Source organism: Rhizobium sp. BT03 (assembly GCF_030053155.1).
In the GTDB taxonomy this organism is placed as follows: Bacteria; Pseudomonadota; Alphaproteobacteria; order Rhizobiales; family Rhizobiaceae; genus Rhizobium.
On the sequence record NZ_CP125644.1, the window covers coordinates 172617 to 286589 of the forward strand.

Genomic DNA, 113973 nt, shown 5'->3' on the forward strand with positions numbered 1-113973 from the left:
CGGAAGAGGTGGCGGGTGCCGCCTTGTTCCTCTGCTCGGCGGCGGCAAGCTACGTCACCGGCGAAGTGCTGGTGATCGATGGTGGTTATACGACACGATAATGGACTGACGGCGGCACGAGTTCACCCAAGCAATCGAGCATCCATTGGACACCAAAACGATCGGTGAGCTTGCCGTAATAGCTCCCCCATGGCTGGACAGCGAGTGGTGTCGTTATCTTGCCGCCTTCTGCGAGCCGTGCGAAAAACCCGTCGGTCCTGTCGCGGACATCCAGGATCAGCATGTGGGCGGAGCCTCGCATCGGCTCGGCATCGTGATTGTCGGAGGCGAAGAACAGAATGCCTGGTCCTTCGAAACGCGCATGCATCACCTTGCCCCGCATGGCTTCGCTGGCAACGGGCATTCCATCTGCGCCATGGCGCTTCAATAGCGTGACCTGGCCAAGCCCGCATTCGGCATAAAAGGAGAGTGCCTCCTCGCAGCCGTTGGAAAAGAACAGATAGTTGGCAAGCTGCATGGCTGGCTCCGTCGCGCCGCCGGATAGCGGCGCTGCTGTGTCAGGTCCAAGGTTTCGCACGTGCGCCGCAATCCTTACAACGCGGCGGCCGCGCCCTGGATGGCGCCGACGAAGTCGGCATTGCTGTAACTATCGCCGGCAATTCCCCAGGCCCCCTCGGGGGCATAGACGATATTCGACCATATATGCTCTCGCTTGAGCCGGCCCTCGGCGGCCTGTTCGACGACATCGGCCGCTTTTTCGATGAAGGCCTGTTTCGCTTCGGCGCTCGCCAGCGCGACCTCCGGCAATTTGAGTTCGACGAACGCCGCAGCGATCGGCTTTCCCGCCGCAAGCACGTGCTCGCGCGGCAGCACGTTGATGGTGCCGATGACATTGGCGGTCATGAAGGCGTTGCCGGTCAAGCCGGCGACATCGAGCAACGCGTCCGTCAATCCGGCAAAAGCGCGCGCCTGGGCCTCCGGCGAGAGCAGGCCTTCCGGCACGGTGAGTGTGATAGGCATCGGATATCTCCCTCTTTGAATTGTGACCGCTTCTGATATACCGATCACTCTTTATGGATACACACCGATCGCTCTCTTCGCAAGCAATAAAGAGGGATCGCTCTCTAAATGAGGTTTTCATGCGTTACAGCGCTGAACACAAACTGGAAACCCGGGCCCGCGTTATCGCCGCTGCGGGACAGGTCTTCCGCAAGGACGGCTATGGCGGCGCCGGAATCGACGCGCTGACAAAGGCTGCCGGCGTGACGAACGGCGCCTTCTACGGACATTTCAAATCGAAGGCCGAAGCCTTTCGTACAGCTGTGCTGGAAGGGCTCGAAGAGCTGCGGCAGGGAATCGCCGCGCTGAAGACCAATCAGCCGAAAGACTGGCTGCCGACATTCGTCAGCTACTATCTCGGCTATAAAAGAACCTGCGATTTGGGCGAAAGCTGTGCTCTGCCGAGCCTTTCGCCCGACGTGATGCGCGCGGATAAGGAAACGCGAAGCGCCTACACGGCTGAGATCAAACGCCTCGTCGAAGAAGTCGCCGCCGGCCTGCCGGAGCACAAGATAGAGGGCCGATCCGAAATGAGCCAAGAAGATCAGGCGATCCTGCTTCTCGCCATGCTGAGCGGCGGCGTCACCCTTGCGCGCGCCGTTTCCGACCCGGCGCTGTCCGAACGCATCGCTGATATTGTCGCGCAGGCGGCGTTGGCGGCAATAAAACCGCACAACTGATCCGCTTGCTTGCGAGCATGCGTTCGGCACCCGAAAGGCCTCTAACTCAACGTGGGATTCCCAATCACAAGAGAATTACACGGGTATGGTGATTTCGAACTCGGCGCCCGCGCCGGCCGTCTGCAGCAGGCGGATCGTACCACCATAGGCGCTCAGCATGGCGCGAACGATGCCGAGGCCCATGCCGGTGCCGCCTTGTTCGCGGCGGGTTGAAAAGAACGGCTGAAAGACACGCTGACGATTTGCCTCGGAAATACCGCCGCCGTCGTCACGGACAAGAATGATGGTTGTTCGGGCATCGGCTGACACGCTGAGCTCCAACAGCGTGGCGCCATGCTGAAGGGCGTTCTCGGCGAGGTTGGCAAAGACGATGCCGGCTGCTTCCCGGGGGAGAGCAACCGATATGTCGGTATCGCCTTTGCCTGAGATATCAAGGGCGGGGAATTGCCCGCGCAGCGAAGGCAGGATGTCCATCACGCTGCTTTTGCCCTCGATCACTGGGATTTCCGCTTGCGCAAGCTCTCTCAGCCGCTGCAACAGCGCATCGAGCCGGGCCGCATCGGCGACGATATTGTCGAGAAAGTGCAAACGTTGGGCCTTCGTCATCGGCCTTTCGGCATCGTCGTCGCGCAGAAGCTCCGCCGCACCGCGGATGGCGGTCAGCGGCGATTTCAGTTCGTGGGAGACATGGGCGGCAAAGGAGCCGACATATTCGGTGCGATCGACCAGTTTTCCGGCGAGATCGAGGAAGCTTTGCGACAGGATGGCGATCTCGCGCGTTCCATAGCTTTCAAGCGGCCGGATTGCCCCCTTGCCGCCGCGGGCGATCTCTTCCGTGCGGGCGATCAAGGCGTCGATCGGGCCGGTGATGGTGCGCGTCAGCACATAGGCGATGCCGAGCGTCAGCATGGCGACGACGGCAAGCGCCCCGATTTCCGCCGGCGCCATCCGGTTCGAACTCACGTCCATGGCGCGAAACCATATGACGATCAGGATCGGCAGCGCCATGACGGCGAGAAGCACGACATAGACGATCAGCGCCAGCGTCGGGCGCCATTTCGTCCTGACTTTCGGCGCCGGCATCAGGCCTTCCTCCCGATTTCACCGCCGAGTTTGAAGCCGATGCCGTGAACCGTCGCGATGATCCCCTGGCCGCCGGCGGCCAGGAATTTGGCCCTGATGTTGCGGATATGGCTGTCGATCGTCCGATCGGCGACATAGGTTCCGGCGCCATAGGCCGCCTCCATCAGACGTTCGCGGCTGAAGACCATATCGGGGCGTGACAATAACGCGTCCAGGATGGCGAATTCGAGCACCGTCATCGTGATGGCGCTGTAGCCGAACATGACCGTCCTGCCATGGCGATCCAGGCTGAGTTCGCCGGCGACAAAGGTGGCGCGGCGCCTGTCAGGCCCCGCTTCATTACCGCTGCGCTTCAGGATCACCTTGACCCTGGCGACGAGTTCACGCGGGCTGAAGGGTTTGGTGACGTAGTCGTCCCCGCCGATTTCGAGCCCCAGGACCCTGTCGATCTCCTCGTCGCGCGCCGAAAGAAACAGGATCGGTAAACCCGAAGTTTTGCGGATCTGGCGGCAGACCTCCAGACCATCCATGTCGGGCATGCCGATATCGAGGGTGATGAGATCGATGTTGCCGCGGCGGAAGGCCATCATCGCCTCGGTGCCGTTGCTCGCCGCGATCGGCGTCATACCGGCGCGCTCGAGGGCAAAGCAGATCACATCTCGGATATGCGGTTCGTCATCGACGACGAGAATGCGGGGCGCCATCACCGGTCCTGCGTTGTTTGCCGTGCCTGTTGTTATCGTTCTCGTTCTATCTTGCAATGGCTGCAGGAGACAGAAGATAGGTTTCCAGCCGCGCCGCCCGGAAAGTCCAGCTCCGCCAGTCGCGCCGGCGCATCTCGAAATTCCTGGCGAGGTCGTAGCGAACTGTCACTGCTTCGTTTCTTTGGTCGATCAGGTGGTCCGGCAATTTAAGGAGGTAGAGGTCAAGCGCCGGAATGACGGAGGGGCCGAGCGAGGAGAGATAAGAAAGGTCGAGCGGCGGGCCTTCCTGGCTGATCTCCTGGCTGTGGGCGACATTGAAGCGGGCGATGAAAGCAGGGAAATCGATGAAGGAGCTGATGTAGAAAACCATAAGAAGGGAGGCGAGATTCGTCGCGACCAGCCACGCATTGGATCGGTTGAGCAGAATGCGCAGCAGGATCAAGACAAGGCCGATGGCGACGATACCCATCCAGAGGCCGGCGGCGACACGCAGTTCGGTCAGCGAATAAACCTCGACATAGAGACCAAGCCGCAGCATCGACGACAGGCAGAGCAAGATATTCTGGCCGATCCAGGCGTGAACGAGGCCGCGGATCAGCGGGCTGTGATCGCCGGGGCCGCCGCGCCGCATGGCGATGAGAACGAAAGCTGCGGCAAGAAGCGCTGTGGCAATCAGCGGATAGGCGCCGCGATGGGCATACTCGGCATGGCTCATGTGCTCTGGCAGATCTGCGCCACCCCAGAGATAGACGAGATCGAGAAGCGTCTGCACGGCAAAGAGCGCATTGAACAGGACGAGCGACCGCAGCAGCGAGGCATGGCCGAACGGCGCGTTTTTGACCGGCACGATCATGAAGGTCCTGCCGGCCTGCAACCTCCTGGCGCGACGCTTCAGGCGCGGCCGCAACATCGCCCAGGCGACGACGGCAATCATCATCCAGAAGCCGATCCGCCAAAGGTCGAAAAACTGCAGCAGCGCGGCAAAATTAATACTGCGGAGCGCGATTTCGATAAGCGGGTTCGCAGCTGCAAACAGAGATAAAAAGACCGCTGCGAGGACAATCGGCATGATCCAGAGGCCGATGCCCTGTCGGAGCGCGGTGAACGAGAAACGTTTTCCCGGTGTCGCAAGAGACTTCCTGATATCTTCGGCAAGCCGCAGGGGAATGACGAGGGCGAAACGGAAGAATACCGGGGGCAGGGCGGGCAGGCGGCGGGGCAGGAGCCTGGCGCTGACGAGCGCAACCGACATCAGCGCGCCGAGGCAAAGGGCAACGCCCGTCAACGAAGGCGATTCCATCAGGGGCGCCGACGCCAGAACCGAGAGGCCGAGCAGGAAAGCCGCGATCGAAAATCGAGCCCTCTTCCTGGCCGAAAGCAGAATGCCGGCGCAGAGGGCGAGCGAAAAAAGGAAAAGGTTTATCCCGAGCTCCTGGCCAAAGATCAGAAAATCCGCAAGTGCCACGAGCGCAAGCAGCGCGACGGTCCGGCCGCTGCCGCGTCTGATGGGCATCGGTTCTGTCAAAGTATCGGCTGTATCCATGGCTGCTCCTCTTGCAAATGCTGCGTTTCGATCACGATGAGCCTGCTTCCCAACCTCGCCGCGGCGGGGGCGTCTTGAGGCCTGTCCGCAAGCCACCACCCGTCATTGCGCAGGCGTTTCGGCAAAACGCAGGGTGCGGGATGGGGCGGAATGTCGTTCTTGCTCATGGCGGGAAGATGCCGCGCCGGATTGCAGATTTTGTGCAGAAGGTGAGGAGCTATTCAGGAATCGCCCGCGGCCCGAAAGATACGGAAAGGCTTTGCGAAAAGCGCGCCGGCGGGCGTCGCCCAATCAAGCGATATCTGGCGCAGCCTCGTTCACCGAACGACCAGTTGGCATTGGTGAGAAGATCAATGAGGGAATAGAGACGGGCTCATCTGAATCGTGGTGCGCGCTTGGCGTTGTGAAGCAGTTCGCAGGCTGTCGCGAACGGCCCGAAAAGTTTGAGCAACAGCGCCTGTTCCTCGGCATCTATCCGATGGCGAGCGCAGAACTCGGTCACCGACCAGACTTTCGTCAGATCATCGGTCTCAATGTGTTTGGGTTCGATGTGTTCGGTCAAGGGCGTGTCCTCCGAACTTCGAGACTACCCTTCCCCGGAGTATATAAGAACTAGCTAAAAATAATTATTTTAGCGGTCCAGCCAAACTTCGCCTAAAAGGCAGGCGGATAGACGAAGACGCCCGCCGATTGCGCGGCGGGCGTTGTATTCCCTGATCTATCGTTGTCGATCAAACGATATGGGATGAGTCAAAATCCGTGCCGGTGATGTTGAGCGTCACCTTGGCGGTGTCCGTGTGGCCTTCGCCGTCGGAGATCTTGTAGTAACGGAGAACTTCCGTGTAGGTCTCGCCCGCAACCAGATCGGTGTTCAGGTCGTAGGTGAACGTACCATCCGACTTGACATGGAAGGTGCCGTAGGTGCCGGCAACGTCGGTAACGGCGTCAGTCTTGGCGTCGACCTGCGTGCTCAGGAACTGGCGGAGGAACATCTTGCCGTTGTCGCCGGCAATGTCGTTGTCCAGAACGTTGCCGCCGATGGCATGGCCCTCGGTGAAGCTGAAGGTATCGTCGACAGCGACCGGCTTGATCTGAGTTACGCCCTGGATGTTCAGGGTGAACAGACCGACATCGGTATGACCGCTGCCGTCGGAGATCTTGTAGGAAACCTTTTCCTGATAGGATTCGCCGTTGGCGAAGCCGATCTTGGCGGCATCGCTCAGGACGTAGGTGTAGCTGCCGTCCGGCTTGACGAAGAACGTGCCATAGTCGCCCTGGATCTCGGTGATCTGGCTGTTGCCGCCCTTGGCGTTAACCGTCGCGCCGTCGAAGGCGCGCAGGAACAGGTGGCCGTTGTCGGACGAATCGTTGGAAAGCAGATTTCCTGAAATAACGTCGGTTTCTAGAAATGTTGCACTATCATCGGTTGCGTGTATCGGCGAAGCCATCGCTCTCTCCTTAAATTATTATGACGGGTCAGTTTTGACCTCAGCAAGCGGCCCCTTTAACAACCTATTAATACTGCAAGTCAATAGCTTATTTAATGAAAGGTTAATGTCGTCCCCGATATCGGCATTGCTTCATTCCCGGCGGAATATTTTCATTTTCAAGCCAAATTGAAGAAAATCCGACTAAATCTATACCCGGTTAACTTGAAGATCCGCAACGAATATATCTAAGGGCGATTCCCGGCGCCGAACCGAGCCATTCCGCTCTATCCGTTGCAATCACGTTCTCCGACGACTATTTTAGGGCTGAAGCGGAAATCGAAGCCGTCGCGGCTTGGGAACGAGACGCTTGTACATCGGCTGAATCGACGCGCCCTTGGGGCAGCGCGATGGTCAAACCCACAACAATCGAATGAGGCCGGCAATCGCCGGTAAAGGATTTTTTTGAACGATACAAAACAGCCACCGCGGTTGCGGTGGCCAACCCGCGGGAGCGTGACGAAGCCGTCCGCCGCACTGCCAAGACGTGGAAGCCGTCTCCCTGCCTTCTCGCCGGCGGCGAATTGCAGGCGCTGATCGCCGAGCAGCTCGGCTGAGCGCTCAGCATACCTTACGAAAAAGGAGAATTCGAAATGCAAGTACTCGTCAGAGACAACAACGTGGATCAAGCCCTCAGAGTTTTGAAAAAGAAAATGCAGCGCGAGGGCCTGTTCCGCGAAATGAAGGAACGGCGCGCCTATGAGAAGCCCTCCGAACGGCGCGTCAGGGAAAAGACACAGGCGATCAGCCGGCAGCGCAAGGCGGCACGCAAGTTGCAGAGTGAAGGCCTGATCGCCGGGCCGAAGCGGACGGCCGCCCGTTAGAGCAATTGCAGCCAAAGTGCACACGGCCGGCCTTGCCAAGATTCGACGGTTACATTCTCCGGAAAGGACAGACGATGGACGAATTGAATAGCCTCACCGTTTCAGAAGAACGCCTCGAGGATTGCCGCGATGTCGTGGAGCCGGATCTGCAGGATCTGATCCAACGCGCATTGACCTCAGGCTTTTCCCGCGAGGAAATCCTCATCGCCGTCAGCGAACTGGTCGCTGAAGACTTCGCAATCGTGATGGAAACCCCAAGCGTGCATTGAGGAACAAGCGCAATAGATGTGTCAGTGCCCGAATATGCGGAACATTGACCTCGGTGCATGAAAGCGCTGTTCAAGCCTGCTTGGTCGAGGCCTTGACGAAATCGATGAAGGCCCGCAAGGGCGCCGGCACCAGCCGCCGTCCGGGATAATAGAGGAACGGCCCGGAAAAGCGCTGCCACCACGGCTCGAGGATAGGCTCCAGGGCGCCGCTCTCAAAATGCGGACGCAGCCAGTCCTCGAAAACGCAGATGATGCCTGTGCCCGCTATCGCTGCGTCGACGGTCAGATCGGTCGCGCCGCCGACCCTGACGATCAATGGCCCCGAAGGGTCGACCCGCACCACTTCGCCGTCCCGTTCGAACTCCCAGGGTGTCGTCAGCGCGCCGCTGGCAAAGCGGCCGAGCAGACAGGCATGGTCGAGGAGTTCGCTCGGATGCTGCGGCCGGCCATGGCGGTCGAGATAATCGGGGGAGGCTGCGGTGGCAAAGCGCTGAACACGCGGCCCGATCGGCACGGCGATCATATCCTGCTCCAGCCGCTCATCATAACGGATGCCGGCGTCGCAGCCGGCGGCGAGCACGTCGACGAAACTCTCCTCGGCGATCACCTCGAGGCGAATGTCGGGATAGGCGGCGAGGAACGGTGGAACGATGGCGGGCAGCACCAGCCGCGCGGCACTGACCGGGACATTGAGCCGCAGCGATCCGGCCGGCCTGTCGCGAAACCCATTGACGACGTCGAGCGCCGACTCCACCTCGGTCAGCGCCGGGCCGAGCCGCTCCAGCAAACCCTTGCCCGCTTCGGTCGGGACGACGCTGCGTGTCGTGCGGTTGAAGAGCCTGACGCCGAGTTCGGCCTCCAGACGGCGCACCGCCTCGCTGAGGAAGGAGGCGCTGCTACCGCTTGCACGTGCGCCCTCGCGGAAACCACCGGCCCGCGCCACGGCAACAAAGGCGTTGAGATCCCCCAGATCGACTTTCACTGTTCGCCACTCCGCACGGCCTGTGCGGATTGTACCGAATTATCACGCGCGCCGACAACGCCTATCTTGGGGTCACCTCTTGAAAGGAGTGAGATCATGTCCATCATCGATCAGTCCGGAATCTTCAAACTCGGTGACCGCAGCGTGAAGCGGCTCGGCTACGGCGCCATGCAGCTTGCCGGGCCCGGCGTGTTCGGCCCGCCCAGGGATCACGGCGCGGCCTTGGCCGTGCTGCGCGAGGCGGTTGCATCAGGCGTAAACCACATCGACACCAGCGATTTCTACGGCCCGCACGTCACCAACCGGATCATCCGCGAAGCGCTCCATCCCTATCGCGACGATCTCGTCATCGTCACCAAGATCGGCGCGCGGCGCGGCACGGACGGATCCTGGATTCCGGCTTTCTCGCGCGAAGAGCTGACGGCGGCCGTGCACGACAATCTTCGTAATCTGGGCCTGGACGTGCTTGACGTCGTCAACCTCAGAATCATGTTCGACGTTCATGGCCCTGCCGAAGGGTCGATTGAAGCACCCGTGACGGTGCTGGCCGACCTCCAGCGGCAGGGACTGGTCCGTCATGTGGGCTTAAGCAACGCCACATCGAAGCAGATTGCCGAAGGGCGCGGAATCACCGAGATCGCCTGCGTGCAGAACCAATATAATCTCGCACATCGGGCCGACGATCGCCTGATCGACGCACTCGCTCGCGAGGGCACCGCTTATGTGCCCTTTTTCCCGCTCGGCGGCTTCAGCCCGCTGCAGTCCTCCACCCTGTCCGATGTCGCCGCACGCCTCGATGCGACGCCCATGCAGGTCGCGCTCGCCTGGCTGCTGCGCCGCGCACCGAATATCCTGCTGATCCCCGGCACCTCGTCCGTCGGCCATCTCAGGGAGAACCTCGCCGCCGCCGGGCTTGTTCTGCCGGATGAGGCTATCGACGAACTCGACCAAATCGGGAGCATCGCCGCCTAATCGTAGGCCGCGAGCTATCGCGACACCACGCTCCACACCTGGTGTCGCGAAGCCGAAAGCATCAGCGACGCTGGAAAGCGCTCGTCATCTCCGGCCGTGAAGACCGGTACGGTTATGCCTCAATAGCGCTCCGGCACGTGCATTTCGGGCGGAACCGGCGCCCTGTTGTAGTCGGCATGGCGGATGCGATCCGGCAGCTCGATGTCGGGTTTTGGAACATCCTCATAAGGGATCTGCTCAAGAAGATGGGCGATGCAGTTCAAACGCGCCCGTTTCTTGTCGACGGCCTGGACCACCCACCAGGGTGCATCCTTGCTGTGCGTACGCGCCAGCATTTCTTCCTTGGCCTTGGTATATTCCTCCCAATGGACACGGCTTTCCATATCCATCGGTGAAAGCTTCCACTGCTTCAGCGGATCGTGAATACGCATCTTGAAGCGGAATTCCTGCTCCTCATCGGTGATCGAAAACCAATATTTGATCAGCACGATTCCGGAACGGACCAGCATGCGTTCGAATTCAGGCACCGAGCGGAAAAACTCCTCGAGTTCATCAGGAGTGCAGAACCCCATCACCCGCTCGACACCGGCGCGATTGTACCAGCTTCGGTCGAAGAGCACGATTTCGCCGGCTGTGGGAAGGTGCGGGACATAGCGCTGGAAATACCATTGATGGCGCTCCCGCTCGGTCGGGGCGGGCAGAGCGACGGTCCGGCAGACGCGCGGGTTGAGCCTCTGGGTGACGCGCTTGATCGCGCCGCCCTTGCCGGCCGAATCGCGGCCTTCGAAAAGCACCACCACCTTCAGCTTCTTGTGCTGAACCCAATCCTGCAGTCGCACCAGTTCGTGCTGCAACCGGAAGAGTTCCCGGAAATAGATCTTTCGCTCGAGCGTCTGCTCGGCCGGTTCCGACATTCCCTCGGCGACCAGATCGTCCAGCCGGTCCTCCTCCATCTGCATTTCCAACTCCTCATCGAAGCTGTCGGCGATTTCGGCCTTTATCCGGTTAAGCTGGTCCTGATGTGATTGCGACATGGTTTTTTCCTTCCTGCGTTTGTTGACAGGAGCATGTCAGTGCGAAGGTTATATGACGACCACTGATCGAGCTGAAACGGTTGCTCGCGCCTCTCGTTCCAAGCGCGCCCTAAAGCTGCCCCGCCCGGTATCGGTCCACCAGGTTTCGGCAGGCGCGGATCGTCAAGGCCATGACGGTGAGCGTCGTGCCGGCGATGCCGCTTCCGGGGAAGGCGCTGGCGTCGGTGACGACGAGGTTCGGGGCGTCCCAGACTTGATTATAGGGATTGAGCACCGAAGCCTCCGGGCTTTCGCCCATGCGCGCCCCGCCGGTTTCATGGATTGCCGCGCCCATGCACATCGTCTTGCGGAACCATGTGCGGAACATGAAGCGGCTGAAGGCATCGGCATCGGGGAAGGCGCCCTTGCCCATCTCCTTGAGGCCGGTGGGCGAACCGATGAATTCGAGCTCACCGCCGACGTCCCTGATCATGGCGATCAGCGTCTCCTCCTGCCGGCGAAGCAGCGCCTGCTCCTCGGCCTGCATGGCGCAGCGGATATGCGGCACGGGAATGTTCCAGGCGTCCTTGCGCCTGACATCGAGCGTGATGCGATTGTCGGCATAGGGCAGCATGCGGCCGAAGCCGAAGAAGGCGAGACGCGCATCGGCGTCGCCGGAGACCGGCGCCCGGCCGACGCTGCCCTGGTAGTCGAAATCGCCGCGGGCGGCGTCGCCCTCGCCGAAGCGGGGTATGAAGATCCCGCCCGACGGATTGTAGAACGGGTCGGTCGGAGCGGATTCGTCGGGCGCCCAGCCCTTCGCCTTCGAAAAGGAACCGAAGGCGAGGCAGGGAAGCTGATCCATGAAATAGCGGCCGAGGACGCCCGAGCTGTTGCCGAGCCCGTCAGGATGTCTTGCCGAAGCCGAATTCAGCAGCAGCCGCACGCTCTCGATCGGCGAGGCGGAAAGAACCACCGTCGCGGCACGCGCCGTCGATACTTCTCCCGTATTGCGATCGATGAATTCGGCGCCGGTGGCGCGGCCGGTTTTCTCGTCGGTGGTAATGCGGCGAACGACGGCGTCGTAGCGGACCGTCAGCCTGCCGGTCGCCTTGGCGTCCCTGAGCGGGCGTGGCATGCGCTCGGCATCCGGCGCGATGTAGCGCCAGGAGACGACATACCTCTCCGGCCAGCGGCTTTCCACCGCCTGCTTGAATATCTGTTCGGCGGGCGTCAGGCTGGCCGGTTTGGCATAGACGCCGTCCGGCAGGGTCGCTACATCATCCTTGTTGCCGTAGAGCCCAAGATAGGCCTCCGCCTCGTCGTAGAAAGGCGTGAGTGCGTCATAGGAGACCGGCCAGTCCACACCCTTGCCGGTGCGCGACCGGATCTTGAAATCATCGTCCGTCCAGCGCAACAGCACGCGGCCGAAACTGTGCAGGCGCCCGCCGCCCTGGCGGCCGCGGATCCACAGGAAAGGCTCGCCCTTCGGCGTCGTATAAGGGTTCTTGCGGTCATTGACGAAGAAGTGGCTGAAGCGCTCGGTGAAGAAGGCCGCGCGCGCCTGGATCGGCTGACCCTTGATCGTGGCGCGGGCACGCTCCCAGATATTGATGCTGCTGGCGGGCGCCTTCTTGCGCGCCGGGTCGAAATCCGCGAGCCCCACCGCCGGACCAGCTTCGAGCAGCAGGACAGACAGCCCCTGGGCCGTCAGCTCTTTGACCGCGAAGGAGCCCGCCGCGCCGGAGCCGATCACCAGCGCATCATAGACGATCTCAGACATGTCTTTCCAAATCCTGTCCTGGAGCAATTGCTCAAAACGGCGCGCAGCTCACCGGCAATTGCGAGAAAACAAAGGGGCAGCGCATCAGAGCCGCGATCCGTCGGCGCCGAAGAGCGACGCCTTGGCGATATCGAGCCCGGGAGCCAGGGCGTCACCGGGTAGCAGGCTCACGTCGCCCATCAACCTCAGCGAGAGGCTTTGATCGGCCCAGTCGAACCAGACGACGGCATCCGACCCCATCGGCTCGACGACGGAAACGCGGCCGGGAATGGTGGGCAGGCCGCTTGCCGTCCCGTCGAGCACCAGATGCTCCGGGCGAAAGCCGAGCGTTGCCGGTCCCTCCGCCGTGGCAAGGCCGAAGGAATAGCCGGAAAGATCGACGGCGAGCCCCTTGCTCCGGAAGACCGGCGAGGCGCCGCCGCGCTCGATCCGGCCTTCGATGAAATTCATTGCCGGCGCGCCGATGAAGCCGGCAACGAAGAGATTGGCCGGGCGGCGATAGATCTCGGCCGGCGAGGCAAGCTGCTGGATGACGCCGTCGCGCATGATGGCGATGCGGTCGGCAAGCGTCAGGGCCTCGACCTGATCATGGGTCACATAGATCATGGTGTTGCCGAGGCGCTGATGCAGCTTCTTGATCTCGACGCGCAATTCGTTGCGCAGCTTGGCGTCGAGGTTCGACAACGGTTCGTCGAAGAGGAAGACATCGACTTCGCGCACCAGCGCCCGGCCGATGGCGACACGCTGGCGCTGGCCGCCGGACAGTTCGGCCGGGCGCCGGTCGAGCAGCGTGTCGAGATGGAGGAGGGCGGCCGTGCGGGCGACACGCGCTTCGATCTCGCCCTTCGGCAGGCCGGCGACACGAAGTCCGAAGGAGAGGTTCTTGCGCACCGACATGCGCGGGTAGAGCGCATAGGACTGGAAGACCATGCCGATGCCGCGATCTTTCGGCTCCTCCCAGCTGACGTTCTTGCCCGAGATCCAGATCTCGCCGGCAACGATGTCCTGCAGCCCGGCAATGGCGTTCAGCAGAGTGGACTTGCCGCAGCCGGAAGGGCCGAGCAGCACCAGGAACTCCTGCGGGGCAATATCGATCGACATTTTTTCGATCACCGTATGGTGGCCATAGGCGATCTTCAGATCCTTGACGGTGACGGCGGATTGCATGAAAGCGTTACCCCTTGACTGCGCCGGCGGCGATGCCGCGCACGAACCAGCGGCCGGACAGGAAATAAATGGCAAGCGGAACGATGGCGGTCAGGATTGTCGCCGCCATGTTCACATTGTAGGTGCGCTCGCCCATCGTGGTGTTGACGATATTGTTGAGTTGGACGGTCATCGGCAGATTGTCGCGCCCGGCAAAGACGAGGCCGAGCAGGAAATCGTTCCAGATGCCGGTGAATTGCAGCATGGAGACCACGACGACCATCGGCACGGCGATCGGCAGCATGATCTCGAAAAAGATGCGCCAGAAGCCGGCGCCATCGACGCGCGCCGCCTTGCAGAGCTCCTCCGGCACGCTGACGAAATAGTTTCGGAAGAGCAGCGTCACCAGCGGCAGGCCGAAGATGACATGGACGAGAATGATGCCGGCAAGCGAATTGTAGAGCTCGATATTCGCCATCGCCCGGACCATCGGATAGAGGAAGATCTGGTAGGGGATGAGGCCGCCGGCCATCAGCAGGCCGAAGAGGAGGTTTGCCCCGCGCGGCCGCCAGAGCGACAGCGCATAGCCGTTGACGGCGCCGATGAAGACCGAGAGCACGACCGCGGGAAGGCTGATTGCCACCGAATTCCAGAAGCCGCTGCGAATGCCGACGCAGACGGTTCCCATGCAGGCGCCCGACCACGCAGTAACCCAGGCGGAGAAATCGAGCTTGGCCGGCAGAGCGAAGATCTGCCCCAAGCGGATTTCGTCCATCGATTTCAGCGAGGTGACGACCATGGTGTAGAGCGGAAGCAGGAAGAAGAGCGCGGCAACGACGAGAAAGGCATAGAGGCCGATGCGCCCGGCGGTGAGGCGGGCCGGCTTCGGGCCGTTTGGATGAAGACCGGCCATCACGCGGCTCCCTTCGCTCTGGCGCGCATGTGCATCGCATAGCGGAACGGCGCGACCGCGATGACCACGCCGAGGACGAGCACCGTCGCGCCCGCCGTGGCAAGGCCGAGGTTCTGGCGCCCGAACAGATTGTCCATGATGAATTTCGCCGGCACCTCCGTCGCATTGCCAGGGCCGCCATTCGTCATGGCGACGACGATGTCGTAGGTCTTGATCACGCCCATGGCGAGCAGCATGCCGGCAGCCGCCAGCGCCGGCCCGAGCTGTGGCAGGATGATCGAGACATAGATCCGCCAGACGGGGATGCCGTCGATGCGCGCCGCCTTCCATTGCTCGGCTTCGATGCCGCGCATGCCGGCAAGCGCAATGACCATGACCAGCCCTGCGCCCTGCCAGACGCCGGCAAGCACCAGCGCATAGATCGCCATGTCGCGATTGACGACCCAGTCGAGGACGAAGCTTTCCCAGCCGAGCGAACGCACGCTCGCCTGAATGCCGAGCGTCGGATTGAGCATCCATTGCCAGATCAGCCCGGTCACCACGAATGACATGGCGTAGGGATAGAGGAAGATGGTCCTGAAGGCGCTTTCGAAGCGGATCTTACGATCGAGTGCGGCGGCCAGCAGGAAGCCGAGCAGCAGGCAGCCTGCGACGTAAAGAATGCCGAAGATCAACACGTTCTGCAGCGATGCCAGCCACTTGGCGGAAGAGAACAGCTTCGAATACTGGGCAAATCCGACATAGGTCGAGGATGGAAAAAGCGTCGAGTTGGTGAAGGACAGGCGGATCGACCAGGCCATGGTGCCAATGAAGACCGCGACCGCGGCGAACCAAGTCGGCAGCAGGGCGATGGTGGCGGCAAGATTGGGTTTGCGTTTGATGGGCATCGGCCAGCTCGTTGACGGAAAGCGGGGCACACCGCGCGAGGCAGCGGCGGCTGCCGCGGCGCCGGGATCAGGCCGACGCCGCAGGCACTATTCTATTCGAAGACGGCGAAGAAATTCTCAGCCGCAGAGGCCGCATCGTTCGATCCGCCGCTCCAATATTCGTCGACGAAATCGTCGAGCGCCCCGACCTGCTGCGGGGTGAGCACGATCGCCTGGTCCGGCACGATGGCGCCGGCGGCCATCAGCTCGGCACCCTTCTTCGCGCAGACATCCAGCTTCGACTTGTCGACGTCGGAGCGCATCGGAATCGCGCCCTTCTTGAGGGCGAATTCGACCTGGACGGCCGGATCCATGACGACTTCAGCGAGAAGTTTCTGCGCCTTGTCGGTCGCCGCATTGTTGGTCTTGGGGAACCACAGGGAGTCGGCGATATAGACCATGCCCTTGGATTCCGGCGCGATCATGCAGCCATAATCCTTGCCCGGTTCCTTGCCGGCGACGGTGAATTCGCCCTTGGCCCAGTCGCCCATGAACTGCACGCCGGCTTTGGCGGTGATCAGCATGGCGGTCGCGTCGTTCCAGTTGCGGCCGGCCGCCCCCGCATCGACATAGCCGCGCAGCTTGCCGAGGATTTCGAGGGTCTTCTTGACGCCCTCGACCGAGGCCTCGCTCTTGTCCTTGTCGACATAGATCTTCAGGAAACCGTCGGTCCCGACCTGCGAGAGCAGGATCATGTTGAAGACCTTGGTCTGCTGCCAGGGCTGACCGCCCCAGGCGACCGGAACGATGCCGGCGGCCTTCAGCTTGTCGAGATCGGCGAAAAATTCGTCCCAGCTCTTGGGCTCCTCTGCAATGCCGGCCTTCCCGAAGGCTTCCTTGGAATAGAAGACCCAGCTTTCGCCATGGGCGCCGGTCGGCGCAAGATAGACCTTGCCGTCATAGGAGATGAGATCATGGATCGATTTCGGCAGAGCATCGGCCCATTTGCCGGCGGCCGCGACGTCGTCGATCGGGTTGAACAGACCCTGGCCGACGAAATCCGCGGCGGCGAGGCCGATGACACCCTGTTTGGCGCCAGGCGCATCGCCGGCGACGATACGGTTCTGGAAGGCGGCATCGGCCGCGCCGAAGCCGGCGATGGAGGAATCCTTCCAGACACCGCCACGCTTTTCGAACTCGGTCTTGATGACATTGAGAGCGGCTGCCTCGCCGCCCGAGGTCCAGGACGACATCATCTCGATCGTCGGCTTGTCCTCGGCCTGCGCGGCGGCGAAGAGGCCGGCGAATGCCACGCCGGCAAGAAAAAGCTTCATCATGGTTTTCATTGTTCCACCTCTTGAAAATGCCCTCTTGGCGGGGCGTTCGTCATCTTCGGAATGAAGTCAGCGATAGATCGGCAGGAGCGCCTGACGGACGAGCGTCAGCCCGTTGGCGATGTCGCGGACGGGATCCGGCGCGGCATCGAGTTCGAGGATCGCCCAGCCTTCATAGGCCCGGTCGCGCAGCAGCCGGATCCAGGCAGGCCAGTCGACCCGCCCGAGGCCGAAACCACAGAAATAGGGCTGATGGCGTTCGTGAATGTGCTTGTCGATCGGAGTATCGGCCGGCATCGGACCGATCGCATCCTTCCAATGGGCGATAATCATCCGCTCGTGATGGCGATCGACGAGTTGCACGGGGTCGGAGCCGGCAACGATAATATGGGCCGTATCCGGACACATATGCACATAGGCAGGGTCGGTCAGCAGCATCATCAGGTCGACGTCGCGCGCGGCGGCAAAGATCGAATGCGCTTCGGTGTGCAGCGCCAGTCGCACGCCCCTGGCGTAAAGGGTCGCGCCGAGCCGGTTCAGAAAATCGGCGATCACCTTGGCGCGGTCGAAATCGTAAAATTGCACCGGCTGGGCGCCGAGTGTCTGACGCAAGGGCGCGCCGATCACCATGATGTCGCTGCCGCAGGCTTTCAGAAAATCGGCATAACGTTCCGCCTTATCGATCAGCGCGCGCTGGGCCTCGGGCTCGGCAAAGTCGCCGGCCGCCTCCAGTTCCGCGAAGAAGCCGCTGCAGAGCGTCAGAGCGCGTTTTGCCAATTCGGCGGCGAAAGCATCGACGGAACCATAGGTCTTGATCGCATCCTGCCAGTTGAAGGGAGAGAAGGTCAGCTCGACGCCGGTGACGCCGGAGGCCTGGACGCTGTCGAGGATCTTGTCCCAGAAGGCGCGCGGTTCGGCGCGCGCATAGGCGACGATCGCATCATAGCTGTCGACGCCCCAGAAGCCCGGATCAAAGAACGTCACGAGATCGACGCCGAAACGTAACCTGCCGCCAGTAGCCATAATCTATCCATTTCTCGAGGCACGACTTACCGGCATGCGGAAGGGCAGTTCCGCATCCCATAAGCCATGGATTTTCAACGCATTAAGAAATGGCAATCGTTTGCCATGAAGAGATGATAGCTAAGGCGTTTTTTTTGGCAAGCGATTTTTGGCAAACGTTTGCTATAGACCATTGCCTGTCTTAAAGTTGCAAATCGAAGCATCCGAGGGAAAGAAATAAACGTGAATAAAAACAAGGATGTGGTCGGCGAGGATCAATCGGGCGCGTTGATGGCCGATGTCGCACGGCTGGCCGGCGTTGCGATATCGACGGTCAGCCGTGCGCTCGCCAATCCCGGGCGCGTCAACGAGAAGACCCGTGCCAAGATCAACGCGGCGGCCAAGCAGCTCGGCTATACGCCCAATGCAATGGCGCGGGGCCTCAGGGTCGGCAAATCCAACATCATCATGATCATCCTGCCCGGATCACTCTATTACGGCGTCTCGCAGATCATTCCTCAGGTCCTGCAGAGCATCAACAAATCGCTGATCCAGGGCGGCTACAACCTGATGATCGCCAACCTCGACCGCGACGAGATTTCCGAGCGGCACATTCTCGACCTCGCTTTCGGCGGCAGCGTGCGAGGAGCCATCATCCTGTCGTCAAAGCTTCCGGAGGTCGATGGGCGCTCGCTGTCAAATTCCGGCCTGCCGATCGTTTCGATGCTGCTCGACATGAGCGATGCGGGCCTGCAAAGCGTCATCACCAACGACCGCGAGGCTGTGCGCGACGTCACCGCCGAGCTGATCCGCTTGGGCCATCGGCGGTTCTTCTACCTTGCGGGACCGGAAGGCAATTATCATGACGTCGAACGCTATGGCGGCGTGCTCGAAGCGCTTGAGGCAGCCGGCCTGTCGAAGGAAGCAGTGCATCGCTCGGGCGGCCGTCTCGATTATCAACACGGTTTCGATATCGGCGTGCAGGCGGCAGACGATTTCGCAGAGCTGGCCGAGAAACCAACGGCGGTCATCGCCACCAGCGATGACATGGCCATTTCATTCCTCAGCCGCATCCAGCGCGCCGGCTTGAGCATTCCCGACGATCTGTCCGTCGTTTCCTTCGACGGTTCCCCGGTCTGCGAATTCTCCTCGCCACCGCTCTCGACGATCGAACAGCCGGTGGAAGAGATGGGACGCGCGGCGGTGGAACTCTTGCTCGACGCCATTGGCCAGAGGCAAAACGCGGACTCCGTGCGCACCATCGTCCGCAGCAAGCTCATCCTGCGGGAGAGCATCGCCCCTCCGAAGACTTGACGATGCGTGAACCGCTTCATTGAATTCATTCATGGACAAATACAGCGATGAAGCCTAAATTAGCGTCAGGTATTACCTCTGACTAAGGAGGCATCATGGCATCGCCGACCTCGCTCAAGCTCGATGATGAGCTGAAGGGCCGCGTCCAACAACTGGCCGAGGCTCGCCGCCGTTCGTCCCACTGGATCATGCGTGAAGCTATTGCGCAATATGTCGAGCGCGAGGAGAAGCGCGAGACGCTGCGGCAGGAGACGCTTGACGCCTGGAAGGAATTTGAAGCGACGGGACTGCACGTCACCGGCGTCGAGGTCGAAAAGTGGCTTTCGACCTGGGGAACTGACGACGAGTCGTCCGCCCCCGAATGCCGCAAGTAATCTTCTCTCCGGCCGCAATCCGCGACCTCAAGCGGCTGCGGGAGTTCCTGCGGCCGAAAAACCCGTCGGTCGCCAAGCGGGCAGGCGAAACCATTCTCAAAGGCGTGAGCCTCCTCGGCACGCATCCCCATATGGGACGCCTCATCGAAAACTTGCCCGAGCAATATCGGGAATGGCTCATCGATTTCGGAGAGAGCGGATACGTCGCGCGTTATCGTGTGGATGGCGACATTTTGACGATCCTCGCCGTGCGGCACCAGAAGGAAGCAGGGTTCTGATCAGGATTCCGAGGGTCCACGTCTGTCGGTTGGGAAGTTATAAGCGTCCGGCGACATGCCCCGATAGGGCGCGGATTGCGCTCCATCAAAACTTCGTCTGACCCCATCAGCCCATACGTCGTGCTACGAAAATCACAACGCCGGGCGATCTGAGACTTCAGGTCTGCACGGTGGAATTTTGAAATTCCGAGCACGCACATGGACCTCTCGAAGATCAAGACGCTGATCGACTTTGTCGGACGATCGAATATTACCGAGCTGAGCGTGACGGAAAAGGACGTGACGGTTCGGATTTTCCGCACGTCGCCGGCAGAGGCCGCTATTGCCGAGCCCTCACCAAAGCCGCAAGCGGCGATCAGTCCTGTCGCCGATGCGCCTTCGAGGCCTGAGCAAACCTCCCATGCGGTGAAAGCGCCCGTCTTCGGCGTGCTGCATCGGGCACCGGCGCCCGGCGAGCCGCCGTTCGTCGCGGTCGGTGACGCGGTGGAGGAGGGGCAGACCCTTTTCATCATCGAGGCGATGAAGGTCTTCAACACGATCGCCGCGCCGCGGTCCGGGCGCATCACGCATCTCACCGATATCGACAATGGCGAGGTCGAGACCGGCGACCTCTTGGCGGAGATCGCCTGATGCCGGAAAAGTTGGAACAATCCGCTGCCTCAGGACGCCGTTTCGACACCGTCCTCATCGCCAACCGCGGCGAGATCGCCGCCCGGATCGAGCGTGCCTGCCGCGAACTCGGCCTGAAGACGGTCGCCATCTGCTCCGAGGCGGACAGGCAAGCGCCCTACATCAAGACCGCCGACCATTTTCTCTGCATCGGCCCGTCGGCTGCAGGCAGGAGCTATCTCAATCAGGATGCCATCCTTCTCGCCGCACGCCTGACCGGCGCGGGCGCCATCCATCCCGGTTACGGTTTTCTGTCTGAGAATGCCACATTCGCCGGCGCGGCCGAAAAGGCCGGACTGACCTTCATCGGCCCGACGGCTTCATCGATCGCCACCATGGGCGACAAGATCGCGGCAAAGCGGGCGATGATGGTGGCCGGCGTTCCCTGCGTTCCCGGCCCCGACAGCGCGCTGCCCGACGACCCTGAAGCAATCGAGCGCATCGCGCTGGAGATCGGTTATCCCGTCATCGTCAAGGCGGCCGGCGGTGGCGGCGGGCGCGGCATGCGCGTCGTCCTGAAAGCCGATCAGCTGCATGAAGCGATCGCGCTGACGCGGGAAGAGGCGCGCAAGGCCTTCGGCTCGCCCTCGCTCTACATGGAAAAATTCCTCGAGCACCCGCGCCATATCGAGGTCCAGGTCCTTTGCGACGATCACGGCAATGCCGTGTGGCTGGGCCACCGGGATTGCTCGATGCAGCGCCGCCATCAGAAAGTGGTGGAGGAGGCGCCGGCGCCCGGGATCGCGCCTGAGATCATCGAGCCGGTCGGCACGGCCTGCGTGCAGGCCTGCCGCCAGATCGGCTACCGCGGCGTCGGCACCTTCGAATTCCTCTATGAGGACGGCGCTTTCTATTTCATCGAGATGAACACGCGGCTTCAGGTCGAGCATCCCGTCACCGAACTGACGAGCGGGGTCGATATCGTCCAGGCGCAGATAAGGGCGGCCCAGGGCGAGGTTCTGAATCTCGCCCAGAGCGATGTGACGTGCGAGGGGCACTCTCTCGAATGCCGCATCAATGCCGAGGATCCCGATACCTTCCTGCCGTCGGCCGGTGTCGTCACGCATCTCGCTTTGCCGCGGGGGCCGGGCATCCGCGTCGATACGCATATCCATCCCGGCTACAGGGTCTCGCCCTATTACGACTCGCTGATCGCCAAGCTGATCGTCCACGCGCCGACGCGGGCGAAAGCGATGGCCAGAATGTGCGAGGCGCTTGCCGGCACCGAGATCGAGGGCATCGCCACCAATATCCCCTTCCTGCGCGCCCTGTTCGAGGACCACGCATTCGCGCGCGGTGAGACGGATATCCACTATCTCGAACACTGGCTGAAGCTACGGAGGGCGGCGGCATGAGCGCCATCGACTTCAGCGATCCCGGCACCATTGCATTCCTCACCGACGCGCTGACGGCCGCCGGCGTGGAGGGCCTCGAAATCTCCCGCCCGGATGGACAGATTCGCATCGTCATTTCGGGGGAGGGCGGCGCCCGCATCAGCGTGCCGGCAGCCGCACCCCGCGCTTCGAACTTTGCAGCTGTCGTCGTGAAGGCGCCGCTGGCGGGGCATTTCTGCGCCGAACATCCGGCCGCCGCCGTCACGCCTCAAACTCTGCCGCGCTCAATATCCGATGCCGATGTCCTCGGCTTCATCAGGGTAGGGCATGTGCTGCTTCCCCTTCGCGCCGGCCATTCCGGTGTCTTGACCAGCCTGCTCGCCGAACCTGACGCCCTGGTCGGCTTTGGTGATCCTCTGTTCGAAATCGAGCTGCCATCATGATCGCCACGACGAACAGACATGCCTCGCAACGCGAAATCGTTCCGGCTACCCAAGGCCGGGCGCGGGTTTCCTCGATCGGGGCCAGATCCTTCCTGCTCGAGGCGCCGGGCGATTTCGATCTCATCGCGCAGCGGCGGATATGGGCCCTGTCTCAGACGGTGAGAAGCTGGGCGGACCTTGCCGAAAATATTCCCGGGATGACCAACCTGCTGGTGATCTTCAAGGAGACGCCCGAGGATCCCGATGCGGTGGTCGTCCGGCTGCTGGAGGCATGGGAGAATGCGCAGAGCATCGATCTCAACGGCAAGACTATCGAGATCCCAGTCCATTACGGCGGCGAACATGCGAGCGATCTTCCGGCCCTTTGCGATCTTTCGGGCTTAAGCGACCGCGAGGTCGTCCGCATCCATCATGAAGCGACCTACCGGGTCTTCGCCTTGGGCAGCGCGCCCGGCTTCGGCTATCTGCACGGCCTCGATCCACGCATCTACATGCCGCGAAAGACCGTGCCGTCGCTGAAGATGCCGAAGGGCTGCGTGACGATCGGCGGCATGCAGACCGGCGTTGCCATGCTGACCGGCCCCAATGGCTGGAACTCCATCGGTTTTGCGACGCTTGAGATGTTCGACCCAACCGCGCCGACCCCCGCCATGATGGCGCCCGGAGATACGGTGCGGTTCCTGCCGGCAAGGATCGAGCTATGATCGAAATCTTGGAAACCGGGCCCTTCAACACGGTGCAGGATCTCGGACGCCCCGGCTATCGTGATATCGGCGTGTCGGCGAGCGGCGCGATGGATCCGCTGGCGGTCAGGATCGGCAATATTCTCGTCGGCAATGACGAAAATGCGGCTGTGATCGAGGTGCAGACCTTCCCGTTCCGCCTGCGTTTCGAGCGGCGCACCGTCTTTGCCGTGACCGGCGCCGACGGTCATCCTCGCCTCGAGGGATCGGAACTCATTCCCTGGTGCGCCTATATGGCAGAGCCCGGACAGATTCTCGAACTGAAGCAGCCCCCGCTGCTGGCGCGCGCCTATATTTCGCTCGGCGGCGGGCTGGATATTCCAGTTGTCATGGGGTCGCGCAGCACGTCGCTGCGCGGCGGCTTTGGCGGTAATGCCGGCCGGCCGCTGGCGAAAAATAATCGGATCGCGGTCGGTGAGGACTTGGAGATTGCCATGCTGCCGGCCACGGGCCTCGCGGTCATCGAGCCGGCCGTGGCACTGCGCGACGTCTTCCCGGCTCCCGTCGATGGGGCGCTGCCGATCCGCGCCCTGCCTGCCGGCGAGCATGGTCTTTTCGCCGGAGACGGCGAAGCCTTCTGGGGCCAGACCTGGCGGATTTCCTCGCGCAGCGACCGCACGGGCTACCGTCTGTCCGGCGAGCCGATCACGCCGACCGCCTCCATCGAGATGCGCTCTCACGGCGTCGTGCCCGGCGTCATCCAGGTTCCGCCCGGCGGCGAACCGATCGTGCAGATGAGCGATGCAAATACGGCCGGCGGCTATCCGAAGATCGCCGGTGTGATCGAATGCGACCTCTGGCGGCTCGGGCAGGCCCGCACCGGCGCTCGCCTGAAATTCATTCGCTCGACGCATGCGGAAGCGCGCGCGGTCGAACAGGCCGTCGCCCGCTATGTCGAGGATGTCAGGCTGACATCCGGGATGGTCAAGCGTGCGCTGAAGGCGATCGCCTAAGCGGAGCGAAAGGAGGAACTGATGAAAATCGATCTGAATTCCGACATGGGCGAAGGATTTGGTCCCTACCGGCTGTGCGACGACGAAGCGATGATGAAAATCGTCTCCTCGGCCAATATCGCCTGCGGTTTCCACGGCGGCGACCCCGATACGATGGGGCGCATGGTGCGGCTGGCGAAACTGAATGGTGTGGGCATCGGCGCCCATCCCGGCCTGCCTGACCGGCTGGGCTTCGGCCGGCGCGAAATGCCCTTTCAGGCGGACGAGCTCCGCCAGCAGATGCTCTACCAGCTCGGCGCGCTGATGGCGATTGCCAGAGCCGAGCGGGTGGCCGTCTCCCATATCAGCTTCCATGCGGCCATGGGCAATATGGTCAACCGCGATCCAATGCTTGCCGACCTGATGATGGACGCGATCGCCACCGTCGACGCCAATCTCGTCGTCTTCGTCACGTCGGGCAGCGAGATAGAAGGGGCCGCCAAACGCGCGCGCCTGAAAACGCTGGCGCTCTTCCTCGCGGATCGGGCCTATGACGCCGGCGGCACGCTTGTTGCGCGCGGGCTCCCGGGCGCCGTCATCAAGGACGAAGCCGCCGTGCGCGCCCGCGTCCGAAAATTCCTCCTCGACGGCAGCGTCGAGACCGGCGACGGCGGCGTGATCGCCATGCCGGCACGTTCCATTCTCGTCCACAGCGATACGCCGGGCGCCCTTGAGCTTGCCGGCATCGTGCGCGCCGAGATCGAAGCCACGGGCGCGACCCTCGCACCTGCCGCCGAACTCGCCGAATAACGCAATCCCGATCGCCTGCGGGCGGTCTCTCGTTTTCAATCCCTCATCGAAGGATCACGTCGATGTCCGTTATCGCCGACCGCCTGAAAAACGTCTCCATATCCGCCTCCGCCGCCATGACCCAGCGCGCCCGGGAATTGGCCGCCAAGGGGATCAAAGTCGTCAGCCTCTCCTCCGGCGAGCCGGATTTCCCTACCCCGACACACGCGATCGAAGCGGCGCATGCGGCGGCTCTCGCGGGGGATACGAAATATCCGCCGATGGACGGCACGCCGGCCCTCAAGGCCGCGATCATCAGGAAGTTCAAGCGCGACAACAATCTCGACTACGATGCCAGCCAGATCGTCGTCTCGGGCGGCGGCAAGCAGGTGATCTTCAATGCGATGCTGGCAACCTGCAATCCGGGTGACGAGGTCGTCATTCCGACGCCATCCTGGGTCAGCTATGCCGATATTGTCAAATTCGCCGGCGGCGTGCCGGTCGCCGTGCCCTGCCACGAGCAGACCGGCTTCAAGCTGCGGGCAGAGGATCTGGAGGCGGCGATCACCCCGCGCACCAAATGGCTTTTCCTGAATTTCCCGAACAATCCGACCGGGGCAGCCTGCTCACGGGCGGAGATGGCCGCCATTGCCGAGGTCATGCTGCGCCATCCAAACGTCTGGATCATGACCGACGATATTTACGAACATCTGGTCTATGACGATTTTCAATTCTGCACGATCGCGGAAGTCGAACCCAGATTATACGACCGCGTCCTGACGATGAACGGCGTCTCCAAGGCCTATGCGATGACCGGCTGGCGCCTCGGGTTCTGCGCCGGATCGAAAGAGCTGATCTCCGCCGTCAGCAACGTCAACGGCCAGAATGGCGGCGGCATTGCGACGCTGACCCAGGCGGCAGCGACCGCGGCGCTTGACGGGCCCCAGGACCTGCTGAAGGAGCGGGCGGCGATCTACAAGACGCGACGCGACTTCGTCCTCGACAAATTGTCGGAGGTAGAAGGGCTGCGCTGCCATCGGCCCGAGGGCGCCTTCTACATCTATCCCAATATTTCTGGGCTGATCGGCAAAACCAGCAAGGGCGGGCGAAAGATCGAGACCGACGTCGACTTCGTCATGGGTCTGGTGGAGGAGCATCATGTCGCGACTGTGCAAGGTGCTGCTTACGGAATGAGCCCCTTCTTTCGCATCTCCTACGCGACAAGCATGGAAAAGCTCGGCGAGGGCTGCGCGCGGATCGCCCAGTTCTGCAAGGATATGCGCTGAGCGGGCAGCCGTTAACCCTTCAGCCGCGCCGTCAGTTCGAGAAGGATATCTCGGACGGCAAGCGCCGGTTCCGACAGCGGGTTCTGGTCGGAAACGCAAAGCGACAGCGTTTCCTCGATCCTGGGCGAGACGAGCCGGCAGATCAGCGGCTCGCTCGATTCCGAGACGATGCGATCGGCAATCGCTTTCGGCATGATCGTCGCGCCGAGACCGCTGCCGACCGCGCGGGCGAGCGTGCGCACGATTTCGACTTCAGCCACGACCTTCAAATTGGTGCGCGTGCGGGTGAAAGCGGTATCGACCGCACGCCGGACGAAATTATAGGCGGGTGGCAGCAGCAGCGGTATTCCGTCGAGAGTGTTGACCGCAACGGGTTTCGCATCCGCTTCGATCGCAAAGTCGCGATGCGCGACCAGGAAAAACTCTTCACTGAGGATCGGTTCGAAGCGCACGCCCTTGATCGGCCCGGTTCCATGCAGAAGCGCCATCTCCAGCCGGCCGTTCATGATCATCTGGCTGTAGGTCTGGCCGACGCTTTCGGTCAGGTGCAACAGGATGCCGGGATGCCGTTTCCGCGTTTCCGCCAGGAGATCGACGGAGAGCGTCGCAGCACTGCTGAACGGCACCAGGCCGACCGAGACGCGCCCGGCAAGCGAATTGCCGGCGGCGGACGCATCGGCTTGGGCCTGCTCCATTTGCCGAAGGATGATCTGCGCATGGCGATATACCGCATGCCCGGCATCGGTCATGCTGACGCCCTGCTGGCTGCGGATCAGCAGCTTGTGGCCGAAATGCTCTTCCAGCGCCGCAAGCTGCTGGCTGAGAGCCGGCTGGGCGATATGCAAGAGATCCGCCGCTCGTGTGATGCTGCCGCTGTCGACGATCACGATGAAGGATTTGAGGCGTCTGATGTCCATGGGGATCGGGGTACCATTCTGATCTGCGGATGGCATGTTTGCAGAGGCGCCTTGCTTTTGCAACGCGGCGCGGCCTGAAGCGGGGCCGCGAGAGAATACCGGCATCGCCGCTTTCTCTTCTTCGGCAGACCGCGCCGGCTCCATAACCGTTGCTTATTGCTCCAGAGATAATCGGTCTTAGGCAAGGGGTTAAAGCTTCGCTACTGTCTCAATCAACCACAAGGGAACGACAATGCCATTCTCCGACTACAAGACCGCACTGGTGACCGGCGCCTCCTCCGGAATCGGCGCAGCCGTGGTTGAGCGGCTTCGCCGGGAGAACATCGAAGTCCATGCCGTCGCCCGCAGCGCAGAGGCACTGCAGCAGTTGGCAGAACGTACGGGCTGCATCGCCCATGCCATTGATGTGACCGACCGCCCGGCGATCGCCGAGCTCGCCGGCCGGGTGGAATTCGACATTCTCGTCAACAATGCCGGCGTCGACCGGCCGAAGAAGTTCCTGGACGCCGACGAGGGCGATATCGATCTCATCGTCGACGTCAATCTCAGGGCAGTCCTGCATATCTGCCGCCTGGTGGTGCCGGGCATGGTGGCGCGCGACCGCGGCCATGTCATCAACATCTCGTCGATCGCCGGCGCCTATAATTTCGGCGGCAACTCCTCCTATCACGCCACCAAGGCCGGCGTGAGCATGCTGTCGAACCAGCTGCGCATCGACGCGTTCGGCAAGCGGGTGCGGGTGACGGAAATCTGCCCCGGCCGCGTCGCCACGGATATTTTCCATCACGTTCACGGCGATGACCCCAGCATCCGGGAACGGTTCATCGACGGTTTCGAACTGCCTGAAGCAGCCGATATCGCCGACGCCATCGCCTTTGCCATATCGGCTCCCGTCGCCGTCAACATCGGACATATGGAGATCACGCCGACACTGCAGGTCATGGGCGGCCTGCAGACAGCAAGGCCGCAGCCGAAGACGGATCCATCCGGGGAGCCAGGCTCGTGAGCGGCTTCGACCTTTCGGCAATCCTGGGGAATCCCGAATATGCCGCCATGCTGCTGCATGGCATCCAGATGACCTTCATCATCTATGCCGGGTCCTGGACGCTGGCGATGGCGCTCGCACTTCTGCTGCTGGCCGTGCGCCTGTCGCCCTTCCGCTTCGGCGATCCGTTGGTCGCCGCTTACGTATCCTACCACCGTAACGTCCCCACCCTGGTTCAGCTGATGCTGTGGTATTTCGGGATTTTCACCCTGATGCCGAACGGGGTGGCGACCTGGCTCGCCAGCCATAATGCCGAGGCGATCTTCGCGGTGATCGGGCTCGGGCTCTGCCAGGCGGCCTATTTCAGCGAAGATCTTCGTTCGGGCGTGCGCTCGGTCGGTCCCGGCCAGATGGAGGCAGCCCGGGCTCTCGGCCACGGTTACGTCTCGGCGATGCGGTTCGTCATCATGCCGCAGGGCGTGCGCAACGCGCTGCCGCCGCTCATCAATCACAGCGTCTCGCTGTTCAAGAACAGCAGTCTCGCCGTCGTCATCGGCGCGTCGGAACTGACCCATGCCGTCAAGGAAATCGAAAACCTCAGCTTCCGCACCTTCGAGATCTACCTGATCGGCACGGTTCTCTACCTCTTCTTCTCGCTCGTGATCATGAGCATCGGCGCCTATCTGTCGATGCGCGCCGATCCTGCCAGGAGTGCGCGCGCATGATCCAGGACATGATCGCCATCGTCCGCGACTACTGGCTGCTGCTCCTGATCGGCCAATACCCGAATGGACCGCTCGGCGGGCTCGCCAATACGCTGATCCTCTCGGCGCTCAGCATCATTCTCGCTTTTCCCGCCAGCATCCTGTTCGCAATGGCGCGGCTCTCCAAATCCAGGCTGCTGCGCTGGCCGGTGACGGCACTTGTCTATTTCACCAGGGGCGTGCCGCTGTTGATGCTGATCCTGTGGAGCTATTTCCTGGTTCCGCTCCTGACCGGCGCCGATGTGCCGAGCTTCGTCACCATGCTGACGACCCTCGTGATCTATCAGAGCGCGTTCCTGAGCGAGGTCGTCCGCGCCGGCATCGTCGCGCTCGGGCCGGGCCAGATGGATGCGGCGCGGGCGCTTGGCCACGGCTATATGGGCGCGATGCGCTTCATCATCCTGCCGCAGGCGCTCTACAACATGATCCCGAGCATTCTCTCCACCTTCGTCTCAACGATCAAGGATACGACGCTCGGCTATGTGATCAACGTGCCCGACCTGACCTTTGCGGCAAGCCAGGTCAACAACCAACTGCTGACGCAGCCCTTCCAGGTCTTCCTCATCCTGGCGATCGTCTACTTCATCATCTGCTGGACGCTGACCTACTTCGCCAATCGCCTCGAGCGGCGCATCACGCGGCGGCGTGCGGGACTTCTCAATGCCCCCGCCGCCGTGGTCACGCCGTCGAAAATCGTATCGGAGCAGCTATGACCATGTCCGTTTCAACGCAGGAATCGCAGACGATCCGGCTTTCGCAGGTCTGCAAGAGCTATGGCGACTATCCGGTTCTGAAGAACATCGACGCTGAGGTGGCGCGCGGCGAAGTCGTGGTCATCTGCGGACCTTCCGGTTCGGGAAAATCCACACTGATCCGCACGATCAATCGCCTCGAGGAGATCAACAGCGGATCGATCACGCTCGACGGGCAAAATATTCACGCCGCCATGCGGGCAAAGGCACTCAACGCGATGCGCAGCCGGATCGGCTTCGTATTCCAGAACTTCAACCTGTTTCCGCATCTCTCGGTGGCCGAAAACGTCTCGATGTCGCCGATCCGGGTGAAGGGCGTAGCGGCCGATGTCGCGCATGAAAAGGCCCTCAAGCTCCTCGACCGGGTCGGCCTTGCCGACAAGGCCCGCGCCTATCCCGGCCAGTTGTCGGGCGGCCAGCAGCAGCGAGTGGCGATCGCCCGCGCGCTTGCCATGGAACCGCCGGTGATGCTGTTCGACGAACCGACGAGCGCGCTCGATCCCGAAATGGTCGGTGAAGTGCTCGCGGTCATGAAGAGCCTGGCCTCCGAAGGCATGACCATGCTCTGCGTCACCCACGAAATGGGTTTCGCGCGCGATGTCGCCGACCGGATCTGGTTCATCGATGCCGGCCAGATCATCGAAACGGCGACCCCAGACGAATTCTTCAGCAATCCGCGCCATCCCCGGGCTCAGCGTTTCCTCGCTGATCTGAGGCACTGATACCAACGATCAAAAACAAAGGAGAACAGCAATGAACTGGAAATACCTAAGCCTCACCGTCGCATTTGCCGGCCTGGCAGCCGCCTTGCCCGCGAAAGCCGATCAGCTCGACACCATCATGTCGGCCAAGACCCTGCGCTGCGCGACGTTCGCCGACGTTCCCCCCTTCGCTTCGCCGGATCCGAAGACCCGCGAAATGGCCGGCTTCGACGTCGATCTCTGCGGCGCCATCGCCAAGGAATTGGGCGTCAAGGCCGAGATCAAGCCGGTTTCGGTCGAAGCCCGCGTGCCGGAGGTCAAGCTCGGCCGCGTCGACATCACCGTCGCCAACCTTGCCTATACGCTGAGCCGCGCCGAGCAGATCCAGTTCAGCGATCCCTATTATCTCGCCAAGGAGATGCTGATCGTGCCGGCCGACGATGCCGGCAAGTCAAAGGCCGATTACGCCGGCCAGCGCATCGCCTCGACCAAGGGCTCGACCTCGGAAATGTCGATCAAGCTGAACAAATCCGACCCGCTGACCTTTCAGGATACCGCCTCGGCCTACCTCGCCGTCCAGCAGGGCAAGGCGCGCGGCATGGTCGCCAACACCATGACGACGACCAAGTTCGTCAATGAATCGAAGAGCAAGGGCAAGGAAATGCGGATGATCGAGGAGCCGATGCTCTATCAGCCGATCGGCATCGGCATGGCCAAGGATCAACCGGCGCTGACCGCCAAGATCAACGAGATCCTGCACAAGCTCGACGCCTCAGGCGAGATCAACAAGATCTGGGACAAGTGGCTCGGCCCGAACACCGAGTACAAGATGACCCGCACCGACAAAGTCGTGCCGCTCGCGCAGCTGAAATTCGACCCGATCCCGTAGACCGACCGGTCTCGGAACCTCCCGAAGACATTCAACCGAGATAAGACGGCGGGATTTGCCCGCCGTCTACCAACGATGTGAGGCACCCATGATTCATATAAAAGACATCGCTGAACGGCCCAGCAAAGCTGACATCGAGGCCGTTTCGAAATTTTCGCCGGCGACGATCCACGAGGCCCAGGGACGCCGCGGCGCGCTTTCCTCGCGCCTCAAGCCCGTCGACTACCGCATGAAACTGTGCGGTCCGGCCTTTACGGTCAAATGCGCGCCGCGCGACAACATCATGCTGCAGCTCGCCATCAACTACGCGAAGCCCGGCGATATCATCGTTGTCTCGGCGGGCGAGTACGAGGAAGCCGGATCCTTCGGCGATGTGCTCGCCAATGCCTGCCTTGCCAAAGGCATCGGCGGTCTCGTCACTGACACCGGCGTGCGCGACACGCTGCAGCTCAGAGAACTCGGTTTCCCCGTCTTCTCGCTCAGCGTCTGCATCAAGGGCACGGTGAAGGAAACCATTGCCGCGGTGAACGACCCGATCATCGTCGGCGGCGAAACAATCAATCCCGGCGACATCATTGTCGGCGACGCCGACGGACTGGTGGTGGTCCGCAGGCAGGAAGCGCAGGAAGCCGCCCGGCTTTCGCAGGCTCGCGAAGATGCCGAAGCCGCCTATATCGCCGCCTACAAGGCGGGCAAATCGGTCATCGAGGTCAGCAATCTGGCGCCGGTGCTGAAAGCCAAGGGCCTTGTCGTCGACATCTGAGACGATAGAGATCGCCTTATTCTCAATTCTCAGCCCGCGCCGGCGTTCCGGTCGCGGGCTCAGATATTCTCAGGCGTCACGATTTCGAAGGTAATGGTCCGCTGAATCGTGCCGCCCGACGCACCCTGCGTGATCGTTTCGATCATCGTCTCGACCAGCGCCGCAGACGTCTGTTCCAGCGGATGACAGAGAGCCGCGGTAATCATCCCCTCTGACAGGCCTTTTCGCGTCTCCGGGCCGATATCCCGGCAGACGAGGCGGATGCTTCGGCGCCGCTCCTGCGGCACTTCTCTCAGCGCCCGCAAGACCCCGGAGATGCCGCCGCCGACAATCAGGATGCCGGTGAGGTCATCCGTCGTCGCCAACAGTTCCTTGACCATCCGGTAGGCCTCGTTCGGCTCTTCATGCGTGGGGCGACTGTCCTCGATGGTCAGATGCGGCGCATGTTCGCGCACATAGGAGCGGAAGCTTGCATCGGAGACGTCCTGACATTGGTAACGGTGGTTGCCGATGAAGACGGCGATCCGCCCCGGTCCGTGGGTCATGTTCGAGATCAGCCATGCCGCCGTCCGCCCCATTTTCCAATTGTCGGCCCCGACATAAGCGGCCCGTTCGCGGGCGGATTGGTCGGTAATATAGGCGATAACAGGCTTGCCCTTCTCGTGCAGCTCGCGGATGGCCTGGGCGATCACCGGGTGATCGGCAGCGACCACGGCGACGGCGTCACAATTTGCGCCGAGAGCCTTGAGCCGGCCGGCAATATTCTCCGGCGTCAGGAGATCGACGAAATCGACCACCGGGTCGATGACCTCATCGCGCCTGGCGCGGCATGCCTCGACGATTTTCTTGCCGAAGAGCTGATAGAGCTCGCGGCTGGATTGCTGCAGCAGAAAGCCAAGTCGGTATTTCGGCGCCGACTTGCGCAGCCGGTCCTCGATCGCGCCGGCGCCGTAAAAGCCGATCCGCTCCGCGGCGGCCTGGACCCGCTGCACGGTCGTGCCTTTGACGGAGGCGGTGCCGGCCAGAATCCGATTGACGGTGGCAATGGAGACATCGGCCTCCTTGGCAAGGTCGGAGATGGTCGGCCGCCGCATGAATGTTCCCTCCGCCGTCAGAACGTTCGTATCATTATGATTGATACTCTGTGATACTTTATGCATGTTTAGTATGATTTCACATTTCGAGAATTTCAAGCGGTGATATGTTTCTCTTCACGGCCACGCCAGGGAGGCGGGCCATGGGAGGAATTGAGATGACTAAATTTCGCCGCTTCGCGGCAACCGTGTCGGCTGTCGCGATCATGACTTGCGCCGCAACAGCCGTTATGGCCGCCAACATCTTCGTCGTGGGCGGCAAGCCGGACGATCCGTTCTGGTCGATCGTCAAGCGTGGCGCCGAGGATGCCGGCAAGGTCGCAGAAGCCCAGGGCGGCAAGGTCGTCTGGCTCGGGCCGCAGAACTACGACAATCTCGGCGTCGACGCGGCCGAGCTGATCCGCCAGGCCATCGACCAGGGCGCCGATGCGATCGTCGGTCCGGACTGGGTGCCGGAAGCCATGGATCCTGCCTTCAAAGCCGTCGTCGACAAGAAAATTCCGCTGGTCATCTACAATGCCGGCGGCATCGAAGCCGCCGATCGCCTCGGTGCGATGAACTATGTCGGCTCCAACGACTATCTCTCCGGCAAGGCCGCGGGCAGCTACTTCGCCAAGCATGATCTGAAGAATGCCGTCTGCCTCAACACGCTGCCGGGTGCGGCAAACATCGAAGCTTTCTGCAAAGGCATGACCGATGGTGTGACCGAAGGCGGCGGCACCGGTTCGTCGCTGCCGCTGCCGGCAACCTCATTCGGTTCGGCGACCGCCGTGGCGCAGGCCCTCAAGGCGCATCTGCTGCAGCATCCGGAGATCAAAGCGGTCTTCGCGATCGGCAACGTCGACACGAACTCCGCGGTCAACGGCGTAACGCAGGCCGGCAAGCAGGGCCAGGTCAAGGTCTGCGGCATGAATATGGATGAAACCGTCCTGAACAACATCAAGAGCGGCAGCCAGCTTTGCGCGATCGACCAGCAGGGTTACCTGCAGGGCTACCTGGCGGTCTCGATCCTGAACAGCAATGTCAATTACGGCCTCACCGTGCCGACCCGGGAAATCCTGACCGGCCCCGGCGTCATCGACGCCTCGAACGTCGATGCCACTATGGCAGGCGTGAAAGCCGGCGCCCGGTAAGGGATCGGCCCAACGTCGTGAAGCTGCCTGTCCCTCACGCAGGCAGCTTCCATTCTTTCAAAAGCGCCGACCGTTACCGGTCACGCGGCTTTATTGGTGGTGTCAAATGAACGCGAGAAACGATGTCCTCGCCCCGTCGGCTGCTTCGGGCGGCCATGCCAAAGCGACCATCGGTCAGCTTTCGCGGCGGCCCGAAGCGGGCTCGCTGCTGGGCTTGATTGCGGTGTTCGTCTTCTTCGCCCTGCTGGGCGGCAAGGTGTTCCTGTCCGCTGCGGGCTATGCGAGCTGGCTGAATGTCGCGGCCGAGATCGGCATCGTCGCGCTGCCGATCGGGCTCCTGATGATCGCAGGCGAAATGGACCTCTCGATCGGCGCGGTCATCCCGGCATCATCGCTGACGGTGGCGATCATATCAGGTCATTACGGCCTTCCCGAAATCGTCGGGATATCCGCCGGCCTCGGTGTCGGGCTCCTCGTCGGATTTTTCAACGGTTATCTCGTCAACCGCACCCGCGTCCCGTCCCTGATCGTCACCATCGGTTCGATGTTCGCCGTCATGGGGCTGACGCTGGGCTTCACCGTGCTGATCGCCGGCAGCACCGGCGTATCGCTGGTGCCAAATCCGGCCGTCAAAGCAATCCTCGGCGACTTCATCGGCGGCATGTTCCAGGTGACGATCTTCTGGTGGGTGCTGTTTGCGGCGGCGTTCTTCTGCCTGCTGCACATTTCGCCGGTGGGCAACTGGATTTTCGCTCTCGGCGGCGACAAGGTCTCGGCCCGCAACGCCGGCATTCCGACGGAAAAGCTCACCATCGCGCTCTACATGCTGTCGGGCTTTTCCGCCGCCTTCGTCGGCGTCAGCCAGGTGCTCGTCTACCAAAGCGCGCAGGTGCTCGGCGGGCAATCCTTCATCTTCAATTCGATCATGTGCGTGGTCATCGGCGGCGTGCTGCTGACGGGGGGCGCCGGATCGGTGGTGGGCATCGTCCTTGGCACGCTCACCTTCGCGATCGTCAATCAGGGCATTTATTTCACCGGCATAGACCCGAACCTCGGCAGCGTCATCATCGGCGCGCTCCTGCTGCTTGCCGTGATGATGAATGACAAGTTCCGGCTGATGGCGATGTCTTATGCCGCGAAAAAGAAGAAGTGAGGGCGGAGAGATGAACGGCTTTTCCATAGGACACTTTGTACGCCGCCCGGAATTCGGCGCCGTGTTGAGCTTCGTCGCGGTGATCGCCTTCTACGTCGCTTTCGGCGGCGTCAGCCTCGGCGCGCTCTTCGGCGCGGCAAGCTGGGTCAATTTCGCCGCCAATCTCGGTATCGTCGCCCTGCCTGTCGGCCTTCTGATGATAGCAGGTGAGCTCGATATCTCGATCGGCGCGATGATCCCGGCAGGCTCGATGACGATCGCGATCCTGTCCGGCTATTACGAACTGCCGATCGTCATCGGTATGCTTGGCGTGCTCGCCATCGGCATTGTCGTGGGGCTGATCAATGGTTTGCTGGCGGTGCGCACCAGCGTGCCCTCGCTGATCATCACACTCGGCACGCTGGTTGCCGTGCAGGGGCTCGTGCTTGCCGGATCCGTCATCCTGACCGGGGCCGCTTCGGTTCCGCTCAATGCGCCGGGCTGGGCCAAGACGGTGTTCGGCGACCTCATCCAGGGCAAATTCCAGGTGATCATCCTGTGGTGGCTGGCGCTGACGATGGTCTTCGGTTTCGTGCTGCACGCCACGCGTTACGGCAACTGGATCGTCGCCATGGGCGGCGACGAGGTCAGCGCGCGCAATGCCGGCATTCCGACCGACCGGCTGAAGATCGTCCTCTTCATTCTCTCGGCCACCGCCGCCTCTTTCGTCGGAATGTGCGGCGCCATCCTGTTCAATTCCGCGCAGGTCTCGGGCGGCATGAACTACATCTTCAATACGATCGTCTCGATCGTGGTGGGCGGCGTGCTGCTGACGGGCGGCTTCGGCTCGGTCGCCGGGATCTTTCTCGGCGCGCTGACCTTCGCCGTCGTCAGCCAGGGCATCTACTTCACCGACATCGACCGCAACTGGTCCAACCTGATTATCGGCGTGATGCTGATGGCCGCCGTTCTGATGAACAACACGTTCCGGCAGATGGCCTTGAGCTTCGTGCCGAAGAAAAAGAAGTGAGCGTCGATATGTCCGACAATATTCCAATCCTTGAACTCCAGAATGTCGACAAGAGCTTCGGCCCGATCGACGTGCTGCACGACATCTCGCTCAAGGTCCGTGCGGGCGAGGTGCTCTGCCTGCTCGGCGACAACGGCGCCGGCAAGTCGACGCTGATCAAGACGCTGGCCGGGGTTCACAAGCCGACGCGCGGCACCATCCTGATGGATGGCAATCCGGTCGAATTCAGCGGGCCGCGCGATGCGCAGGAAAAGGGCATCTCGGCGGTGCATCAGTTCGGCGGCACATTCCCGCTGATGTCGATCGGCCGCTCCTTCTTCGTCGGCGTCGAACCGACCAAGGGCTGGGGTCCGTTCAAGGTCTACGACCGCAGGAGGGCGAATGAGATTGCCGTCAAGGCCGTCCAGGATTTCGGCATCACCCGGATCGACGATGGCGACCGTCTCGTCGGCGGGCTTTCGGGCGGCGAACGCCAGTCGCTCGCCATTGCCCGGGCCGTGCATTTCGGCGCGCGCGTGCTGATCCTCGACGAACCGACGGCCGCTCTCGGCGTCAAGCAGGCCGCACACGTGCTGCGGATCGTCAACGAGGCGAAGCGGCGGGGCCTGGCGGTGGTCTTCATCACCCACCAGGTCATGCATGCGATGGCGGTGGGCGACCACTTCGCCGTTCTCATCCGCGGGGCGATCGCCGCCGATTTCCGCCGAGGCGAGAAGACCCGCGAGGAGATTACCGACCTGATGGCCGGCGGGGAAACCATGGCGGGCCTCGAAGCTCAAATCGATACTTACATGGCAAGCCATGAGGGACACCCGCCGCCAGCCGAGTAACCGCTGACGGCGCCACAACGGCACAGCGCAAAGCACACAATATCCGGCAGCGGCAGAAAGACCGCCGCCGGAGAAGGAAAATCATGTCTGGAATCCGGAGGTCAAAATGAAAATCGCAATCGACCCCTTCATGCATCGGCATCTCTCGCTGGAGGACTTGCCGGGGAAGGTCAAGGAACTCGGCTACGACTGGATCGAACTCTCGCCGCGCGGAGATTTCCTCGAATGGTTCAAGGCGCCGCGCGTCTTTCCCGAGCGGATCAAATCATTGAAGCGCGCGCTGAAGGCGGCGGATGTCGGCATCGCCTCGCTGCTGCCGATGTACCGCTGGGCTTCCAACGACGAGACCGAACGCCAGGCCGCCGTCAAGCACTGGAAGCGCGCCATCGAGATTGCGGTCGAGCTGGAAGTCGACACGATGAATTCCGAGTTCGGCCGCGGCCCGCATCCCGACAAGGGGTCCTGCTATTGTTGCCACACCGGCTCGATGATCGAGGCCTGCGAAGATGCCTGGTGGCGCTCGATGGAGGAGCTGGTGCCGATCTTCGAGCGCGAAGGCATCCAGCTCAATGTCGAACCGCATCCGGAAGACTGGTGCGAGACGCTGCAGCCGGCGCTCGACATTATCCGCACGGTCAATTCGAAGAGCGTCAAGTTCCTCTATTGCGCGCCGCACACCTTCTATTTCGGCGATGATACCAAAGCGATGCTGCGCGAGGCGAAGGATGTGCTGGCGCATGTCCATGTCGGCGACACCTTCAACCACAAAGCCTCATCCGGCCTTCGCTATATCCTCAATCCGCCCGGCACCAATGCCCGGGTGCACCAGCACCTCAATATCGGCCAGGGCGAGGTTCCCTGGGACGAGTTCTTCGGCACGCTCGCCGAGATCGGCTTCGACGGCATCATGACCGCCTGCGTCTTCGCCTGGGAGGACAAGGCGGACCAGAGCGGCACCTTCATGCGCTCCGAAATGCAGCGTTACATCGATAAGCACTGGGGGGCGAAATGACCCTTCAGGTTGGCGTCATCGGCACCGGTATGATCGGTCAGGATCATATCCGCCGCCTGACGAACGTCGTTTCCGGAGTCGAAATCGTCGGTGTGACCGATATCGACCAGGCCCGCGCCGCCGCTGCCGCCCCCGCGGGAGCGGAGGTGTTCGCCACCCCTTCGGCGCTGATCTCCTCGGAAAAGGTGCAGGCCGTGATCATCTGCTCCTGGGGGCCGGCCCATGAGGAGCAGCTGCTCGCTTGCATTGCCGCCGGCAAGCCGGTGTTCTGCGAAAAGCCGCTGGTGACCTCCGAGGCGGCCGCGCTCCGCGTGATGGAGGCGGAAGCGGCCTTCGGCCGGCGGCTCGTCCAGGTGGGTTTCATGCGCCGTTTCGATGCCGATTATCGCCGCCTGAAGGCGGTCATCGACGGCGGGAGACTCGGCGCACCGCTAATGTTTCATTCCGTGCATCGCAATGCTTCGGTTCCCGCAGGGCTCTACACCTCCGAGATGCCGCTGAACGACACGCTGGTGCATGACGCCGATATTTCCCGCTGGCTCCTGTCCGACGAAGTCACCGGGGTGGAGGTGCGTGTGCCGCGCCGCTCCTCGCGCGGCGGCGCGTTGCGCGATCCGGTGTTCGTGCTTCTGCACATGGCCTCGGGCGCGCTGGTTGACGTCGAGATTTCGGTGAACATCGCCTATGGCTACGACATCCGCGGCGAGATCAGCTGCGAGGCGGGTGTCGCCGCCCTTCCGAACCGCCCGTCAACCGTGATCTCGGATTCGAGCGGCATTCGTCAAGCGATCCCCGAGGATTGGCGCGAACGCTTCATCGAAGCTTACGACCAGGAATTCCGGGAGTGGATCGTCGCCGCCTCCAAGGGCACGGCCGGCGGTCCTTCCACCTGGGATGGTTATGCGGCCACGCTGGTGGCCGATGCCGCTCTCAGAGCCGTGACCAGCGGCGGCCTCGAACCCGTCAACATGATACCGAAACCCAAGCTTTACGCAGCGCCGACCGCCATGGCGGCGGAATGACGAGATAGACCAATTCAGGAGCAATGATCAGATGATCAACGGAGAAAGATCCATCGAGCGCCCCTTGCGCTGGGGCATGGTCGGCGGCGGCCGCACCGGGCAGGTGGGCTACAAGCATAGAACCGGCGCCCAGCGGGACGGCACCTACCGGCTCGTTTGCGGAGCCTTCGATCTCGACGCCGAACGCGGGCGCGACTTCGGCACGCGGATCGGCGTTGCCGCCGACCGGTGCTATGGCGACTACAAGGAGTTGATCGCCAGGGAGGCTGGGCGCGAGGACGGCGTGGAAGTCGTCTCGATCGCCACGCCGAATTTCACCCATTACGAGATCACCAAGGCATGCCTGGAAGCCGGCCTGCATGTGATCTGCGAAAAGCCGCTGTTCTTCACCGTCGCCGAATGCGACGAGGTGGCGAAGCTCGCCGAAGAAAAGGGGCTGATCGTCGGCGTCACCTATGGCTTCACCGGCCATCCGCTGGTTCATCAGATGGCGGCGATGGTCAGGAAGGGCATGCTCGGCGAGATCCGCATCGTCGACATGCAATATACCCACGGCTTCAATGCGGGCGACGATGTCGGCGCCGGCGAAGCAGTGAAATGGCGCACCAATCCGAAGACGGCCGGCCCGACCTTCGTTCTCGGCGATATCGGCACCCATCTCTACTACCTCTCCGAAGTGGTGCTGCCGCATCTGAAGATCGAAAAGCTGCTCTGCGACCGCAAGGCCTTCATTCCGACCCGCGCGCCGCTCGAAGACCATGCCACCGTCCTCATGCATTACGACAACGGCGCCCGCGGCCGCCTCTGGGTGTCATCGGTCAATGCCGGCAACATGGGTTCGCAGCGCTATCGCTTCGTCGGCTCCAAGGCCTCGATCGAATGGTCGGATGCCCATCCCGACCAGCTGATCTATGAAGTGCAGGGCGAGCCGAACCGCACTCTGCATCACGGCATGCCCTATCTTGAGGAAGAAAGCCTGGCGGCCGACCGCATGGGCGCGCTGCACACCGAGGGCCTCGGCGACAGCTGGGCGAACATCTACCTCTGGATTGCCCAGGCGATCGACGCCAAACGCCGCGGCGACGAGGCCTTCCTCAAGGCGCACCACTATCCCGGCATCGAGGCCGGCACCGAAGGCGTGCGCTGGCTTGAGAATTGCGTCCGTTCGGCCGATGCGGGCGCGGCCTGGGTCGCATTTGAATGATCGAGCAGGGGGCGCGCCGGATCTCCTCCATCCTCCTCCCAAGGCGCGTCCCCAACACCCTCCCTTTAGAAAGACAATGATATGAAACTTTCGATCTGCACCGACGTCATGGGCGACCTTTCTTTCACCGACATGCTCGACAAATGCGTCAAACTCGGCGTCGAGGGCATCGAGATGACCGGCGGCGGCTGGTCCCGCGCGCCGCATTTTCGCGCGGATGAACTGCTGGAAGACAAGGGACTCCTGAAAACCAAGCTCAAGGAAATCGAAGCCCGCGGCCTCGAAATCGCGGCGCTGAACTGCTCGGCAAACCCGCTCGATCCGGGCGACATGGGCAAGCGTCACCGCAAGGAAATGGAACAGACGATCCGTCTTGCCGGCGAAATCGGCGTCAAGACGATCGTCACCATGTCCGGCCTGCCGGAAGCCGCCCCCGGCGACATGGTTCCCAACTGGCTCGTCTACACCAAGAGCTGGCCGGACGAGATGCCGGAACGTGACCGCTACCAGTGGGAAGATCGCGCCTTCCCGCTCTGGCACGACCTGGTCAAGCTCGCCAGCGAAGTCGGCGTCGAGAGATACGCGCTCGAAAACTTCTCGGCCATGCTCGTCTGGAACCCGGAAACCCTGTTCCGCCTGCGCAACGAGGTCGGCCCGTCGGTCGGCATGAACCTCGATCCGAGCCATCTGTTCTGGAAGGGCGCCGACCCGATTGCTTCGGCCCGTGCACTCGGCAACGCCATCCATCATTGCCACGGCAAGGACACCCGCATCGAGCGGGGCCTTGCCGACGTCAACGGCCTGCTCGAACTCAAGGACGTCACCGACGTCGCCAACCGCAGCTGGAACTACGTCGCCGTCGGCGCCGGCCATGATCTGCAATGGTGGAAGGAGTTTTTCTCCGTCGTGCGCATGGTCGGCTACAACGGCTGGGTCAGCCTGGAGATGGAAGATTTCACCATGTCCACGGACGCCGGGATCCAGTCCTCCATCGACGCGCTGCAGGCAACGATCAGCCGATGACGCGGCCCTACAAGTTCATCATCACGATCGAACTTCGCCCTGGGACGCGGGACGAGATTCTCGCCCGCGCCCCTGAGGTGCAGGCCGCGACGCGGGCGGAGCCCGGCTGCCTCTCCTATGACTTCTTCACCAGCACCGACGATCCCGACCGGCTGGTCTTCGTCGAGTCCTGGAAGGACGAGGCCGCGCACGCCTTCCACATGGAGCAGGATCATACGAAGCGCTTCATCGCCTTTCACGAACAGTTTCACCGGTCCCTGACCTTCGAGACGATCAACACCGAGACCTGAATGACCAACCCGATCACCATAACCACCGCACCGTGCTGCTGGGGCGTCGACGATGTTGGGAATCCGCATCTGCCTGCCTGGCGGAAAGTGCTGGACGAAGCGCAGGCCGCGGGCTTCGGCGGACTGGAGCTCGGCCCATACGGCTACCTGCCGCTCGATCTCGATGTCGTCGCGGATGCGTTGAACAAGCGGGATCTCAAGATCGTCGCCGGCACGATTTTCGACGATCTCGTCTCACCCGGCAACCGTGACAATCTCCTGCGCCAGACCGATGAGATCTGCGCATTGATCGTGCAGCTTCCGAAGCCCGAGACCCATCCGGGGCAGCGCTTCGCGGCTCCCTACTTGACCGTCATGGACTGGGGACACGACGAGCGCGACTACACGGCCGGGCATTCCGACCGCGCGGCTCGCCTCGATGAGGCGGCTTGGCGCGGGATGATCGACAATATCCGTGCGATCGCGGCTCTTGCCCGCGACAAGTACGGTGTCCGGGCAACCATCCATCCGCATGCCGGCGGTTATATCGAGTTCGCCGATGAACTCGAGCGGATCGTCAACGACATCCCTGCCGAGCTGGCCGGTCTTTGCCTCGACACAGGGCACATGGCCTATTCCGGCATGGATCCGGTCGAGACCCTACGCCGCTACTGGGATCGTGTCGATTACATCCACTTCAAGGACATCGATGCCAAGGTCTTTCAGGAGGTCTTGGGCGAACGCATCCGCTTCTTCGATGCCTGCGGCAAGGGCGTCATGTGTCCGATCGGACGCGGATCCATCGACTATTCCGCGGTTCGCGACCTTCTGACCGAGCTCGGCTATGGCGGTTACATCACCGTCGAGCAGGAACGCGACCCCCGTAACACGGGCAGCATTCTCGACGATCTGGCGGCCAGCCGAGACTTCCTGCACCGCATGGGCTTCAGGGGAGGGAAGGCCAGCGCAGCGTGACAAGGCGACGCTGACGCCCACCGCATCTTTCTCTATGGCCGCCCTCGTTTGCGTCGGCCTCCGAAGCATTTCCTGGAGATTGGATATGAAATCACTCGACGTCATCACGATCGGCCGCTCTTCGGTCGATCTCTACGGCCTTCAGGTCGGCGGGCGGCTCGAAGATATGGGCTCGTTCAATAAATATATCGGCGGCTCCCCGACCAACATTGCCTGCGGTGCAGCGCGGCTCGGCTTGAAAGCCGGCCTCATCACGCGGGTTGGCGACGAGCATATGGGGCGCTTCATCCGCGAGCAGCTTCAGCGCGAAGGCGTCGATATCGGCGGTGTCGTCACCGATCCGCAGCGGCTGACGGCGCTCGTTCTGCTCGGCATCCGCGACGAAGATACTTTCCCGCTGATCTTCTACCGCGAGAACTGCGCCGACATGGCGCTTTGCGAAGATGATATCCGGCAGGACTACATCGCCTCGGCCCGGGCGATCGTCGTCACCGGCACCCATCTTTCCCATCCGCGCACCGAGGCGGCCGTGCTGAAAGCGCTCGGACTTGCGCGCGGCGCTGGCGTGAAAGCGGCGCTCGATATCGACTATCGCCCGAACCTGTGGGGCGTGGCCGGCCATGGCGACGGAGAAAGCCGTTATATCGAGAGCAGGCAGGTCACGGAGAAACTGCAATCGACCCTGCATTTTTTCGACCTGATCGTCGGCACGGAGGAGGAATTCCACATTGCCGGCGGAACGACGGATACGGTCGCAGCGCTGAGGGCCGTGCGCGCCGTTTCCACCGCGACGCTCATCTGCAAACGCGGCGCCAAAGGTGCGGTCGCCTTCGAGGCCGCGATCCCCGACAATCTCGATGACGGCGTATCGGGGGAGGGGTTCCCGATCGAGGTCTTCAACGTGCTCGGCGCCGGCGACGGCTTCTTCGCAGGTCTGCTGAAAGGCTGGCTCGACGCCAAAGGCTGGCCGACCGCATTGAAATATGCCAATGCCTGCGGCGCCTTCGCGGTCTCCCGCCATGGATGCACGCCGGCCTATCCCTCGCTGGAGGAGCTGGAATTCTTCCTGAAGCGCGGTATCGAGCGGCCCGACCTGCGGAACGACCAGGCGCTCGAACAGATCCACTGGTCGACCAACCGCCATCGCAATCACGGCGACGATCACATGGATTATCGCATTTTCGCCTTCGATCATCGGATCCAGCTTGAACAGATGCCTGGTTATAGCCTCGAAAAGGGCGGCGCGTTCAAAGAGCTTTGCCTTCAGGCGGCCGTCGAGGTCCAGGCCGGCCGGCCTGGCTACGGCATTCTGTGCGACAGTCGCATCGGTCGAAAGGCGCTGCACGCAGCTTCCGGCACCGGCCTCTGGATCGGAAGGCCCTGCGAATGGCCGGGCTCCCGGCCGCTGACGCTGGAGCCTGAACTGGGCAGTGACTATGGCGGCCTCGGCGAATGGGCGCGCGAAAACGTCGTCAAGGTGCTCTGCTTCTGCCACCCCGACGACGACGCGCAAATCCGGGCGGATCAGCAGGCGACCGTCAAACGGCTGTTCGAGGCATCGCGGCGCAACCACCTCGAATTCCTGCTGGAGATCATCCCCTCCAAGGTGGCGCCGGTCGACGATCAGACGACCGCGATCCTGATCCAGCAATTCTACGATCTCGGCGTCTTCCCGGACTGGTGGAAGCTCGAGCCGATGACGACGGCGGCCGCCTGGACGCACACCATCCGGGCGATCGAAAAGAACGACCGCTATACCAGGGGCATCGTCGTGCTCGGCCTCGACGCGCCGGAGGCCGAACTGGCCGCGAGTTTCGAAGTGGCGGCCGGTTTCGATCTGGTCAAGGGATTTGCCGTCGGCCGGACCATCTTCGGCGATGTCGCGCGCGCCTGGATGAAAGATGAAATGCAAGACGCCGCCGCGGTCGAGGAGATGGCGAAGCGCTATCGGCGCCTGTGCTCGATATGGGACGAGGCGAGACTGGCAGCACAGGAGAAGGCAGCATGACGACGACAATCAAACTCACGGCCGCGCAGGCCATGGTGAAGTGGCTTTCGGTGCAGATGACCGAGGGCGGCGAACGCTTCATCGAAGGCGTCTGGGCGATCTTCGGTCACGGCAATGTCGCCGGGATCGGCGAGGCGCTGCACGGGATCGGCGAGGCGCTTCCGACATGGCGCGGCCAGAACGAGCAGACCATGGCGCATGCGGCCATCGCCTATGCCAAGACGTTGAAACGCAGGCGCGCCCACGCCGTGACCTCCTCGATCGGCCCGGGCGCCACCAATATGGTCACGGCCTGCGCGCTTGCCCATGTCAACAGATTGCCCGTGCTTTTCATCCCCGGCGACGTGTTTGCCAACCGCCGTCCCGAGCCGGTGCTGCAGCAGATCGAAGACATGAACGACGGCACCGTCAGCGCCAATGACTGCTTCCGGCCGGTCTCGGCCTATTTCGACCGGATCGCCCGTCCCGAACATCTCCTGACCTGCCTGCCGCGCGCCCTGGCGGTCATGACCGATCCCGGCAGCTGCGGCCCCGTCACCCTGGCATTCTGCCAGGATGTGCAGGCGGAGCTTTACGACTATCCGAAAGCTTTTTTCGAACCGAAGCTGTGGCGCATCCGCCGTCCCGAACCGGATCCGAGGGAGGTGGCGGATCTTGCCGATGCCATCCGAGCGGCCCGCAAGCCAGTCATCATCTCCGGCGGCGGCGTCCTTTATTCCGAGGCCGAGGCCGAACTCGCCGCCTTCGCGGAGAAACACCATATCCCCTTCGTCGAAAGCCAGGCCGGCAAGGGCGCCAACAGCTGGGAGCACCCGTTGAACTTCGGGTCGCCCGGTGTCACCGGATCGGCGTCGGCCAATGCCCTCTGCGCCGAGGCGGACCTCGTAATCGGCATCGGCACGCGGTTCCAGGATTTCACGACGGGCAGCTGGGCGCTTTTCCGCAATCCCGCCCGTCGGCTCGCCTCGATCAACCTTGCCGGATATGATGCGACCAAACATTCGGCATTGCCCTGCGTCGGGGATGCCAAGGTCACGCTCATGCGCCTGTCGGCGGCGCTTGGAGCGCATCGCGGCCCCGATGTCGACGCGGCAAGCAGGGCCGATTGGCTCGAAACGGTCGCGCGCGTGACTGCGCCGCCGCCAGCGGACGCACCGCAAAACCTGCCCACCGATGCTCAGGTCATCGGCGCCGTGCAGCGGGTCTCGGCGCAAAACTCCGTGGTCATGTGCGCGGCCGGCACCATGCCCGGCGCGTTGCAGGTGCTGTGGCAATCCGCCCAAGGCGGATATCACATGGAATATGGTTTCTCCTGCATGGGTTACGAAGTGGCGGGCGCCATGGGCATCAAGCTCGCGCGCCCCGATAAGGAGGTCATCTGCTTCGTCGGTGACGGCTCCTACATGATGGCCAATTCGGAACTCGCCACCGCCGTCATGCGCCGTGTGCCGTACACCGTGGTTCTGACCGACAATCGCGGCTACGGCTGCATCAACCGTCTGCAGATCGAGTGCGGCGGCGCCGAGTTCAACAATATGTACAAGGACTGCAATGTCGATGTGCAGCCCGAGATCGATTTCGTCGCGCATGCCGCTTCGATGGGCGCCCATGCCGAAAAGGTGGGATCGATCGCCGAACTCGAGGCCCGCATCATCGCCGCGCGGGGACGGAACATCCCGAGCATTCTGGTGATCGACACCGATGCGGTTCCCGGAACCGATGCGGGCGGCCATTGGTGGGACGTTGCCGTTCCTGCGGTCGGCGGCCCGGAACGGCTCGAACGGGCGCGCGCACGCTACAACGAGAATGCCGCCCATCAACGCGTGTTCGATTGAAAAAGGCTGGCCCTCGAAGATCGGCCTGGACACTATTATGGACAGATGTTCTATAAAGCGGACAGATTTGACCGGAGCGCGCCATGCACCTTTCGATGTGGACCTACCCCTGGGATATCCAGGACCAGGGGCTTGATGCGATTGCCGCCGAGTTTCGCAACCGCGCCGGCCTCAACACGATCAGCATGGCGACCTCCTATCATGCGGGCCGCTTCCTCCAGCCGCGCAGCCCGCGGCAGAAGGCCTATTTTCCCGAGGACGGGACGGTCTACTTTCGGCCGGACGAGAGCCTGTGGCAGGATAAGCTGATCCGGCCGCTGATGGCGGCGAATGTCACCGAGCGCGGCGACATGCTGGAGGCGCTGACCCAGGACCGCGGCGTGACGGGTCTCAAGGTCTCCTGCTGGACGGTCTGCCTCCACAATAGCCGTCTCGGCATGCTGCATCCCGACCACGTGACGCGCAACGCCTTCGGCAATGCCAACTATTACAATCTCTGCCCCTCCAGCCCGGCGGCGCGGGCCTATGCCGTCACCCTCGTGCGCGACATCACCATGAATTACCGGCCGGACATGGTGGAACTCGAAAGCCCGAACTTCATGGGCTTCGCGCATGAATACCATCATGAGAAGGACGGCGTCGGCCTGAATGCGGAAGACGATTTCCTGCTGTCGCTCTGCTTCTGCGACTATTGCACGGCGCGCGCGGCAAGGGCCGGCGTGCCGGTCGAAGGCGCGCGCCGAACGGTTGCGCGTTTCATCGCCGAACTCTGCCAACGTGATGTGCCGGAACGGCAGTTCCCGGATTTCCCCGCCGCCGGCATCGATGCCTTCCGCGACCATCCCGATCTGCATGCCTATCTCGCCTGGCGAGCCGAGCCGGTGACCAGCCTGATCGGTGAGATCAAGGCCGCGGCCGATCCAGCGAGCCGGATCGTACTGATCGACCTGAAGGACGGCTGGCTCGGCGGCGCCGATCTTGCAGCCGTCGGCAAGATCTGCGACGGGGCGATCCTCTGCTGCTACGACATGGAGCCGAATGCGATCGGCGATGTCATCCGCACCGGCCGGGCGGCACTCGGATCGGAAAAATTCCTCGGCGTTGGCCTGCGCGTCTTCTATCCCGAGGTCGGTGAAGCCGCGGTGCTGGCGGCCCGCGCCAAGGCCGCCGTCGAAGCTGGCGCTGACGGCGTGAACTTCTACAATTACGGCCTCATCCCGGCAAAGCGCCTCGACTGGGTCAAGGCGGCGGTCGCCGCGATCAGCTAAGCGGCAATCGGTTCGGCGACCTGGATCAGGCAGTCACCGGCCTGGCTGTCGCAATGCAGCCGGTGGGAAATGACGATGCCGTCCTCGGCAAAGCGCAGCTCTTCCTCCGGCTGCTCCAGGCGTTCCAGATCGTGATACCATCCGGCGAGGTCGCCGGCCGAAACGATGGCGCCAAGGGGCGCGGCCGGCTCGAACCAGCCTCTGCGGTCGGCATAGATGCCCTGGCTGTGCCGGGAGAGCGACAGGAGCTGCAGCGGTCCCGGCTCGGCAAGCGGCGCGCGGGAGAGGACCGGACGCCCGACGATGCCGAGGGCCACAAGCAGCCGGTCGATCGCCGCCGCCGTGAAGGCCATCGTCGCGGACGTCACGGTTCCGCCGCCGCCGAACTCGCCGGAAAGACCGATGATGCCGGCCCTTGCCGTAGCCCCCATCGATGTCGGCGCCGCCGGGCCATTGTCGGCGATGAAGGCATGCGACGCGCCCATCGCCCGCATCAGCGCGACCGACCGCTCGAAGCGGGTGGCGTCGGCCTGCCGCTCGATCAGCGTGCAGGGCAGGTGCGCCATCGACGTGCCGCCCGAATGCAGGTCGAACATGACGTCATGGCGCGGAAAGAGCTCGTGTTCGAGGAAATGCGCCAGACGCGCCGTCGGCGATCCCATGGGATCGCCGGGAAAGGCCCGGTTGAGGTTGCCGCCGTCGAAGGGCGAGCAGCGCTTCGCCGCCATCACCGCCGGCAGGTTCGCCATCGGCAGAATGGTAATAGCGCCGCGGATTTCAGCGGCGTCGAGCAGGCGCATCAGCCGGGCGAGCTGCAGTTCGCCCTCATATTCGTCGCCGTGGTTGCCGGCCATCAGCAGCAAAGACGGCCCCTCGCCATTTTTGAGACGAAGGATCGGAATGCGGATCTGATAGTAGGGCGAACGGTCGATCGAATAGGGAATGGCGAGATGACCGGCCTGACGGCCCTCGCGCGAAAAGTCGATCGGATTGACGAGACCACTATGCATGATGTCTCCAGTTCGAGCGCGCTCGCCCTCGATCAGAGGGCTGCGACCGCGGTCATTTCGACGCGCAGGTCCGGGTCGGCAAGGCGGGCTTCGGTGCAGGCGCGGGCCGGCGGGTTTTCGATGTCGATCCAGCCGTCATAGACGCCGTTCATCGCCTCGAAATCGACGATCGCCGGCAGGAAAACGTTGACGGCGAGCAGGCGCGAGCGGTCCGTGCCGGCTTCCTTCAAAAGGGCGTCGATTTTGGCGAGCACGTCGCGGGTCTGCTCCTCGATATCAGCCTTGCGATTGTCCGCGACCTGGCCGGCAATATAGACGAGACCTCCGTAGCTGACAGCCTGGCTCATACGCGAGCCCTTCTGATAACGCTGGATCATGCAGCTTTTCCTTTTCTTGGCTTTACAGGGAGAATTCAGCCGAAGCTTGTGAGATAGGCGGCCGTCACCGAATGATCCGGATCGAGGCCATAAAGGATCGCATGCCGGTCAAGGCAGGTGCATGGATGCGAGATGCCGAACTCGATGACGTCGCCGACCGCGACGTCGCTGTCATCGGCAAGCGCCATGAAGGCGTGTTGATCGTTGAGGCGGAAAACTCTGGCGCCTTCGAGATCGGCGAGGCGCACGCCATTGCGATAAAGCGCCAGCGGCCGCGGCAGGCCTTGGTCCATCGCCACGTCGCGCATGCCCATGCCTGAAATCGCAAGCCCTGGTTCCGGCCGGGAGAGCACCTCGGCCCAGACCCTGAGCGCCGGGCGGAAGCCCGCGGCCGCCGAAACCGTCTTATCGCCGATGCGCAAGCCGCCGCGCGCATCGAGGCCGGCAAGGCCGCGCTCGTAGATGCCGTGATCGTGAAAGAAGATGGCGCCGCTGCGCAGCACCAGCCGGCAGGCGGGATCGGCCGCGACGGCGGCGGAAAGCCGCGCCACCACGACGTCGAAAAACACCGAACCGCCTGATGTCAGAAGAAGCGGCCGCTCCCTTCCGATGCGGGCGCGTATCTTCGGCAGGAAATCTGATGTCATCGCCATCAGCGCATCGATGCGCAGCATCGTCTCTTCAGGATCGGCCGTCGCGGCCGCACCCTCATAGGCGGCGATGCCGCTCAGCCGGAAGGCCGGCGTCTCCACGGCAAGGATCGCGTCGAGAATAGCCGCCGCGGCATCGGCGCTGCGGAGACCCGCACGGCCGGCGCCGAACTCCACCATCAGGCCGAGAGCCGGCAGATCCGCACGCTCCTGCCATGCGGACCGAAGCGCCTCAACGAGGGCAATCGAATCGACGAAGACATGGAGCTCTGCGTCGGGATAGTCCGAAAGCAGGGCCGCAAGCCGGCGAGCGGCGGCGGTCCCGCCGATCTCGTTGGCGAGAATCAGGCGGCGCTGTCCCGCCTTGAGCAGCACGGCGGCCTGACGGATATCGGCGACGGTCGTGCCCCAGGCGCCCGCGGCCAGAAGCGCCGCTGCCAGCGCCGTCGACATCGGCGTCTTGGCGTGCGGCGCGATTTCGGCGCCATGGCTTTTCACATAGGCCATCATCAGGTCGACATTACCGGCGAAGGCCTGCCGGTCGAGCGAGATCAGCGGCAACGCCATCCTGCCGTCATAAGGTTTCCATCCCTGCGTTCCCACTGCCGCAAGCGGCAGCGGCGGATGGCCCGGCGGAAAGCCGCGCACTCGCTCATCGAGCACCATGTCGTCCGTCGCAGCATGAAGATCAGACATGGCGGCCTCTGCCGATCCCGGCCGGATCGTCCAAGCCGAGGCGATAGGTGTCGTTGGCTGTGGCAAAGAACAAAGCGCGCTGCTCGTCGAGAGATAGCTCAGCGGCAACCGTGCGAAACACCTGATAGACCTCGTCGAAAGAAGCATGCAGACCCGCGACCGGGAAGTCGCTGGCAAACATCGACCGCGCCGGGCCGAAACAATCGAGGCAATGCTCGATCACCGGCCGCAGGCTTTCGAGCGTCCAGTCATTGTCATAGGCGACGAGGTCGGAAATCTTCAGCCGCAGGTTCGGTTTGCCGCCGAACGCCCGCAGGCCGCGATGCCAGAGCGCCATGCCGTCCTTCGTCCGGTCGGCAGGGCTGCCGCCGTGGTTGAGCACGAAAAGCGTATCGGGAAAAGCCTGCACCAGATCGAGCGCCTCAGCCATCTGCCAGGGATAGAGCATCAGGTCGAAGACCAGCCCGAGCCGCGTGGCATGGGCAAGCCCCGCGCGCCAGGCGGGATCGCCCATGCGATCCGGACGCGGCGCAAAACGCTTCGCCACATCCGGATGCCAGCTCAGAATATCGCGGATGCCGACGACGTTGGGATTTTCCGCCTCCGCTTCGAGCAGGCGCGCGGCGTCCGGCCCGTCGAGGGGAACGCGGGCGACATAACGGCGCGCCACGCCGGAGCTGCGGTCGAGACCGCCAAGCCAGCGGCTCTCTTCCAGCGGGTGGGCAACCGACCAGCCGGCCTCCACATGCACCGTCGCAACGATGTTCTGGCGCGCGGCATCGGCGCGATAGTCGTCGATGCCGTAGTTGCGCAGGATCGGCGCGAGACTGCCGAACGCCGTCTCCTCGCCGGAGGTCTGCGCCTTCTGAAGCCAGGGATGGCGCTGCAGGCCGAGGTCCCAGAGGTGATGATGCGGGTCGATCACCGGCCCGTCGTAGCGCTGCGTCATCTGCGCGCCTCGCGGCCGGACACCAGCAGAAGGGCGAGGATCAGCGTGCCGAACATGATCGAGCGCCAGCCGGGCGAGGCGTTGACGACGGTGATCAACGCCGTCGTGGTGACGAGCAGGATGGCGCCCGGAATGGTGCCGGCATAGGTGCCGCGGCCGCCGAGGATGGAGGTGCCGCCGAGCACGACGGCGGCGATCGACGTCAGCAGATAAGGATCGCCGATGCCGACATAGCCTTGCCGGTTCATGCCGAGCACCAGAATGCCGGCAAGCCCGGCGAAAAAGCCCGACAGCGTATGGACGATCAACGTGTTGCGCGTCACGCTGACGCCGGAAAGCCGGGCGGCGAGCGGGTTTGCCCCAAGCGCCAGGAAGCGGGCGCCGATCGGCATGCGGTGGATAAGCAACAGGACGACGACCGAGACGGCGAGCCACAGCAGAATGCCCGAGGGGATGCCGAACGGCCGCGCCTGGCCGAGCAGAATGACCGCCGGATTGCTGACGGTGACCGCACTGCCGCCGGCGACGATGACGAGCAGCCCCTGCAGGAAAGTCGCCATGGCAAGCGTCATGATGATCGGCGGCACGCGCAGATAGGCAGCACCCGCGCCGTTCATCAGGCCGATGCCGGTGGCGATGGCAAGGGCTGCCGCGATGCCGGCAAGGCCGGTCGGGTCCCAGGCCGGCGAAATCAGCGGCAGCAGGATCGCCGTGACTGTGATGACGGCCCCGACCGAAAGATCGATGCCGCCCATCAGGATGACGAGCGTCTGGCCGGCTGCGGCGATGCCGATGACCGCCGCAAGCTCGAGCAGGTAGCGCAGATGGCCATAGGCGCCGAAACCGCGCAACGAGACGCTTGCGACGATCCAGACGAGCGCGACCAAAAGCAAGGTCAGCAGCGGCGGATTGCGAAACGCGGACCGGATGATGTTCATCGCCTTGCCCTCCAACCCTTAAGAAGTTCCGGAACGGCGACCGCGCCGACGATAATCAACCCTTGCGCGACATATTGCGCGACCGGCGGGAAACCGAGGAAGAACATGACGTTGATCATCACCGAGAGCAGCAGGCTGCCGCAGATCGCGCCGCGCATCGTGCCCTTGCCGCCGAGGAAACCCACCCCGCCGAGCACGGCGGCGGCGATCGAGTTCAGCGTGAAGGGCGTACCGATCACAGGATCGCCCGAGCCGGTCTGCGCCGCGACGAAAAGGCCGGTCAGTGCCGCAAGCAGACCGGAGAGCGCGAAGGCTGCGACCTTCACTCGCTCGACCGGGACACCGGAACGGAATGCGCCGACCGGATTGTCGCCGGCCGCATAGATGCCGAGGCCGAGCGGCGTTGCCAGAAAGGCTTTCCAGAGCATGAGGATCACGACAAGCAGCAGGAAGGCGACGGGCGTGTGGCCGGCAAGTGCTGTCGACAGCCAATCGGGAATGAAGCCGCCCGGCCGCGGCAGCAGAATGAGCGCGACACCGCTGATGATGAAGGAGCCGGCCAGCGTGACGATGATCGCCGGCAGCCTCAGATGCGTGACGATGGCGCCGATGACGGCGCCGATCGCAAGACCGGCGAGTGCGACCGCAAAAATGCCGCCCGGTACGCCGAGCACCCCTTGCATCGTCGTCGCCGCGATCACCGCTCCCAGGCTCACCAGCGGGCCGATCGCCAGGGTGATGCCGCCGTTCAACATGAGCAGCGCCTGCGCCATGGTGACGAGCGCAAGCGGGAACCAGTTCTGCGTGAACTTCGAGAAGCCGCCGATCGAAAGGATGCCGGGAAAGAGCACCGCATAGAGGATGAGAAAGGCGGCGACCACCAGATAGAGGCCGGCAAGGCCGCGGTTGCGGCGCAGCTGGATTGCGCCATAGAGCCCGGATGACGAGATCGCGCTCATGCCGCCTCCCCCTGCGGCGTGGCCGCAATGCCCATGGCCGCGCCGACGATCGCCCGTTCGCTGATCGCGTCCTGCGGCAGTACCGACGCGACGCGACCTTCGCGCAGAACCACGACGCGGTCGCAGAGATGGACGAGCTCCGGCGTATCGGAGCTGACGAGAATGACGAGCCGCCCCTCGGCTGCGAAGGCGCGAAGCATCAAATAGATTTCCCGCTTGGTCTCGATGTCGACGCCGCGCGTCGGATCGTTGAGAAGCAGAATGGAGGGATCGAGCGGCAGCCATTTGGCAAGCGCCACCTTCTGCTGGTTGCCGCCGGAAAGCGCCTGCACCGGGCGGGCCGTATCGCCCTTGATCGTCAGCCGGCGCGCGAGATCGGCGACCAGGCCCTCTTCCGCTGTTAGGTCGCGCAGCCCCTTGCGGGCGAGCCGTCCGAGCGAGGGGAGGATGAGATTGGCGGCGATGGAATGCGGCAGCACCAATCCCTCTTGTTTGCGGTCGGCAGGTACATAGACGATTCCCGCCGCATTCGCCGCACCGACATTGGCGGGCAGGCCGGGTTTGCCGGAGACCTCCGCCCGGGCGGCAGACGCGGGAATCGCGCCGTAGAGCCCGAGCAGCAGGTCTTCCTGCCCCTGTCCCACCAACCCACCGATACCGACGATCTCGCCGGCGCGGGCGGAGAAGCCGATATGGCGCACCATGCCGGCGGAAAAGTCTTCGACACTGATGCGCGTCGCGCCGGGCTTGGCGGCGGCGCGCAGCGGGAACAGGTCGCCGGTTTCACGGCCGACCATCAGGCGGACCAGCCCCTCGCCATCGATGCCGGAGAGCGACTGGTCGGCCGTGACACCGCCGTCCTTCAGCACCGTGACATGCGAGCAGAGCGCCTGCACCTCGTTGAGGCGGTGGGAAATATAGAGAAGGGCGATGCCGCGGCCTTTGAGCGTCTCGATCAGCCGAGCCAGGATACCCGCTTCATGGGCGGAGAGCGACGAGGTCGGCTCATCCAGAATGAGCACGCGCGGTTTGCGGAACAGCGCCTTGGCGATCTCCACCATCTGACGGCGGCCGAGCGCCAGATCGGCGACCGGCATGTCGAGCGGTTCGGTGAGCCCGACCATGTCGCAGACCTGTCGCACGCCGCGATGCAGCGCTGCGTAGTCGATCAGGCCGAACCGGCGCGGAAAGGCGCCGGTTCCGATGTTTTCGGCAATCGACAGGCTGGCCGTCAGGCTCAGCTCCTGCTGAACCACGGCGATGCCCGCCGCCCGCGCCGCCGCCGGGCTGAAACGCCCGACAGGCATCCCGTCGACAAGGATGGAACCGCTGTCCGGCTGAAGGGCGCCGGACAGAAGATTGATCAGCGTCGACTTGCCGGCCCCGTTTTCACCGAGCAGGGCGTGAACCCTGCCCGGCAGAAGGGCGATATCGACGCCCTTCAAAACGGGATTGCCGAAAAATCCCTTGAACACCTGCCGGGCTTCCAGCAAGGGCCGTTCTTCCGTCATGACGGTGTCCTCAGCTCGGGATTACTTGGCAAGCAGCTTGTCGAAGAGCGCCTGGTCATAGTCCGAGTAGATGTAGCCGTCGGCCGGGAACTTGTCGGCGCGGGCGAGGTAGCTGCCGATGGTGCTGTCGTCGATGACGGGCAGCGGCACCTTGACGAAGGAAGGCACGTCCTTGCCTTGCAGTGCCTGTACGGCGGTATAGACGGAAAGCGCGCCGAGCCAGTTGGGCTGCATGGTCGCCCAGCCCTTCAGGCCCTTCTCCTTCCAGAGTTCCAGGAACTGCCTGGCGTTTTCGCCTGTCGTCGGCACCTGGTCGCGACCCTGGCGCTCGAAGGCGAGGACGGAGCCGGCCGACAGCGCGCCGCCGAGCGACAGCACGCCGTCGATTTCGGGATCGGCGAAGAGCAGGCTGGTCATCGCTTCCTGTGCCGGCGCGACGTTATATTCCGTGTTCGTCTCGGTGATCACCTGGAGGCCCGGATTGGCATCGAGGACCGGCTGGGCGCCCTTGCGGCGATCATCGCTGACCGAAATGCCGGCCGGGCCGTTCATGATGATGATCTTGCCCTTGCCACCGAGCTGGCTGACCATCCACTTGGCCGCGGTCGCACCCCATTCGTTGGAATCGGTATTGATCTTCGCCGTCACCTTGTCGGTGTTCACAAGACTGTCGAAATTGACGACGGCGATGCCCTTGTCGCAGGCATCCGAGATGACGCGGTCGAGCGCGTTGGAGGAGCCGGCAATGACGACGATGGCGTCGACATTGGCGTCGATCATCGACTGGATATGCTGGATCTGCGTCTGAGCATTGCCCTGCGCATCGGTAATCATCAGGTCCTTGACGAGGCCGGCTTTCTTCAGCTCCTCCACTTCGGCCGTGATGGTGCCTTCGGTCTGCTTCATCCAGGTCGGCACCGAATAGATGTTCGCCCAGCCGATCGTGTAGGGCGCCTTCCTGTCTCCCTTGATGCAATTGGCGGCGGCCGAGGCCGTGCCCGTGGAAAAGACGAGGAGGGCGGCGGCGGCGGCAGCGCCGGCGAGAAGGCTGCGACGCAGTGAAGCGGAAATGCTGTTTTCAGAATTCTTCATGTCGATCCCCTTTTTTGTGCGGCAGCCTTGACGGCTTGCCATCTATGTCCAATATATTGTACATATGATCCTTATACCGGACGAGGCGATCTTATGCCGATTTTTCTACCTCGCAAGAGGGGTGAAAAAAATTTTCGTCCGCTGTGAAATCACGGAGGTCGGTTGACAGATGCGGCGGAGGATTTGAAAAGCTTGGCCGAACAGAAATTGGGATCGACAGCAATGGATGCAGTTCAGGACGAAGCAGCCGGCAAACGCGCCCGCGGGCTCGACCGCGCCTTCGAGATCCTCGATTTCCTGCGCCAGAAACGGCAGGCGCTGAAGCCGAACGAAATCGCAGCGCAGATCGGCGCGCCGCGCTCCTCGGTCTACGAGCTGGTCAACCTGCTGCTGAGCAACGGCATTTTGGAATTCACCGGCGGCGAGGGGCGAGTCTATCTCGGCCGCAAACTCTATTTCCTCGGCGCCGCCTATGAAAATCATTTCGATTTCACCCGCGAATGCGAGGCGACGCTGGAACGGCTTGCCGACGAGACGCGGGAGACGGCGCAGTTCTGCATGCTGGATGGCAACCGATATACGGTCGTGCGCATGCGCGAAGGCGCGCGGCCGTTCCGCATTTCGACCGATGTCGGCCAGTCGGTGCCGATCCCGTGGACGGCGTCGGGCCGCCTGCTCGTCGCGCATCTGTCGGATCAGGACATCCTGAATTTCATTCCGCCGCAGGATTTCCGCCTGCCGGGCGGCGAATGGCTCGAGCCGCAAACCTTCATCGCCGAGGTGCGCCAGGCCGAGCGTGAAGGTCTCTTCACCTTCAACAGCATCGTCGACAGCTTCACCCATTGTTTTGCCGTGCCGGTGCGCGGCGAGGAAGGGCATGCTGCCGCAACGCTCTGTCTCGTCACGCCCCGCGACGACGGCATCGCCAACCGGGACCGCTACCTCGACTGCCTGAAGAAGGCGGCCGCCGGCCTGGAGCATGCCCCGGCCCGGCCAAGACGGGGCTGACGCCCCGGGTAGAAACGCAGGCATCGATCCGGCGGCACGGACGTCGTGCCTGAACCGGTCATCCCTCGCATGCTCCCTTAAATCGTGTCACGCTCGCCCGCCTTTCCACGGGCTTGCCGGATGCCTGCGCATCCGCCGGCCCGATCAAAGACATCAACGATCAGCGCAAGACCAACTGCCTGCCGGTTGGCGCCCCCCATCGTTGATTTCCAATTTTCTCCCGATCTCGAAAATCTATTCACTCTTCTCCCGAAACTATGAAATTAAGTTTCTCTATAAAATCTATGGAGAACATATCCTGACGGCTCGATAGACGAATTTATACCTGCCCTCGCAGAGGAGCGGGGCTGTTGAGGCAAACGGAGAGGACGCCAGATGACACGGAAAATCAGGCTTGGAGCATTTCTTCCCGGTGGCGGACAGCATGTCGCCTCATGGCGCCATCCCGACCAGCCGGCCGACGGCGCCACCAGTTTCGAGTTTCACAAGCAGCTTGCGCTGACGGCCGAGCGCGGCCTCTTCGACGCCTATTTCCTGGCCGACGGACTGGCTGTCGGTTTTGGCGGCGCACGCGAAGGCGGCAATGCCCGCGTCGCCGGCTTCGAGCCCGTCACATTGTTCTCGGCACTCGCGCCTCTGACCACCCATCTCGGTTTTATCGCCACCTCCTCGACCACTTATGAGGAGCCTTATACGACCGCCCGCAAGTTCGCTTCGCTGGATCTGATCTCGGAGGGCCGCGCCGGCTGGAATGTCGTCACAACCACCGGCGACCTCACGGCGCAGAACTTCAATCGCGACACGCAGCTTCCGCATGCCGATCGCTATCGCCGCGCCGCCGAGCATGTCGAGGTCGTGCGCAAACTCTGGGAGAGCTTCGAGGACGACGCGTTCATCCGCGACAAGGAGACCGGCGTGTTCTTCGATCCGGCGAAGCTGCACGATACCGACCATCGCGGCGAGCATTTCAGCGTGCGCGGCCCGCTCAACGTCTCACGCTCGCCGCAGGGGCATCCCGTTATCGTGCAGGCCGGGCAGTCCGATGACGGGCGCGGGCTTGCCGCCGCGACGGCCGAAGTCATCTTCACCGCCCATCAGCACATCGAAACCGCCCAGGAGTTCTACCGGGATATCAAGGCACGCGCCCGCGGCCTCGGCCGCAATCCCGATCACATCCTGGTCATGCCCGGCGTCTCCGCCTTCGTCGGCAGGACCGAAGCCGAGGCGCGGGAGAAATACGACCGCCTGACTTCGCTCATCGTCGAAGAGGACGGCATCGGCCTGCTCAACGGCCTGACCGGCGGCACGCTCGACCTGCACGGCTACGACCTCGACGGTCCTCTGCCGCCGGCGCCGCCGACGGAGGGCATGAAGAGCCGCCAGGCCCTCATCCGCCAGATCGCCGACGAGAACAACTTCACCATCCGCCAGCTCTATCAGTGGATCGCATCGGCGCGCGGCCATTACACCATCGTCGGCACGGCCGAGCAGATCGCCGATACGCTGCAGACATGGTTCGAGAACGAAGCGGCCGACGGCTTCAACATTCTGCCGCCCTGGTTGCCGACGGCGCTCGACGACTTCGTCGATCTGGTCATCCCGGAACTGCAGCGCCGCGGTCTGTTCCGCACCGCTTATGAAGGCAAGACGCTCCGGGAGAACCTCGGCCTGCCTTTCCCCGCCAATCGATGGGCTGCCGGACATGCAGCTCTCCAGGCAGCAGAGTGAGGAGCGACCCATGGCCTATGAAATCAACCAGACTCTCCCGAGAAGCTTCGGCCGCCTGAAAAGCGGCGAAAGAAGCACGATTTCGATCGTCGCATTTTATCTGCGCGGCGCGCTCGCATCGCTTTTGCCGCGTTACGGCCTGCTCCTCGCCTTCCTCGCGCTCTGGCAGGTGTCGAGCACCAGGGGCTGGGTCAATCCCGCCGTCTTCCCGCCCTTGAACATGATCCTCTCGGCTCTGTGGACCAATCTTGCCAATGGCGCGCTGCTCGATGACATCGCCATCAGCTTGCAGCGATCGGGGACCGCCTTCGCCTTTGCAGTCGTGATCGGCATTCCGCTCGGTCTGTTCATGGGCCAATTTCGTGCAGTGGAGCAGGCGCTCGATCCCATCCTGCAGCTCTTCCGCCAGACCTCGGCGCTGGCGCTCTATCCGGTCTTCATCCTGCTGCTCGGCCTCGGCGAAACGTCGAAGATCTTCGTGATCTTCTGGGCGACGCTGTTTCCGGTGCTGCTCGCCACGATCGGCGGCGTCAAGGAGGTAGACAAGAAGCTCATCGAGATGGCGCGGACCTATGGCGCCGGATCGCTGACCGTCTTCCGCCGCATCATCCTGCCGGCCTCCGTCCCCGCGATCTTCGTCGGTCTGCGCCTCTCGGCGACGACGGCGCTTCTCCTGCTGATCGCCGCCGAGATGATCGGCGCCAACAAGGGCATCGGCTTCCAGGTGATGAACGCCCAGTACAATTTCCAGATCCCGCTGATGTTTGCCGCGATCCTGCTGCTCGCCTTTCTCGGCCTTGCCGCCAATGCCTTGCTGGTTCTGCTGCAGCGCCGCCTCTGCCGCTGGTCTCAGCCGAACGCCTGACCGCTTTCTCCGATTTCCTCTTCCGAAAGGACACGTCATGACTTTCCATCCCCGCAACCTTCTCCTGCCGGCCGTGATCGCGCTCGGTCTCGCCACGCCGGCAGCCGCCACCGATACCGTCAAGCTGCGCTATCTCGCGAGCCAGGGCGGCCTTGCCGCCCATGAACTCGCCGATGCGCTCGGCTATTTCAAAGACACCGGCATCACGTTTGAAAATGTCGGCTATGCCCAGGGCGGCCCGGCCTCTCTCATCGCGCTCGCATCCGGTGACGTCGAGATCGGCAGCGCCGCCACGTCAGCTGTTTTGAACTCGATCATCGGCGGCAACGACTTCGTCGCCGCCTATCCGTCGAACGGCATCAATGACGAGGTGCAGTCGACCTTCTACGTGCTGGAAGACAGCCCGATCAAATCAATCAAGGACATTGCCGGCAAGAGCATCGCCGTCAACACGCTCGGCGCCCATCTCGACTATACCATTCGCGAGGCCCTGCACTCCGTCGGCCTGCCGAGCGACTCCGCCAATCAGGTCGTCGTTCCCGGGCCGCAGCTCGAACAGGTGCTGCGCTCCAAGCAGGTCGATATTGCCGCCTTCGGCTATTGGCAGACGACCTTCGAGGGCGCGGCGCTGAAGAACGGCGGCCTGCGTGCGGTGTTCGACGATACCGACGTGCTCGGCGACATCGCCGGCGGCTTCGTGGTCCTGCGCCGCGATTTCATTCAACAGCATCCCGAAGCCTCGAAGATCTTCGTCGAGCAGTCGGCCCGCGCCCTCGACTATGCCCGCGAACATCCCGAGGAAACCAAGCAGATCCTGGCAAAGGCCTTGGCCGAACGCGGCGAGAACCCCGATATCGCGCAATATTTCCGCGGCTACGGCGTGCGCGCCGGCGGTCTGCCTGTTGAACGCGACATCCAGTTCTGGATCGACGTCCTGGTTCGCGAAGGCAAACTGAAGCAGGGCCAGCTGGCGGCGAAGGACATCATCTTCGCGGCCGATGCCAAGCCGGCAAGCAACTGAGGAATTGTGATGAGCCTCGCCCAGGACATTCGCCGCGGAGAGGTGACGATCCGTCACCTCTCCAAATCCTACAGACTGAACGGCAGTCATCTGCAGGTTCTGAAAGATATCAACCTCCACATCTGCTCCGGCGAAAGCCTCGCGATCGTCGGCGCCAGCGGTTCGGGCAAGACGACCCTGCTCAGGGTTCTCGCCGGCCTCGAAGAGTCCGATACCGGTGAGGTGCTCGTCGACGGCAAGGCGATCCGCGGCGTCGGTGCGGAACGTGCCGTCATCTTCCAGGAGCCGCGCCTTCTTCCCTGGCTTGACGTCCTCGGCAACGTCGCCTTCGGGCTGGAAACGAGAGGTCTGACCCGCGAGCAGGCGAGGGCGCGTGCGCGTCACTACGTCAAGCTCGTCGGCCTGCAGCAATTCGAGGCGGCCTATCCCCGGCAGCTCTCAGGCGGCATGGCGCAGCGCGTCGGCATCGCCCGGGCGCTTGCCGTCCAGCCCGAGATCCTGCTGCTCGACGAACCCCTCGGCGCGCTCGATGCAATGACCAAGATCGGCATGCAGCAGGAGCTTGCGCGGATCTGGCGCGACGAGGACGTGACGACCATTCTCGTCACCCACGATCTCGAAGAGGCGATTTATCTCGCTGACCGGATCCTGATCCTGCCGCGGGAAAAGGGAGCCGAACCGCGCCTGATCGATATCGATCTGCCGCGCCCGCGCGACCGCAGCGCACCGGAATTCGTTCGCCATCGCGAAGAGCTGCTGAACCTGTTCGGGCTGCATTGAAGGCTGCCGCCTTCGCCAAGACTATACGATCCAGGGATCGATGAGTTCGATCCCAAAGCCCTCGAAATCCCTGGTGTTGCGTGTGGCGAGGCTGAGATCGTGAGCAATCGCGGTCGCCGCGATCAGGCCGTCCATCGACGACAGACCGCGGCCGCTTGGCTTTGCGTGGCCCATGAGGTCTCCCCAGGCCAGCGCAACCGGTTCATCCACCGGAATGATGCGGTGCTCGAAGCGTTGGGTCAGGTCCTGGGCAAGCCATTCGGCCAGCGCATCGCGTTTCCGCCCCTTGTCCATCAGGGCAACGCCGCGCCGGATCTCGGCGACCGACACGATGCTGACGAAGGCGCGATCCTCGTCGAGCCTGTCCAGCCACTGCAAGACGCGCGCATCAGGGCTCGGCTTCGTCACCTCGGACAGGACATTGGTGTCCAGCAGAAGCTTCACAGGTCGGGATCACGCGGCTCGTCGCGCTGCCGCTCAAGATCCAGATCGGCGCCGCGCAGCGGCGATTCCATCAGAAACTCGGCAAGCGTCCCCTTGCGCGCGGTCTTGCGCTGCCATTCCTCCGCAGAAACGACGATGACGCTCGGTTTGCCGTTTCGTGTGATTGTCTGCGGCGCGGATTGCGCGCGTTCGATCACCTCGGAAAGCTTCGCCTTTGCACTGGCAACAGTCCAGCTTTCATCGCCTTGCTTTGATAGCCGCATTGCTCAACTCCTGACCAGAATGACTATCGTGACTATACAGTCGGGACCAAGTGGGTGGCAAGGGGCGGTAGTAGATCGAATGATTCAACCTGCAGGGGGCCGACGACGCTCGGCCCCCTGCATTGCGCTAACCGGAGGCGGCCATCAGGCCTTGTTCTTCCCTCCGGCGGTCAGATAAGGCCGCCGATCCAGTTCCGCCGACCGGTAGGAGCTGCGCAGCCGCAGCAGATCCTTGCGGGCGATCAGGCCGCAGAGTTTGCCGGAAGCCGGATCGACGATCGGAATACGCCCATCGCCGGTCGACAGCATCAGGTCGGCGATGAAGGCGACGGTATCATCAGGATGCCCGACGGGAACGGAATCGTCCGCGACGTTTTCGCCGAGCGTCTGGGTGGCCAGCTCCGCCTTCCCCTGCCAGAGCAGGGCATCCGCCCGCGAGACGATGCCCGCCAGCCGGCCTCCCGCATCGACCACCGGATAGATCCGATGCGTCTTCTGCTGCGAGGCGAAGAAATCGCAGGCTTCGCCGACCGTCATGGTAACGGGAAGCGTATCGACCTCGCTGATCATGATTTCCCTTGCCCGGGAAAGCTCGAACGGATCGACGCCGTATTCGCGGGTGATATGCTGCCCGCGCCGCGCGATCTTCTCGGTGAGGATCGAGCGGCGCAACAGCAGCACTGTGACGGCATAGGCGACCACCGTTGCGGCGAGCAGGGGAACGAGTGTGCTGACGTCGCCGGTGATCTCCATCGCGAAGAAGGTGCCGGTGAGCGGCGCGCGCATGGTGCCGCCCATCATCGCCGCCATTCCAAGCAGCGCCCAGAAGCCCGGATCATTGCCCGGCATGACCAGCCCGACCAGCCATCCGAGGGCGCCGCCGAAGATCAGGAGCGGCGCGAGCACGCCGCCCGAGGTGCCCGACGACAGCGCAAACAACCAGATTACAGTCTTGACAAGCAGGATCGACAGGACCGCCGGCGCCAGCAGCCGGTTGTTGAGCAGGCCGTCGATGATGTCGTAGCCGACGCCCATCGCCCTGGGTTCGATCAGGCCGCCGAGGCCGATGACGAGACCGCCGAGCATCGGCCACCACATCCAGTGGATCGGCAGTGCCTCGAACAGGTCTTCGATCCGGTAGAGCAGCGTCGTCAACAGTCCGGATTGCAGCCCCGATAGGATGCCCATCGCCGCACAGGCGAAAATCCCCCACCAAGGCAAATCAACCTGGAAATGGGTCGGGAACAGCGGGCCGACACCGAAGAGCAGCGGGCGCCAGCAGATCGACACACAGGCGGCAACGGCGACGGGAATGAAGCTGCGCGGCTTCCATTCGAACAGCAGCAGTTCGACCGCCAGCATGACCGCGGCGATCGGCGAGCCGAAGATCGCCGTCATGCCTGCGGCGGCACCCGCGACGAGCAGCGTCTTCCGCTCGGCCGCACTCATGTGAAAGAATTGCGCGAACAGCGATCCGATCGCCCCGCCGGTCATGATGATCGGCCCCTCGGCGCCGAACGGGCCGCCGGTGCCGATCGAGATTGCCGATGACAGCGGCTTCAGCACGGCAACCTTCGGCGACATCCGGCTGCCGCCGATCAGAATGGCCTCGATCGCTTCCGGAATGCCGTGGCCGCGGATCTTCTCCGATCCGAAGCGGGCCATCAGGCCGATGACCAGCCCGCCGAGCGGCGGCACCAGCACCACCCACAGCGAACGCGGCACGGCGGCGAGAGAAGCGGGCTTGATGCCGATCTCTCCGAACCAGACGACATTCGTCACAAGCGAGATCAGGCTGACCAGACACCATGCCGCAAAGGCGCCTGACGTGCCGATGATGACGGCCATTCCGACAAGCAGGAGGACCCGCCTGTCTGTGGTGAAATCGCCGGCCTCGCGCCGGGAAAGGCCGCCGGTGAAATCATGCGGCCGGTTGCTGGGTTGATGCTGCGCCATGGAAGCCTCTGCTACGCGGAAATGAGTCTGCTTGAGTGGCGTCATTATATCGTGATACGATATAAATCAATGGACGAAAACACGAAGGCGAAAGTGTCTCGGAAGATGCCTCACTTGACCGGCCGGCGGCCGCCCGACTATTCGGGATGGCAACAGCGCGCGCAGGATCGCCTCCAGCGAACCAAGCGCAGAGGAGAACAAGTGTGAAGAAAACCCCGCCGCCGCTGAGGCAGGAGGATTACGAGGCGCTCGCCGACCTCAGGTTCGCGCTTCGCCAGTTCATGGACTTCAGCGCCTCTGCCGCCCAGTCGGAAGGACTGCCCGTGCAGCAGCATCAGGCGCTGCTGGCGATCAAGGGGCAACGCGGCGGCGAAGCGATGACCATCGGCATGCTGGCCGAGCGGCTGATCATCGCGCCGCATACGGCGACCGAGCTCGTCGGGCGGCTGTCGGATGCCGGACTGGTCGAACGCCATGCCGATCCGGCCGACCGGCGCCGCCAGACGCTGCTCCTGACCGAGAAGGCCGACGAGCTTCTGACGAGGCTGAGCGCGGTCCATCTTTCAGAAATCAGGGTGATGGCGCCGAAACTGATCGAGCTTCTGCTCGAGCTGCAGAAGACGGCGCCGAAAGCGGAATGAACGCGGCCGCGTTGCGGCGGCCCTCACACAGTCTCGGCGACCAGCGGCTGAATGACGGGCTGACCGCGCTGATCGCGCAGCACCTCGACCTCCACGCCATAGGTCCGTGCAATGAGCGACGGTGTGACGATCGATTGCGGATGACCGCTCGCCTTCATCCTTCCCTCGGCGATCACCAGCAGGTTGTCGGCATACTGGCAGGCCAGATTGAGATCGTGCAGCACGACCATCGTCACCCAGCCATTGGCGCGGGTTTCCCGGCGCACCAGGTCGAGCAGCGCGATCTGATGCTTCAGATCGAGCGCGCTGACGGGCTCGTCCAGCAGCATGACTTTCGGCGCGCGCATCAGCACCTGGGCAAACAGCGCCATCTGCCGTTGTCCGCCGCTGAGCGACGCGATGTCGCGGCCGGCAAGATGGGCGATGCCGGCCTGCGACAGCCGCGTCATCGCCATGTCGAGCGTTTCGTCGTCGATATGCAGCGAAAGCCGGCCAAGGCGCCCGAGAACCACCACTTCGAGAACGGTGAGCGCAATATCCGTCGCGGTGTCCTGCGGCATATAGGCGAAGCTCTCGCGCCACGATTTCAGCGCCCGCGCGCCTGTGCGTCCGGCGGAAAGACTGTCCCCGCCGAGCGCGACCCTGCCTTCGGCGAGCGGCAGGTCGCCGAAGAGCGCCCGCAGAAGCGTGGTCTTGCCCGTGCCGTTGGGACCGATGACGGCGTGGATCTTGCCGGCCTCCAGGCAGGTATCGACACCGGACACAATTCTCTGCCCGCCGCGCTCGATGGCGATGTTTTCGAGGCGGATCATGCGCCGTTCCTTTTCGGCGCGAAGATCAACCACAGCAGGAACGGCACACCGACGATGGCGGTGACGATGCCGACGGGAAACAGCGCGCCGGGGATGATCGACTTCGACACGACGGAGGCGGCCGACAGCATCAACGCGCCGCTGACGACGGACATCGGCAGGAAGAAACGCTGATCCTCGCCGACCGTCATGCGGGCGATGTGCGGGGCGACGAGGCCGATGAAGCCGATCACGCCGACGAAACTGGTGGCGGTCGCCGTCATGATCGCAACGATGACGAGGACTTTCATGCGCAAGAACCGAACATTGACGCCGAGGCTTGCAGCCCGCATCTCGCCCGTGCGCAGGGCCGCCAGCTTCCAGGAATCCGCCATCAGCATGGCGCAGCAGACGAATGTTACGGCCGCGGTCAGGCCGAGTGTCGGCCAGGTCGCTTTCGTCAGACTGCCGAACAGCCAGAACAAGATCTGCTGCGACAGCTCCGGCGAGGAGAGGAACTGGATAAGCGACAGAAGCGACTGGAACAGGAAGAGAAGGGCGATGCCGCCGAGAATGATGGTTTCCGTCGTCATGCGGCGCATCGAAGCCAGCGTGAAGAGAAAGAGCGCCGCCAGCATGGAGAAGACGAAAGCGCCGAGCGGCACGGCCACCATCGCATCGAGGCCAAGGCCGCCGAGCGCCAGAACCAGTGCTGCTCCGAACCCGGCCGCAGCCGCCATGCCGAGCGTATAGGGGCTCGCCATCGGATTGTTGAGAAGCGTCTGCATCTGCGCGCCGCCGGCCCCGAGCGCAGCACCGACGGCAAGCGCCATCAGCGCCATGGGCAGGCGCAGGCCGCGAACGATGGAATCGGTCATCGCCGCCCGCTCGCCGAGCCCAGTGAGCGACCGCAGCACTTCCGCCGGCGACAGCAGCGACGGGCCTGTCGCGATATCGAGAACGAGACAGATCGCCGTCAGAGCCACGAAAATCAGAAGGCTGCGCCAGCGCCTGCGTTCACGCAGCCTGTGCGCGCCGATCGCTTCGGCATTGCGGGCGGTGACTGTCATCCAAAAACCCATTTCAACGGAAAACGAGCGCCATGAAACATGGCGCTCGCAGAGCTAGGCCCGTCAGGATCAACCCTTGACGGCGATGGCGAAGGTGCCTTCTGGAACCACCGGCAGATATTTCTTGTAATAGCCGAGATAGTCGGCAACGGGGTCGAGGTCTTTGAACTGCTCGGGATAGAGCTGCTTGGCGATATACTGCACCATCGCAAAATCCGAGATCGTGCGGGACGCGCCCTGATAGACGCCGAAGAGCTGGCCGTTCTTGACGGCTGGCAGTTCGCTCCAGCCCTGGCGGGTTTCGAAGGCCTTCAGCTTTTCGCGGGCTTCGTCGGCCTTCACACCCTGCCCCATCGGCAGGGCGGTCTCGCTCTTGTTGTTCTCACGGCCGGAAATGAAGATGGCGTCGGGCTTGGACGCCAGGACCTGCTCCGGATTGATCGGGCCCCACCATTCGACGAAGGGTGCTGCGATATTGTCGCCGCCGGCAGCGGTGGACATGGCGCCCCACATGTTCTTGCCATAGGTGAAGGAATATTCCGCCGGCCCCTTATTGCCGAATTCGACATAGACCTTCGGCTTCGGCTTGCCCGATGCAGCAACGCGGTCGGCGATGTCCTTCAGCGCACCGGCGTAGAAATCGGCGATCTCCTTGCCGCGTGCGTCCTGGCCGGTCAGCTGCCCGAAAAGCTGGGTCGAAGCGACATGGCGTTCGACCGTCTGGGCGTTATAGTCGACAACCACGACAGGAATGCCTTGCTCTTCCAAACGATGGGCGTCCTGGCCGAGCGCCTGGTACTGCCAGTCGGCAAGGATGACCAGATCGGGATTGAGGCTCAGCACTTTCTCGATGGAAAAGGTCTGCGCTTCCACTTCGCCGACATCGGCGATGTCGCCGAGCGAGGGGCGGTGGGCAAGGTGCATCTTCCAGTTTGCAGGAACCCAGCCTTCCCATGCCTCACGGGAAATGCCGACGACGGCATCATAGGCTTTCTCGCCGCCGACGGCCATGTAGTCTTCGAAATAGAAGCCGAGAACGACGCGCTTGGCCGGAAGATCGACCTTCACCTGGCGGCCGATCACATCGGTGATCGTCTTCTGCTCTGCCATGGCGGAGGGGGCGAAGAAAACAGCGGAAATAGAAACAAACGAGGCAATAAGCCAGCCGGCTCCGGATCTAAAATTCATGACGACCTTCCATCGGTTAAATACGAGGTCGAGTTATAAAAGGTGATCAAATAAATCAAGTTATTTATCGAGCAGGCTTTTCACCTGGAAAACTTAGGTTTCGGCACTGGGAATAACGGCGCGCACCCTCCCCGTCGATGGGTGACAGCGGCGGCTGACGACCGCCGCCTATCGTCTCAGCGCGAAAGCGTCTTGCCGAGGCGATGGATATGAGCTGCCCCGATGCCGCAGCAACCGCCGATGATCGTGGCGCCGGCCTCGACCCAGGAGCAGGCAAAGCGCGAATAGACGTCGTCGTTCAGGTCGTCGCGGGTATCGTGCAGGCCTTCATTGGCGGCCGATTCGCCCTGTTCTCCCTCAAAGGCGTTGGCATAGACGCCGATTTCGATCTGGGCGTCCGCCTTGCGGAACACGCCCGCCGCCGCCTCGACGGCCGCGCGCATGACTTCAGGCTTGCTGCAGTTGAACAGGAAGGCTTCGGCGCCTGACGAAACCGCCCAGGACGCGGCTGCCTCGACGCTTTCGCCGGACCGAAGCCTCGGTTCGCCGCTTTCGATATCCGCCGCGTCATCCGCCAGTGTGAAGGAAATCCAGAACGGCTTGTCCGATGCCGCCACCGCCTGGCGGACAGCCTCGCCTTCGGCGATCAGGCTCAAGGTCTCGCCGAGCCATACATCGACGAAGGGTGCGAGGTTTTCGACCAGCACCTTGAGATAATCCTGCACCCGCGATGGCTGAAAATTCTGCGGCTCGTAGGAACCGAAGATCGGCGGCAGCGAGCCGGCGACCAGCACCTTGCGATCGGTGAGGGCATCGGCCGCCTCGCGCGCCAAGCGGCCGGCAAGGCGGATCAGCGCCGCGCCCTCATTTTCAAACCGCTCCTCGCCGATATGGAAGGGCACCAGCGCATAGCTGTTGGTCGTAATGACCTCAGAGCCGGCGGCGATGAATTCCTTGTGCACCTCGCGGACGATATCCGGCGAGTTGATCAGCGCGAGAGCCGACCATTCCGGCTGCTTCAATTCGGCGCCGAGCCGCAGCAGCTCGCGGCTCATGCCGCCATCTAGAATTCGTGTCGTGCTCATGAAGGGTCTCCATTCGGGCTGTCGCGCCGTCACCGGCGGCGGGCTTTAAAAACAAGGTGGGGAATGTCCGCCCGCCTAACGCCGGACCGGCACTTGCGCTTCGAGACCTCGAAAGATGCGGGCGATGACGGCGGTCAGGGCGAGATAGAAGAGGGTGACGACCAGCAGCGGCTCATAGACGAGCAGCGTGTCCTGGCGAACCTTGTTGGCCACGGCATAGAGATCCATCACCGTCACCGTGAAGGCGAGCGGCGTCGCTTTCAGCTGCATGACGATCTCTCCGGCAATGGTCGGAAGGGCGATACGGATGGCGCGCGGCAGCCAGATGCGCCGGGTCAATTTCCAGGGCGACAGGCCGAAGGCCCGGCCGGCTTCGAGCTCACCCTTGGGAACGGCAAGCAGGGCGCCGCGCAAAACCTCCGCCTCATAGGCGGCATAATTCAGCGTGAAGCTGACGGCGGCAAAGAAGAAGCCCTCGCGCAGGATCGGCCAGAACAGGCTCTGGCGGATGCCGGGGATCATCGGCAGCAGCGAGCCGACGCCGTAATAGAGAAGCCACAGCTGGATCAGCAGCGGCGTGCCGCGGAAGAAGGTGCAGTAGCCGCGGGCAAGCAGCCGCGTCAGCCTGCCGCCACTGACCTGCGCGAAGGCGAGACCGATGGCGAGGATGAAACCGAACACCACGGAGATGACCAGCAGGGACACGGTCTGCCAGGCGCCGGTCAGAAGAAGCGGCCAGTAGGAAGAGATCCAGGTGAAACTCATGGGCGCGGCTTCCTCAGGCAAGACGTGGCTGCCCCCGCCGCACGCGTCCCTCGATCAGTCTGAAGACGACGTTGGAAGCGAGGGTGATGGCGAGGTAGAGAAAGGCGGAAGCCAGGAAAAACACGAAATAATGTTTGGTGCTTGCCCCGGCAAGGCGGGTGGCGAGTGCCAGTTCCTGGTAGCCGACGACCGCGACCAGCGCGCTGTCCTTGGTGATCGACATCCAGAGATTGGCAAGCCCCGGCAGCGCGTTCGGCAAAAGCGCCGGCAGCAGAACGCGGCGGAAGCGCAGCATCGGCCCCATGCCGAAGGCCTTCGCCGCTTCGATCTGGCCGGTGGGGATGGCGAGGATCGCGCCGCGCAGCACCTCGGTCATATAGGCGCCCTGCACGAAGCCGAGCACCGCGACGGCGGCGACGAAGCCGTTCACATTGACCGGCGGCAGGTCGAGTGCCGCCAGCAGCCGGTTGAGGCCGTCGGTGCCGGCATAATAAAGCCCGACGATGAGGATCAGTTCGGGAACGGCGCGGATGAGCGTGGTGTAGAGATCGAGCAGCAGGCGCAGTGCTCGATTGCCGGAAAGTTTTCCGAGCGCGCCGCCCGTGCCGAGCAGCAGGCCGATGGCAAAGGCGCAAGCCGAGATGGCGACCGTGGAGACAGCACCTGCCAGAAGAACGCCGCCCCATCCCGGAGGATAGGGAGACAGCAGATCCAGAATGCCTTGTTGCGCGGTCGCCATTTTTTGCAGTGCTTACTTCGCGCCGTAGATGTCGAAGTCGAAGTATTTCTTGGTGATCGCGTCGTACTGGCCGTTGGCGCGAACGGCAGCGATCGCCGCATTCAGCTTGGCTTTCAGCTCAGTATCTTCCTTGCGCAACCCGCCAGAAACGCCGGCTCCGAGAATTTCCTTGTCGTCGGCGACATCGCCCATCTTGGCGCAGCAATCCTTGCCGCCGTCGCTTTTGAGGAACGCGTCGAGCGCCAAGGAATCGCCGAAGACGTAGTCGATACGGCCGGAGGCCAAATCCTGGAAAGCCTCGTCGAGCGTCTGGTAGGTCTTCTCCTCGGCAGCATTGGCAAAATACTTCTTGTAATATTCAGACTGGATCGTCGACACCTGGATGCCGATGGTCTTGCCCTTCACGTCTTCGGCGGTGGCGCCCGGCTTCTGGTCCTTCGGGCCGATCAGGGTGCTCGGCGTGTTGTAGTATTTGTCGGTGAAGTCGATCACCTTCGAACGTTCGGCGGTGTTCGACATCGACGACCAGATCACGTCGAACTTCTTGCTCTGAAGCGCCGGAATGAGACCGTCCCAGGAAATGTCGACGATCGAGCATTTCTCCTTCATCTCCGTGCAGACGGCGTTCATGAGGTCGATTTCCCATCCGTGCCACTCACCGGAGGCATCCTTGGCGAAGAAGGGCGGGTAGGATTCGTTCATGACGCCGAAGCGGACTTCGGCCTGCGCGGTGACGGCGGAAAGCGCAAGGGCCGCGCCGGCGAAAAGCATGGGAAGCAGTTTCATTCGCAGGATTCTCCTGGTTCGTGTGTTATCGATGATGGATGCGCATCAGTGGGCGCCGAGACGGGTGAAGTCCCGGCAGCGGGCGCTGACCGGCGAGCCGAATATCTGCTCGGGCGGGCCTTCCTCCTCGATCAGCCCCTGATGCAGGAAGAGAACGCGGCTCGACACATCCCGGGCGAAGCGCATTTCATGCGTGACGATCAGCATGGTGCGGCCTTCTTCCGCGAGATCGCGGATGACCTTGAGGACCTCGCCGACCAGCTCCGGATCGAGCGCCGATGTCGGCTCGTCGAACAGCATGACGGCGGGATCGACGCAGAGCGCCCTCGCAATCGCCGCCCGCTGCTGCTGACCGCCGGAGAGAAAGGCGGGATAGACGTCACGCTTGTCGAAGAGCCCAACCTTGTGGAGCAGGGCTTCCGCCTTTTCGATCGCCTCACGCTTCGACATGCCCATGACATGCACCGGCGCCTCGATGACGTTTTCCAATACGGTGCGATGAGCCCAGAGATTGAAACTCTGAAACACCATGCCGAGCCCCGTTCGCAGCCGTTCGATCTGCCGCCAGCTCTGCGGCTGCAGCCGCCCGCCGCGGCCGGTCTTCAGCGCGACCTCCTCGCCGTTCACGGCAATACGGCCGCGATCCGGCGTTTCCAGAAAATTGATGCATCGGAGAAACGTGCTCTTGCCGGAGCCGGACGAGCCGATAATAGAGATCACATCCGACTTGTGGGCCTCGGTCGAGATACCCTTGAGAACCTGTTGCGAGCCGAAGCTTTTATGAAGATCTTCGACGCGAAGAGCAGGAAAGGGTTGATCCGACATGCATGGGTCCGGCTGAACTGAGTTTGCAAAGGATAATGATAAAAGAACGCGGTTTTTTCGCGCAATTATCACCTCTTTTGCATATTTTGTGCAAAATAATCTTCTTCGCGCATCGAACGCGGCAGAAAGTATGATGTGCCGCAGCTGAAATGGGACTGGACAATGGAACAGCTGGATCGTTTTGACCGTGACATCCTCGATCTCGTTCAGCGCGACTGCCAGCTGAAGGCCGAAACGATTGCCGAACGGGTCGGCCTGTCGGTCTCGGCCGTGCAGCGGCGGTTGAAACGGCTGCGCGAGGAGGGGATCATCAAGGCCGAGGTCGCCGTCGTCGACAGGAAGGCGACGGGAACATCGATGGTGTTCATCGTCGGCATGGAGATCGAGCGGGACAATTACGACGCTTTGGCGAAGTTTCGGTTGTGGGCGGAGAAGCAGGATCATATCCAGCAGGTCTATTACGTCACCGGCGCGGTCGATCTGATCGCCATCGTCACCGCCCGCGACGTCGAGCATTATGACGACATCGCCGCCCTGATCATGGCTGACAATCCGCAGATCCGCCGCATGCACACCAATGTCGTGCTGCGCGACGTCAAGCTCGGCCTGTTCGTGCCGCTGGAATAGCGATCGCGGTCGGGCAGGCGGCTGGACTCAGATGGGACAAAGGGCATAATTCCGGGCGCAGATCCTTGGGAGGAATGACCGTTGACGCTACGACACCAGATCATCGCATTGGCGATCGTCCCGCTGGTCATTTCGATCCTTGCGATCACCACCTTCATCACCTGGCAATCGGCAAACCTCGCCAAGAACAGCATCGATACGTTCGAGCAGAACATGCTGAAGACCAAAGAGGCCGAGATCCTCAACCTGACCAATCTTGCGCTGTCGGCCATCCAGACGATCTATGACAAGGCCGGGGCCGACGACGAGGCCGCCAAGGCGCAGGTGGCGGCAATTCTGACCTCGCTCGACTACGGCAAGGACGGGTATTTCTTCGTCTATGATTACGATGGCAACAATATCGTCCATCCGCGCCAGAGTTTCCGGCATGGGCACAATTGGCTCGATCTCACCGACCCGGATGGCGACAAGGTCATCGCCGAACTGATCGCTACGGCCAAGGCGGGCGGCGGCCTGCACCAGTACAAATGGCAGAAGCCGTCGACCGGGCAGATCGCCGACAAGCTCTCCTTCGTCGTCAGCCTCGACAAATGGCACTGGGTCGTCGGCACCGGCGTCTATCTGGATGACGTCTTTGCCCAGAGTGCCGCCGCCAACAAAGTAATGCGCGCCAACATCAGACGGACCTTCGTCATCGTCGCGCTGATCGCCGTGCCCGCGGTGCTCGTCGTGTTCACCACCTGCATGCTGCTGACCTTCCATGAGCGCCGCATGGCCGACGGCCGGCTGAAGGAGCTGACGCAGCGGGTCATCGACACCCAGGAAGAGGAGCGCACGCGGCTGGCGCGCGAACTGCATGACGGCATCTCCCAGACCCTTCTCGGCGTGCGTTACGCAATGGACCTCGCCGGCCGCAAGGTCAGGACCAATGTCGACGATGCGGCGCTGACCATCGAGCGCGGCGTCGAGGCGCTGAACGGTGCCATCAAGGAAATACGGCTGCTCTCGCATGATCTGCGGCCCCGCGTGCTCGACGATCTTGGCCTGACGGCGGCGCTGGAGGCACTCTGTCATCATTTTGCCGAACGGACCGGGATCGAGACGGAGATCGACGCCTCGGGCTTCACAGGCATGCTCAAGGCGGAAGCCAGTACCGCCCTTTATCGCGTCGCCCAGGAGGCCTTCAACAATGTCGAGCGGCATTCGGGCGCCTCGAAGCTCTCGGTCAAGCTCTGGAACGACGGCGGCCGCGCCCGCATGACCATCTCCGACAATGGCACCGGCTTCGATGGCGCCGGGGGTGGCGCGTCCGGCGGCGCAGGCCTCGGCCTGCGCAACATGCAGGAGCGGATGGCGCACTTCCGCGGCCTGCTGCTCATCAACAGCAGCGAGGCCGGCACGACGCTGACGGCGATGATGCCGAGATCGGCCAATCTTGCCGCCGGCAAGCAGGCGGAAGCCGCATGACGGAACGCCCGAAAATCAAGGTGCTGCTGATCGACAACCATCCGCTGGTGCTGGACGGGCTGAAGGCCGTGCTCGAAACCTTCGATCATATCGAAGTCGCCGGCACTGCGGGCTTGGCGCAAACCGGCCTCGACATCGCCCGGCAGATCCAGCCGCAGGTGGTGCTGATGGACATCAACATGCCGAAGCTCAGCGGCATCGATGCGATCGAACTGTTCCGCAACGAACTTCCGCAGGCCCGCGTCGTGATGCTCTCCATGCATGACAGCCGCGAATATATTTCCTCGTCGGTCATGCATGGCGCCGCCGGCTACGTCCTCAAGGACGTCTCGACTGATGAAATCGTCTGCGCCATCGAAACCGTCGCCGATGGCGGCACCTATTTCTCCTCCGGCGTCTTCGACGCCCTGATGGGCGACCGCGCGGAGGAGGGGAGCGATCCCCTGACGCCGCGTGAGCGCGACACTCTCGGGCTGATCGTTGCCGGCCGGAGCAACCGAGAGATCGCCGAAGTGCTGGGGATAAGCGCCGCCACGGCGGAAACCCATCGCAAGAACCTCAAGAAAAAGCTCGGCATCGCCACCACGGCGGGCCTGATCCGCTATGCACTCGACCACGGCATCGTCTCGAAAATCGAAGGAAATCCGCGCCTACCCACTTCTGGGTAGGCCCTGGTATTTCCGCTCTGCGCCCATCTTGTGGGGATAAAACCAACGCCCTAGGACTCCATTCGCGGCTGGCCAAGTGCCAAGCCGTTGGGAGGAATTCACATGCGTTACATCAGCTTCCGATCGGACGGAAAAGCTCGAGCGACCCGAACCGGGCCCGCCGCGGCGACCGGCTGACAGACCCGCCTTCCACGCCGACAACTGGAACATGGCGACCGCCGTGCGCGGCGCCTGAAAGGTATTCCGACATGGAAAAACCACGTAGCAAGGCAGCGCTCTGGCTGCTGATCATCCCTTATATAGGTCTGCTCTGGCCGGCATTTTACAATGTCCGCGAGCCGTCGCTTTTCGGCTTTCCCTTCTTCTACTGGTATCAGCTTCTCTGGGTGCCGATCACGGCGACATTGACCTGGATCGCTTATCGGAGCGTTCGCCATGACGACTGACATCAACGGCACGGCGCTTGCCGTCTTCATCTTCTTTTTCGTCCTCGTCACGGTCATGGGCTTCGTCGCCAGCCGCTGGCGCAAGCCCGAGACGCTCGCCCATATCGATGAATGGGGCCTCGGCGGCCGCAACTTCGGCACCTGGATCACCTGGTTCCTCGTCGGCGGCGATTTCTACACCGCCTATACCGTGATCGCCGTCCCGGCGCTGGTCTATACGGTCGGCGCCTACGGCTTCTTCGCGCTGCCCTACACCATCGTCGTCTATCCCTTCGTCTTCATGGTCATGCCGGTCCTGTGGAAGCGCGCCAAGGATTTCGGTTATGTGACGGCGGCCGACGTCGTCCACGGCCAGTACGGATCACGCGGCCTCGAACTCGCGGTCGCGGCAACCGGCGTCATCGCCACCATGCCCTATATCGCCCTCCAGCTCGTCGGCATGACGGCGGTGCTGAAGGCGCTCGGGCTGCATGGCGAACTGCCGCTGGCGATCGCCTTCATCGTGCTGGCGCTCTATACCTATTCGGCGGGTCTTCGCGCGCCGGCCCTGATCGCCTTCGTCAAGGACATCATGATCTACATCGTGGTGATCGCAGCCGTCGCGCTCATCCCGTCGAAGCTCGGCGGCTACGCCAATGTCTTCGCCTCGGCCGATGCGGCCTTCCAGGCCAAGGGCTCCGGCAATCTGCTGCTCGGCGGCAATCAGTATGTCGCCTATGCCACGCTCGCTCTCGGTTCGGCGCTCGCGGCCTTCATGTATCCGCATACGCTGACCGGCATCTTCGCCTCCAACAGCGGCAAGACGATCCGCAAGAACGCGATCATGCTGCCCGCCTATACGCTGCTGCTCGGGCTGCTGGCCCTGCTCGGCTATATGGGCCACGCCGCCAACCTGAAGCTCGACAGCGCCAATGACGTCGTTCCGACCCTGTTCAAGACGCTGTTTTCGGGCTGGTTCTCCGGCTTCGCCTTTGCGGCGATCGCCATCGGCGCACTGGTGCCGGCGGCGGTGATGAGCATCGGCGCCGCCAACCTCTTCACCCGCAATTTCTGGAAGGCCTATGTCGATCCCAAGGTCAGCGATGCGGGCGAAGCCAAGGTCGCGAAGGTGACGTCGCTGGTGGTGAAGGTCGGGGCGCTGCTCGTCATCATCTTCCTGCCGACACAGTTCGCCCTCGACCTGCAGCTGCTCGGCGGCATCTGGATCCTGCAGACGCTTCCGGCCCTGGTCTTCGGCCTCTATACCAACTGGTTCCGCGCACCCGGTCTGCTGGCCGGCTGGTTCGTCGGCTTCTGCGGCGGCACCTACCTCGTCTGGGATGCCGGCTGGAAGCCGCTGCATATGATCAGCCTCGGCGGCGAACCCTTCACCGTCTATACCGGACTGCTGGCGCTGGCGGCAAACATCGCGGTCGCGGTGGTGATCAATGCCATGCTTCCGGCCAAGGTTCCGGCCCGGGCATAAGAAAAAACGAAGGGCAGCAAACGCTGCCCCTCGTTATTTTGTTTTCAGCAGAACGTTCCAGCGATCAAAACTCTTCCCAATCACCGGCCAATGCCGTATTGCCCTGGGTCGCCGTCCCCTGGAACGACCTGCCCACCTTGGCGATCATCTGGCGTGCCGGCGAGGCCACGGGTTGAGCATGATGAGCTGCGGGGGCCGGCTGCGATATGCGCTTCGGCGCCGCTACTCCGCCAATGTTGAACTGACCCAGAAGCTGGAACAGCGCATCGGCTTCCCTGGCAAGACTGTGGGCGGCGGCTGTGGCTTCTTCCACCATCGCGGCGTTCTGCTGCGTGCCCTGATCCATTCTGTTGACGGCGGTATTGATTTCTTTCAGCCCGGTCGCCTGCTCCTGCGAAGCACCGACGATGGCGCCGACATTGCCGTCGACCTGCTGGACCTGCGTCGCAATCTCCTGCAGGGCTTTTCCGGTTTCGCCAACCAGGGCGACGCCGTTTTTCACGTGGCCGTTCGACGCGTTGATCAGTTCCTTGATTTCCTTTGCCGCCTTGGCGGAACGCTGCGCCAATTCGCGCACTTCCTGGGCAACGACGGCAAAACCCTTGCCTGCTTCACCGGCACGGGCCGCCTCGACGCCGGCATTCAGCGCCAAGAGGTTGGTCTGGAAGGCGATCTCGTCGATGACGCCGATGATGCTGCCGATCTCGGTAGCGGAGGATTCGATCTTGCCCATGGCGTCGACCGCGTCGCGGACGACGCTGCCCGAGCGCTCCGCATTGTCCTTGGTCTTGCGAACGAGCTGGCCTGCTTCCTGAGCCCTGTTGCTGGAATCGGCGACGGTGGTGGTGATCTCCTCCAGGGCGGCGGCGGTTTCCTCGACGGAGGCTGCCTGCTGTTCGGTCCGCTTGGCGAGATCATCCGAAGCGGAGCGGATCTCCTGCGCGCCGGCCGCAATGGCGCTGGCGTTCTGGGAAACCTTCTGCATGGCGGCGCGCAGCTTTTCGACCGCGGCATTGAAGTCGGCTCTGAGCTTTTCCAGAGACGGAATGAACGGCGTGGCGATCTGCTGCGTGAGGTCGCCGTCGGCGAGCGCCTGCAGCGCATCGCCGAGCTGACCGACCGCCCGGTCCGTCTGCTCGGCAAGGGTGCGGCGTTCATCGGCATCCTGTTCGAGCCGATGCCGTTCCGCGACCGCCCGCTTGGCTTCCGTGTCGGCTTCCCGCTCGGCCTTTGCCGAAATGGCATCGCGCAGGCCGGCCACGGCGCGGGCAAGCTTGCCGATCTCATCGCCGCGCGCTTCGAGGCGACGATCGCCGTCGAGATTGCCTTCCGCCATCGCCTTCAGCGACAGCTGCAGTTTTGCCAGCGGGCCGACGATCGTGCGCGATGTAATGGCAGCGGCAACGATCGAAAGAAGAGCCGCGATGCCGAGCGCCGTCAGGACGAGCGGCTTGAAGCCGCTTGCCGCGCTGCGAACCTCGCCGCCGATCGATTTGTTCAGCGCTTCCTGATAGTCGATGAATTTGTTGATGGCGCCGAGCCAGGCAACGAAGGCCGGCCGCGCCTGTTCGAGCAGGATCTTGCGGGCTGCCTCGCCATCGCCCTTTTCCTGCAGCGCAATGATCTGGGCGACCAGGGGGTTGGTTTTCGCCTGGATGTCGGCGATTTCGCTCAAAATGGTCTTTTCCTGGTCCGTCGCCCCTGCCGGCGATGCAACCATCTCCGCCATGCGTTTTTCGTTCTCGGCGTAGGAGGCGGCCAGCTTTTCGATCAAGGCTTCGGCCGCCTTGCGTTCATCCGCGGAGGTCACCAGGGTCACGTCGCGAATGGCGATCGCCCGATCGTGCACGCTGCCGCGATAGTTGATGGCAAACCGCTGCTTGACGCTATTGACGTCGTTGATCGTTCCAAGATTGCTGTTGATGTGCTCGACCTGTACCGTCGCGTAGATGCTCAGGCCCGCCATCAGCAGGATCAGAAAGCTGAAACCAAGGGCGAGACGCATCGCGATCCCGAAACTCTTCATGCTGTTCATTCGCGCGCTCCATCGTGTCGGCGAGATTTAAAGATGTCTGTGACCAGGATCTGTCCCGAATGCCTCCGCCTGCTGCCACTGCGCGCGTCGCGTCTAAAGCGGGGCGAGCGTCAGGGTAACAAGGTCGATTTCATGCGGGATTTCGGGATACCTGGCCGGCCATCATGGCGTAGGTGACGATCCTCAGAACGTCGCTCCGATATCCTTAAAAATAGGAGGAGATATTTTAAAGAGTGTAAACGAAGCCGACAGGGCGCCATTATGCTGCGCTTTTTGTATAATTTGACGCATTTTACGGCACAAATGGTCCGAAGTCCGCATGGGAAAGAGTACATCAAGTTGCCGATTTGAATTGGCACACATCTCCTGTTGCAAAACGGACCGCTTAAATCCACTTGCCGGCACCGATGTTCAGGGATGAAGCTCGCCGTTAAGCGCACCTCTTTGAGAATTGTTAGAAGTTCTCGCAGACTATGCGGTGCGGAAAGAATGGGGCAGAGGTGGCACGACGGGCGTCTTCCGAGTCAAGGCATGATCGGTACCTGCCAGCGAGCTGGCAGGAACTGCTCGACAGTGCCGTGCGGCTGGACTGGGAATGCCGCACCGGCGAAGCGCTCGAGATGGCGGAAACAGCCTATGAGGCGGCCCTCGAAGCGGGTGATGTTGCCGGCGCCTTGCGTGTTTCACATCGACTGGCGCTGATCCATTTCAACAAGGAGACCCTGGCGGAAGGCCTGAAGATCTGCCTTCGCGCCGAAACCTGGCTCCGATATTGCCAGGATCAGGCCGCCGTCATTTCCCTGCAGTCGGTCCATGGCGGCATTCTCGTGGCGCTCGGCGATCTGGAAACCGGTTTCGCCTTGCTGACCGATTGCCAGAAACGCACCATGTCCTGCCAGGACCCCCTGGCCAATTGGCGGGCGCGCACCGCCTATGCGGTGGCCCTGTTCGATTCGAACGACTTCGATCGCGCCGCCGAGGCCGCCGCCGAAAGTCTGCACTATGCCGAGACGAGCGGCCTGGACAAAGGCTCCGTGCTGATTGCCCGCTCGATCGCCAGCCGCATGGCAGCGCGCGCACTCGGCGAACATCGGCTGGCCGGGCGGGACATCGACGAGGCCCTGCATGCGCGAACGCAAGCGCAGCTGCAGTCGATCCTGACCGAGGCTCAAACCGAAAACCTCAGCTATGAGATTGCCGAATGCCATTGCTATCTCGGGCTTCTGGCATGGACGCGCGGCGACGATGCCGTGGCGACTGCCCGTTATATCGCGGCCATCGCCGCCGCCCGCGTCGCTGAGGACGCCGTGCTGCTGGCGGAGACCTCCTACTGGTACGCCTATCTTCTGGCAGGGCAGGGCGCTTTCGATGAAGCGCAGTCGCTGCTTGCCGGCATCGAGGCGATGGAGCAGGTTCTGGCCGTGCCGCGCATGAAGCTGCGCCACTTCTACATGCGCTTCCGGATTGCCGAAATGGCCGGCGCCTGGCGGGCGGCCTTCGACCATCACAAGATCTATCACGAGCTGGTGGTCGAGGATTACCGGCGGCTTGCCTCGGCACGCGCCCATACGATGAAGCTTGCGCTCGATCTGGAGACGATGCGCCGCAAGGAAGACCGCGCCCGTCTGGAGCGCGAGCGCCTGCTGGAGGAAAACCTGCGGCTTGCCGCCGAACAGCGCGAGGCGGTGCTGGCCTCGCGCACCGATCCGCTGACCGGTCTCGGCAACCGCCGCGAATTGCAGCGCAGGTGCCGGGAGTGGGTCGACGCCGGCGTCACACAGGCGGCCCTGATGCTGGTCGACATCGACCATTTCAAGCGCATCAACGATGTCTTTTCCCATTCGATCGGCGATATCGTCCTGTCTCGCGTTGGCGGATTGCTGGGCGATGCCGGCGCGGAAGGCGGTCTGGCGATCCGTATGGGCGGCGAGGAATTCCTGCTTCTGCTTCCCGATACGCGGGCCGTGGACGCCTTTGCCGCTGCCGAGCGGCTGCGCCTGCGGGTGCAGGACCACGACTGGTCCGAGGTGGCCCCGAATCTTGACGTCACCTGCTCCATCGGCCTGGCGGATTGGTCCCTGGCCGAGAGCCTGGAGGCGGCGCTGCCGGTGGCCGACGCCAATCTCTACACCGCCAAGAATGCCGGCCGCAACCGATGCGTGGCGCCGGCGACCTGACGCTGTCGCACAGCCGCCGCCGTCTCCGGCTTCAACCGTGCAGCAGCGGCAGAAGCTGATCGCCCTGCCGCTTGATCTCGGAGAGATAGGGCGTGTCGGACAGCACGAAGTGCGTGATGCCAAGATCCTGGTATTTGCGCAGCGAGCGGGCGACGTCCGCCGCCGAGCCGACCAGCCAGGTGGTGCCGGCCCCGCCGCCGCCGAATTTTCCCGGCGCGGTATAGAGATTGTCGTCGAGGACGTCGCCGCGCTCATGGAGAGCCAGCAACCGCTGCTGGCCGACGGCGAGCACGCGTTGATGATCGTGCCAGCCGGCGCCGTTGCTCCTGGCCATCTCGGCGACCTTCGCCTCGGCGTCGGCCCAGGCCTCATCCGTCGTGTCGCGGACCAGCGTCGTTATCCGCAGCCCGAATTCGAGCGGCGGGAGATCGCGGTCGAATTCCCGGCTCAGGCCCTTGAGCCGCCCGATCCGCTCCCGGACCCCATCGAGCGGCTCGCCCCAGAAAAGCTGGACATCGGCCTCCGCCGCCGCCACCCGCTCAGCCGCCTCAGAGGCGCCGCCGAAATAGAATTTGGGATGACGGCGATCGCCGCGGACCGCGATACGCGGCACCACGGTGGATTCGGCGACCCGGAAATGATCGCCTCCCGCCGTGACATTTTCCTCCGTCCACAACCGGCGGACCAGCCGCATGAATTCCTTGGTCCTGGAATAGCGATGCGCCTGGTCGCCTTCACTGTCGCCATAGGCAGCGAGATTATCCTTGCCCGAGACGATGTTGATCCGCACCCGGCCGCCGGTCAGATGGTCGAGCGTCGCCGCCGCGGAAGCGAAGTTCGCCGGTCGCCAATAACCCGGCCGGATCGCAATCAGCGGCTCGAAGCTGGTGGTGCGCGCGGCAAGCGAGGCCGCGACGGTGAAGGTGTCGGGCCGGCCCCAGCCGGTGCCGATGAGCGCGCCCTTCCAGCCATGCTCTTCCAGCGCCTTCGCGTGGCTGGTCAATGTGTCGAGGCTGTTGTGGTTCTCGACGGCGGAATCGCCGCGATGGCCGGGTCTGACGTCGTTCGGAATATACCAGAGAAATTCGGAATGGTTGCTCATGCGATATTGCGGTTCTGCCTGGCTGGAAGAGGAGGCCGAAGGGCGGACCTCCGGGAAATCATATGGCTGGCTGCACCTGCTGGGCCTGAAGCGCAAATGCAGGAACGATGCAGGGCAGGATGGGATATTATCTATTGAAACTATAGACTATTTAATTCAATAATGGCGCCGCCGATAAAAAATTGTCCCAAAGCCCGGGCAACAGGCACCATGGCGTCCGCAGGACTGCAGATGCAGAAAGGCGCCTGAGACGTTTGCCGCAGGCGCCTTATGGCTGGTTCAGTCTTCGATCTTTGAGGCGTGCAGATTTCAGTCGCTGACGTCAGGCCGCGGCCGGCGGGTATTCGTTGGCCTGGAAGACGTGATGATGCACCTTGCCGGTGAAGAGCCGCAGCAGTTCGCCGGTGACCTCGCGGCTCTCGAAGCGCACGTCGGAGAGAAGTGCAGTGTTGACCGCATCCATATCGGGATAACGGATGGCCAGGGCCATGGCGTAGACCGGGGCGCCTTCGTCGCGCTCCATTCCATCAAGCACCCGGACTTCCTCGGCGCCTGGAAATTTCGTCCAGAGCGGGACGAGCCGCTGTTTCACGAAGTCGCGGAATTCCTCTTCCCGGCCGGGATGGATTTCGCCTTCAAACAAAGCATAACGAATGATCATGGCTTCTCTTTTCCAAAACTCGCCGGAGCTGGATCGATGGGGATACGGGGAGGTGAGGGCGTATCGGTCGATACGCCCTGATCGGAGGCTTATTTGCCCCAGATTTTCTTGTATTGATCGCGATAGCCGTTATCGGGATCGAAGCTGTTCTTCGGCCCGCCGTCGAACTCGACGTTCGCGCTGGTCACCACATGCAGCGGCGAGACATAGCCCGACCAAGGCGCGCCGGCGAAAGCGCGGTTCAACTCGTCGACGAGCTGCCAGCCCTGGAGGTTAAGCGGTTCGGCGACCGTGACGGCCTGGAACTGCTTGGCGCGGATGCGCTGATAGGCGCTCTCCGAACCATCGCCGGCTGCGACGTTCACCGGCTTCCCGTCGCCGGCAATGCCGGCCGAAGCGAGAGACGGTCCCATGAAATCGTAATAGAGGTCGTTGATCGCCAGCGAATGCGTCCACTTGGCGCCATACTTCTGCAGCAGCGAGGTGGTCAGCTGCGGCATGCGCTGCGAGGTTTCCGCGATCGGCGTGTCGACATATTCGAGCACGGTGCCGCCGAGATCCTCGATCTCCTTCTTCATGCGATCAGCCTTGGCGATCGCGATCGCATAAGTGGAGTCGGTAAAGATGATGACGCCAGGCTTGCCGCCGGCATCGACAAAGGCCCAATCCGCCGCAGACTTCGAGACTTCCATCGCATCGGTGGTGACGTTGGCGAACACGCCGACCTCAGGAACCGGGCCGACGGCCGAGGCGGCGTGCCAGGATACCATCGGAATGCCGGCCGCCTTGGCTGCTTCCATCGCCGGCTTCTGCTCGACGGCGTCAAAGCCGTTGATGATGATGCCGTCGGGCTTCAGGGCCATCGCCTGGCCGAAAGCCGCCGTTCGCCCACCGATCGAGCCGGCGCCGTCAAGCGCCTTCACCGTCCAGCCCAATGCGCCGGCCGCTTCCTGGACGCCGTTGACGACGCCGAGGATGCCGCCGTTCTTCATATCGCCAGCAAGAATGACGATGTTCTTGCCGCTCGCGCCCTTGGGGCCGCTCGTCGGGCCATCCCATGCGCTCACCTTGGAGGCATATTTGTCGACCACGGCCTTGGCGTCGGCCATGGAATCGGCCAAGGCCGGCATGCTGAGCATAACGGCGACGGTTGCGACCGTTGCCTGCAATAAAGTCCTGCGCTTCATGTTCACTCCTCCATTTTGTTTGTTATGAAATGCCGGGTGAGCCGGCATCCTCATTTGGATGCGGGTGTGATCCTCCTCACAGCTCCGCGCTTGCGCTGGGCGTAGCCTGCTATGCCGATGGCGATCAGCAGTGTCACGCCGTTGAACAGCGGTTCGACGAAGAACGAGCCGCCGAATTGCTGAATTCCAGAAATACCGACCGCCAGGATGATGACGCCGATCAAGGTGCCCCAGACGTTCACCCGGCCCGGCTTGATCGTCGTCGATCCCAAGAATGCGCCGACGAGCGCCGGCAGCAGATATTCGAGACCGACACTCGCCTGGCCGATGCGCAGCTTCGAGGCGAGAAGAACCCCCGTCAGCGCCGCCAGCAGGCCGGAGGTGACAAAAGCGCCGATCACGAACTTGCGGACCGGGATGCCGTTGAGGGCCGCAGCCTTGGGATTGGCGCCGATCGCGTAGAGATACCGGCCGATCGGCAGGTATTCGAGCACGATCCACATGCAGATCGCGATCAACAGCACGTAGAAGCCGGTGATCGGCAGGCCGAACAGCATGGTGCCGTTTAGCGCATAGAAACCCTCAGGCAGAACGCCGACCACCTGCCGACCGCCGGTATGCCAAAGCGCAAGCGCGTAGAGAACGGTTCCCGTGCCGAGCGTGGCGATAAAACTGTCGATCTTGGCGACCTCGACCAGCAGGCCGTTGATGAAGCCGGTGAGGACGCCGAGCGCGAGGACGATGAGGACGGCGACCGGCCAGGGCAGGCCGTAAGCCGTCTGCAGGCTGATGGCGAGAATGTGCCAGAGCACGATGCCATAGCCGACAGTCAGGTCGATGCGGCCCGATGCCATCGGGATCATCGCGGCGAGCGACAGTAGCGCGATGATCGCCTTGTCCGACACGATCGAGCGGACGTTCAGCACGGTCGGGAACGTATCCGGCAGAAGGATCGAGAAGATCACGATCAGGCCGAGGGTGAGGATCACCAGCCCGTAAACCGGGATCAGACGACCGATCTTCTGGCCTGTGGACAGGCCGGCCATTTCGCTCTTGGTCGGCTCCAGCGCGGTGGATTCAATGGATTGCATGGCTGTTCTCCCGATGGCTCAAGCTGCTTCCGATGCGGAGGCGGCTGTGATGACCGCCTCCGTCGTCAGAGCGCTTCCGGTCAGTTCGCTGACGATTTTGCCGCGCGAGAAAACCAGCGCGCGGTGGCAGATATGGGCGATTTCCTCGAAATCCGTCGAGACCACGACGACCGCAAGGCCGGCTTCCAGCGCCTGGGTGATCAGCCGGTAGATTTCCGCACGCGCGCCGACGTCGACGCCGGCGGTCGGATCTTCGGCGACCAGCAGCTTGCGGCCGGTCGCCAGCCAGCGGCCGACGACCACCTTCTGCTGGTTGCCGCCCGACAGCGCCTCCACCGGCAGATCCGGATCGTTCGGCCTGAGGCCGACGGAGTGGCCGATCGCATGGGCGAGATCGGCTTCGCCGCGCGGCGACAGGAAGGAGAAAAGCCCGCGGCCGACGGCGCCCGGATTGAGATAGGTGTTTTCCCGAATGGAAAGCGAGAGCGCGACGGATTCCTCCGTCCGGTCACGGGCAATCAGACCGATGCCCGAGGCCATCGCCTGCCGCGGGCTGGAAAGATCGGGCGCCTGGCCATGCAGCAGGACCGAGCCGTTGAAGGGCTCACAGCCGAACAACGCCCGTCCGATCCGTTCCTGGCCGGCGCCGCGCAATCCGACCAGCCCGAGCAGCTCACCCTCGCGGATATCGAAGGATATCGGGCTCGTGCCGGCACAGACGAGGTCACGAACCTCGACGATCGCCTTGCCGGGCTTGATCTCGGCCTTGGAAAAGAGACTGTCGCCGCTGCGGCCGATGATCATCGTCACCAGTTCATCGGGGGTGGTCTCGCTGACCGGCTTCTGCCCGACCATGCATCCGTCGCGCAGCACGGCGACGCGATCGGCGATGCGGAAAATCTCGTCCAGCCTGTGGGAGACGTAGATCATGCCGACGCCGCGCTCTTTCAGCGGGCGGATCGCATTGAACAGCCGGTCGACTTCATCGGCGGGAAGGCTCGCCGTCGGCTCGTCGAGCACCAGAACATCGGCTTCGACGGCAAGTGCGCGGGCAATGGCGACGAGTGACTTTTCGGTGCGTGAGAGAGCCGAGACCCGCGTCGTCGGATCGAAATCGCAGCCGACCAGTTTCAAGGCTTCCTTGGCGCGCGCCTGTGTCCTTCCCCAGTCGATCAGGCCGCTTCGCATCGAGAAGCCCTGCGACAGGCCCATATTCTCGCCCACCGTCATCCACTCGATCAGACCGAGATCCTGATGGATGAAGGCGACCGGCTGCCGCTCGTTCGGTTTGGGCGGGCGATGATGATAGCTTTGGCCGCGGAACAGAATGTCGCCGTGATCAGGCTTGTAGATGCCGGCGAGCGTCTTGATCAGCGTCGATTTGCCGGCGCCGTTTTCGCCCAGCAGCGCCAGGATTTCGCCCTCGCGCAGATCGATCGAGACGTCACGCAACGCCTGCGTGCCGCCGAAGCTCTTGGTGATCGATTGGAACTCCAGCAGTCTCTTGGCTTCCACTGTGGCTCCTCCCAAAGCTGCGGTTGTCATTGGCTGTATGTTATCGATAACATTCATGGGTGGTCAAGCGGAAAGATGACAATCTCGAATTTCGAATGAAGATTGCCGTCAGCCGGCCTGAAGCCCGTCGAGAAGGCGCATCATCTCGGCCGAGTCCTTCGGCCCAAGCCCGGCCGCACAGAGCAGTCGGTGAATTTCGACCACCGCCCCGGTCATCGGCAATGGCGTCTTCGTCTTCAGCGCGAAAGCCTGAAGCGAATCCAGGTCCTTCAGCATGTTGTCGATTCTTCCTGTCGGCGAGAAATCCCGGGCGGCGAATTTCGCCATGAATTCCTGCAATATCCGGCTGTCCGCCCTGCCGCCCGCAAGGGCTGCCGGAATGGCAGAAGGTTCGACGCCGCCGGCTTCGGCGAGCTTGACGGCTTCAGCGACGGCTTGGAACAGCACGGCGCAAAACAGCTGATTGATCAGCTTGGTGGTCTGCCCGGCGCCGGATTGGCCCATCAGCGTGTAATTGGAGGCAAGATGCCGCATCACGACGCGGGCCCGTTCGAAATCCTCAGGGCTGCCGCCGGCCATGATCGTCAGCTTTCCGCCAAGCGCGCCGGGCACGCCGCCGGACAACGGGCAATCCACCCATGCCATGCCGGTTTCCGCACGCAGCCGCTTCGCCATGTCGACCGTCTCGGCGGGATCGATGGAGGACATGTCAATCAGCAGCTTGTCGGCGCTTGCCGCCGCCGCCACACCCTTCTCGCCGAAGACGACGGCACGCACGATGTTGGCGTGATTGAGGCTGAGCACGCAGAATTCCGACGCCGAGACCGCATTCTCCACGGAACTCGCCGCGTGGGCACCCTTGGCCGTGAGTGCCGCGACCTTTTCGGCATCGAGATCGAAGACTGATACTTTGTGGCCGGTTTCGATCAGTCGCGTGACGATCGCCGTTCCCATGATACCGGCGCCGATGACGGCGACGTCTGCTCTATAGTCATCCTGCATGATTATCTCCTCCCTTGACCGCCACGCCGCTCAGCCCTTTGCAAGCCAGCGCCACAATATCCTCCAACGCATTCTCGACCGCCACCGTCACCACCCCGGCTTCACCGGTCGGCGGCTCCAGCGTCTGCAGCTGGCTGTCAAGCAGCGACGCCGGCATGAAGTGGCCCTGACGGGCCTGCATCCGCGACAGCAGCAGATCGCGCGTTCCCTCCAGGAAAACGAAGGCGAGGTACCCGCCTGCCGCCTGCCTCAGCCTGTCCCGATAGCTTCTCTTCAGCGCCGAGCACGAAATCACCAATCCCCGCGATGCATCTTGCGCGGTCTTTATTTCCGCGCCGATCCGGTCGAGCCAGGGCAGGCGGTCGTCGTCGGTAAGCGGTATGCCCTTCGCCATCTTCTCGACATTGCGAGCCGGGTGAAGCTGGTCGCCCTCCACGAACCGCATGCCGTTTCGCGCGGCGATGCCCGCTCCGACCGAGGATTTGCCGCAGCCGCTCACGCCCATGACGACGACGGCCGAAGGCGATGTTTCTTTCTCGAGTTCCATCGTCGCGTCTCGATCAGAGGCAGGTGGTGATGCCGCCGTCGACATAGAGCGTGTGGCCGTTGATGAAGGACGAGCCACGGCCGGAGAGGAAGACGGCAGCGCCGACCAATTCCTCGACATTGCCCCAGCGTCCGGCCGGCGTCCGCTTCTCGAGCCAGGAGGAGAATTCGGGATTGTCGACGAGCGCCTGGTTGAGCGGCGTCTTGAAATAACCGGGCGCGATTGCGTTGATCTGCAGCCCGTGCTTGGCCCAGTCGGCGCACATGCCGCGCGTCAAATTACGCACCGCGCCCTTGGTCGCGGTATAGGGGGCGATGCCCGGGCGCGCCAGTTCGCTCTGCACGGAGGCGATGTTGATGATCTTGCCCTGGCCGCGGGCGATCATGGCTTTGGCGGCCGCCTGGCCGACGTAAAACACGCTGGAAATATTGGTGGTCAGCAGCAGTTCCCATTTGTCCGCCGGGAAATCTTCCAGCGGCGTGCGAAACTGCATGCCGGCATTGTTGATCAGGATGTCGAGCGGCCCGATATCGGCCTCGATCGCATCGATGCCCGCTTTGGCGGCGTCCTTGCTGGTCACGTCGAAGATGGCGGCATGGGCAGACAGGCCCTGTGCCTTGAGGCTCTCGACTGCGCGATCGACACTTTCGGGCGTGCGGCCGTTGATGACGACCTTAGCGCCATGCTGCGCCAAGCCCTCGGCCAGCGCATAACCGATTCCCTGGCTAGAGCCGGTGATCAGGGCCAACTGCCCGGTCAGATCAAACAGGTTCTTCATGCAAATAACTCCTCCGGTGTCGCTGCGAATGACGGCTTATACCGCCACTTCAGGTGAAACTCACTTGACATCGCTTTTTCGAATTATATGTTATCGATAACATAATCAACTGTCAAAATGCGGGACGGAGACGGAATGCCTGAGGTAGAGATCTTGATGGCCGGAGCCTATCCGGAATGGGATATGGTCGATCTGGAGGCGAAGTATCGCGTTCACCGCCTGTGGGAAGCGGCCGATAAGCCGGAACTGATCGCAAGGGTCGGCAAGGATATTCGCGCCATTGCAACGCGTGGCGAACTCGGCGCCTCCGCCGAGCTGATGAAGCAATTGCCGAAGCTGGAGATCGTCTCCTGTTACGGCGTCGGCACCGATGCCATCGACCTCTCCTATGCCCGCGCCAACGGCATTCGCGTCACCAATACACCAGATGTGCTGACCGAGGATGTCGCCGATATCGCCATCGGACTGCTGCTTGCCACGGCGCGGCAGATTCCGCAGGCCGATGTTTTCGTCCGCACCGGCCAGTGGGGCAATGTCGCCATGCCGCTGGTGACGCGGGTCGCCGGCAAGAAGGTGGGGATTGCCGGCATGGGCCGGATCGGCAAGGCGATCGCCAGGCGTGCTGCCGCTTTCGGCTGCGACATCTCCTACTTCGCCCGCAATGAGCACACGGATGTTGCCTATGCCTATCAGCCGGACCTGGTAGAGCTTGCCGATTGGGCCGATTTTCTGATCGTCATCGTCCCGGGCGGGCAGGCGACGATGAAGATCATCAACGCCGAGGTGCTCAAAGCGCTCGGCCCCAACGGCATGTTGATCAATGTTTCGCGCGGAACGACCGTTGACGAAGAGGCGCTGATCGCAGCCCTACAGGACGGCACCATCCAGGCCGCCGGCCTCGACGTGTTCCTGAACGAACCAAAGATCGATGCGCGTTTCCTAACGCTTCAAAACGTCGTGTTGCAGCCCCACCATGGCTCCGGTACGGTCGAGACCCGCAAGGCCATGGGCCAGCTGGTCAGAGACAATCTCGCCGCGCATTTTGCCGGCAACCCGCTTCCAACTCCCGTCGTGTGAGGGTTTTGATATGAAAGCCATCGTCATTCATGCCGCCAAGGATCTCAGGATCGAGGAGCGCGAGCCGGAGGCTGCGGGAGAGGGGCAGGTGGAGATCGCCATCGAAGCCGGCGGCATTTGCGGCTCCGACCTGCATTATTACAATCATGGCGGTTTCGGCACCGTTCGCCTGCGCGAGCCGATGATCCTCGGCCATGAGATCGCCGGCACGGTCAAGGCGCTCGGCGTCGGCGTAAGCGATCTTGCCGTCGGAGACCGTGTTGCGGTGTCTCCGAGCCGGCCGTGCAATCATTGCCAATATTGCCTGAAGGGACAGCAGAACCACTGCCTCAACATGCGGTTTTACGGCAGCGCCATGCCGATGCCGCATATTCAGGGCGGCTTTCGCCAGCGGCTGGTGGCGGAGCGCTGGCAATGCCACAAGGTCGCTGACGGCATTTCCATTCACGAGGCCGCCTTCGCCGAACCCTTTGCCGTGACGCTGCATGCCGCCAGCCGCGCCGGCTCGCTGCTGGGCAAACGGGTGCTCGTCACCGGCTGCGGCCCGATCGGCATGCTGGCGATCGTTGCGGCGCGGGTTCTCGGCGCCCGCGAAATCGTCGCGACCGATGTGACCGACAGCGTTCTGGCGATTGCCCGCACCAGCGGCGCGGATCGGACGATCAATGCTGCCACGCATGCCGCCGAGCTTGCCGCCTACGGCGCCGACAAGGGATATTTCGACGTCATGTTCGAAGCATCCGGCAATGAGCGGGCGGTGCGCGCCGGTCTGGAGGCGCTGAAGCCTCGCGCCGTTCTCGTGCAGCTCGGCCTTGGCGGCGATGTCTCCATCCCGCAGAACATGATCGTTGCCAAGGAAATCGAGATGCGCGGAACATTCCGCTTTCACGAGGAATTTGCGCTTGCCGTCGAGCTGATCAATGAGCGCCGCGTCGACCTGAAGCCGCTGCTGACAGGTGTCTTTAAGATCGACGAGGCCGTCGCCGCCTTCGAACTGGCAAGCGACCGCAGCAAGTCGATGAAAGTGCAGATCGCCTTCTGATATTAAAGCATGTCGCGCAAAAGTGTGCCGCGGTTTTGCGGCAAGGACATGCGTAAAAACAAAGAACTAAAGCGCGTCGCATGAATCAAGTTTGACGCGACGCGCTTTAGCGTTATCGGGCGCTTCGATCCGTGCTTTCGCGCAGCACGACCCTGTAGCTGGTCAATGTAATCTCGTCGCCGGTCGCCTCGCCGCCCGCCTGCAGCGCATCCAGCAGGCGGACGGCGGCCTGACGGCCGATGCCATAACAGTCGACATTGATCGTGGTGATGCTGGGATGACAGATCGACGAGATCTCGTAATCGCCGAAACCGGCAATGGCGATATCTTCAGGCACGCGCATTCCCCTGCGCTTGCATTCCATGATCGCACCGAAGGCCGACAGGTCGGAAACGCAGAGAACGACTTCCGTGTCCGGCCAGCGCTCCAGGAGACTCACCACTGCCTGGCCACCCTGTTCCATGGTGATCGGCGGCACGCCGAAGGAAATCGCCCGACCCGGTCCCAAGCCCAGTTCGTCGACGGCCTTCAGGAAGCCGCTTCGCCGCTGGCTGCCGCGCGTATCGCGCGCCGTCGTACCGCCGATATAGCCGAACCTGCGGTATCCTTGGCTGGCAAGCGCCCGCACCAGCAGGGCCATCGCCTCGCTGTTGGAAAAGCCGACGACATGATTGATCGGTTCTTCCGGAAGCTCCCAGGTTTCAACCACCGGAATTCCGGCCTTATCAAGCATGCGCCGCGCCCGGTCGGTGTGCGAACCGCCCGTCAGGATGATGCCTTCGGGGCGCCGGCGCAGCATCGCCTCGATCAGCTTTTCCTCTTTCTCGGCGGCATAGTCGGTATAGCCGAGCAGCAGCTGAAGACCGGTATTCTCGAGTGCATCGGTGATCCCGCGCGCCGTGTCGGAGAAATTCGAATTGTTGATGGAGGGCACGAGCGCCGCGATGAAGCCGCTGCGCCGCGAGGAAAGGCTGCCGGCGGAGAGATCGAGCACGTAACCGAGCGCATCGACCGCTTCCATGATGCGCTTGCGCGTCTCTTCGGAAACGCTCGCATCCTGGCGAAAGGCGCGCGAAACGGTCATCGCCGATACGCCGACATATTTGGCGACTTCAGCCATCGTCAGCTTTTGGGCGTCTCCTCCCTTGAGACGCTTGTCTTTTGGCTCATCCTCGTTTTTCACTGGTCTCCGCCCTCAAAACAGCTTCCGAGTTGGCAACTCGGATACGATAAAGTTATCGCTATCATCGCACAATCGATATTATTACCTGAATGCCGCGTTCCACAGTCCATCGATCTCTGTACGAGGGCTGCGAAACAAGGCAGAATGGTATCGATAACAATTTGAGACGAGGAGGCGTCATGTTCGGGGAAATCGAGGGTACGGGGTTCGAGGTTCTCGATCCGCGCTTTGAAGGCTGCTTCGTCGGCCATGCCCGCGTCGAGCGGCTTTGGACGGGCGGCCGCTGGTTGGAGGGACCGGCCTGGTTTGCCGCCGGGCGCTATCTGGTCTTCTCCGATATCCCCAACAATCGCATGATGCGCTACGACGACACCAGCGGGCAGACATCGATCTTCCGCTCGCCCAGCAACAACTCGAACGGCAACACGGTCGACAATCAGGGCCGGCTGATCACCTGCGAGCATCTGACGCGCCGCGTCACGCGGACGGATTTCGATGGTGGGATCAGCGTGCTGGCGGATCGGATCGCCGGCAAACGGCTCAATTCGCCCAACGACGTCACCGTCAAATCCGACGGCACCATCTGGTTCACCGACCCGAGCTACGGCATCCTCCACGATTATGAGGGCGACTACGGCGAGGAAGAAATCGGCGGATGCCACGTCTACCGGCACGACCCGGCGACAGGCGCAACCGACCGGGTGGCGTCCGATTTCGTCAAGCCGAACGGGCTGGCTTTCTCCCCTGACGAAACGATGCTCTATATCGCCGATACCGGAGCATCGCACCTGTCCGGCGGTCCGCGCCATATCAGGAAGCTGGCCGTGTCCGATGCCGGCAAGCTGAGCGACCTCGGCATTTTTGCCGAATGCACCGCGGGCTTTTTCGACGGTTTTCGCGTCGATCGGAAGGGAAGGATCTGGACGAGCGCCGGCGACGGCGTGCACTGCTATGATCCAGATGGCACACTGATCGGCAAGATCCATATTCCCGAGATCGTCTCCAACGTCGCTTTCGGCGGCGAGAGATTGAACCGCCTCTTCATTACGGCAACCACGTCGCTCTATGCGGTCTATCTCACGGCCAACGGCTCAAGACTGGGATAATCGCTGAGCCGCCTCTCAGGCGGCTTCGGTTTGTTGACAAACTCTCCTCCGTCATGCTCGGCCTTGTGCCGAGCATCTGACCACAATAATTTCTTGGCGGGAAAACCTTTATTTTCAGTGACTTAATTGAGCCGGCGTAGATCCTCGGCACAAGGCAGCACAAGGCCGAGGATGACGTCGCGGGTTTTGCAGTGGTTTGCCCGCAAGCCGGAGGCCGCCTTTTCAGGCGGCCTGCCTTTTACCAGCGCACGGGCGCTTCTTCCGTCATCGCTGGCTGAGTCCGTCAGCCAACCTGACGAGACCGAGGAAATCCGACCTGTAGCCGAAGCTATCCGTTCCCCGCGATGCCGCAGCGAGATCGGCAATCGCCTGATAGGGATAGGCATCGAGGGCGCTGGTGCGGCTCAATTTCTGGCCGAAGGCGGCGACGGCCACCGAGAAGCGGACGTCCCCGGGCGCGGCGTCGACGGTGGCGACCGCGTTGCCGTCGCCGACCGGCGTGGTGATCAGGGCGCTCTTGTCTTCCCCCGGCCGCTTGTAGCGCATCTTGACGAAGGCAAGCTCGCCCTGATGCGCGCTGCCCGATGTCTCGGCCGGCGCTTTGTTCGGCACGCCGTAACGCAGCTCGTCATTCATCACCGCGGGACTTCCCTTCGGCGTGATCTCGTAGATCGCCGTGACGCTGTGGCCGGAGCCGATATCGCCGGCATCGACTCGGTCGTTGTTAAAGTCCTCGCGGTTGAGGGCGCGTGTCTCGTAGCCGATCAGCCGGTATTCGGCGATCCGTTCCGGGTTGAACTCCACCTGGAACTTGACGTCCTTCGCAATCGGAAACAGCGTCGACCCGGCTTCTTCGACCAAGGTCTTCTGCGCTTCCGCCAGGGTGTCGATATAAGCGGCGCTGCCATTGCCGTTCTGGGCGAGCGTCTGCATCAGGGAATCGTTGAGATTGCCGCGGCCGAAGCCGAGCACAGTCAGGAAGATGCCGTCCTTGCGTTTCTCCTCGATGATGCGTTTCAGATCCTCGTCGCTCGACGGACCAACATTGAAGTCACCGTCCGTCGCCAGCATCACCCGGTTGACGCCGTCCTTGACGAAGGCCTTTTTGGCAAGATCGTAGGCCGCCTCGATGCCCTCGGCGCCGCCGGTCGAGCCTCCAGCCTCCAGCCTGTCGATCGCCGACAGGATTTTCGCTTTCTCCGCCACCCGCGTCGGTTCGAGCACCGTGCCGGCGTTGCCGGCATAGGTGACGATGGAGACGGTGTCGTCGGCCTTCAGCCTGTTGACCAGCAGCCGGAAGGCGCTCTTCAGCAGCGGCAGCTTGTCCGGCTCGTCCATCGAGCCCGAGACGTCGATCAGAAAGACCAGATTGGCGTGCGGCGCGGTCGCCGGCGCGATGTCGTAGCCCTTGATCGCCACATGCATCAGCTCCGTGTTCTGGTTCCACGGTGTCGGCATCACGGTCACGGTCGCCTTGAAAGGCTGCTCAGCATTTTCAGGCCTCGGCCAGTCATAGGGGAAATAATTGATCATCTCCTCGACGCGAACCGATTGCGGATCGGGCATCGCCCCGCCGGTGAGCGATCGGCGGACAAAGGAATAGGAAGCGCTGTCGACATCGGCGGAGAAGGTCGAGACCGGATCGTCCGCGACACTCTTGATCGGATTTGCCGCGGCATTGGCAAAGCGCTCGCGGCCGGGATCGAGCTGAATCTGCATACGCCCTTCTGCTGGCGGAATAGGCGAGGGGGCGACAGCCATCGGTTCAGCCAATAGCTGGCCCTGAGCAACCACACCGGGAGCGGCCGGCGCCGCACGTTTGGCCACTCCGAGTGCCGCGGCGGACTCCTCCGACTTGTTCTTAAGAGCTGCGATCTCGCCGGCATCGAATTCAGCGCGCAGCTCCGCAGCGGGCTTTGCGGCCTGTGGCTGCTTGTCCTGCAAGACTTGGGCGCTATCAGCCGCCGACGATTGAGCCGACCGAATCTCATCGGTCGTCGCTTCGGAAAGCTGGGGTTCGGCCGGTTTCGGCGCGTCATTTTTCGAAACAGTACCGGCGATCTTTTCCTGATCGACGATCGGCTGGTTGCGGGTCAACTCAAGGGTGAGATAACCGGCGGCGGGAATGACGAGCAGCGTCGCAAGCGCTGAACCGGCGAGGAATTTCTTGTTCACGGCAGGGCTCCATATCCAGTTGATGATGGAGCTTGGACGCCAGCCTTTCGCATTTCCTTGGGCCGCCGCTGCATTATTTTCCGCGCTGTCGAAAGCCTGCATCGCCGCAGTGAGCGCGCGCGCGCGCGCCTGCGGATCGGCTGCCGGCGGGGTGAGGCGGGAGAGTTTTTCGAGTTCCTTGTCCATCATACCTGTTCCTTGCCGAGCATGGCCTTCAGCCGCTTGCGCGCCTCGTGGACCTGCCAGGACACGGTCGCCTCCGAGCAGCCCATGATATCGGCAGCCGCCGAATGGCTGAGGCCTTCGCCATAGACGAGCAGCACGGCGTCGCATTGCCGTTCCGGCAAAGCGCGCACGGCCGCCCATAATGCGCTCGATACATCGTCGTCGTTTCCATCAGGCGCATCCTGCGAGGGTTCGGCAGCGTAAGCGCGGAATGTCTGCTCTTCCCGCACAAGCTTGCGTCTATGATCGCGGGCGGCGTTGAGCGTCAGCGTATAGAGCCATGTCCTGAATCGGCTGGCGCCGCGAAAGCCGCGAATGGCGGCGCCGAGCTTGACGCAGACCTCCTGAGCGATGTCGTCGGCGTCGGCGGAACTGCCCGACCAGCGCCACGCCGTCGCGTGGACGAAATCATAATGGCGCGAGACCAGTTGCCCGAAGGCCTCCCGGTCACCCCCCTGCGCTCGTTCTATGAGCTCCGCATCCAATGCGCACCTACCCCCAAGCTATCAGCCAAGATGCTATTTCGGGATTGAGACGTTTCTCCGATGGCTTTCCTTGGGTCGCCGGCAAAAAATTTATCGGATTTTTTTGAAAAGTCGGCGAAGCCCGAAAAAGGGGGGTTAAAATAAGGAAGTATCGCGACATCCACGGGTCGCGGCCAGACAGATTGCCTCCGCCGCAAAGGCGCATGATGGACGCAGAGTCGGCCAAGGGCATGATCCGCATGTCTAAAATCGAAAGGACCCTCAATGTCCGCTCCATCGCCTGTCCCCACCGAAAAGGCCATCCTGCAGTTTCTCCAGATTTGCAATAGCTTCTATCCCGCGGACGCCGTCGAAGCGCCGGTCGAGCAGCAGCGGCATTGGTACGATGCTCTCTGCGCGCGCTTCGACCGCCCGCTGCCGCCCGATATGATCTTTGCGGACGGCATGGTCCAGCGCATACCGATCCGGCGCTATCGTCCGCGGAAAATCGCCACGCGGACCATTCTGCTTTATCTCCATGGCGGCGGCTTCGTCGTCGGTTCGCTCGAGAGCCATCATGCGATCTGCGCCGAGATCGCCGATTTTGCCGGCGCCGAACTCGTCTCCGTCGATTACCGGCTGGCCCCCGAATATCGCTGGCCTGCACAGACGGATGACGGCTTCGCCGTGTTGAAACACCTGCTGGCCGCCAACAATAAAGTCGTGCTGATCGGCGACAGCGCCGGCGGCAACCTTGCGGCGGGGCTTGCCTTGCGGGCGCGCGACGAGGACCTATCAGGCGTCGTCGGCCAGGTGCTGATCTACCCCGCGCTCGGCGGGGACCTTACTGCGGGCTCCTATGTCGAAATGGCTGCAGCCCCCGGCCTGACGACGGCGGATGTCAGCTATTATCGCGAGATCCTGCAGGCGCCTGAAGGACATGAGATCGCCGAGCCGCTGCAGGCATCCTCCCTAGCCGGATTGCCGCCGGCCTTCATCACGGTGGCGCATTTCGACCCCTTGCGGGACGACGGCCGGCATTATGCCGCCCGGCTCACCGAAGCGGGCGGCGAAGTCTGGTTTCGGGAAGAGCCGCAAATGGTGCATGCCTGGCTGCGCGCCCGCCATATGAGCGATGGTGCGCGCGACGGCTTCCATGCCGTCTGCGAGGCCGTCAAGCATTTCGCCACGGCGTGACGATCACATCAGGTCGCGCGCAATCTTCTTTTCGGCAAAGATCTTTTCGAAGATCTGCACGTCGTCCTCGAAAGCGGTGACGACGGCGCTGACGATCCAATCGGTCGCAGTGCAGGCAATTCGCGCGGTTGCGACAGTCCGCACGAACCAGCCGGGGCGGCGCATGTCGCAGGTCCAGGTCGACGTGCCGGTCATCGACAGCGGACCATCCGGTGAAATCGACCAGATCTCCTCGCGCAATTGCCGGGTCGACAGGCCCGTCTCAGGATGTTCGGAGAGCCCCGTATCCTCATGGATGCGATAGTCCGTCCGATTGGCAGAGAGGTTGCGAACGACCTGCCGCTCCGTCGCCGCCGCCACGTGTTCGATATATCTCGGCAAAGGATCGGCATTGGCCGGCTCCTTGATTTCGATCCGGCGATGGTCGCCGAGCACCGGCAGCGCCAGGCCGACCGACGCCATGTCGACCTCGATGCCTTCATCCTCCGGCGGCGGAAGGATCATCGGCCAATAGGCGGTGGACAGCGAAAGACGCATGCGATGCCCCTTGCGGAAGCGATAGCCGCAGGCATCGAGCACAAGGCGGATCGGCACCGTGCCGCCCGGGATCAGCGGCCTGGGGTCGGCATTGCCGCCGCGGTGGGTGAGATTGACGACGCCGAAGGCAACCCGCATTGCTGTGCCATCAGGATGCACGTCGACAAGCCGGGCGCAGAGGTTCGCATGCGCCGCCCGAGGACGCAGCCTAAGCGTCAGCACGGGCCGGCCGAGATAGTCGCAATCACGCTCAAGCGGCATGGTATCGAAGACCAGCGAGCCGGCATCGTCGCAGCGCTGATCGATCGCCATTTCGGCGTCGGGCTTCAGCGTGAAATATTCACCCGATGCCGTGCCGGTATCGAGAGGAGACCTGACATAGATCGGATGCTCGGGCGCGTGCGGGATCGGCATGCCTTCCGTCAGCCGCCCGAATTGCTCGACATAGAAGCATTGCATCTTCGGCGGCGACCAGCTGTCCTTAGCCACCCAAAAGCCCGGATCGCTGTCGCGCCGCGGAGCGGGACGGACAGCATCGAGAATATAGGCGCGGGTCTGCGGCAGCCTGTCGATGCCATTGTTCTCGCCACGCAGCCATTTGTTCCACCAGGCAATCGCCTCGCCATGGAAATCGGCGCGCGGTTTCGGCCAGGCGAAGTGCGGATATTTGTGCACCCAGGGGCCGATCAGCGCCTTCGCCTTCTCGCCCAGACCCTCGACCGCCATCAACGGCGTATTGCGGTAACCGTCAGCCCAGCCGGCGATGACCAGCGTCGGGATCTGGACGCGGGAAAAATCCTCGGAGATCGAACCGTGACGCCAGAAATCATCGCGCCGCTGATGGGCCAGCCACTCCTCCATGAAAAAGGGTTCGCCCGCCAGGCGCTCCAGCCACATCGCCTTCCAGTCCTCGCCGGCAAGCGCCGGATCGGGCGGCCGCGACTGGTAACCGAGCATCGTCGCCGCCCATGACAACTGGGCGGAGAGATGGCAGCCGTTCTTGTAATGGATGTCGTCATTGTAACGGTCGACGGTCGAGGCGATCGAGATGACGGCTTTGAGCGCCGGCGGGCGCAGGGCTGCGACCTGCAGGCTGTTGAAGCCGCCCCAGGAGATGCCCATCATGCCGACCGCGCCGTTCGACCAGGGCTGCGCGGCAATCCAGGCGATCAACTCGCATGCGTCAGTGAGTTCCCGCTCGGTATATTCGCCGTCGATGACGCCGTCCGATTCCCCCGATCCGCGGATATCGACGCGCACGCCGGCAATGCCGGCGGCGGCGAATACCGGATAGGTCGACTCGTCCCGAAGGCTGGTTCCGTCCCGCTTGCGGTAGGGTAGGAATTCGAAGACGGCGGGAACGGGATCTTCAGCCGCTCCATCCGGCATCCAGATGCGGGCGGCAAGCCGTGTCCCATCCTTCAGCATGATCCATTCGTTATCGATGGTGGTGAAGCCGCGCGTAGCCATGTTCATTCCTCTCAGTGACCGGCGCTTTCCATGCGCCGCGTGGCGAGCACGCGTTCCAGCCAGCCGATTTCCATCTCCGGTACCGATTTCAGAAGCAGATCGGTGTAGTCGTCGAAGGGCGGCGACAGCGCCGTCGATTTCGGCCCGAAGCGCACCAGCCTGCCGCGATGCATCACCGCCACGCTGTCGGCGATCGCCCGGACGATCGCGATGTCGTGGGTGATGAAGACATAGGACAGCTGCTCTTCTTCCTGCAGGCGCAGAAGCAGTTTGAGGATACCCTCCGCCACCAGTGGATCGAGCGCCGAGGTCGGCTCGTCGCAGAGGATAAGTTCGGGCTTGGCGGCAAGCGCTCTGGCGATCGCGACGCGCTGCTTCTGGCCACCTGATAGTTCGGCCGGGTAGCGGTCGACGAAACCCTTGCCCATTTCGATCTGGTCGAGCAGTTCCTTGACCCGGGCGGTTTTCTCGGCACCTCTCAAACCATAATAGAAGGTCAGCGGGCGGCCGATAATGTCGCGGACCGTTTGCCGCGGGTTCATCGCCGTATCGGCCATCTGGTAGATCAGCTGGATACGCCTCAGATCGTCGTTCGGCCGGCTCTTGAGGCCCGGCATCAGCGGCTTGCCGTCAAAGACGATGCGCCCGCTGCTCGGCGGCAACAGGCCGGTGATGACGCGCGCCAGCGTCGATTTGCCGGACCCGGATTCGCCGACGACCGCGAGCGTCTGCCCCTTCGGCACATGCAGCGAGACATCGTGCAGCACCTTGAAGCCGTTGGAATATTCAGCGCTGACATTCTCCACTTTGAGAAGTGCTGCAGACTGGTCGGCGGCTTCCTCGCGGTAGGCCTGCCTGACATTGACGAGGGCTCGGGTATAATCCTCCCGCGGCGCCTCGATGATCTGCTGGACGCTGCCGTATTCGACTTGCTTGCCATAACGCAGGACCATGATGTCGTCCGAGATCTGGGCGACGACGGCAAGGTCGTGGGTGATGTAGAGAGCGGCGGTGTGGGTTTCCTCGATGGCATGCTTGATCGCCGCCAGCACGTCGATCTGCGTGGTGACGTCGAGCGCCGTGGTCGGCTCGTCGAAGACGATGAGTTCGGGGTTGGAGCAGAGCGCCATCGCCGTCATCGCCCGCTGCAACTGACCGCCGGAGACCTGGTGGGGAAAGCGCTCACCGAAGGTTTCCGGATTGGGCAGGCCGAGAACCCCGAACAGATAAAGCGCACGTTTGCGCGCCTCCTCCTTGCTCATCAATCCATGTTTGACCGAAGCCTCGATCACTTGGTCGCCGAGTCTGTGCGCCGGATTGAAGGCGGCCGCCGCCGATTGAGCGACATAGCAGACCCGGGCGCCGCGAATTTTCCGGATGCCGTTCTTGCCGAGCGTCAGGATATCGGCGCCGTCGAGCAAGACCTCGCCGCCGGTGATTTCGGCGCCGCCACGGCCGTAGGCAAGCGCGGAAAGGCCGATCGTCGACTTGCCCGCGCCCGATTCGCCGATCAGGCCGAGAACCTTACCCTTCTGCAGGTCGAAGGAAACGCCGTCGACGATCGTCACCCGCTTGGGCGGTTCGCCGGGGGGATAGCTGGTTGCTTCGATCTTCAGATTGCGGACGGAAAGAAGCTCAGGCATCGCCGCGCCCTCCCTTGAGGCTGGATGTGCGTTTCAGGAGCCAGTCGACGACGAGGTTGACGCAGACGGCAAGCACGGCGATCGCCGTGCCCGGCACCAGCGCGGCCGATATGCCGAAGATGATGCCGTCCTTGTTGTCCTTGACCATGCCGCCCCAATCGGCCGCCGGCGGCTGGATGCCGAGGCCGAGGAAGGAAAGTGTCGAGAGGAACAGGATCGAGAAGGCGAAGCGCAGCCCGAACTCGGCCAGTAGCGGCGACAGCGTGTTCGGCAGAATTTCGCGGAAGATGATCCAGAGCTTGCCTTCACCGCGCAGCTTCGCCGCCTCGACGAATTCCATCACCGCCACATCGAGCGCCACGGCGCGGCCGAGGCGGTAAACGCGGGTGGAATCGAGGATCGCCATGACAAGGATCAGGACGACGATGTTCTGCGGCAGGACCGCCAGCACCACCAGGGCGAAGATCAGCGTGGGGATCGACATCATCAGATCGTTGAAACGCGACAGGACAGTGTCGACGACACCGCGCGAGACGGCGGCGGTGAAGCTTAGGATGATGCCGAGCGAGAAGGAGATGACGGTGGCGGCCGATGAGACCAGCAGCGTCGTGCGGGCGCCGTAGATCAGGCGCGAGAGGATGTCGCGGCCGAGATTGTCGAGACCGAAAAGATATTGATCGTCGGGCAGCTGCCAGACATCGCCGACGACCTGCGTCTCGCCATAGGGGGCGATCCAGGGTGCAAAGAGCGCGAAGATGAAGGCGATGGCGATGCCTGTTATACCGATCCAGGCGGTGATGGGAATATCTCGTGCTCTCATCGCGGATGCCTCAGCCGGGGATTGGCGACGATCGCGAGGATATCGGCCGTCATATTGAGGAAGATGTAGACGGCCGCGAAGATCAGGCCGCAGGCCTGCACCACAGGCATGTCGCGCACGGTGACCGCATCGACCATATATTGCCCCATACCGGGATAGACGAAGACAACTTCGACGACGACGACGCCGACCACGAGGTAGGCGAGGTTCAATGCGACGACATTGATGATCGGCGCCAGCGCATTGGGAGCGGCGTGTTTGACGATCGAGCGGAAGGCGCCGAGGCCCTTCAGCTCGGCGGTCTCCATATAGGCAGACGACATGACCGAGAGGATCGCCGCCCGCGTCATGCGCATCATGTGCGCGAGAACGACGAGCACCAGGGTCGCGGTCGGCAGCGCGATCGCCTTCAACCGCTCGACCAGACCCATGCTGTCATAGACCGTCGCCGGAAAGGTCGCCATGCCGAGCTTCACCGCGAAGAAGAGGATCAGCAGATAGCCGATGAAGAATTCCGGCAGGGAGATCGCCGCAAGCGAAATCACGTTGATGATCTTATCCGGCATGCGGTTGCGGAAATGCACCGAGAGCATACCGAGACCAACGGCGAGCGGCACTGAGATCAAAGCTGCAAAACCCGCCAGAAAAAGCGAATTTCCCAAGCGCTTGCCGATCTGCTCGCTCACCGAATTCTTGCTGGCCCAGGACGTGCCGAAGTCCCCCTGGACGGCGTTGCCGAGCCATTCGACGTAACGTGTCGTCACCGGCCGGTTCAGCCCGAGATCCTGACGGATATTGGCGACGGCCTGCGGTGTGGCCGACTGACCGAGATAGGTGGTGGCAAAATCGCCGGGCAGGGCTTCCAGGCCGCCGAAGATCAGGATGGAGACGGCAAAAAGCAGAACGATGCTGAGCACGAAGCGCTCGAGGATGAGGGCAAGCAGCGGAAAACGCTGCCGCAACCTCAAGCCCGGCAAGATATTGCTCGGGGCAGGATTGGTCATGGCGAAGGCCTCTCGTAAAACGTCAGGAGGGACCGCAGGTTTCATCCCGCGGTCCCGGCTTCGTCGGAGATCGAAGGGCGTTGCGCCCCTCAGGCGTCCAGCCAGACGCGGGTTGCGACATAGCCGTTCGACATGTCGTTGCCGATGTCGTGGACATAACCCTTCACCTGCTTGGTGGAGGCGTTCACGAAGTCGTTGAACATCGGCAGGATCACCCCGCCCTCGTCGCGCACCATCATCGCCATGGCGCGGTACAGGTCCTTGCGCTTGGCCTCGTCAAGCTCGGACCGGGCCTGCAGCAGCAGCTTGTCGAAATCGGGCCGCTTGAACTTGGTGTCGTTCCAATCCGCCGTCGAGAGATAGGCGGTGGAATACATCTGGTCCTGCGTCGGGCGGCCGCCCCAGTAGGAGGTCGAGAAGGGCTGGACGTTCCAGACGTTGGTCCAGTAGCCGTCGCCCGGCTCGCGCTTGACCTCGATCTCGATCCCGGCCTTCTTGCAGCTTTCCTGATAGAGCACGGCCGCGTCGACGCCGCCGGGGAAGGCGACTTCTGAGGTGCGCAGAAGAACCGAACCGCTATGGCCCGATTTCTTGTAGTGGAAGGCGGCCTTGTCGGGATCGTAGACACGCTGCTCGATGCCTTCGGGGAACAGCGCATAGGTGCTGTTGATCGGGAAGTCGTTGCCGACCTTGCCGTAACCGCCGAGGATCTTCTGCACCATGGTTTCGCGGTCCATGGCGTATTTCAGCGCCAGCCGCAGGTCGTTATTATCGAACGGCGCCTTGTCGCAGTGCATGATGAAGACGTAATGGCCGCGGCCGGCGGTCGAGAGGATCTCGACATTGGGGGCGCGCTTCAGCAGGTTGACGGTCTTCGGATCGACGCGGTTGATGTAATGCACCTGGCCGGACGAGAGCGCCGCGATGCGGGCGGTGGCATCGTTCATGCCGATGACTTCGATCGAATCGACATAACCCCGGTCGCTGCGCCAATCGTCCTTGTTCTTTTCGAAGGTGGCGCGCACGCCGGCTTCGAAGCTCGTCAGCTTGTAGGGACCGGTACCGATCGAAGCGAGCGGATCGTCGACGCCGCCATTCGGCTGAATGACCAGATGATAATCGGAGAGCAGCAGCGGCATGTCGGCATTGCCTTCGCTGAGCGTCAGCACTAAGTTGCCGCCGTCGGCCTTGATCTCCTTGATCGAGCCGAGGACACCAAGCGCGCCGGATTCCGACTTCTTATCGGTGTGGCGCTTCAGCGTCGCAACCACATCGTCGATCGTCAGCTCCTTGCCGTCGTGGAACTTGACGCCCTTGCGGATCTTGAAGGTCCAGGTCACCGCGTCTTTCGAGGGCTCCCAGGATTCGGCGAGCGCCGGTACGGCGGCACCGGTCAGCGGGTCGGATTCGACCAGCATGTCACCCCAGCAGCGACCGATGCAGAACATGAACTGCGACAGGAATTTCGCCGGGTCCTTGGAATCGGTGGCGGCACCGCCTTCGAGGCCGAGCTTCAGGTGACCGCCGCGCTTCGGTTCGGCGGCTTCGGCGCTTTCGGTGAAGAGCTTGTCGGCGACGGCAAGCGTGATGCCGGCCGCCATGGCGCGTCCCATGAATTCGCGGCGGCTGAGCCCGCCCGCGGTGACGCGGCTTGCGAGATATTTCGTATAATCGTTCATTCCCCAGTTCCTTCTTTATGGTGCGTTGACAGAGAACTTCCGGGCAGATCCGCAGGCGGTTTCCTCTCCACCTCCGATGCCCGCATCATGCGGGAAACATTGCGGTTGCAGCCGCCTCCTTATTGTCCTTTCCAAATGGGGTTGCGCTTCTCGGCGAAGGCGCGGGCGCCTTCCAATTGGTCTTCGCTCGAATAGAGCTTGTCGACCGTCGCAAACTGCCGCTTGGTGATCTTGTTCATGGCAGTCTGGAACGTCGAACCCTCTGCTTCGCGCACGATTTCCTTGATGGCCGCATAGACGAGCGGCGGGCCGCTTGCGAGCAGGCGGGCAAGCTCCCAGGCTCTCTCCATCAGCCTGTCGGCCGGCAGCACTTCGTTGACGAAGCCCCAGCGATGCGCCTCGTGAACGTCGAGCCAGCGTCCTGTTAAAAGCATGTCCATGGCAATGTGATAGGGGATGCGCTTCGGCAGCTTGATCGACGCCGCATCGGCAACCGTGCCCGAGCGGATTTCCGGCAGGGCGAAAGTGGCATGCTCGGCGGCGATGATCAGGTCGGCCGAAAGCGCGATCTCCAGTCCGCCGCCGCAACAGATGCCGTTGACCGCACAAATGACCGGCCTGTTGAGGTCGCGCAGCTCCTGCAGCCCGCCGAAGCCGCCGACACCGTAATCGCCGTCGACCGCATCACCTGATGCAGCCGCTTTGAGGTCCCATCCGGCACAAAAGAACTTCTCGCCGGCACCCGTCACGATGGCGACACGCAATTCGGGATCGTCGCGGAAATCCCGGAAGATCAATCCCAGGGCACGGCTGGTCGCAAGGTCGATGGCATTCGCCTTCGGCCGGTCGATGATAACCTCGAGCACCCCGCCCTCATCTCGTGTGCGAATGTGGTCGCTCAACCTATGCTACCTCCTCCGTCGTATGAGGGCATCGACTGCGGCAACACCGCGCCCTTCGGGAAGAACCATCAATGGATTAATGTCCAGTTCCTCCAGGCGTGCCGCGTTCTTTACGACATAATCTGCCGCTGCTGCGATAGCGGCGACCGCGGCGTCGAGATCGCCTTTCGGTCGCCCGCGATAGCCATAGATCAATTTTGCCAGTTTGAGGCGCAAAATCGCCGTCTGAATCTCGGCTTTCGTCGCCGGGAGCGGCAGGATGACGGAATCCTCGAGCAATTCGACAAAGATTCCGCCGGCTCCCACGGTGAGCGACAATCCGAAAACGGGGTCGCGAATGGCGCCGATTATGAGCTCGGCGACCGGCGGATCGATCATCTTCTCGACGAGGTAACCGGCATTCGACGCCATTTTCGCCGCCGCGTTCGAGACGGCCTGCCTATCCCTGAGGTTGAGCGCCACTGCGCCGGCTTCGGTCTTGTGTGCAATGCCGAGCCCCTTCAGCACGACAGGGAAGCCGAGCCGTTCGGCCCGCTCGGCGGCTTCAAGCGGAGAAAAAGCCTGCAGCCCCCAGGGAACAGGGAGGCCGCAGGCAGCAAGCTCCGTCTTCGCATCGGCTTCCGTCAGTGTCTCGATCTCGCCGTCCAAGGGCGGCACGTCGAGCAGCGGCGGGGGAGGCGGGGCTTGCCAAGCTTGGCCGATGCCGGCTGCGACCTCAGCCGCAATGACGGCTTCATCGATGCCCGAGAAGGCGACGATGCCATTGGCCATCAGCCGGTCGGCGACAGGTTCGGGCATATTCTCCGGAAGCGTCGCGAGAAGGCCGGCCAGCGCACCGGTGGCAGAGGCAGCTGTGATGACCGCATCCGCCGTCATCGCCCATTCGGACGCATCGCAACGGTCGCCTCGCGGGAAGTCGAGGACGACGAGATTGAGGGCATAACCGCCTTCGAACATGGCGCTGAAGGCTTCGGTCTGGCGGACGAAATCACCCCAGACGAAAGTGTGGTAGTCGAGCGGATTGGAGAGCGTCACCATCTCGCCCAGCGCCCGCCGCAGACGCGGCAATTGCTGCGGCTGCAGCCCAGGGAATTCGACATTGCGGCCGACGGCGGCATCCGCCATCAGCGAAGCTTCGCCGCCGGAGCAACTCATCGACGAGATCGCGCGGCTTGGGAGGGGGCCGGCGACATGCAGCAGCTTCAGGGTTTCCAGCAATGCCGGCAGGCTTTGGACACGACCGATGCCGAGGCGGGCAAGCACGGCATCCGCCACCGCATCGCTGCCCGAAAGCGAAGCGGTATGCGACACCGCCGCCTGTTTTGCCTGCTCCGACCTGCCGACCTTCAGCACGACCACAGGCTTCTTCGACCGGCGGGCAATGGCGGCAAGGCGTTCGACGGCAGAAAGATCGCCGAAACCTTCGACATGAAGTCCGACCGCCGTGACGCGCGGATCGTCGATCAATGCGCAGGCGACATCGGCAAGCGATGTCTGCGCCTGGTTACCGGCCGTGACCACATAGGCGATCGGCAGCCCGCGGGTCTGCATGGTCAGGTTGATCGCGATATTTGATGACTGCGTAAGGATCGCGACGCCGCGTTCGACGCGCTTCATGCCGTGCTGGTCGGGCCAGAGAAGTGCGCCATCGAGGCTGTTGATGAGCCCGTAGCAATTCGGCCCGAGGATCGGCATGTCGCCGGCCGCCTCGACAAGAGCCTGCTGCAGCTCGGCGCCATCGGCAAGCTCCGCAGTCGCCTCGCTGAAGCCCGACGCATAACAGACCGCCCCGCCGGCACCGGCACGCGAAAGGCCGCGAACGATGTCGACGGTGAGCGTTCGGTTGACGCCGACAAAGGCCGCGTCCGGTGCGGCGGGCAGATCGGTGAGGGAGCGATAACAGGGCCGCCCGAGCACCTCGTCCAATTTTGGATGAACAGGCCAGATCTCGCCGGCAAAGCCCATTCGGTCGCATTGCTCCATCACCCGGCGCGCCTCGCGGCCGCCGAAGACGGCGATCGTTTGCGGTCTGAGCAGGCGGGCGAGCGGGCTGGATGTCATCGGCTCATGCTCCCAGCGGCCGGAGCAGGTCGCGGCTGATGATATGCCGCTGGATTTCCGAGGTGCCATCCCAGATGCGCTCGACGCGCGCATCGCGCCAGAAGCGGGCGAGCGGCAAGTCATCCATGAGACCCATGCCGCCGAAGATCTGGATCGCTTCATCCGTCACGCGAGCCAGCATTTCGGAGGCATAGAGCTTGGCCGAAGCGATCTGACGGTCGGCGGCAAGGCCGGCGTCGAGCCGCCAGGCGGCTGCAAGCGTCAGCCAATCAGCGGCGTCGATCTCGGTGATCATATCGGCAAGCTTGAAGGAGACGCCCTGATTGGCGCCGATCGGCCTGCCGAACTGCTTGCGCTCGGCGGCATAGGGCAGGGCCATCTCGAAGACGCGGCGTGCCCGGCCGACGCAGGTGGCGGCGACGGTCAATCGCGTGCCGTAGAGCCACTGATTGGCGATATCGAAGCCGCGATGCACCTCGCCCAGCACCTGGGCTTCGGGGATCCGGCAATCGGTAAAACTCAGGGTGCAATTGTGGTAGCCCCTGTGCGAAACGGAATCATAGCCTTTCAGGATCTCGAAGCCCGGCGTGCCGCGATCGACGAGGAAGGCGGTGATCTTCTTCTTGATGCCCTTCGGCGTTTCCTCTTCGCCCGTCGCGGCAAAGACGATGACGAAATCAGCGACATCGGCATGGGAGATGAAATGTTTCGTGCCGTTGAGCACGAAGTCGCCGCCGTCGCGGCGGGCAGCACACTTCATGCCGCGCATGTCGGAGCCGGCGTCCGGCTCGGTAATGGCGAGCGCGTCGATCTTCTCGCCGCGCACTGCCGGCAGGAGGTAACGCTCGCGCTGCTCGCCCTCGCAGGCCATCAGAATGCCGGAGGGCCGGCCGAAGAAGACAGTCAGGCCGAGCGAGCCACGTCCGAGCTCCCGTTCGACCAGCGTGAAGGTGAGGTGATCGAGGCCGGCGCCGCCGATCTCCTCGGGGAAATTGCAGGCATAGAAGCCGAGATCGATGCATTTGCGTTGGATTTGGCGGCCGAGCTCCGGCGGAACGATGCCGGTCCGCTCGACCTCGTTCTCGTGCGGATAGATCTCGGTCTCGACGAAGGCGCGAACCGTCTCGACGATCATTTCCTGTTCTTGGGCGAGACCGAAATCCATGCCGATTCCCCTATCGTTTCTGACCGACGTAACGGCCGGCGCCTTCAGGCAGCGCCAACGCCGCATGGGCACTCGCGATCGCCTTCACCCTGTCGAGCACGGCGGCCGGCGCCGGGGTGGCCTTACCCGCCTTGCTGTCGACATGCAGCAGCATCTGCTCGGCGGTCGCGAGGGGCTCGCCCGTTGCCGTATCGTGCAGCGTGTGAAAGACGTGCAGCCGCTTCTCGTCGACATCAAGGATCCGGCAGGTCGAATGGATCGCCTGTCCGAGTTTCGCCTCGCCGAGATGGCGGATATGGGTCTCCACCGTGTAGTAGCTGTGCCCCGCCTCGACATAGGCGAGATCGACGCCGATCAGGCGTAGCAGCGCATCCGACGTATCGCCGAAAACCTGCAGATAGCGGTGCTCGGTCATATGGCCGTTATAGTCGACCCAGGCAGGACTCACTTTCGCTTCGACAAGCCGCAGCGGTTTCGAAGGATCGGCGGTCATGGTCTCGCCGCCACCCTTCGCCCAGAGCGATTGCTCGAAGTCCTTGAGCAGCTTGCCGGCGCCCCAGCCCTTGCCGCCATGACCGCCCTTCAGCGCCTGCAGGATACCGACGAGATTTTCGTCGCGGATGCGTTCGAGTTCGCGGATCGACAAGCCGGCCGCCTGCTCGTCGGATTGCCGGCCGATCTTTTCAATCAGCGCATCGTCGAGATCGACGACATCGGTAAGCTTGGTCCAGGGCCAGGCAAGACAGGGGCCGAACTGGGCGAGGAAATGACGCATGCCGGCCTCGCCGCCGGCGATGCGGTAGGTCTGGAACAGACCCATCTGCGCCCAGCGCAGGCCGAAGGAATAGCGGATGACGTCGTCGAGCGTCTCGACGGTGCAGATATCGTCATGGATGAGCCAGAGAGCCTCGCGCCAGAGCGCTTCGAGCAGCCGGTCGCCGACGAAGGCCTCGATCTCCTTGGCGATGTGGACGCCCTTCATGCCGATCGGCGCCAGTCTTTCCATCGCCGCCTGAATGGTCGCCGCCGAGGTCTTTGCGCCGCCGACGATTTCGACGAGCGGCAGCAGATAGACGGGATTGTAGGGATGGGCGACGAAGAGCCGTTCGGGATGCGTCATGTCGCGCTGCAGATCGGTCGGCAGCAGGCCCGACGTGGACGAGCCGATCAGCGCGTCCGGGCGGGCCGCGGCGTCGATCTCGGTCAGCACGCGGCGCTTGAGGTCGAGCCTTTCCGGCACGCTTTCCTGGATCCAGTCGGCATCGGCGACGGCTTCCGCCAGCGTCGGGCAGAAGCGAAGCCTGCCTGGCGGCGGCAGCGGTGCGCCGGTCAGCATGGCGTAAGCTTTTTCGGCATTGGCGATCACTTCGCCGACGATGCGGCCTGCTTCCGGATGCGGGTCGAACACATCGACGTCGATGCCGGCGAGCAGGAAGCGGGCGATCCATCCGCCGCCGATGACGCCGCCGCCGATACAGGCCGCCTTGCTGATCTTGGTCATGATATCCTCAGCGTTTCGTCAGCTTCAGCTTCTTGCGCACATCTTCCGGTCCGATGATCCGCGCCCCCATGCCTTCCACCACCTGCACCGCCTTTTCGACGAGTTGCGCATTGGTGGCGAGCTGGCCCTTGCCGACGAAGAGGTTGTCCTCAAGGCCGACGCGCACATTGCCGCCGGCCAGAACCGCGGCTGCCGGATAGGCCATGGCGTTGCGGCCGATCGAAAAAGCCGAGAAGGTCCAGCTCTGAGGCACGTTGTTGACCATCGCCATGAAGGTGTTGAGATCGTCGGGCGCCCCCCACGGAATGCCCATGCAGAGCTGAATCAGCACCGGATCTTCGATCAGGCCCTCTTCGGCGAGCTGCTTGGCGAACCAGAGATGGCCGGTGTCGAAGGCTTCGATCTCCGGCCGCACGCCGAGATCCGTCATCTTCTTCGCCATCGCCCGCAGCATCGCCGGCGTATTGGTCATGACATAGTCGCCGAGATTGAAGTTCATCGTGCCGCAGTCGAGCGTGCAGATCTCCGGCAGGCATTCGGCGACATGGCTGACGCGCTCGCTGGCGCCGGCCATATCCGTGCCTCTCGGATTGAGGGGAAGGGGACTTTCGACATCGCCGAAGATCAGATCCCCGCCCATGCCGGCCGTGAGATTGAGGACAACGTCGATGTCAGCCGAGCGGATGCGCTCGGTGACCTCCCTGTAGAGATCGTTGCGACGGCTGGCGGCCCCCGTTTCCGGATCACGGACATGGCAGTGAACAACAGCCGCCCCAGCCTTGGCGGCGTCGATCGCGGAATCCGCGATCTGCTTGGGAGTGATGGGAACGTGGCTGGATTTGGAGACCGTATCGCCGGCGCCGGTGACAGCGCAGGTGATGAAGACATCGCGGTTCATCGCTAGAGGCATGTTTTTATTCTCCCCGTCTTGTCAGGCATTACGCGACAGGATCAGCGGCAATGCTTTGCATTTTCGGAGGTCATCGATACATTATCGGAAACCTTGGGAGGTGGCCTTGCTGCAGCGATCGACGGAACGGCTCGATATCGACCTTCTCGTCCTGCCGGATACCAACCTGATCCTGATCGCATCGGTCATTGAGCCGCTGCGCGGCGCCAACCGCATCGCCGGCAGCGAGCTCTATCGCTGGCGGCTGCTGACGCCGGACGGCGCGCCGGTCCCGACCACCAGCCACATCGCCATCCCGGCCGAGGGCATCTTCCGGGCGACGACCGAGGACAAGCCGCTCTTCGTGCTGGCGAGTTACAACTGGCACCGCAGCGCGACGCCGGCACTCAAGATGCAGCTTTCCCAGGCCGCCCGCTACCGCAGGATCATTGCCGGCATCGAGTCGGGCACATGGCTGCTGGCCGAAGCAAGCCTGCTCGACGGGCTGCGGGCGACGGTCCACTGGGAGGATTACGAGGATTTTGCCCTGGCCTATCCTGAGGTCGGGGCCGTCAAGGACCGGTTCGTCATCGACGGCAAGCGGCTGACGACATCAGGATCGCTGCCGACCGTCGACCTGATGCTGGAGGTGATCCGGCAGCGGCAAGGTTATTCGCTGGCGCTCGAAGTCAGCCGGCTGTTCCGTTACGAGCAGCCTTCCTTCCATGTCGACGAACCGCTGTCCGCAGCCTCGGCAGGCCTACGCATGCACGATCCTCGTGTCACCCAGGCGGTGCGGCTGATGGAAGAGCATATCGAGCAGCCTCTGGTGTTGGCCCGGCTCGCCCGCAGGGTGGGCATCAGCGCCCGGCATCTACAGGATCTTTTCCAGCAGAGCATCGGCGCGCCGCCGCATGTGCATTATCTCGCGCTCCGCCTGAACGCGGCGCGCCGCAAGGTGATCGAGACGACAGGCTCCTTTGCCGACATCGCCGCGGCGACCGGCTTCAATTCGGCCTCGGCCTTTGCAAGAAGCTACCGGGCGGGTTTCTCCGAGAGCCCATCGGAGACGAGGCGGCGGCTGCGCCGCCGCATCACCCTATCACAGGCGCCGCCATAGGCTGGAAGGCTTCGCGCACCATCTCGGCAAGCACCCGGACGGCTTCGCTGGAGCGATAGGTGCTCCGTCGAAGCACGACCTTCGAGGAATCGACCGGCGGAAAACCGTCTTCGGCGGTCAGCTCCCGGCAGCCGGGCGGGATGCTGCTGCGGGAAAGCGTGGTGACGGCAAGGCCTGCGGTCACGGCATTCTTCAGCCCCGAGCCGGTATCGGCGATGAAGGCGATCCGGTAGTTGCGGCCGATCTGCTCCAGCGAGCGGAGTGCAAAATCACGTGACCAGGTGGAGTTGCGATAGGTCGCAACGGGCAGCGGATCGATGTCATGCAGCCGATGGACCATCGACGTGACCCAGACTGTCGGATCAATGCAGAGAACCTCGCCCTTGTTCTGATCGCTCCAGTCGAAAACGACGGCGAGATCGAGTTCGTCCCGTTCCAGGGCGGCAAGGTTGCGGACCGTATAGTCGCAGGACACCGTGACCTCGACCGCCGGATGCCGCACCGCGAAAGCCGCGAGCGCTGCCGGCAGCACCGTCTGGCTGTACTCCTCGGGAATTCCGATACGCACAGGCCCGTCGAGCGGTTTGCTGCGGATCGTCACGGCAGCCTCGTTCAAGAGATCGATGACTCTACGGGCATAAGGGACGAGCTGTATGCCCTGGCGGGTGAGCAGCACGCCGCGGGCGCCGCGCTCGAAAAGCATTTCGCCGATCGCCTCCTCGAGCCTCTTGATCTGGGTGCTGACGGCCGATTGCGTCCGCCCGATGCGCTGGGCAGCCGCGGAGAAATTCAAGGTTTCGGCGACAACCAGAAAGGTTCGCAGCAGGTCGCTCTCGATCGGTTCATGCATGACATAGCCATAGAAAAAATCGATGATAGCCATCTCTACTATTCGTTTGTCTAATGTCAATTCCGGGCGCAGAAATGAACCGCGTTCGACTTCCTTCTTTGAGACCATCTGCGTGACCATTGAAAATCCGACCACGCGCCTCGCAGGCAGCGAGCACGAGAAGGGTGTGCTTCTCATCGTTGCCGCGACGCTCGCCTGGAGTGCGAGCGGCGTTTATTCGCGGCTGCTCACGACCGACGTATGGACGGCGATCGCCTGGCGGTCGCTGTTCGGAGGCCTGTTCCTGCTGATCCCCTGCCTTTTCCTCGAAGGGGGCATCTCGCGGCGGCAATGGCGTTCCGTCTTCCATCCCAGCGGCCTTGCGATGATCGCATGCCAGACCCTCAGTCAGGGATGTTTCATCGGGGCGCTCTACATGACCACCGTCGCCAATGTGACGATGATCTATGCGACGACGCCCTTCATCGCGGCTCTGTTCGGCTGGCTCATCCTCAGAGAGAGGGTCGCCAGGCGGACGATGATTGCCGGCGCCGTGTCCCTCTTCGGCGTCGGCGTCATCGTCGCCTCGTCGATCGGCGGCGGCACCGGCTGGGGTGATCTCTTGGCGCTCGGCATGACCGCCTCCTTCGCGCTCGTCATCATCATTCCGCGCGTCAGCCCCGGCGTGCCGAGCCTGCCGCCGACCGTCGTCAGCGCTTTCCTGACGCTCGTCATCTTCGCGCCCTTCGGTTCGGTCGGCTCGCTCGACCTGCACAACTGGATCGTGCTTGCCGCCTTCGGCGCCACCAATTTCTCGCTGGCGCTGGTGCTCTTCCTCGCCGGAGCGAAGCGAATGCCGCCAGCCGAAGCCGCGCTGATCGGCACGATGGAAATCGTGCTGACGCCCTTCTGGGTCTGGCTGCTGTTTTCGGAACAGCCGCCCGTCGCCACCTATTTCGGCGGCGCGATCATCCTCGGCGCGGTGTTCTGGCACACGGCGGTCGACTTCACCAGGGGCCGGCGGAGTTACGACGGCTAACCACGCCGCCCGATTGCCGTGGCGGTCGTTTCCATGTGGCCTTGTTTCATGTGGCCTGGGCCTCAATCAGCCGAAGAACGCACGGAGCTGAGCGAAAAACCCGCTTGGTTTGGGATCTGCCATCTTTCGCACCCGGCGAGCGACCGTGGCCGCGCTGACGCGTTCACCAAAATGACAGAAGCAGACAAGCTCGTGCAATTGCCCGTCGCTGAGCTCGAAGAATCGCTTGGCCTCTCCATAGCTATCATCTTCCATTCCTGCCGCCCGCAGAATGGGATCAGCGAACGCGACGGAGATCGGGGTGTCGTCATCCCGCATGGCAATCCGATCTTCGATCGGCTGATATTCTGTTTCGTGAAGCGTCTTGAGAAACGGTCTGGGGCTGCGTTCGAGACTTTCGGCCCACCGTTCAATCCGTTCGCGCCGCGTTAATTCAAGGCGCTTGCAGGTCGTGCTGACCTTCGCAATCGTTTTCAACTGCTCCAGTGCATACTGTTCCATTTCGGCCTCCT

At 62.9% G+C, this 113973-nt stretch carries 112 protein-coding genes (1 of these 112 cut by a window edge); 52 read left to right on the forward strand and 60 right to left on the reverse strand.

Annotation, left to right across the window (positions count from 1 at the left end; all coding sequences use genetic code 11):
- Nucleotides 1-101: the final stretch of an SDR family NAD(P)-dependent oxidoreductase gene (locus QMO80_RS30340; protein ID WP_283201263.1), read on the forward strand. The gene continues 664 nt to the left of window position 1, outside the view; only the last 101 of its 765 coding nucleotides appear in the window; the start codon falls outside the window, past its left edge; it ends in the stop codon at nt 99-101.
- On the opposite strand, the gene QMO80_RS30345 is transcribed toward QMO80_RS30340, so the two are convergent.
- Together QMO80_RS30345 and QMO80_RS30350 are read right to left on the reverse strand one after the other, a co-directional pair.
- On the reverse strand, nt 86-517 hold the full coding sequence (locus QMO80_RS30345) for a VOC family protein (RefSeq protein ID WP_283201264.1): 432 nt from the start codon (nt 515-517) through the stop codon (nt 86-88). The genes QMO80_RS30340 and QMO80_RS30345 overlap by 16 nt on opposite strands.
- A gap of 74 nt (nt 518-591) precedes the next feature.
- A complete protein-coding gene (locus tag QMO80_RS30350) occupies nt 592-1020 on the reverse strand; it encodes a Tautomerase enzyme (RefSeq protein ID WP_283201265.1) in 429 nt (142 codons plus the stop codon).
- 119 nt (nt 1021-1139) lie between these two features.
- Here QMO80_RS30350 and QMO80_RS30355 point away from each other — a divergent pair, with 119 nt between their 5' ends.
- Nucleotides 1140-1739, forward strand: coding sequence for a TetR/AcrR family transcriptional regulator (locus QMO80_RS30355; protein WP_283201266.1), 600 nt, complete (start codon nt 1140-1142; stop codon nt 1737-1739).
- A gap of 75 nt (nt 1740-1814) precedes the next feature.
- On the opposite strand, the gene QMO80_RS30360 is transcribed toward QMO80_RS30355, so the two are convergent.
- The 5 genes from QMO80_RS30360 to QMO80_RS30380 all read right to left on the reverse strand — a co-directional run bounded on the left by QMO80_RS30360 (nt 1815) and on the right by QMO80_RS30380 (nt 6517).
- Nucleotides 1815-2822: a sensor histidine kinase KdpD gene (locus QMO80_RS30360; protein ID WP_283201267.1), complete on the reverse strand. Its 1008-nt coding sequence runs from the start codon at nt 2820-2822 to the stop codon at nt 1815-1817.
- Nucleotides 2822-3526: a response regulator gene (locus QMO80_RS30365; RefSeq protein ID WP_283201268.1), complete on the reverse strand. Its 705-nt coding sequence runs from the start codon at nt 3524-3526 to the stop codon at nt 2822-2824. The genes QMO80_RS30360 and QMO80_RS30365 overlap by 1 nt, the downstream gene beginning before the upstream one ends.
- 46 nt (nt 3527-3572) lie before the next feature.
- Nucleotides 3573-5069, reverse strand: a complete 1497-nt coding sequence (locus QMO80_RS30370; protein WP_283201269.1) for a DUF4173 domain-containing protein — start codon at nt 5067-5069, stop codon at nt 3573-3575.
- Between the two features lie 373 nt (nt 5070-5442).
- The gene (locus tag QMO80_RS30375; protein WP_283201270.1) at nt 5443-5631 is read right to left on the reverse strand and encodes a hypothetical protein; all 189 of its coding nucleotides are present in this window, start codon (nt 5629-5631) and stop codon (nt 5443-5445) included.
- 169 nt (nt 5632-5800) lie between these two features.
- Entirely contained in the window at nt 5801-6517 is a 717-nt protein-coding gene (locus QMO80_RS30380) for an Ig-like domain-containing protein (protein WP_283201271.1), read from the reverse strand.
- A 632-nt stretch (nt 6518-7149) separates the two neighbouring features.
- Here QMO80_RS30380 and rpsU point away from each other — a divergent pair.
- Nucleotides 7150-7380, forward strand: coding sequence for a 30S ribosomal protein S21 (gene rpsU / locus QMO80_RS30385; protein WP_283201272.1), 231 nt, complete (start codon nt 7150-7152; stop codon nt 7378-7380).
- Nucleotides 7381-7454: 74 nt separating this feature from the next.
- Nucleotides 7455-7649: a hypothetical protein gene (locus tag QMO80_RS30390; protein WP_071092481.1), complete on the forward strand. Its 195-nt coding sequence runs from the start codon at nt 7455-7457 to the stop codon at nt 7647-7649.
- A 70-nt stretch (nt 7650-7719) separates the two neighbouring features.
- On the opposite strand, the gene QMO80_RS30395 is transcribed toward QMO80_RS30390, so the two are convergent.
- Nucleotides 7720-8631: a LysR family transcriptional regulator gene (locus QMO80_RS30395; protein WP_283201273.1), complete on the reverse strand. Its 912-nt coding sequence runs from the start codon at nt 8629-8631 to the stop codon at nt 7720-7722.
- Nucleotides 8632-8727: 96 nt separating this feature from the next.
- On the opposite strand from QMO80_RS30395, the gene QMO80_RS30400 reads away from it, so the two are divergent.
- Nucleotides 8728-9603 (forward strand): aldo/keto reductase family oxidoreductase, encoded by an 876-nt coding sequence (locus tag QMO80_RS30400; protein ID WP_283201274.1) that lies wholly within the window; start codon nt 8728-8730, stop codon nt 9601-9603.
- A gap of 119 nt (nt 9604-9722) precedes the next feature.
- Here QMO80_RS30400 and ppk2 read toward each other — a convergent pair whose 3' ends face one another.
- The 7 genes from ppk2 to QMO80_RS30435 all read right to left on the reverse strand — a co-directional run bounded on the left by ppk2 (nt 9723) and on the right by QMO80_RS30435 (nt 17681).
- A complete protein-coding gene (ppk2, locus tag QMO80_RS30405) occupies nt 9723-10637 on the reverse strand; it encodes a polyphosphate kinase 2 (RefSeq protein WP_065092655.1) in 915 nt (304 codons plus the stop codon).
- 109 nt (nt 10638-10746) lie between these two features.
- On the reverse strand, nt 10747-12399 hold the full coding sequence (locus QMO80_RS30410; protein ID WP_283201275.1) for a GMC oxidoreductase: 1653 nt from the start codon (nt 12397-12399) through the stop codon (nt 10747-10749).
- 84 nt (nt 12400-12483) lie between these two features.
- The gene (locus tag QMO80_RS30415) at nt 12484-13566 is read right to left on the reverse strand and encodes an ABC transporter ATP-binding protein (protein ID WP_283201276.1); all 1083 of its coding nucleotides are present in this window, start codon (nt 13564-13566) and stop codon (nt 12484-12486) included.
- A gap of 7 nt (nt 13567-13573) precedes the next feature.
- Complete coding sequence (locus QMO80_RS30420; RefSeq protein WP_283201277.1) at nt 13574-14458, reverse strand: carbohydrate ABC transporter permease; 885 nt, start codon at nt 14456-14458, stop codon at nt 13574-13576.
- Nucleotides 14458-15345 carry a carbohydrate ABC transporter permease gene (locus QMO80_RS30425; RefSeq protein WP_283201278.1) on the reverse strand — a complete coding sequence of 296 codons (888 nt, stop codon included), beginning with the start codon at nt 15343-15345 and terminating at the stop codon, nt 14458-14460. The genes QMO80_RS30420 and QMO80_RS30425 overlap by 1 nt, the downstream gene beginning before the upstream one ends.
- 92 nt (nt 15346-15437) lie before the next feature.
- Nucleotides 15438-16670, reverse strand: a complete 1233-nt coding sequence (locus QMO80_RS30430) for an ABC transporter substrate-binding protein (RefSeq protein WP_283201279.1) — start codon at nt 16668-16670, stop codon at nt 15438-15440.
- 57 nt (nt 16671-16727) lie between these two features.
- The gene (locus QMO80_RS30435) at nt 16728-17681 is read right to left on the reverse strand and encodes a sugar phosphate isomerase/epimerase (protein WP_283201280.1); all 954 of its coding nucleotides are present in this window, start codon (nt 17679-17681) and stop codon (nt 16728-16730) included.
- Between the two features lie 222 nt (nt 17682-17903).
- On the opposite strand from QMO80_RS30435, the gene QMO80_RS30440 reads away from it, so the two are divergent.
- The 10 genes from QMO80_RS30440 (at nt 17904) to QMO80_RS30485 (ending at nt 25822) form a co-directional block, all read left to right on the forward strand.
- Complete coding sequence (locus tag QMO80_RS30440; protein ID WP_283201281.1) at nt 17904-18974, forward strand: LacI family DNA-binding transcriptional regulator; 1071 nt, start codon at nt 17904-17906, stop codon at nt 18972-18974.
- A gap of 95 nt (nt 18975-19069) precedes the next feature.
- A complete protein-coding gene (locus QMO80_RS30445) occupies nt 19070-19348 on the forward strand; it encodes a CopG family ribbon-helix-helix protein (RefSeq protein WP_283201282.1) in 279 nt (92 codons plus the stop codon).
- Nucleotides 19336-19626 carry a type II toxin-antitoxin system RelE/ParE family toxin gene (locus QMO80_RS30450; RefSeq protein ID WP_064829160.1) on the forward strand — a complete coding sequence of 97 codons (291 nt, stop codon included), beginning with the start codon at nt 19336-19338 and terminating at the stop codon, nt 19624-19626. The genes QMO80_RS30445 and QMO80_RS30450 overlap by 13 nt, the downstream gene beginning before the upstream one ends.
- A gap of 198 nt (nt 19627-19824) precedes the next feature.
- Complete coding sequence (locus tag QMO80_RS30455; RefSeq protein ID WP_283201283.1) at nt 19825-20256, forward strand: acetyl-CoA carboxylase biotin carboxyl carrier protein subunit; 432 nt, start codon at nt 19825-19827, stop codon at nt 20254-20256.
- The gene (gene accC / locus QMO80_RS30460; protein ID WP_283201284.1) at nt 20256-21650 is read left to right on the forward strand and encodes an acetyl-CoA carboxylase biotin carboxylase subunit; all 1395 of its coding nucleotides are present in this window, start codon (nt 20256-20258) and stop codon (nt 21648-21650) included. The genes QMO80_RS30455 and accC overlap by 1 nt, the downstream gene beginning before the upstream one ends.
- Nucleotides 21647-22072, forward strand: coding sequence for an acetyl-CoA carboxylase (locus tag QMO80_RS30465; RefSeq protein ID WP_283201285.1), 426 nt, complete (start codon nt 21647-21649; stop codon nt 22070-22072). Before accC ends, QMO80_RS30465 begins: the two co-directional genes overlap by 4 nt.
- Entirely contained in the window at nt 22069-22776 is a 708-nt protein-coding gene (gene pxpB / locus QMO80_RS30470; RefSeq protein ID WP_283201286.1) for a 5-oxoprolinase subunit PxpB, read from the forward strand. Before QMO80_RS30465 ends, pxpB begins: the two co-directional genes overlap by 4 nt.
- A complete protein-coding gene (locus QMO80_RS30475) occupies nt 22773-23768 on the forward strand; it encodes a biotin-dependent carboxyltransferase family protein (protein WP_283201287.1) in 996 nt (331 codons plus the stop codon). Before pxpB ends, QMO80_RS30475 begins: the two co-directional genes overlap by 4 nt.
- A gap of 21 nt (nt 23769-23789) precedes the next feature.
- A complete protein-coding gene (locus tag QMO80_RS30480) occupies nt 23790-24557 on the forward strand; it encodes a 5-oxoprolinase subunit PxpA (protein WP_283201288.1) in 768 nt (255 codons plus the stop codon).
- A gap of 62 nt (nt 24558-24619) precedes the next feature.
- A complete protein-coding gene (locus QMO80_RS30485) occupies nt 24620-25822 on the forward strand; it encodes a pyridoxal phosphate-dependent aminotransferase (protein ID WP_283201289.1) in 1203 nt (400 codons plus the stop codon).
- Between the two features lie 11 nt (nt 25823-25833).
- On the opposite strand, the gene nac is transcribed toward QMO80_RS30485, so the two are convergent.
- Nucleotides 25834-26739 (reverse strand): nitrogen assimilation transcriptional regulator NAC, encoded by a 906-nt coding sequence (nac, locus tag QMO80_RS30490; RefSeq protein WP_168297744.1) that lies wholly within the window; start codon nt 26737-26739, stop codon nt 25834-25836.
- 232 nt (nt 26740-26971) lie between these two features.
- On the opposite strand from nac, the gene QMO80_RS30495 reads away from it, so the two are divergent.
- The 6 genes from QMO80_RS30495 (at nt 26972) to QMO80_RS30520 (ending at nt 31593) form a co-directional block, all read left to right on the forward strand.
- Entirely contained in the window at nt 26972-27745 is a 774-nt protein-coding gene (locus QMO80_RS30495; RefSeq protein ID WP_283201290.1) for an SDR family oxidoreductase, read from the forward strand.
- Nucleotides 27742-28449 (forward strand): amino acid ABC transporter permease, encoded by a 708-nt coding sequence (locus QMO80_RS30500; RefSeq protein WP_283201291.1) that lies wholly within the window; start codon nt 27742-27744, stop codon nt 28447-28449. Before QMO80_RS30495 ends, QMO80_RS30500 begins: the two co-directional genes overlap by 4 nt.
- Nucleotides 28446-29201: an amino acid ABC transporter permease gene (locus QMO80_RS30505; RefSeq protein ID WP_283201292.1), complete on the forward strand. Its 756-nt coding sequence runs from the start codon at nt 28446-28448 to the stop codon at nt 29199-29201. Before QMO80_RS30500 ends, QMO80_RS30505 begins: the two co-directional genes overlap by 4 nt.
- Nucleotides 29198-29962 carry an amino acid ABC transporter ATP-binding protein gene (locus QMO80_RS30510; RefSeq protein ID WP_283201293.1) on the forward strand — a complete coding sequence of 255 codons (765 nt, stop codon included), beginning with the start codon at nt 29198-29200 and terminating at the stop codon, nt 29960-29962. The genes QMO80_RS30505 and QMO80_RS30510 overlap by 4 nt, the downstream gene beginning before the upstream one ends.
- A 31-nt stretch (nt 29963-29993) precedes the next feature.
- Nucleotides 29994-30830, forward strand: coding sequence for an ABC transporter substrate-binding protein (locus tag QMO80_RS30515; protein WP_283201294.1), 837 nt, complete (start codon nt 29994-29996; stop codon nt 30828-30830).
- Between the two features lie 88 nt (nt 30831-30918).
- A complete protein-coding gene (locus QMO80_RS30520; protein WP_283201295.1) occupies nt 30919-31593 on the forward strand; it encodes a 4-carboxy-4-hydroxy-2-oxoadipate aldolase/oxaloacetate decarboxylase in 675 nt (224 codons plus the stop codon).
- A 59-nt stretch (nt 31594-31652) separates the two neighbouring features.
- Here the strand turns inward: QMO80_RS30520 and QMO80_RS30525 are convergent, their stop codons facing one another.
- Nucleotides 31653-32687 carry a LacI family DNA-binding transcriptional regulator gene (locus QMO80_RS30525; RefSeq protein WP_071092373.1) on the reverse strand — a complete coding sequence of 345 codons (1035 nt, stop codon included), beginning with the start codon at nt 32685-32687 and terminating at the stop codon, nt 31653-31655.
- 158 nt (nt 32688-32845) lie between these two features.
- On the opposite strand from QMO80_RS30525, the gene QMO80_RS30530 reads away from it, so the two are divergent.
- The 13 genes from QMO80_RS30530 to QMO80_RS30590 all read left to right on the forward strand — a co-directional run bounded on the left by QMO80_RS30530 (nt 32846) and on the right by QMO80_RS30590 (nt 47428).
- Complete coding sequence (locus QMO80_RS30530) at nt 32846-33820, forward strand: sugar ABC transporter substrate-binding protein (RefSeq protein WP_283201296.1); 975 nt, start codon at nt 32846-32848, stop codon at nt 33818-33820.
- Between the two features lie 106 nt (nt 33821-33926).
- On the forward strand, nt 33927-34973 hold the full coding sequence (locus tag QMO80_RS30535) for an ABC transporter permease (RefSeq protein WP_283201297.1): 1047 nt from the start codon (nt 33927-33929) through the stop codon (nt 34971-34973).
- 10 nt (nt 34974-34983) lie between these two features.
- Nucleotides 34984-35982 carry an ABC transporter permease gene (locus QMO80_RS30540; RefSeq protein ID WP_283201298.1) on the forward strand — a complete coding sequence of 333 codons (999 nt, stop codon included), beginning with the start codon at nt 34984-34986 and terminating at the stop codon, nt 35980-35982.
- Nucleotides 35983-35990: 8 nt separating this feature from the next.
- Nucleotides 35991-36812 (forward strand): ATP-binding cassette domain-containing protein, encoded by an 822-nt coding sequence (locus QMO80_RS30545; protein WP_283201541.1) that lies wholly within the window; start codon nt 35991-35993, stop codon nt 36810-36812.
- Nucleotides 36813-36918: 106 nt separating this feature from the next.
- Entirely contained in the window at nt 36919-37824 is a 906-nt protein-coding gene (locus QMO80_RS30550; protein WP_283201299.1) for a sugar phosphate isomerase/epimerase family protein, read from the forward strand.
- On the forward strand, nt 37821-38846 hold the full coding sequence (locus tag QMO80_RS30555) for a Gfo/Idh/MocA family oxidoreductase (protein ID WP_283201300.1): 1026 nt from the start codon (nt 37821-37823) through the stop codon (nt 38844-38846). The genes QMO80_RS30550 and QMO80_RS30555 overlap by 4 nt, the downstream gene beginning before the upstream one ends.
- A gap of 31 nt (nt 38847-38877) precedes the next feature.
- Nucleotides 38878-40050 carry a Gfo/Idh/MocA family protein gene (locus QMO80_RS30560; protein WP_283201301.1) on the forward strand — a complete coding sequence of 391 codons (1173 nt, stop codon included), beginning with the start codon at nt 38878-38880 and terminating at the stop codon, nt 40048-40050.
- 81 nt (nt 40051-40131) lie between these two features.
- Nucleotides 40132-41073, forward strand: coding sequence for a sugar phosphate isomerase/epimerase (locus tag QMO80_RS30565; protein ID WP_283201302.1), 942 nt, complete (start codon nt 40132-40134; stop codon nt 41071-41073).
- Complete coding sequence (locus tag QMO80_RS30570; protein WP_283201303.1) at nt 41070-41363, forward strand: putative quinol monooxygenase; 294 nt, start codon at nt 41070-41072, stop codon at nt 41361-41363. The genes QMO80_RS30565 and QMO80_RS30570 overlap by 4 nt, the downstream gene beginning before the upstream one ends.
- On the forward strand, nt 41364-42317 hold the full coding sequence (locus QMO80_RS30575) for a TIM barrel protein (protein ID WP_283201304.1): 954 nt from the start codon (nt 41364-41366) through the stop codon (nt 42315-42317).
- Between the two features lie 85 nt (nt 42318-42402).
- Nucleotides 42403-44325: a 5-dehydro-2-deoxygluconokinase gene (gene iolC, locus QMO80_RS30580; protein WP_283201305.1), complete on the forward strand. Its 1923-nt coding sequence runs from the start codon at nt 42403-42405 to the stop codon at nt 44323-44325.
- The gene (gene iolD, locus QMO80_RS30585) at nt 44322-46160 is read left to right on the forward strand and encodes a 3D-(3,5/4)-trihydroxycyclohexane-1,2-dione acylhydrolase (decyclizing) (RefSeq protein WP_283201306.1); all 1839 of its coding nucleotides are present in this window, start codon (nt 44322-44324) and stop codon (nt 46158-46160) included. Before iolC ends, iolD begins: the two co-directional genes overlap by 4 nt.
- 83 nt (nt 46161-46243) lie before the next feature.
- Nucleotides 46244-47428 carry a hypothetical protein gene (locus QMO80_RS30590; RefSeq protein WP_283201307.1) on the forward strand — a complete coding sequence of 395 codons (1185 nt, stop codon included), beginning with the start codon at nt 46244-46246 and terminating at the stop codon, nt 47426-47428.
- Here the strand turns inward: QMO80_RS30590 and QMO80_RS30595 are convergent.
- The 8 genes from QMO80_RS30595 to QMO80_RS30630 are packed head-to-tail and all read right to left on the reverse strand — an operon-like array spanning nt 47425 to nt 55610.
- On the reverse strand, nt 47425-48438 hold the full coding sequence (locus QMO80_RS30595) for a succinylglutamate desuccinylase/aspartoacylase family protein (protein WP_283201308.1): 1014 nt from the start codon (nt 48436-48438) through the stop codon (nt 47425-47427). The two genes, QMO80_RS30590 and QMO80_RS30595, sit on opposite strands and share 4 nt — an antisense overlap.
- Nucleotides 48439-48470: 32 nt before the next feature.
- Nucleotides 48471-48815, reverse strand: a complete 345-nt coding sequence (locus QMO80_RS30600) for a RidA family protein (RefSeq protein ID WP_283201309.1) — start codon at nt 48813-48815, stop codon at nt 48471-48473.
- A 35-nt stretch (nt 48816-48850) separates the two neighbouring features.
- Nucleotides 48851-50161, reverse strand: a complete 1311-nt coding sequence (locus QMO80_RS30605) for an alanine racemase (RefSeq protein WP_283201310.1) — start codon at nt 50159-50161, stop codon at nt 48851-48853.
- Nucleotides 50154-51110 carry an amidohydrolase gene (locus QMO80_RS30610; RefSeq protein WP_283201311.1) on the reverse strand — a complete coding sequence of 319 codons (957 nt, stop codon included), beginning with the start codon at nt 51108-51110 and terminating at the stop codon, nt 50154-50156. Before QMO80_RS30610 ends, QMO80_RS30605 begins: the two co-directional genes overlap by 8 nt.
- Nucleotides 51107-52048 carry an ABC transporter permease gene (locus tag QMO80_RS30615; protein ID WP_283201312.1) on the reverse strand — a complete coding sequence of 314 codons (942 nt, stop codon included), beginning with the start codon at nt 52046-52048 and terminating at the stop codon, nt 51107-51109. The genes QMO80_RS30610 and QMO80_RS30615 overlap by 4 nt, the downstream gene beginning before the upstream one ends.
- A complete protein-coding gene (locus QMO80_RS30620; protein WP_283201313.1) occupies nt 52045-53007 on the reverse strand; it encodes an ABC transporter permease in 963 nt (320 codons plus the stop codon). Before QMO80_RS30620 ends, QMO80_RS30615 begins: the two co-directional genes overlap by 4 nt.
- Nucleotides 53004-54518 carry a sugar ABC transporter ATP-binding protein gene (locus tag QMO80_RS30625; protein ID WP_283201314.1) on the reverse strand — a complete coding sequence of 505 codons (1515 nt, stop codon included), beginning with the start codon at nt 54516-54518 and terminating at the stop codon, nt 53004-53006. Before QMO80_RS30625 ends, QMO80_RS30620 begins: the two co-directional genes overlap by 4 nt.
- Before the next feature lie 21 nt (nt 54519-54539).
- Nucleotides 54540-55610, reverse strand: a complete 1071-nt coding sequence (locus QMO80_RS30630; protein WP_283201315.1) for an ABC transporter substrate-binding protein — start codon at nt 55608-55610, stop codon at nt 54540-54542.
- Nucleotides 55611-55832: 222 nt separating this feature from the next.
- Here QMO80_RS30630 and QMO80_RS30635 point away from each other — a divergent pair, with 222 nt between their 5' ends.
- From QMO80_RS30635 to QMO80_RS30655, 5 genes are all read left to right on the forward strand, one after another.
- The gene (locus tag QMO80_RS30635) at nt 55833-56618 is read left to right on the forward strand and encodes an IclR family transcriptional regulator (RefSeq protein ID WP_040113061.1); all 786 of its coding nucleotides are present in this window, start codon (nt 55833-55835) and stop codon (nt 56616-56618) included.
- Between the two features lie 375 nt (nt 56619-56993).
- Complete coding sequence (locus QMO80_RS30640; protein WP_283201316.1) at nt 56994-58346, forward strand: LLM class flavin-dependent oxidoreductase; 1353 nt, start codon at nt 56994-56996, stop codon at nt 58344-58346.
- Between the two features lie 10 nt (nt 58347-58356).
- Nucleotides 58357-59211: an ABC transporter permease gene (locus tag QMO80_RS30645; protein ID WP_283201317.1), complete on the forward strand. Its 855-nt coding sequence runs from the start codon at nt 58357-58359 to the stop codon at nt 59209-59211.
- 37 nt (nt 59212-59248) lie between these two features.
- Nucleotides 59249-60232 (forward strand): ABC transporter substrate-binding protein, encoded by a 984-nt coding sequence (locus tag QMO80_RS30650; RefSeq protein WP_283201318.1) that lies wholly within the window; start codon nt 59249-59251, stop codon nt 60230-60232.
- Nucleotides 60233-60241: 9 nt separating this feature from the next.
- Nucleotides 60242-61012: an ABC transporter ATP-binding protein gene (locus QMO80_RS30655; RefSeq protein ID WP_283201319.1), complete on the forward strand. Its 771-nt coding sequence runs from the start codon at nt 60242-60244 to the stop codon at nt 61010-61012.
- A gap of 21 nt (nt 61013-61033) precedes the next feature.
- Here QMO80_RS30655 and QMO80_RS30660 read toward each other — a convergent pair whose 3' ends face one another.
- From QMO80_RS30660 to QMO80_RS30670, 3 genes are all read right to left on the reverse strand, one after another.
- Nucleotides 61034-61456 (reverse strand): type II toxin-antitoxin system VapC family toxin, encoded by a 423-nt coding sequence (locus QMO80_RS30660; protein WP_283201320.1) that lies wholly within the window; start codon nt 61454-61456, stop codon nt 61034-61036.
- Nucleotides 61453-61719, reverse strand: coding sequence for a type II toxin-antitoxin system prevent-host-death family antitoxin (locus QMO80_RS30665; protein WP_283201321.1), 267 nt, complete (start codon nt 61717-61719; stop codon nt 61453-61455). The genes QMO80_RS30660 and QMO80_RS30665 overlap by 4 nt, the downstream gene beginning before the upstream one ends.
- Before the next feature lie 144 nt (nt 61720-61863).
- Nucleotides 61864-63675, reverse strand: a complete 1812-nt coding sequence (locus QMO80_RS30670; protein ID WP_283201322.1) for a chloride channel protein — start codon at nt 63673-63675, stop codon at nt 61864-61866.
- Between the two features lie 203 nt (nt 63676-63878).
- On the opposite strand from QMO80_RS30670, the gene QMO80_RS30675 reads away from it, so the two are divergent.
- A complete protein-coding gene (locus QMO80_RS30675) occupies nt 63879-64316 on the forward strand; it encodes a MarR family winged helix-turn-helix transcriptional regulator (RefSeq protein ID WP_283201323.1) in 438 nt (145 codons plus the stop codon).
- 23 nt (nt 64317-64339) lie between these two features.
- Here QMO80_RS30675 and QMO80_RS30680 read toward each other — a convergent pair whose 3' ends face one another.
- The 8 genes from QMO80_RS30680 to QMO80_RS30715 form a co-directional block, all read right to left on the reverse strand.
- Nucleotides 64340-65128, reverse strand: coding sequence for an ABC transporter ATP-binding protein (locus QMO80_RS30680; protein WP_283201324.1), 789 nt, complete (start codon nt 65126-65128; stop codon nt 64340-64342).
- Entirely contained in the window at nt 65125-66177 is a 1053-nt protein-coding gene (locus QMO80_RS30685) for an iron ABC transporter permease (protein WP_283201325.1), read from the reverse strand. The genes QMO80_RS30680 and QMO80_RS30685 overlap by 4 nt, the downstream gene beginning before the upstream one ends.
- 69 nt (nt 66178-66246) lie before the next feature.
- Nucleotides 66247-67365, reverse strand: a complete 1119-nt coding sequence (locus QMO80_RS30690; protein WP_283201326.1) for an ABC transporter substrate-binding protein — start codon at nt 67363-67365, stop codon at nt 66247-66249.
- 176 nt (nt 67366-67541) lie between these two features.
- Complete coding sequence (locus QMO80_RS30695) at nt 67542-68450, reverse strand: homocysteine S-methyltransferase family protein (RefSeq protein WP_283201327.1); 909 nt, start codon at nt 68448-68450, stop codon at nt 67542-67544.
- A gap of 75 nt (nt 68451-68525) precedes the next feature.
- Nucleotides 68526-69215 (reverse strand): ABC transporter permease, encoded by a 690-nt coding sequence (locus QMO80_RS30700; RefSeq protein ID WP_283201328.1) that lies wholly within the window; start codon nt 69213-69215, stop codon nt 68526-68528.
- A 13-nt stretch (nt 69216-69228) separates the two neighbouring features.
- Nucleotides 69229-69954: an ABC transporter permease gene (locus tag QMO80_RS30705; RefSeq protein ID WP_283201329.1), complete on the reverse strand. Its 726-nt coding sequence runs from the start codon at nt 69952-69954 to the stop codon at nt 69229-69231.
- 12 nt (nt 69955-69966) lie between these two features.
- Nucleotides 69967-70740: a transporter substrate-binding domain-containing protein gene (locus QMO80_RS30710; RefSeq protein ID WP_064844115.1), complete on the reverse strand. Its 774-nt coding sequence runs from the start codon at nt 70738-70740 to the stop codon at nt 69967-69969.
- A gap of 45 nt (nt 70741-70785) precedes the next feature.
- The gene (locus QMO80_RS30715; protein WP_283201330.1) at nt 70786-71565 is read right to left on the reverse strand and encodes an ABC transporter ATP-binding protein; all 780 of its coding nucleotides are present in this window, start codon (nt 71563-71565) and stop codon (nt 70786-70788) included.
- Between the two features lie 162 nt (nt 71566-71727).
- Here QMO80_RS30715 and QMO80_RS30720 point away from each other — a divergent pair, with 162 nt between their 5' ends.
- The 5 genes from QMO80_RS30720 (at nt 71728) to mctP (ending at nt 76238) form a co-directional block, all read left to right on the forward strand.
- Complete coding sequence (locus QMO80_RS30720; protein WP_283201331.1) at nt 71728-72192, forward strand: Lrp/AsnC family transcriptional regulator; 465 nt, start codon at nt 71728-71730, stop codon at nt 72190-72192.
- Nucleotides 72193-72273: 81 nt separating this feature from the next.
- Nucleotides 72274-73659 carry a cache domain-containing protein gene (locus tag QMO80_RS30725; RefSeq protein WP_283201332.1) on the forward strand — a complete coding sequence of 462 codons (1386 nt, stop codon included), beginning with the start codon at nt 72274-72276 and terminating at the stop codon, nt 73657-73659.
- Nucleotides 73656-74327 carry a response regulator transcription factor gene (locus QMO80_RS30730; RefSeq protein ID WP_283201333.1) on the forward strand — a complete coding sequence of 224 codons (672 nt, stop codon included), beginning with the start codon at nt 73656-73658 and terminating at the stop codon, nt 74325-74327. The genes QMO80_RS30725 and QMO80_RS30730 overlap by 4 nt, the downstream gene beginning before the upstream one ends.
- Before the next feature lie 248 nt (nt 74328-74575).
- A complete protein-coding gene (locus QMO80_RS30735; RefSeq protein ID WP_283201334.1) occupies nt 74576-74773 on the forward strand; it encodes a DUF3311 domain-containing protein in 198 nt (65 codons plus the stop codon).
- Nucleotides 74763-76238 carry a sodium:solute symporter family monocarboxylate transporter gene (gene mctP / locus QMO80_RS30740; RefSeq protein ID WP_283201335.1) on the forward strand — a complete coding sequence of 492 codons (1476 nt, stop codon included), beginning with the start codon at nt 74763-74765 and terminating at the stop codon, nt 76236-76238. Before QMO80_RS30735 ends, mctP begins: the two co-directional genes overlap by 11 nt.
- Nucleotides 76239-76302: 64 nt before the next feature.
- Here the strand turns inward: mctP and QMO80_RS30745 are convergent, their stop codons facing one another.
- Entirely contained in the window at nt 76303-78273 is a 1971-nt protein-coding gene (locus QMO80_RS30745) for a methyl-accepting chemotaxis protein (RefSeq protein WP_283201336.1), read from the reverse strand.
- Between the two features lie 578 nt (nt 78274-78851).
- Between QMO80_RS30745 and QMO80_RS30750 the strand changes: the two genes are divergently transcribed.
- On the forward strand, nt 78852-80450 hold the full coding sequence (locus QMO80_RS30750; protein ID WP_283201337.1) for a diguanylate cyclase: 1599 nt from the start codon (nt 78852-78854) through the stop codon (nt 80448-80450).
- A 31-nt stretch (nt 80451-80481) separates the two neighbouring features.
- Here QMO80_RS30750 and QMO80_RS30755 read toward each other — a convergent pair whose 3' ends face one another.
- From QMO80_RS30755 to QMO80_RS30790, 8 genes are all read right to left on the reverse strand, one after another.
- Complete coding sequence (locus QMO80_RS30755; protein ID WP_283201338.1) at nt 80482-81552, reverse strand: LLM class flavin-dependent oxidoreductase; 1071 nt, start codon at nt 81550-81552, stop codon at nt 80482-80484.
- A 322-nt stretch (nt 81553-81874) separates the two neighbouring features.
- A complete protein-coding gene (locus QMO80_RS30760; protein WP_283201339.1) occupies nt 81875-82213 on the reverse strand; it encodes a hypothetical protein in 339 nt (112 codons plus the stop codon).
- An 89-nt stretch (nt 82214-82302) separates the two neighbouring features.
- Complete coding sequence (locus QMO80_RS30765) at nt 82303-83400, reverse strand: substrate-binding domain-containing protein (RefSeq protein WP_003591827.1); 1098 nt, start codon at nt 83398-83400, stop codon at nt 82303-82305.
- A gap of 50 nt (nt 83401-83450) precedes the next feature.
- Nucleotides 83451-84491 carry an ABC transporter permease gene (locus QMO80_RS30770; protein WP_054183589.1) on the reverse strand — a complete coding sequence of 347 codons (1041 nt, stop codon included), beginning with the start codon at nt 84489-84491 and terminating at the stop codon, nt 83451-83453.
- A gap of 18 nt (nt 84492-84509) precedes the next feature.
- The gene (locus QMO80_RS30775; RefSeq protein WP_283201340.1) at nt 84510-86006 is read right to left on the reverse strand and encodes a sugar ABC transporter ATP-binding protein; all 1497 of its coding nucleotides are present in this window, start codon (nt 86004-86006) and stop codon (nt 84510-84512) included.
- Nucleotides 86007-86114: 108 nt separating this feature from the next.
- Complete coding sequence (locus QMO80_RS30780) at nt 86115-87008, reverse strand: NAD(P)-dependent oxidoreductase (RefSeq protein ID WP_283201341.1); 894 nt, start codon at nt 87006-87008, stop codon at nt 86115-86117.
- Nucleotides 86998-87555: a gluconokinase gene (locus tag QMO80_RS30785; protein ID WP_283201342.1), complete on the reverse strand. Its 558-nt coding sequence runs from the start codon at nt 87553-87555 to the stop codon at nt 86998-87000. Before QMO80_RS30785 ends, QMO80_RS30780 begins: the two co-directional genes overlap by 11 nt.
- A 13-nt stretch (nt 87556-87568) precedes the next feature.
- Nucleotides 87569-88333, reverse strand: coding sequence for an SDR family oxidoreductase (locus QMO80_RS30790; protein ID WP_283201343.1), 765 nt, complete (start codon nt 88331-88333; stop codon nt 87569-87571).
- A 135-nt stretch (nt 88334-88468) separates the two neighbouring features.
- Here QMO80_RS30790 and QMO80_RS30795 point away from each other — a divergent pair, with 135 nt between their 5' ends.
- Together QMO80_RS30795 and QMO80_RS30800 are read left to right on the forward strand one after the other, a co-directional pair.
- A complete protein-coding gene (locus tag QMO80_RS30795; protein ID WP_283201344.1) occupies nt 88469-89410 on the forward strand; it encodes a 2-hydroxyacid dehydrogenase in 942 nt (313 codons plus the stop codon).
- A gap of 10 nt (nt 89411-89420) precedes the next feature.
- Nucleotides 89421-90452, forward strand: a complete 1032-nt coding sequence (locus QMO80_RS30800) for an L-idonate 5-dehydrogenase (protein ID WP_283201345.1) — start codon at nt 89421-89423, stop codon at nt 90450-90452.
- Between the two features lie 112 nt (nt 90453-90564).
- On the opposite strand, the gene QMO80_RS30805 is transcribed toward QMO80_RS30800, so the two are convergent.
- Nucleotides 90565-91635, reverse strand: coding sequence for a LacI family DNA-binding transcriptional regulator (locus tag QMO80_RS30805; RefSeq protein WP_283201346.1), 1071 nt, complete (start codon nt 91633-91635; stop codon nt 90565-90567).
- A 179-nt stretch (nt 91636-91814) separates the two neighbouring features.
- Between QMO80_RS30805 and QMO80_RS30810 the strand changes: the two genes are divergently transcribed.
- Complete coding sequence (locus QMO80_RS30810) at nt 91815-92741, forward strand: SMP-30/gluconolactonase/LRE family protein (RefSeq protein WP_283201347.1); 927 nt, start codon at nt 91815-91817, stop codon at nt 92739-92741.
- 264 nt (nt 92742-93005) lie between these two features.
- Here QMO80_RS30810 and QMO80_RS30815 read toward each other — a convergent pair whose 3' ends face one another.
- Entirely contained in the window at nt 93006-95105 is a 2100-nt protein-coding gene (locus QMO80_RS30815) for a VWA domain-containing protein (protein ID WP_283201348.1), read from the reverse strand.
- Nucleotides 95102-95626 (reverse strand): RNA polymerase sigma factor, encoded by a 525-nt coding sequence (locus QMO80_RS30820; protein ID WP_283201349.1) that lies wholly within the window; start codon nt 95624-95626, stop codon nt 95102-95104. The genes QMO80_RS30815 and QMO80_RS30820 overlap by 4 nt, the downstream gene beginning before the upstream one ends.
- A gap of 264 nt (nt 95627-95890) precedes the next feature.
- Between QMO80_RS30820 and QMO80_RS30825 the strand changes: the two genes are divergently transcribed.
- On the forward strand, nt 95891-96802 hold the full coding sequence (locus QMO80_RS30825) for an alpha/beta hydrolase (protein WP_283201350.1): 912 nt from the start codon (nt 95891-95893) through the stop codon (nt 96800-96802).
- A gap of 3 nt (nt 96803-96805) precedes the next feature.
- On the opposite strand, the gene QMO80_RS30830 is transcribed toward QMO80_RS30825, so the two are convergent.
- From QMO80_RS30830 to QMO80_RS30875, 10 genes are all read right to left on the reverse strand, one after another.
- Nucleotides 96806-98809: a CocE/NonD family hydrolase gene (locus QMO80_RS30830; protein ID WP_283201351.1), complete on the reverse strand. Its 2004-nt coding sequence runs from the start codon at nt 98807-98809 to the stop codon at nt 96806-96808.
- 11 nt (nt 98810-98820) lie between these two features.
- Nucleotides 98821-100452: an ABC transporter ATP-binding protein gene (locus QMO80_RS30835; protein ID WP_283201352.1), complete on the reverse strand. Its 1632-nt coding sequence runs from the start codon at nt 100450-100452 to the stop codon at nt 98821-98823.
- Nucleotides 100445-101272 (reverse strand): ABC transporter permease, encoded by an 828-nt coding sequence (locus QMO80_RS30840; protein WP_283201353.1) that lies wholly within the window; start codon nt 101270-101272, stop codon nt 100445-100447. The genes QMO80_RS30835 and QMO80_RS30840 overlap by 8 nt, the downstream gene beginning before the upstream one ends.
- A complete protein-coding gene (locus QMO80_RS30845; RefSeq protein WP_283201354.1) occupies nt 101269-102276 on the reverse strand; it encodes an ABC transporter permease in 1008 nt (335 codons plus the stop codon). Before QMO80_RS30845 ends, QMO80_RS30840 begins: the two co-directional genes overlap by 4 nt.
- Before the next feature lie 89 nt (nt 102277-102365).
- Complete coding sequence (locus QMO80_RS30850; RefSeq protein WP_283201355.1) at nt 102366-103955, reverse strand: ABC transporter substrate-binding protein; 1590 nt, start codon at nt 103953-103955, stop codon at nt 102366-102368.
- A 119-nt stretch (nt 103956-104074) separates the two neighbouring features.
- Entirely contained in the window at nt 104075-104857 is a 783-nt protein-coding gene (locus tag QMO80_RS30855; protein WP_283201356.1) for a carnitinyl-CoA dehydratase, read from the reverse strand.
- Nucleotides 104858-104863: 6 nt separating this feature from the next.
- A complete protein-coding gene (locus QMO80_RS30860; protein WP_283201357.1) occupies nt 104864-106918 on the reverse strand; it encodes an acetate--CoA ligase family protein in 2055 nt (684 codons plus the stop codon).
- 4 nt (nt 106919-106922) lie between these two features.
- Nucleotides 106923-108083 (reverse strand): acyl-CoA dehydrogenase family protein, encoded by a 1161-nt coding sequence (locus QMO80_RS30865; RefSeq protein ID WP_283201358.1) that lies wholly within the window; start codon nt 108081-108083, stop codon nt 106923-106925.
- Between the two features lie 10 nt (nt 108084-108093).
- Nucleotides 108094-109584, reverse strand: coding sequence for a carnitine 3-dehydrogenase (locus tag QMO80_RS30870; protein ID WP_283201359.1), 1491 nt, complete (start codon nt 109582-109584; stop codon nt 108094-108096).
- Nucleotides 109585-109591: 7 nt separating this feature from the next.
- Entirely contained in the window at nt 109592-110494 is a 903-nt protein-coding gene (locus tag QMO80_RS30875; protein ID WP_283201360.1) for a 3-keto-5-aminohexanoate cleavage protein, read from the reverse strand.
- On the opposite strand from QMO80_RS30875, the gene QMO80_RS30880 reads away from it, so the two are divergent.
- Complete coding sequence (locus QMO80_RS30880; RefSeq protein WP_283201361.1) at nt 110493-111593, forward strand: GlxA family transcriptional regulator; 1101 nt, start codon at nt 110493-110495, stop codon at nt 111591-111593. The two genes, QMO80_RS30875 and QMO80_RS30880, sit on opposite strands and share 2 nt — an antisense overlap.
- Here the strand turns inward: QMO80_RS30880 and QMO80_RS30885 are convergent.
- Nucleotides 111568-112443 (reverse strand): LysR substrate-binding domain-containing protein, encoded by an 876-nt coding sequence (locus QMO80_RS30885; RefSeq protein WP_283201542.1) that lies wholly within the window; start codon nt 112441-112443, stop codon nt 111568-111570. The genes QMO80_RS30880 and QMO80_RS30885 overlap by 26 nt on opposite strands.
- Nucleotides 112444-112555: 112 nt before the next feature.
- Here QMO80_RS30885 and QMO80_RS30890 point away from each other — a divergent pair, with 112 nt between their 5' ends.
- Nucleotides 112556-113461, forward strand: coding sequence for a DMT family transporter (locus QMO80_RS30890; RefSeq protein ID WP_283201362.1), 906 nt, complete (start codon nt 112556-112558; stop codon nt 113459-113461).
- Nucleotides 113462-113527: 66 nt separating this feature from the next.
- Here QMO80_RS30890 and QMO80_RS30895 read toward each other — a convergent pair whose 3' ends face one another.
- Nucleotides 113528-113962, reverse strand: coding sequence for a hypothetical protein (locus QMO80_RS30895; RefSeq protein ID WP_283201363.1), 435 nt, complete (start codon nt 113960-113962; stop codon nt 113528-113530).
- Nucleotides 113963-113973 lie beyond the last annotated feature (11 nt).

Bases quoted from the DNA above. Each gene is read 5' to 3' on its own strand.
- QMO80_RS30345 (WP_283201264.1), bottom strand. From the start codon at position 517: ATGCAGCTTGCCAACTATCTGTTCTTTTCCAACGGCTGCGAGGAGGCA.
- QMO80_RS30350 (WP_283201265.1), bottom strand. From the start codon at position 1,020: ATGCCTATCACACTCACCGTGCCGGAAGGCCTGCTCTCGCCGGAGGCC.
- QMO80_RS30355 (WP_283201266.1), top strand. From the start codon at position 1,140: ATGCGTTACAGCGCTGAACACAAACTGGAAACCCGGGCCCGCGTTATC.
- QMO80_RS30360 (WP_283201267.1), bottom strand. From the start codon at position 2,822: ATGCCGGCGCCGAAAGTCAGGACGAAATGGCGCCCGACGCTGGCGCTG.
- QMO80_RS30365 (WP_283201268.1), bottom strand. From the start codon at position 3,526: ATGGCGCCCCGCATTCTCGTCGTCGATGACGAACCGCATATCCGAGAT.
- QMO80_RS30370 (WP_283201269.1), bottom strand. From the start codon at position 5,069: ATGGATACAGCCGATACTTTGACAGAACCGATGCCCATCAGACGCGGC.
- QMO80_RS30380 (WP_283201271.1), bottom strand. From the start codon at position 6,517: ATGGCTTCGCCGATACACGCAACCGATGATAGTGCAACATTTCTAGAA.
- rpsU (WP_283201272.1), top strand. From the start codon at position 7,150: ATGCAAGTACTCGTCAGAGACAACAACGTGGATCAAGCCCTCAGAGTT.
- QMO80_RS30390 (WP_071092481.1), top strand. From the start codon at position 7,455: ATGGACGAATTGAATAGCCTCACCGTTTCAGAAGAACGCCTCGAGGAT.
- QMO80_RS30400 (WP_283201274.1), top strand. From the start codon at position 8,728: ATGTCCATCATCGATCAGTCCGGAATCTTCAAACTCGGTGACCGCAGC.
- ppk2 (WP_065092655.1), bottom strand. From the start codon at position 10,637: ATGTCGCAATCACATCAGGACCAGCTTAACCGGATAAAGGCCGAAATC.
- QMO80_RS30410 (WP_283201275.1), bottom strand. From the start codon at position 12,399: ATGTCTGAGATCGTCTATGATGCGCTGGTGATCGGCTCCGGCGCGGCG.
- QMO80_RS30415 (WP_283201276.1), bottom strand. From the start codon at position 13,566: ATGCAATCCGCCGTCACCGTCAAGGATCTGAAGATCGCCTATGGCCAC.
- QMO80_RS30420 (WP_283201277.1), bottom strand. From the start codon at position 14,458: ATGGCCGGTCTTCATCCAAACGGCCCGAAGCCGGCCCGCCTCACCGCC.
- QMO80_RS30425 (WP_283201278.1), bottom strand. From the start codon at position 15,345: ATGCCCATCAAACGCAAACCCAATCTTGCCGCCACCATCGCCCTGCTG.
- QMO80_RS30430 (WP_283201279.1), bottom strand. From the start codon at position 16,670: ATGAAAACCATGATGAAGCTTTTTCTTGCCGGCGTGGCATTCGCCGGC.
- QMO80_RS30435 (WP_283201280.1), bottom strand. From the start codon at position 17,681: ATGGCTACTGGCGGCAGGTTACGTTTCGGCGTCGATCTCGTGACGTTC.
- QMO80_RS30445 (WP_283201282.1), top strand. From the start codon at position 19,070: ATGGCATCGCCGACCTCGCTCAAGCTCGATGATGAGCTGAAGGGCCGC.
- QMO80_RS30450 (WP_064829160.1), top strand. From the start codon at position 19,336: ATGCCGCAAGTAATCTTCTCTCCGGCCGCAATCCGCGACCTCAAGCGG.
- QMO80_RS30455 (WP_283201283.1), top strand. From the start codon at position 19,825: ATGGACCTCTCGAAGATCAAGACGCTGATCGACTTTGTCGGACGATCG.
- accC (WP_283201284.1), top strand. From the start codon at position 20,256: ATGCCGGAAAAGTTGGAACAATCCGCTGCCTCAGGACGCCGTTTCGAC.
- QMO80_RS30465 (WP_283201285.1), top strand. From the start codon at position 21,647: ATGAGCGCCATCGACTTCAGCGATCCCGGCACCATTGCATTCCTCACC.
- pxpB (WP_283201286.1), top strand. From the start codon at position 22,069: ATGATCGCCACGACGAACAGACATGCCTCGCAACGCGAAATCGTTCCG.
- QMO80_RS30475 (WP_283201287.1), top strand. From the start codon at position 22,773: ATGATCGAAATCTTGGAAACCGGGCCCTTCAACACGGTGCAGGATCTC.
- QMO80_RS30480 (WP_283201288.1), top strand. From the start codon at position 23,790: ATGAAAATCGATCTGAATTCCGACATGGGCGAAGGATTTGGTCCCTAC.
- QMO80_RS30485 (WP_283201289.1), top strand. From the start codon at position 24,620: ATGTCCGTTATCGCCGACCGCCTGAAAAACGTCTCCATATCCGCCTCC.
- nac (WP_168297744.1), bottom strand. From the start codon at position 26,739: ATGGACATCAGACGCCTCAAATCCTTCATCGTGATCGTCGACAGCGGC.
- QMO80_RS30495 (WP_283201290.1), top strand. From the start codon at position 26,972: ATGCCATTCTCCGACTACAAGACCGCACTGGTGACCGGCGCCTCCTCC.
- QMO80_RS30505 (WP_283201292.1), top strand. From the start codon at position 28,446: ATGATCCAGGACATGATCGCCATCGTCCGCGACTACTGGCTGCTGCTC.
- QMO80_RS30510 (WP_283201293.1), top strand. From the start codon at position 29,198: ATGACCATGTCCGTTTCAACGCAGGAATCGCAGACGATCCGGCTTTCG.
- QMO80_RS30515 (WP_283201294.1), top strand. From the start codon at position 29,994: ATGAACTGGAAATACCTAAGCCTCACCGTCGCATTTGCCGGCCTGGCA.
- QMO80_RS30520 (WP_283201295.1), top strand. From the start codon at position 30,919: ATGATTCATATAAAAGACATCGCTGAACGGCCCAGCAAAGCTGACATC.
- QMO80_RS30525 (WP_071092373.1), bottom strand. From the start codon at position 32,687: ATGCGGCGGCCGACCATCTCCGACCTTGCCAAGGAGGCCGATGTCTCC.
- QMO80_RS30530 (WP_283201296.1), top strand. From the start codon at position 32,846: ATGACTAAATTTCGCCGCTTCGCGGCAACCGTGTCGGCTGTCGCGATC.
- QMO80_RS30535 (WP_283201297.1), top strand. From the start codon at position 33,927: ATGAACGCGAGAAACGATGTCCTCGCCCCGTCGGCTGCTTCGGGCGGC.
- QMO80_RS30540 (WP_283201298.1), top strand. From the start codon at position 34,984: ATGAACGGCTTTTCCATAGGACACTTTGTACGCCGCCCGGAATTCGGC.
- QMO80_RS30545 (WP_283201541.1), top strand. From the start codon at position 35,991: ATGTCCGACAATATTCCAATCCTTGAACTCCAGAATGTCGACAAGAGC.
- QMO80_RS30550 (WP_283201299.1), top strand. From the start codon at position 36,919: ATGAAAATCGCAATCGACCCCTTCATGCATCGGCATCTCTCGCTGGAG.
- QMO80_RS30555 (WP_283201300.1), top strand. From the start codon at position 37,821: ATGACCCTTCAGGTTGGCGTCATCGGCACCGGTATGATCGGTCAGGAT.
- QMO80_RS30560 (WP_283201301.1), top strand. From the start codon at position 38,878: ATGATCAACGGAGAAAGATCCATCGAGCGCCCCTTGCGCTGGGGCATG.
- QMO80_RS30565 (WP_283201302.1), top strand. From the start codon at position 40,132: ATGAAACTTTCGATCTGCACCGACGTCATGGGCGACCTTTCTTTCACC.
- QMO80_RS30570 (WP_283201303.1), top strand. From the start codon at position 41,070: ATGACGCGGCCCTACAAGTTCATCATCACGATCGAACTTCGCCCTGGG.
- QMO80_RS30575 (WP_283201304.1), top strand. From the start codon at position 41,364: ATGACCAACCCGATCACCATAACCACCGCACCGTGCTGCTGGGGCGTC.
- iolC (WP_283201305.1), top strand. From the start codon at position 42,403: ATGAAATCACTCGACGTCATCACGATCGGCCGCTCTTCGGTCGATCTC.
- iolD (WP_283201306.1), top strand. From the start codon at position 44,322: ATGACGACGACAATCAAACTCACGGCCGCGCAGGCCATGGTGAAGTGG.
- QMO80_RS30590 (WP_283201307.1), top strand. From the start codon at position 46,244: ATGCACCTTTCGATGTGGACCTACCCCTGGGATATCCAGGACCAGGGG.
- QMO80_RS30595 (WP_283201308.1), bottom strand. From the start codon at position 48,438: ATGCATAGTGGTCTCGTCAATCCGATCGACTTTTCGCGCGAGGGCCGT.
- QMO80_RS30600 (WP_283201309.1), bottom strand. From the start codon at position 48,815: ATGATCCAGCGTTATCAGAAGGGCTCGCGTATGAGCCAGGCTGTCAGC.
- QMO80_RS30605 (WP_283201310.1), bottom strand. From the start codon at position 50,161: ATGTCTGATCTTCATGCTGCGACGGACGACATGGTGCTCGATGAGCGA.
- QMO80_RS30610 (WP_283201311.1), bottom strand. From the start codon at position 51,110: ATGACGCAGCGCTACGACGGGCCGGTGATCGACCCGCATCATCACCTC.
- QMO80_RS30615 (WP_283201312.1), bottom strand. From the start codon at position 52,048: ATGAACATCATCCGGTCCGCGTTTCGCAATCCGCCGCTGCTGACCTTG.
- QMO80_RS30620 (WP_283201313.1), bottom strand. From the start codon at position 53,007: ATGAGCGCGATCTCGTCATCCGGGCTCTATGGCGCAATCCAGCTGCGC.
- QMO80_RS30625 (WP_283201314.1), bottom strand. From the start codon at position 54,518: ATGACGGAAGAACGGCCCTTGCTGGAAGCCCGGCAGGTGTTCAAGGGA.
- QMO80_RS30630 (WP_283201315.1), bottom strand. From the start codon at position 55,610: ATGAAGAATTCTGAAAACAGCATTTCCGCTTCACTGCGTCGCAGCCTT.
- QMO80_RS30635 (WP_040113061.1), top strand. From the start codon at position 55,833: ATGGATGCAGTTCAGGACGAAGCAGCCGGCAAACGCGCCCGCGGGCTC.
- QMO80_RS30640 (WP_283201316.1), top strand. From the start codon at position 56,994: ATGACACGGAAAATCAGGCTTGGAGCATTTCTTCCCGGTGGCGGACAG.
- QMO80_RS30645 (WP_283201317.1), top strand. From the start codon at position 58,357: ATGGCCTATGAAATCAACCAGACTCTCCCGAGAAGCTTCGGCCGCCTG.
- QMO80_RS30650 (WP_283201318.1), top strand. From the start codon at position 59,249: ATGACTTTCCATCCCCGCAACCTTCTCCTGCCGGCCGTGATCGCGCTC.
- QMO80_RS30655 (WP_283201319.1), top strand. From the start codon at position 60,242: ATGAGCCTCGCCCAGGACATTCGCCGCGGAGAGGTGACGATCCGTCAC.
- QMO80_RS30665 (WP_283201321.1), bottom strand. From the start codon at position 61,719: ATGCGGCTATCAAAGCAAGGCGATGAAAGCTGGACTGTTGCCAGTGCA.
- QMO80_RS30670 (WP_283201322.1), bottom strand. From the start codon at position 63,675: ATGGCGCAGCATCAACCCAGCAACCGGCCGCATGATTTCACCGGCGGC.
- QMO80_RS30680 (WP_283201324.1), bottom strand. From the start codon at position 65,128: ATGATCCGCCTCGAAAACATCGCCATCGAGCGCGGCGGGCAGAGAATT.
- QMO80_RS30685 (WP_283201325.1), bottom strand. From the start codon at position 66,177: ATGACAGTCACCGCCCGCAATGCCGAAGCGATCGGCGCGCACAGGCTG.
- QMO80_RS30690 (WP_283201326.1), bottom strand. From the start codon at position 67,365: ATGAATTTTAGATCCGGAGCCGGCTGGCTTATTGCCTCGTTTGTTTCT.
- QMO80_RS30695 (WP_283201327.1), bottom strand. From the start codon at position 68,450: ATGAGCACGACACGAATTCTAGATGGCGGCATGAGCCGCGAGCTGCTG.
- QMO80_RS30700 (WP_283201328.1), bottom strand. From the start codon at position 69,215: ATGAGTTTCACCTGGATCTCTTCCTACTGGCCGCTTCTTCTGACCGGC.
- QMO80_RS30705 (WP_283201329.1), bottom strand. From the start codon at position 69,954: ATGGCGACCGCGCAACAAGGCATTCTGGATCTGCTGTCTCCCTATCCT.
- QMO80_RS30710 (WP_064844115.1), bottom strand. From the start codon at position 70,740: ATGAAACTGCTTCCCATGCTTTTCGCCGGCGCGGCCCTTGCGCTTTCC.
- QMO80_RS30715 (WP_283201330.1), bottom strand. From the start codon at position 71,565: ATGTCGGATCAACCCTTTCCTGCTCTTCGCGTCGAAGATCTTCATAAA.
- QMO80_RS30720 (WP_283201331.1), top strand. From the start codon at position 71,728: ATGGAACAGCTGGATCGTTTTGACCGTGACATCCTCGATCTCGTTCAG.
- QMO80_RS30730 (WP_283201333.1), top strand. From the start codon at position 73,656: ATGACGGAACGCCCGAAAATCAAGGTGCTGCTGATCGACAACCATCCG.
- QMO80_RS30735 (WP_283201334.1), top strand. From the start codon at position 74,576: ATGGAAAAACCACGTAGCAAGGCAGCGCTCTGGCTGCTGATCATCCCT.
- mctP (WP_283201335.1), top strand. From the start codon at position 74,763: ATGACGACTGACATCAACGGCACGGCGCTTGCCGTCTTCATCTTCTTT.
- QMO80_RS30745 (WP_283201336.1), bottom strand. From the start codon at position 78,273: ATGAACAGCATGAAGAGTTTCGGGATCGCGATGCGTCTCGCCCTTGGT.
- QMO80_RS30755 (WP_283201338.1), bottom strand. From the start codon at position 81,552: ATGAGCAACCATTCCGAATTTCTCTGGTATATTCCGAACGACGTCAGA.
- QMO80_RS30760 (WP_283201339.1), bottom strand. From the start codon at position 82,213: ATGATCATTCGTTATGCTTTGTTTGAAGGCGAAATCCATCCCGGCCGG.
- QMO80_RS30765 (WP_003591827.1), bottom strand. From the start codon at position 83,400: ATGAAGCGCAGGACTTTATTGCAGGCAACGGTCGCAACCGTCGCCGTT.
- QMO80_RS30770 (WP_054183589.1), bottom strand. From the start codon at position 84,491: ATGCAATCCATTGAATCCACCGCGCTGGAGCCGACCAAGAGCGAAATG.
- QMO80_RS30780 (WP_283201341.1), bottom strand. From the start codon at position 87,008: ATGCAGGATGACTATAGAGCAGACGTCGCCGTCATCGGCGCCGGTATC.
- QMO80_RS30785 (WP_283201342.1), bottom strand. From the start codon at position 87,555: ATGGAACTCGAGAAAGAAACATCGCCTTCGGCCGTCGTCGTCATGGGC.
- QMO80_RS30790 (WP_283201343.1), bottom strand. From the start codon at position 88,333: ATGAAGAACCTGTTTGATCTGACCGGGCAGTTGGCCCTGATCACCGGC.
- QMO80_RS30795 (WP_283201344.1), top strand. From the start codon at position 88,469: ATGCCTGAGGTAGAGATCTTGATGGCCGGAGCCTATCCGGAATGGGAT.
- QMO80_RS30800 (WP_283201345.1), top strand. From the start codon at position 89,421: ATGAAAGCCATCGTCATTCATGCCGCCAAGGATCTCAGGATCGAGGAG.
- QMO80_RS30810 (WP_283201347.1), top strand. From the start codon at position 91,815: ATGTTCGGGGAAATCGAGGGTACGGGGTTCGAGGTTCTCGATCCGCGC.
- QMO80_RS30815 (WP_283201348.1), bottom strand. From the start codon at position 95,105: ATGATGGACAAGGAACTCGAAAAACTCTCCCGCCTCACCCCGCCGGCA.
- QMO80_RS30825 (WP_283201350.1), top strand. From the start codon at position 95,891: ATGTCCGCTCCATCGCCTGTCCCCACCGAAAAGGCCATCCTGCAGTTT.
- QMO80_RS30830 (WP_283201351.1), bottom strand. From the start codon at position 98,809: ATGGCTACGCGCGGCTTCACCACCATCGATAACGAATGGATCATGCTG.
- QMO80_RS30835 (WP_283201352.1), bottom strand. From the start codon at position 100,452: ATGCCTGAGCTTCTTTCCGTCCGCAATCTGAAGATCGAAGCAACCAGC.
- QMO80_RS30840 (WP_283201353.1), bottom strand. From the start codon at position 101,272: ATGAGAGCACGAGATATTCCCATCACCGCCTGGATCGGTATAACAGGC.
- QMO80_RS30845 (WP_283201354.1), bottom strand. From the start codon at position 102,276: ATGACCAATCCTGCCCCGAGCAATATCTTGCCGGGCTTGAGGTTGCGG.
- QMO80_RS30850 (WP_283201355.1), bottom strand. From the start codon at position 103,955: ATGAACGATTATACGAAATATCTCGCAAGCCGCGTCACCGCGGGCGGG.
- QMO80_RS30860 (WP_283201357.1), bottom strand. From the start codon at position 106,918: ATGACATCCAGCCCGCTCGCCCGCCTGCTCAGACCGCAAACGATCGCC.
- QMO80_RS30865 (WP_283201358.1), bottom strand. From the start codon at position 108,083: ATGGATTTCGGTCTCGCCCAAGAACAGGAAATGATCGTCGAGACGGTT.
- QMO80_RS30870 (WP_283201359.1), bottom strand. From the start codon at position 109,584: ATGACCAAGATCAGCAAGGCGGCCTGTATCGGCGGCGGCGTCATCGGC.
- QMO80_RS30880 (WP_283201361.1), top strand. From the start codon at position 110,493: ATGTTTTTATTCTCCCCGTCTTGTCAGGCATTACGCGACAGGATCAGC.
- QMO80_RS30875 (WP_283201360.1), bottom strand. From the start codon at position 110,494: ATGCCTCTAGCGATGAACCGCGATGTCTTCATCACCTGCGCTGTCACC.
- QMO80_RS30885 (WP_283201542.1), bottom strand. From the start codon at position 112,443: ATGCATGAACCGATCGAGAGCGACCTGCTGCGAACCTTTCTGGTTGTC.
- QMO80_RS30895 (WP_283201363.1), bottom strand. From the start codon at position 113,962: ATGGAACAGTATGCACTGGAGCAGTTGAAAACGATTGCGAAGGTCAGC.